Raw genomic sequence first — 113,730 nt, forward strand, 5'->3', positions numbered from 1 at the left:
TCGAGCCGGGAGTAGGACGGGTGCCCGCACACCGCCCGGACGGCGGTGGTCTTGTTGCTGATGCCCCAGCTGACGGTGACCGGTGGACCACTGAGATCCACCAGCCGGCGGTAGGACGTGATCTGCGGCAACACGATCGAGGTGTTGCCCTCCAACGTCGCGAGCAGGCCACCGATGGCGTGGCGCATCGTCGCCGAGGGCCCGTCTTCGGCGTAGAACGCGTTCACGCCGTCGCGCTGCAGCGAGAGGTTGATGTGCGAGGCCTGCCCGTAGCCCGCCGTCGGCTTGGCCATGAACGTGACCGAGCGCCCCTGCTCGAACGCGACCTCGCGCATCACCTGACGAGTGCGCGCCCACGCATCACAGACCCCGATCGGATCGCCCGGCACCAGGTTGAGCTCCACCTGCCCGGCCGCGTCCTCGTCGCTCCATGCCTCCCACTCGATGCCCAGCTCGTCGAGGCGCCGCGACACCGCTGTCATGTAGTCGATCCAGTCTTTCGACTTCGCGAGGTGGTAGGCGGTGCCGGCGGATCCGCCGAGCGGAGTGAGGTCGCGGTAACCACGCGCCCGTGCCTCGTCGATCGACTCCGAGAACAAGGTCGTTTCGATCTCGACCGCGATGGTCGCGGTGTACCCGAGCGTCGCGAGCCGATCGACCATCTTTCGCACCATATTGCGCGGGCAGATCGGCACCGGTGTGCCGTCCTTCAGCCAGTAGTCGCCGATCACCGACTGCAGTCCCGGTTCCCACTCGACCATCGTCGACATATCCGGTTTGAAGCTGACGTCGTCGAGGTGCCCACGCCAGCCCGGATAGGCGAAGCCCATGCTGGGAGCGTTGCCGAGGTCGAGCCCGAAGAGCAGGTCGGCGAAATTGAATCCCGACGCCGCGCTCGCGGCGAACTTCTTCGGCGAGACGTTCTTGCCGAGGAAACACCCCTCGTGATTGGTGGCCTCCAGCCGCACGGCGCGAACGTCGGTGCCGCGGACGCCGAATTCCGAAGTGGCGATGGTGATTTCAGACATCGAAACGAGCCTTCCAGGATGCGCCGATCATGACCGACAGTTGAGAGAGGGTGCCCTGAATTCCGAGGGCACCGGTGGCCAAGGTCGCGAACAGGTCGTCCGCACCGGAGAACACGCCGGCCAGCGTCTCCGGCGCTCCGGCGATCACGTAGTGGGTCTCCCCCTCACCGCAGACGATCTGCTCCACTCCCTCGGGCCCCTCCGTGACAGCGATGAGCATGTCCGGAACGCCCGGCACCGAGCGCGATACGGTCCAGAAATGCTCGGCCGCCGCGCGCCAGTCGGGTAGCGGAGGCGTCAATGCGGCCGAGACATCGGCAACCAGATCCTGATCACCCACCGGGTCGCCGACCGGGGCGAACCTGGCATTCAGGTCGACGGTGAGGAGGGCATCGGGTTCGGTGAAAACGCCGCTGGACACCTCGACGGCACCGCCGTCGAACGCGATCGTCGCGGACTGCGGGGTGTCATGGGAGCGGATCGCCACCGTCGCCGCGGCCCGTTGCAGCGCCGGCAGCGCGTGGCCGGCGCGTGCGGAATCGCGCAGCGTCCGGCCGATCAGCCGGACGATCGGCGTGGCATCGTCCTCGATCCGTATGTCGATGCCTGCGGCCGCGCCGGCGCTGGGCACCACGCGGTCGATCGTGGTTTCGGTCATCTTCGGAGTCCTTTCGACTATGCGAGATCGTGTGGCGCGCGCGGCAGCAGAAGACCTCGAGCGAGAACGCAACCGTCATAGTCAGTTGTCTGGGTCACGTGACTATGATCGTGAGGCACACGTCACTCGTTGTCAACAACTCGAAGAGGATCGCCGATGCTCACACCGACACCCGCGTACTGGGATCTGCTGGACGCGGACGCGCAGGCGGCCGCGCAAGCTATCGCGACGGCGCTCCCGAAGCCGCTCCGCGAACTGGGGCCCGAGACCTCGCGCGAACTGCTCGCGACGCGGCCGCGCGACCACCCCCTCACGTCGATCGGCCGAGTCGAAGAACTCGAGATACGTTCCCGCACAGGGACTTTGAAGGCCAGGCTCTATGGGGACACGATCGAGGCCGACGCTCCCGCCCTGCTCTACATGCACGGCGGCGGGTTCATCCTGGGCACCCTCGACGGCGTCGACGAGCTCTGCCGGGCCATCGCGGCTCGCTCGGGATTCGTCGTCGTCTCGCTGGAATATCGGCTCGCGCCGGAAAATCCGTATCCGGCCGCGCTCGACGACTGCGTCGACGCGTACCTGTGGCTCCGCGAGCACGCGGGCGACCTGGCGATCGACCACGACCGCATCGCGGTGGGCGGCGATTCGGCAGGCGGCGCTCTCGCGGCCGGACTCTGCCTCGCACTACGCGACGGCAACCTGCCGCTGCCGATGGCCCAGGTGCTCGCGTACCCACCGGTCGACGACACCTTCACCGCGCCATCATGGACCGAGTTCGCGGACGCACCACTTCTGACCAGTGCAGATTCCAAATGGCTCATCGAGCAGTACCGGGGGCCCGACTATCAGGACCGTGTCGATCCTCTCGCGGCGCCGATCCGCGCGGAATCGCTTCACGGGCTGCCCCCCGCGTTGATCCTCACCGCGGAAGTGGACCCGATCCGCGACGATGCGGAGGCGTACGCCGTGCGTCTGCACCGGTCCGGCGTCGCCGTCGTGACCACGCGCTACGCGGGGGTATTCCACGGCTTCTTCACCGAAGTGGGCGTATTCGCCAAGACCGAGCAGGCGATCGAGGACGTGTGCGCTTATCTGCGCCGGCTCGTCCGTCGGTGACACCAGGGCGCCGGCCCAGCCGATCCCATCGAGCAGCTGACGCCGGACGACCCCGTCCGCAATCCGGAGGCGTGCGCATCAGCGTGATGCGCACGCCTCCGGATCGTTGAAGACGTTGCTGTACCCGCCAATTTCACTTGAGTCGTTCATTTGATCAACTCTCATTGATGCAGCTAGACGGCAATTTATGCGTCGATTCCCGAATCTCCATTGCAAAGAGTTGGTCAAATACCTTGATCATATGACTACATACCTCCTAGTCTATGGCGCGGATCACAACTCGGCGCGGCAGCTTCCCGCGAGCGTGCGGATGAGACCGCCGATTTCTCTGGAGAACGAACATGACTGAGATCAATGAAACGACCGGCGCCGGCCGGGATTCGAACGCTGGTGACACGCCGCCGAGAGGGGTGCTGATCGGAGTCGGCGCCCTGCTGGTCACTCTGACCAACGCGATCATCTTCGTCCTGCCGCCGCTGCTGCCGATCATTCAGGCGCAGTACGGTCTCTCCACGGTTTCCGAGACGACCTGGATCTACACCGTGCTCACGCTGGGAGGTGGAGCGGGCTTCATTCTGCTGCCACGCCTGGCCGACGTCTTCGGCGACCGCAACGCGACCGTGTTCGCCGCCGGATGCCTCACGCTGGGTGCGTTCGTCCCCGCCCTCGGAGATTCCTACCCCGCCCTGCTCATCGGTGCCGCGCTCATGGGAATCGGCGGGGCGGCTCAACTGCTGCCGCTGGGATTTCTCCGGCGGAATCTGGCCGACAATGGAGTCGCGACCGCGGTCAAGGTCCTGGTCGTCGCCACCGGCCTCGGCATCGTCGTGGGAATGATCGGCGGCGGCCTGATCGTCGAGTACCTGTCGCTGCGTAGCTTCTTCTGCGTCCTCACCGCCGCCTTCGCCGCGACGACGGTCGTATCGTTCGTCGTGATTCCGCACGCGCCGCCCGCGGAGCCCACCGGCCGGATCGGCGCGCTGGGAACGGTGTGGATGATCGGCTGGGTTGCGGCCCTGCTGCTGGCTTTGACACAGGGCCTGGTCTGGGGAGCCGGGGCCCTCGTTCCGCTGATCGGCGGTCTCGTCGCCGCTGCCCTGTGGGTGCGCGTCGAGCGCAAGTCCTCGGCGGCCGTCTTCGACGTCGCCATGCTGAAATCGCCGTTCGTCACCGCGGCGAGCGTGTCGATCGCGTTGTTCGCGGCGGTGAACGCGGCGTTTCTGTTGCTGCTCAGCACCTTCAGCCAGGTCGATCCCGATTCCCTGCAGCCCTCCGACGCGTACGGGCTCGGACTCTCGGCGCTGCAAACGGGTGTGCTGATGGTGCCGTTCGCGGTGCTGTTCCGGGTCGGGGGCCGCGTGGCCGAGGGCCCGATCGCCAAGGGACACGCGACCCGCGTCTTCGTGGTGGGAGCACTCGTCTGTGTCGCCGGCCTGGCCTGGCTGGCACTCGCCCACGACCACGCGTGGCAGAACCTCGTGGGGGCCGGCGTCATCGGGCTCGGATGCAGCATGGGATATGCCGCGGGCTTCACCGTCGTGCAGATAGCAGTTCCCGAAGAGAAGGCCGGAATGGCCGCCGGCGTAGCCGGTACCTCCATGGCGGTCGGCTTCGCCTTCGGTACCGCGTTGATCACCGGCGTTCTCAGCGCCTCGGTCGTCCTCGTTCCCGGCACGGACATCACGGTCGCCGACAAGGGCTTGTACGGCACGAGCTACTGGATTTCCGCCGTCCTGGCCGCGGGCGTCCTGGCGACGGTGCTGATCTCACGCGCACGTTCTCGCCGGCGCGCCGCAGTCGCCGTGTCCTGATCCAGCGAAATCCAGCCGAAGGAACTGAGAGACAATGGAACTCAAAGAATTGCTCTTCATGATCGCCGACCTGTGGATGATCTTCGCCGGATTCTTCTACGGATGGAAGTTCATCCGGCGCTACCAGAACTACCTGCTCGGCCTCGAGTGGATGATCGTCGCCACGTCCGGCACCAACTTCCTCATCTGGTCCGCGATCAAGGGCAGCGAGAACAGTCCCATGTTCACGTTCGCGTGCTTCCTGGACGCGTTCTCCCGATCGGTCGGTATCACGCTGATCCTGGTCATGGGCTTGATGCGCGTCACCCACCGATACAAGCCCACGATCGCAACCGACATCGGCGTCTTCGTGCTCGCCACCGTCGCCGGCCTGTACTTTCAGCAGTTCCACGCCCACTTCGCGCTGGGACCGGCCACCTACTACGTGGTCGTCAACGTTGCGACGTCGCTGTTCCTGATCTACTTCGCGGGCCGACTGTGGGCGGTCGGCGAGAAGGTGAAGGCGGCCGGAACTCTCGCGGCCACCGCCGCCGGATTCGCCATCGCCATCACCTACGACTTCTTCCCGATCCCCGGTGACGACGAGCTCCGGACGATCTTCTACACCGCCGCGCTGGCCACCTGGGGCACGCAATTGTGGATGTACTTCCTCGCTTACCGCGCCTTGCACAACCACAACGAAGCCGCCGACGCGCGGCCGGCTCGGCGGGAACAGAGCGCTGCCGGGGCCTGAGAGGGCCGCATTTCAACGGCACGCCATCGCCGGCCGCGGGCCCGACGATGGCGTGCCGCCGTCAATACCCATGCGAAAAGGATCATCGAAATGAATACGGACAACGTCGAATACACCAGCTTCACCGGCTGGATCGAACCACCCAGCGATGTCCGGCCGGCGTTGCAAGACGACATCACCTGTGAAGTAGCGGTCGTCGGCGGCGGCCTGAGCGGTATGTCGACGGCGTTGCGGCTGGCCGAGCGCGGTCGTGACGTGGTGTTGCTGGAGGCCGAATTCTGCGGGCACGGCGCCAGTTCCCGCAACGCGGGACAGCTGGCTGGCGCCCCCGGTGGAGACATTCAGCTACTGAATCTGCTCTACCGAAAGAAGCTGCCCCGCATCGTGCAATTCGCCGATCACGCCGAGCATCACGTCGAAGATCTGATCAGGACGCACGACATCGACTGTGAGTACGAATCGACAGGCAACGTCGGCGTGGCGGTCTCGCGGGGACAGCTGGGCCGCGCGCGTCGCGTCGCCAAGATTCTTCAGCGGGCCGGTGCCAAAGCCGAATTCGGCACGAGCGCGGAGCTGGGCATTCCTCGTGGATTTCTCGGTGGGATGCGCGAGGCCATCGGCGGAACAATGAATCCCGGCAAGTTCACCATGGGTGTGCGCCGGGCCGTCTTCTCCTCGGGCGCAAGAGTTTTCGAACAGACCCGGGTCACCGACGTAACACGGGAAGCCGGGCACGTCGTCATACGCACACCCCGCGGTGTGGTGCTGGCCGACAAGGTCGTCCTCGCGACGAACGCATACGGCGGCGAGCTGGCGATCACTCCCAAGAATCTGTCCGTGCCCATCTGGGTCATCGAGGTGGAGACCGAGCCGATCGATCCCGAGCGTCTGGCCGCACTGGGGTGGACCAGCCGCGCCGGCCTGTTCACTCAGCACAACTTCATGGAGAACTACCGGCTGACCTCACGCAACACGATCGTGTTCGGAGTTCGCCGGATCGAACGCGGAAAGAACGGCCCGCTTCCCACGAAGCAGCCGGATCCGGGGCTCGTCGCCGAACTCGCCCACGCATTCGCGACACGATTCCCCGCCCTGGCCGACGTGCCGGTCGCTCGTGCGTGGGGCGGATGGATCGCGATCACTTCCTCGTGGCTGCCGCTCGCCGGCCGGATCGACGACAGTGTCTTCTACTCGATCGCCTGCAACGGCCACGGATTGGCCCAGGCACCCTATCTCGGATCGCTGATCGCGGACCTGATCGTCGACGGTCGGCCCCACGAGGATCTGCAGTCGCTGTGGCAGCAGAAGCCGAAGTTCCCCCGCCCGATGATGATGGGCCCGTGGGGTTTACGCACCATCTGGGCCGTCGACCGGTTCAACGATCTGGTCAACGGCAGCCGGCGTAACGCCCGGCGTGGGTCAGCACCGGTGATCTGAGCGCGAGAGAGCGTATGCCGGGCTCGGAGGCTGTAACGGCCTCCGAGCCCGGCATTGCGCGGTGAGATCGGCTTATCGGATTGCGCGGCCACGGCCGGTGACCACACCGACCAGGAACAACAGGACCACTGCGCCCCCGAGGCAGGTGAAGAAGCTGAACCACAACCCTCCACCCTCGACATCGACGCCGAACAGTTTCAGCAGGAACCCGCCGATGAAGCCGCCGATCACGCCGACCACGATATTGAGCAGAATGCCTTGCTGCGCATCGGTTTTCATGATCTTGCTGGCGATCCAGCCGGCCAATCCGCCGATGATGATCCAGCCGATGATTCCCAGACCCAACATGGTGTCTCCTCTGTCGAACGTCGAAACGCTCACGATCCGAGCGTGCTCGACGCCGATATACCCCACATCCGCGCAACCAACCGACATTCGAAGTTCAACCCGTGCCGGGGGTTTCGAAATCCCGGCCGCGTCTATGCCACAGAAACCGGCGCCTTCGACAAGACGAGCGAGGAGGACTGTATGAGACTCGATGGTGCCCATGGGCAGCTGATCTTTTCGATCTGCGTCGGCTTGCTGGGCATCGCTGTGATCGCCACGTCCGTCTCCCACGGTCTGCGGGAAATCCGCACGGCGCGAGGACAATACGTGACGGACAGCGCAAGCGATGATCGCACGGACGCGGGCACGGACTCGCCAGGGACGGTACGGGACCGCAGATGATCGGCGGTGCGGGGTTGCTGCGCGGTCAGCCGGGCCATTCGCCGGTCAGGCGCCGGGTCGCGGTCGCACCGGCGCGGTCGACCGCGGCTTTGACGCCGGCGAATATCGCGCCCTGAACGATGGCGGCGATCAACACCTCGCGCCAGGTCCGGTCCTCGTCGGTGGCGTCGGGCGCGTTCTCGTCGTGACCGAGCAATTTCCACGTCTGCTTGAACACCAGTCCGGCGAGGAGTCCGCTGATGGCTCCCAGGACGAGACCGACCGGCTTGTAAGCGAGCTTGACCGCAGTCATCGGCTCACCTGCTCTCTCGGTGACGTCCACGCATCACGCCAGAGGTGGGCGGGCAGGAACTGGTGCTGTGCGGCTGTGCACTCGACACGGCGATCGCCTCCGTCTTCTCGTTCGTGCCCGGGCACGCCACGCGTCGCGGCCCCGGTCTGCTGTGCGAGGCGTACCCCGGATCGGCCGGCTCACACCGACGCGGCGCGTGGCCCGGCGGGAAGACGATCCGCCGCGACGAATCATGCTCCTAGCTCAGAGTTTTCAGCGCCGCCGCATCGTAGGCCTTCAGTTCGCCGATCCGGCCGTCCAGAACCTTGGCTGCCCATTCCGGGTCCTGCAGGAGGGCACGGCCGACGGCGACCAGGTCGAACTCGTCGCGTTCCAGCCGGTCGAGAAGATTGTCGATGCTGCCCAGTTCGGCGCCTCGGCCCGTGAAGGCGTGGAGGAAGTCGCCGTCGAGGCCGACCGAGCCGACGGTGATGGTGGGCTTGCCGGTGAGCTTCTTGGTCCACCCCGCGAGATTCAGGTCCGAGCCCTCGAACTCCGGGAGCCAGTACCGGCGGGTGGAGGCGTGGAAGGCGTCGACGCCGGCCGCGGCCAGCGGCGCCAGGATGGCTTCGAGCTCCTGCGGGGTTTCGGCGAGACGTGCGTTGTAGGCCTCCTGCTTCCACTGCGAGAAGCGGAAGATCACCGGGAAGCCGGGCGACACGGCTGCGCGGACCGCGGCGACGATCTCGGTCGCGAACCTGGTGCGCGCCACGGGATCTCCACCGTAGGCATCGGTGCGGCGGTTCGTGTGCGCCCAGAGGAACTGGTCGATGAGGTAGCCGTGGGCGCCGTGCAGTTCGACCCCGTCGAATCCGATCCGCTCCGCGTCCGCGGCAGCCTCGGCGAAGGCGGCGATGACGTCGTCCAGGTCGCGCTGCGTCATCGCCTCACCGGTCGGCTCGGTGCCGTCGACGCGGATGCCGGAGGGGCCCATGGCCGGGGCCTCGGGGTAGGGCGCTTCGCCGTGGTTGCGGACCATGCCGATGTGCCACAGCTGCGGCACGATCGTGCCGCCCGCCGCGTGCACGTCCGCGGCCACCTTCGCCCAGCCCGCCAACTGCTCCGCACCGTGGAATCGCGGTACCCGATCGCTCTGACCGGCCGACGCGTGGCCGACGTAGGTCCCCTCGGTGACGATCAGACCGACACCGGCGGCCGCCCGGCGCGCGTAGTAGGACCGCACGTCGTCACCGGGAATGCCGCCCGGGGAGAACATGCGCGTCATCGGCGCCATCACGATGCGGTTGGGAATGGTCAGGCTGTTCACGGACACGGGCCGGGACAGGATTTCCGCTGCGCGGGAGACGTCGGACGCGGTGACGGTCACTGGATACTCCTCATACAAACTTGACATCTTTGATGGTTGATAACCTCAAGCATTTTCCACCGTAGGTCCGAATAGTTGAGATGGTCAAGTTTCAGGACGTAGGATGAATTCCATGGCACAGGTTCCGCACCTCGACACCGACCGGCTCATGGAGCTGCTCTCGGTGTCGCTGGGCGTCTACTACAGCGACTTCACGGTCGCGGCGGCGAGCGAGAACCTCACGGCGAGCCAGGGCAAGACATTGACGGTGCTGCGCCGGGGCCCCGCCGCGATGCGCACACTGGCCGAGATACTGGCGTGCGACGCGTCCAACGTGACGGGAATCATCGACCGGCTGGAGAAGCGGGGTCTCGTGCGACGGGAGGCCAGCACATCCGACCGCCGCGTGACCAATCTGGTCATCACACCCGAGGGCGAGCGTGCCGTCGACGCGATCCGCGCGAAGATGCACCAGACCCGGGAAGGCCTGAGCCGGCTCGGCGACGAGGACCGGGCTCGTCTGTCCACACTCCTGGAACGGGCCTTCGTCCAGCCCTGACGTCCGATGATGCCGTCGAGCGACGGCGCGGTGAAAGATGCTCCACCGCAGCGGTTTTCACCGCAGAGCGGGGTGTCGCGCCCGGTCCGTGGACGAAACGCGACACCCGCACAGCGTTACTTCTGAGGGTTGGTGAGGGTGTTGTACATCTGGACCAGGGAGACCACCGCGGCGGGGCCGCCGATGGCGACCGTGCCGATCGCGGCACCGAGCGCCGCACCGGAGATGGCGCCCGCGATGCAGCCTCCCGGTGCGCCGGCGAAGAACAGCGGCGGCATCAGCGCGGTGCCGACCACCGCGCCGGCCACACAGCCGCCGACGAGACCGATCGCGGTCCCCAGGAGGACACCGAGTCCGGACGCCAGGCCGACCTGGTTGGCAGCCACACCGAGCGCCTCGTTGAAGTCGTCCTGGGAGAAGATCGGCTTCGCATCGGGCTGCGTCGACGCGACGGCGTCGGCAGGGTTACGACTGGGGGTGAGCGTCGCGGTGCGGCCGTCGGCGTCGATCTGCGCGGCGATGGGCCAGTCCTTCTGATCGAGCCGATAGGTCAGCGGCATCCCGAAGGCGAGATTGCCGTTGCCGTCGAGCAATTCGAACTGGTTTCCGCGAGTGATCAGCCGGCCCGCATCGGTGCGCAGCACTACCGAGTGGTCGACCACGTTGGCGGTGTAGTGAATCCCGGGGGCGACGTCGGTGCTGATCGTCGCGTCGGGCTTACCGGCTGCCGGAGCCGGCGGCGCGGCGGTGTCGGCGTATGCGGTACCGGCGGAGACCGTCAGCGCGGCGATCGCGATCGCGGAGGTGGCGGCGAACTTCTTCATGGTCTTCATCAGGTGTCCTTCCCCGCGAGCAACGAATGCCCACGAGTCGAAAAGTGGCGAGGGAAACGACAGTGGCGGACTATCTTTTCCGCCCGCGAGCACAGGGCGGCCGCGAGCAGCAAACAGCTACATGGCAATGACAAATCCCGGCCGGTGATCCCGAAGGAAAACAGCCGTGCACATTCCCATCCGATAGCGCCGCATCAAATCGCAGCGATACAGATGATCAGATCGACCGCACCGAAGTAAAGTATCGAATAACCACTTGTGGGAATATTCGCCGCAGGCCACGGTTCAATGCCCGCGATATGGATCTCGGTCGGTACGAGAAGGGCCGGTTGCCGAACGGTCGCGCCGAAGCGATAACCGGTCAGGCCGCTACCACAACCGGCGAGGGACCAGGAGGGCCGCGACGAGAAATCGCGCCCCGTAGCGGAATCGTGCCCCGTCGATCAGCGGCGTACCGCACACCGGAGCGGGGGTCGTCGAGAGCAGGGCGGGGCGAGAACGTCGACAGCAGAGTCCACACGAGCCCGGCCATCGCGCGATACAACCGCTCGGCCGCCGCAATGAGCAGCGCACACAGCATCGTGGCCGCCACGTGGGCGGCGAGCATGATCCATCCCCCGCCGCAGCCATTGATTTCGGATGGATGCGAGGGTCGCGGCGGCTCCGTCGATGCCAATGCCGTGTGGCCGAGCAACTGGCCCAGGGCCAGCATCCCGAACAACCGCAACCGGCCGCGGCCGGCCGAGGAACCCACTGCCGCACCGACCAAGCCACTGACCAGCAACACGAGCATCAGTGCGGCAGAATTCGGAGAGTCCCCTTCGATACCGTGCGCCGCGAAAGCCACTATTCCGCACGCGACGCCGGCCAAGGCACCACGAATTCGGTTATCCGGACACTTCACGGCAAAGACCTCGCGACCGCCCGGTCCGATGAAAACGACGACGTGTCGGCAATACGGACGAGCGACATCATCGGCGACCTTCACGACAATCGGACCCAACCAAGCGGAACGCAAGCACTATAACCGCGAAGAGGGAAAGACGAGAAATCCGAGCCGTCTCGACGGAATGCGTTTCCAGCCCGTTCGGCGAAACGTCGATTCGAACATGAAAGCGGCCGTGTCGCGATTCGTCGGCTTTTTCCGATATGTCCTGAACATCCCTTTAGTCGACCAAGTCTTGCCAGAATGCGCCACGAACTTGCCAGAAATCGGAAGTGTTGGCGGCTAACGTTTTTCGTGCGCCAGGGGTGGTCGCGGCGGACAACGACGACCTGATCGCGGATCCGCAAGTAGGAGGGGAGATCCGCGCTCAGGCCGGAGTCGCTCGGGCCGGAGCGCTCACGCGCCGAGACGAAGTTCCGACGGCCGGAAGACGATCGGCTCCTCTTTCGCCTTGGTAGCTTGAAGTCGTTCTGCGGCTGGGCGCGAAAGGGAACCTTCTCGTGGATTCGGAGTATTGGTGGGAGGAGGAATCCTCGGCGGCCGCTGAGACACCCGCCGAGCGGATGGAGTACTGGCACCACTACCTGCGAAGCCGGCAAGGGTCGGTGGGATTGGCGTTCGGCGACACCGTCGAGGACTTCGCCTGGTCGACCACCGCGCAGCGAGTCGGCGGCCTGCAGATCGTGCGTTTCGATTCCGATCCCGTGCACTATCGCCGCACCGGACGAGACGTGCGGGGCGACGGCGACGACAGCTACCGGTTGCTGCTACCGCTGCGCGGCGAATTCGCGTTCGCGCAAGGTGATTCCGCGGAAGTCGTCGCTCCCGGCACACTGGCATTCTTCCATTGGGGATCGCCACTGGTGATGCGTCAGGACGAGCCGCTGCAAGCGCTGATCATGACCGTGCCGGAGACGTCGGTGGACCTCACCCGCGCGAGAAGCGCCCCCGTCGCACTCGACGGACAGCGTCCTCTGGTGCGCTCGCTGGTGCGGCAGATCGGTGAGCTGCACGCCGGTCACGGAGACTGGACCGCAGTGGATTTCGCCGTCGCGTATTCCAGCGCACTCGTGTTGCTCGACGGAGTGCTCAATCACGACCACACCCGCGTCGCGGCGGGCGGCAAATACGCGCATCTGGCTGCGCGGGCACGCGAGATCATGGAAATACACTGCGGCGACAGCAGACTGACACCGGTGGCCGTCGCGGGTATGTGCGGTTGCTCGCGACGGACGCTGCACAGCGCCCTCACCGAGTCGACAGGTCTTGCCCCCGCGGCGCTGCTGCGCACGATTCGCCTCGACCGTGCGCGGCAGCGCTTGTCGTCTCCCCTGCCGGTGGATATGGACACGGTCGCGCACCACACCGGGTTCACCACAACACGCCGGTTCCGCGAAGCCTTCCAGCGCCGGTACGGCCGGAGCCCGGAGCAGATGCGCGCCGAACTGTACGGGTCGTAGAGGTCGCCGCCGCCGGAGCCGTGTCGTCGTCCGAAACCCTTGACCCGCAGCGGGGTTGAGGTATCACACTGGGGCGGTGACCGACTATCTGCTGCGCCCGATCGGAACCGTCGAATCCGAACTCACGGACCGCGCGACCGCACCGCGCCAGCCCGACGAGGGCGCACCGCCGGCCTGGATCGTGCTCGACGACCGCTATGCCGAGGCGCTGGAGGGCCTCACGCCCGGGATGGACCTGGTGCTGCTGACCTGGCTCGACCGTGCCGACCGGGACACCCTGGCCGTGCATCCCCGAGGTGACACGAGCCGCCCGCTCAGCGGAGTCTTCAGCACGCGCTCACCACACCGTCCCAATCCGATCGGGCTGCACGAGGTCCGGATCCTGTCCATCGCCGGCGCCCGGATCCGCGTCGCCCACCTGGAAGCCTTCGACGGCACCCCGGTCCTCGACATCAAGCCCGTTCTCCCGGCGGCCGCGGCGAACCGGTGAGAGGACATCCGCGGTCAGTCGTTGTCGCAGAGCGCTTTCAAGGTCTGCGGGACTTCCTCGGCCGGCAGATAGCATGAGGTCTGCTCGAAACCGCCGATGGTGTGGGTGTTGTAGTCGCCGTAGCCGATACGCAGGAAGTCGTCGCCGCTGAGGCCGTGCACGGTCCAGTCGAAGGCCACCCGTGCCCGGGCGACGAGGGTTCGCAGGGCCATCAGGTGATAGCCGCGCGTGACGAATTGTGCCGGGATGCCCCGCAATCCGATCTTCAGCGGGCGCGCCACCGCATCGGCGCCGCCGAGGTCGACCACCATCCCGAGGTCCTGGTGCCGGTACGGCGTCGGCCGTTCACCACGAAGCGCGGCCACCAGATTCTTGCCGAGGTGGCGGCCCTGCCGCATGGCGTGTTGGGCGGTGGGGGCGCACAGCGCGCCCTCACCCGCCGTCAGGTCGGGTACCGCGGCCGCATCGCCGCAGGCCCACACCCCGGTGAGCCCCGGCACGGTGAAATCGGCGTCCGCGACGATGCGGCCCTTCACCGTCGCCGCGCCGAGGTGTCCGGCGAGGGGGCTGGGGACCACACCGGCGGTCCACAACACCGTCCGCGTCGGGATGAACCGGCCGTCGGTGAGCTGAACACCATGGGCGGTAACCTCTTTCGCCGAGGCGCCGGTGATCAGTTCGATGCCGCGTTCGGCCAGATTTCGTTTGGCCTGCTCCCCCAGTCGCTGGCCGAGTTCGGGCATGATCCGGTCGCCGTGTGTGACCAGATGCCAGCGCACCATGCCGGATTCCAGCTTCGGGAAATACCGGCGCGCGGCGGCCCGGGTGACCTTGTTGAGCACCGCCGTGGTCTCGGTACCGGCGTATCCGGCGCCGATGGTGACGAAGTTCAGCCGCTCCCGGTCCTCCTCCTCGCCGCCGCGCACGGCCGCGACGTCCAACTGCTGCAGGACGTGGTCACGCAGGAACATGGCCTCGGCGAGCGTCTTCATGCCGAATCCGTACTCGTCCAGTCCGGGCACATCGAGGACGCGAGTGATGCTGCCCGGCACCAGCACCAGATGGTCGTAGTCGAGGGCACTGTCGGTGCCCGCCGATCCGCGCACCACGACCTGCCGGGTGTCCGGATGCACGCCGATCGCCATCCCCGGAACCACCTCGGTGCGGCGCAACACCCGCCGCAGCGACACCGTGATCGAGCGGGGATTCAGCACACCCGAGGCGACCTGCGGCAGCAGCGGCAGATAGAGCAGCCCCGCATCCGGTGTCACGAGTTGGATGAACGCTTCGTCGGAGCTGAGATGACGTTCCAGGTAACGGGCACATTCGACGCCGGAGAAACCACCGCCGATGATCACGATCTTCGCGGGACTCACGAATTCACTCTACTGATCGTGACCGAATACGCAGGTCGTGTTCGACGGCCGGGGCGATATGACGGCAGGCGCGAAAGTCGAATCGGCACAATGCATCAACGGCGACACCAGAGTTGCCGAAGGTTCGCTCGCTATGCCGTGGCGTCCGGGACCGGGAACTGGCCGGCGTCGCGGGCCGACCGCTTCGGCGCCAGTTGCACGCCGGCGAGTCCGGTCCAGCACAGACTGGCGGTCGTGGCGATGGCCTCGTGTTTCGGCAGGGGTTTGCCGGTGGCCACCCAGTCCCGCGCACACGACTGGGCGATGGCGACCAGCTCGGCCGTGATCAGCCAGCCGTGCTCGGCACGAGGTAGCGGGTGCGGTGCCAGCGCCTGCGCGAGCGTGTCGATACAGATGGTGGCGGCCTGATGGGCGATGCGCTGCGCCGACGGTTCGTCGGCCACGGCGGCGCCGGCCAGCAGGGCGGCACTGCGCGGCCGGGTGTCGGCGAAGTCGAACACCGCCGCTACCGACGCCTCCACGATCGAGCGCATGCCCTCGGCGGGTTCGAGTGCGGCGGTGAGCGTCTCCTCCAGTTCCTGCATCGCCTCGTGCAGGACGGCCAGATACAGTTCCAGCTTGCTCGAGAACGACTTGTACAGGACGGGTTTGCTGATCCCGGCGCGGCAGGCGATCTCCTCCATGCCCGCGGCCCGATACCCACACGCGGCGAACAAACCCGCCGCCGCGGCCAGGATCACCCGCCGGCGCTGCTGCCTGGCCTGCGTCATCTGTCTGTCCACCACCTGGCACCTCCTCCGCCCACGGTACCGACGCCCGGGTCCGCCACAACCGCCGCCCGCACCATCACGCCGGTTTCTCCCTCGCGCCACCGCCGCTACGGCACGAGGACGATGCGACCGAAAACCTCGCCCGCGTCCATCTTCCGGTGCGCGAGAGCGGCATCGTCCAACGGGAGTACCTCGTGTACCGCCGTGCGGAGTTCGCCGCGGGCGGCGGCGGTGAACTGTTGCGTGCGTACCGTCCGGCGCTCGGGTTCGGGTACGGTGTCCGCGCTGAAAGTGGCGAAGGACAACGACTTTCGAAACGCGGCCATCAACTGCATGCCGAAATCCGCCGGCGGGTGGCCACCCACGACACCGACCGCCACCATACGGCCGTTCGGCCTCAGACGGGCGAAGAACGAGGGCAGGTCCACCCCGGCGACGACGTCGAGGACGACGTCGTAGCCCACGGGAGCGTCCGCACCGCCCTTCCCCGAGCGGTCCAGGACGTGGGTCGCGCCGAGTTCGCGCAGGCGGTCGCCCCGGGTGGCCGACGAGGTCGTCACCGCCACCGCGCCGGCGCCGCCGCGGGACGCGAGTTGCACGGCGGTGACCCCGATACTGCCGGCCGCACCCCGGATCAGGACGGACTCACCGGCAGCGAAGCGGCCATGCGCCAGGGCGAAATGGGCGACCACTCCGGAACTCCCGAGCGTCACCGCATCGATCGGGGACAGGCTCGGCGGCAGCGGGAGGACATCCTCCACGCGGGCGCTCGCTTGTTCGACATAGCCGCCGCCGACTCCGGTGAAGGCCCACACCCGCCGGCCCATCCAAGAGGTATCCACCTCGTCGCCGACCGCGATGACGGTGCCCGCGACTTCGCTGCCGGGAATGTGGCCGGCTTCGAAGCCGTAGCCGCCGAGCGTGCCCCTGCGGATCACGGCGTCCACGCCGCCGACGCCGATGGCCTCGGTGCCGATCAGCACCTGACCGGGCGCCGGCGCCGGCGCCGGGTGGTCGACCACGGCCAGCCCGTCCGGGTCGCCGAATGTGCGGATGACTACTGCCTTCACTGTCTTTCCTCGCTTCGAGCCGATCCGGACTCGACCCGTCCGGGCTGCACTCGAAGCTAACGGACGCCCCCGTCCGTTTAGCTAAACTGAGAGCGATGCCCGACGATTTGCCTCAACTCCCCGATTCCAGTCGACCGCTGCGCTCCGACGCCCGCGACAACCGCGAACGCATCCTGGAGGCGGCTCGTGCCCTGTTCGCGACCGAGGGTTTGGACGTGCCGATGCGGGAGGTCGCCCGGCGCGCCGGAGTCGGCCCGGCCACGCTGTACCGGCGCTTCCCGACCAAACAGATCCTGGCCACCGAGGCGTTCACGGAGCAGATGCACGCCTGCCGGGCCGTGGTCGACGAGGGACTGGCGGAACCCGACCCATGGCGCGGCTTCTGCCTCGTCGTCGAGAAACTCTTCGAACTGCACGCGCGCAGCCGGGGCTTCACCGAAGCCTTCACGGCGGCCTTTCCGCACGCGCTGGATTTCACCGCCGAACGCGCATACGCACTGAAAGCCCTTGCCGCGCTGGCACATCGAGCCAAGGACGCGGGCCGGCTCCGTCCCGACTTCGTCGTCGACGACCTGATCCTCATGCTCCTGGCCAACCGAGGCATTCACCTCGGCTCCCCGGCCGCCAGGATCGCTGCCTCGCGCCGCTTCGCCGCCTTCGTGATCCAGGCCTTCGCAACCACCGCCGAGACCGCGCCGCTTCCTCCGGTCGCGCGCGTAGCACCGGCGATTCTCTGACACGCGGCGAGCGGTGGCGCGGATCACTGCTTTCCGGGCGCCCACCGGCCGATTGCCGGAGGGGCGGCGGGCGCATGTAACCTTTCCTCCCAGGAACTCGCACCTGAGGCGGGTTCACCCCAGCCTGGTGTGGTCAGAAGGGAGATACCGATGGGTAAGCGTGGGCGTAAGAAGCGCAGCCGCCGTAAGAATGCGGCCAACCACGGCAAGCGGCCCAACTCCTGAGCCGTCGCGCCGTGCGCCCCGGGACCGCCCAGCGGGACTCGGTGCACTGCTGAAAACGACAATGCGGCACGCCATCACGGATGGCGTGCCGCATTCGCGTTTCGGGTCAGGACTCGCGTTCGACCCGGGTCTCGGTGACGGTGATCGAGCGCCGGATGTCGAGCGTGAGCCGCTCCCGCAGCGATTCGGGGGCTCGGTCCCCACCGCATTTGCGGCTCAGCAGGCGCTTGAGCTTCTCCTCCAGACCGTATGCCTCGATACACGGCGAGCAATGGTCCATGTGGTGCTGCAATCGCGCCCGCGTGGCCTCGTCGCATTCACCGTCGAGCATCAGCCAGACGTCGGTGAGAACCGCCGAACAGTCCAGTTCCATCTCGTCCCCGGCGCCCCGATCCTCGTGCTCGTGCCCACTGGTGCTCACTGGGTTACCTCCTGACGCGCCCCGTTGCCCGTTCGGTTCCGGTCGAACCCCCGCTCGTGGGCGACATCGGCCAACAGCCCCTTGAGCTGTTTGCGCCCGCGGTGCAGCCGGGACATGACGGTGCCGATCGGAGTCCCCATGATGTCGGCGATCTCCTTGTAGGGGAAGCCCTCCACGTCGGCGTAATACACCGCCATGCGGAATTCCTCCGGCAGCGACTGCAGTGCCGCCTTGATGTCGTCGTCGGGCAGCGCCTCCAGCGCCTCCATCTCCGCCGAGCGCAGACCGGTGGAGGTGTGCTCGGCCGTGGCGGCGAGCTGCCAGTCGGTGATCTCGTCGGTGGGGTACTGCGCGGGCTGGCGCTGCTTCTTGCGATAGGAGTTGATGTAGGTGTTGGTCAGGATCCGATACAACCAGGCCCGCAGGTTGGTGCCCTCCCGGAAGGACCGGAAGCCCTGATATGCCTTGGCGAAGGTCTCCTGCACCAGATCCTCGGCGTCGGCCGGGTTGCGGGTCATCCGCAGGGCCGCGCCGTAGAGCTGATCCAGCAGCGGCAGCGCGTCGCGCTCGAAGCGCCGCGCGAGTTCGGCCTCGTCGGCCGTGGAGCGCACGGTCGACTCGCCGTCGGTCTCCGCGTCCTCGGCGTCGCGAGCGTCGGAATCGTCGGACGTGAGCTCGTCGTCCACCGGGTCGTCGGGGATCTCGATATCTTCCGGTCGAGAACCACCCGCGGTGTCACCGCGGGGGCGATCGGCCGCCAGTTCGTCGTCGCTCGTCACGGAAGTCCCTTCGGTCGCCGTAGCATCTGAATCTACCGCGCGCGAGGGTCGCCGATCGAACCCGGTGTCCGGGATCATGATGTCGATCAGCGGGTACGACAGCGAGTCGCCGGTCGTTACCGGGCGTTCGTCGACGAGGACGGTCACCGGCATCTCCTCCGAACTTTTCCGATCTGGAGCGGCTGCGAAGGCAGCTGCGCTGTGCTGGCGGAACAGTGCAACATGTGGGGCCGCCACTGTGTTCCCGCGGCCGCGTCACACCCCGTCGAATGCGATTGCCGGGCATGAACCGGCGCCGCTAGGGTGACCGCCATGGCCGCATCGACACCCGCGATCCGGGCGCTGACCCAGGCGAAGGTGCCCCATGCGGTGCATTCCTATCCTCACGATCCGCGCAGTGATTCCTACGGCGACGAGGCCGTCGCCGCCCTGTCCGAGCGGGTGGGTGTGACGGCCGCGCAGATCTTCAAGACGCTGATCATCGACTTGTCGACCGGCACGCCCGCGGTCGCGGTGCTCCCGGTTCCGCACTCGCTGTCGTTGAAGGCGGCGGCCGCGGCTCTCGGCGCACCCAAGGCGGTGCTGGCCGACAAGACGAAGGCCCAGCGCGTCACCGGTTACGTCCTGGGCGGGGTGTCGCCGCTCGGGCAGAAGCGCGCACTCCCCACAGTGGTGGACGAATCCGCTCGGAACTGGGACCGCATCCTCGTCAGCGCCGGAAAGCGCGGCCTCGAGATCGAACTCGCACCCGCGGAGTTGATCCGGCTCACCGGAGCGGTCACCGCGCCGGTCATCGCCTGATTTCTCCCAGCATGTGAGATCCGACCGCCCCGATCGGAAATATTTGTAAGTAACAACTAGTTGGTGTATACAAATAGTTGATTGATGCAAGTAGTTTTCGGCCGGTAGGCGGCCGAGCGGGCGGAAGCGGGAGGTCCGATATGGACAGCGAGCAGGTGATCGATCAGATCGCCCAGCAGCTGATTCGCCTGGGGCGGATCCGGGAGCGGACGAACGCCCAGGTGGCAGCCGCGTCGCACGGCGATATCGACCTCTCTGCGTACCGCATCATCTTCCGCCTGCTCTGCGACGGCCCCATGCGCTCGGGCGCGCTGGCCGAGGCGATGTACTCCGACGCGTCCACGATCAGCCGCCAGGTGGCGGCTCTGGTCAAGCGCGGCCTGGTGCGCCGCGAGGCCGATCCCAGCGACGGCCGCGCCAGCGTCCTGATCGTCACCGACGCCGGCAAGGAGATGGCCGCCCATCTGCGCGCGCGACGCAACGAGATGATCGGCCGCATCCTGACCGACTGGAACGACCCCGACCGCGAGCAGTTCGCGGTCCTGCTACACCGCTTCGTCGACGACTACGAAGCCGCGCGACCGTCGATACTCACCCTCCCCTCCCCCACGGAAGGCCCTGCGACGGAGAAGAATTCGTGACCACGACCACCACCCCGGCCGAGGCCGGCATCGCACCGAACGCCGCGGGGTTCACCCATCGGCAGGTGCTGGTGATCATGAGCGGCCTGATCCTCGGCATGCTGCTGGCCTCACTGGACCAGACCATCGTGTCCACGGCCATTCGCACCATTTCCGACGATCTCAGCGGCTATTCGCTGCAGGCGTGGGTCACCACCGCCTATCTCATCACCGCGACGCTCAGCACGCCGTTGTACGGGAAGCTGTCGGATATGTTCGGGCGCAAGCCCTTCTATCTGGCGGCGATCGCCATTTTCGTCGCCGGATCGCTGCTGTGCACCATGGCGCAGTCGATGTACGAGCTGGCCGCCTTCCGCGCGTTCCAGGGGCTGGGCGCGGGCGGCCTGATGTCGCTGGCGCTCACCATCATGGGCGATATCGTCTCGCCGCGTGAGCGTGCCCGGTATCAGGGCTACTTCCTGGCCGTCTTCGGCACCTCGAGCGTCGTGGGGCCCGTGCTGGGTGGCCTGTTCGCGGGTCGGCCGGCGATTCTCGGCATCGACGGGTGGCGCTGGGTGTTCCTGGTGAACGTGCCGATCGGGCTGCTCGCCTTCGCCGTGGTCACCAAGGTCCTGCATCTGCCGCGCCGCCCGCATCCCGGTGTGCGGATCGACTGGTGGGGCGTGCTGATGCTCGCGGTCGGCATCGTCCCGCTGCTGGTGGTGGCCGAGCAGGGCCGGGAATGGGGCTGGGGCAGTCCGGATGCCGTCGTCTGCTATCTGATCGGCGCGGCCGGCGTCCTGGGCTTCGTCGCGGTCGAGGCGAAACTCGGCGATCTGGCCCTGATTCCGCTGCGGATGTTCACGAATTCGACCTTCGCCCTGGGCGTGGTCATCTCGTTCGTGATCGGCGCCGCCATGTTCGGCGGGATCTCGCTGCTGCCGCAGTATCTGCAGGTGGTGCGCGGATCGAGCCCGACCGTCGCCGGGCTGCAGATGCTGCCCATGGTGCTCGGCATGATGACGGCCTCCGTGATCGCGGGCCGGACCATCTCCCGCACCGGCCGCTATCGCGTCTTCCCGCTGATCGGCGCCGGCCTGCTGACGCTCGGATTGTTCCTGCTGCATCTGATCGGCGCCGACAGTCCGCTGTGGCTGGTGATGATCTTCATGGCGATCGCCGGACTCGGCCTCGGCAACCTCATGCAGCCGCTCACGCTGGCCTTGCAGAATGCCCTGCCACCGAAGGACATGGGCGTGTCCACGGCCGCGGCCACCTTCTTCCGGCAGATCGGCGGCACCCTGGGTGTGGCGGTCTTCCTGTCCATTCTGTTCGCCCAGCTGACACCGCATATCAGCGACGAATTGCACAGCGCGGCAACCCAGCCTGCGTATCAGCATGCGGTGATCGACGGTGCGCACAGCAGCAATCCGGCCGACGCGGCGCTATCGAAAGGCCTACTGTCCCACGATGTTTCGGCAGCGGGTCAGGTGATGAGCGACAGTTCGGTGATCCAGCAGTTGAATCCGACGCTGGCCCGCCCGTTCCAGGTCGGTTTCGCCGATTCGATGGACACCGTCTTCCTCGCCGTCGCGGCCATCGCCGGGATCGCGCTGCTGCTGGTGATGTTCTGGAAGGAAGTGCCGCTACGCACGGCGGGTGGGCTGCAGGCCAGTGCGGAGACTCTCCAGAGGTGACCCGGCGGACGGCGACACTCCGCCGGACACGCTGCGCCACACCCACGATTCCCGCCAATTACCCGAAGCTCACCTGTCTCCGTGCGTTACTGGTCGGGCAGTTCGTTCTCCCCCGATTCGTTCCGAACCGAGGATGTGATGCGAAATGATCCATCGTCCGCGCGTACGTAGCCTGCTCGCAGCGACCGCCGGCGCCGCACTGCTCACCCTGGGATCCGGTCTGCTGACGGCAGCGCCCGCCGGCGCTACTCCGAGCGCGCCGGTTCCCGTCCACGATCCGAACTATCCGCTCGGCGGCGACGCCGAACATCCGGGCACGCCGGAGCAGGATCCACAGGCGGAGAAGGCCGAGAAGCTGGGCGGCCACGCCGCCACCGACATCATCGAACTGGCCACCGACACCACCACGAAGATCGTCCAGATGGGCGCCGACGTCCTGAAATGTGGGCTGAATATGGCGATGCCATCCGTGAAATGTGACTAGCGGCAGGCGAACAGCGACGGGCCGGGTTCAGATCAGGCTGATCTGCCCGGCCTGTTCGCTGCCCGCACCCGATACCGGCTCCAGCAGCCGCGGACCGTTGTTGCGCACCGAATTCACCAACGGTGACACCGGCCGCGCGGCGATCGACGAAATCACCTGTGGCTCAGGGGTTTCCAGCAGTTCGTGCGGCGCCGGGTGATCGGGGTCGAGCCAGGCGTCCCAGTGTTCGCGCGGCATCATCAGCGGCATCCGATCGTGGATGCGGGTCAGATCGCCCACCGCATCGGTGGTGAGGATCGTGCAGGACAGCAGCGGGGCCATATCCCGCTGCGCCGGGTCCCGCCACACCGACCACAGGCCGGCCATGTACAACCGGTTCCCCTCCGCGTCCGACATGTAGTACGGCTGCTTGACGGCCTTCCCGGAGCCGGTGGGGTGCGGTTCGGTGAGCCATTCGTACCAGCCGTCCATCGGAACCAGACAGCGGCGCTTCTTCACCGAATCCCGGAACGAGGGTGCGGTGGCGGCGCGGTCGGCCCGGGCGTTGAACAGCGGCTTCCCCTTGGCCGGAACCCCCGGTTCGGCAGCCTTCGTCCAGACCGGGATCAGCCCCCAGCGCATGCGGCGAATCCGCAGGGCGGGGTCGTCGTCGGGGTGGTCGTGGTCGTGGCGGCGAACGACGGTGAGGATCTGATTCGTCGGGGCGACGTTGTAGTTGGCGCCGTCTCCGGATTTACCGCCGGCGCTCGTGCCACCATCGCCGCCGGGCGCCGCTTTTCCCGCGGCGGCGTCGCCACTCGGCGCCCCGTCGGCGGTCTCGTCGAGGGCGTCGAGTTCGACCGCCAGCCGGGCCGGATTCGCCGTGGTCGCATATCTGCCGCACATATCTCCATGCTGCCATCGGAGACCGACAGAATCCGTAGGCTCGGCCTTACCCGCACAACGTGACGAAGCCAACTGAAGGCGATTGACATCACATCGCGAATGTGAGAACTTTTTGCCACAACTCTCTCATTAGGGGTCGCCGCACCATGTCCACCACCGAGTCCACCGCCACCACCGCGTCGGCGCAGGCAGCCGAATCCGCTCGGCCCACCGAGCTCTCCTCAGTCAATCCGGCCACGGGCGAGGTCATCGCCACGCACCCCATCGCCGACGACGATGCGGTGCGGGCGGCCGTCGCCAAGGCCCGCGCGGCCGCCGCGACCTGGGGCGGCCTCAGCTTCGCCGATCGCAAGCGCGCGCTGCTGCACTGGTCCAGCCGCCTCGTCGCCCGTGCCGACGAACTCTGCGATCTGATCCACGCCGAGAACGGCAAGCCGCGCGACGACGCGTACCTGGAATTGATGCTGGCCCTCGAACACATCGCCTGGGCCGCCAAGAACGCCGAGAAGGTTCTCAAACCCAAGAAGGTCTCGCCCGGCGCCCTGATGTCGAATTTCGCGGCGTCGATCGAACAGCGCCCGCTCGGCGTTGTCGGCGTGATCGGCCCGTGGAACTATCCCGTCTACACCCCCAACGGCTCGCTGGCCTACGCGCTGGCCGCGGGCAACACGGTGGTGTTCAAGCCGAGTGAATACTCCACCGCCATCGGCAATTTCGTCGGCCAGGCCTTCGTGGACGCCAACCCCGGCCTGCCCGAGGGCGTCTTCGTCACGATCAACGGATTCGGCGCGACCGGCGCCGCGCTGGTGCGCGCGGGAGTCGACAAGATCGCCTTCACCGGCTCGACCGCGACCGGTAAGAAGATCATGGCCGCCGCGGCCGAAACGCTGACTCCGGTGCTGCTGGAATGCGGCGGCAAGGATGCGGTGATCGTCGCCGCGGACGCCGATATCGCCGCGGCGGCCGACGCCGTCGCCTACGGCGCGACCATGAACAGCGGCCAGACCTGCGCCGGTGTCGAACGCGTCTACGTCGACAAGTCGATTCGCGAGCCGTTCGTGGCCGAGGTGAAGAAGATTCTGTCTAACGTGCACGCCGGATCCGACGGCAAGGCCGCCTACGGCCCGATGACCATGCCGTCGCAGGTCGACATCGTGCGCCGGCACATCGAATCGGCGCTGGCCAACGGCGGCACCGCGGTGCTGGGCGGCCCGGACTCGGTGCACGCGCCGTATATCGAGCCGGTGGTTCTGGTCGACGTGGACGAGAAGTCGGACGCCGTATGCGAGGAGACCTTCGGCCCGACCGTCACGATCCGCACCGTCGACACCATCGACGAGGCGGTCGACCTGGCGAACAACTCGAAGTACGGCCTGGGATCGGCGGTGTACTCGCGCAAGCACGGCCTCGAGATCGCCCGCCGCCTCCGCGCCGGGGCGACCTCGGTCAACTCGGTGCTCGGCTTCGCCGCCATCGCGTCGCTGCCCTTCGGCGGCGTCGGCGACTCCGGTATCGGCCGCATCCACGGCGCGCCCGGTCTGCTGGAGTTCACCAGCCCGCATTCGATCGCGGTGCAGCGCTTCGCCATTCCGGGCATGGCGCTGCTGAGTTACAAGCGCACCGACAGCACCATGAAGCTGCTGCGCAAGGTGGTTCCGCTGCTGCACGGCCGCCACAAGTAGATCCACGACACGCAGAGCACTGCCTCACGATCGGGCCCGCACCCAATGGTGCGGGCCCGATCGCGTGGTGGAATCGGCCGCGGCAACCGGCGCATTCCCGCATGAGGCGGCAATTGTCCGAATCCAGCAAATAAACGAGCATACGTCGGAGATCACAAATCCGCGCTCCCTGCACACGGGTTCAGCTCTCATGCGCGAAGATGGTCCGGTGAGTTTCTGGCCCGCGCCCCACATCGACCATGCCGTGCACGCGACCGTCACCCTGCCCGGGTCCAAATCGATCACCAACCGGGCATTGATTCTGGCCGCGCTCGCCGACCGCCCCTCGACGATCACCGGCGCCCTGCGCAGCCGGGACACCGAGCTGATGATCGCGGGCTTGCGCGCGATGGGCGCCGAAATCACCGGTGACGGCGACACCCTCGCCGTCACCCCGCCGGCGCACCTGCACAACGCCACCGTCGATTGCGGACTGGCCGGCACCGTGATGCGGTTCCTGCCGCCGGTAGCCGCGCTGGCGCACGGCGACGTCGCGTTCTTCGGCGACGAACAGGCGCAGCTGCGTCCCCTGCACACGATCCTCGACGCGCTGCGCAGCCTCGGCGTGGACATCGACGGCAACACTCTGCCGTTCGTCGTGCACGGCGCCGGGACGCTGCGGGGCGGGCGGGTCACCATCGACGCCTCCGGTTCCTCGCAGTTCGTCTCCGGGCTGCTGTTGTCGGCGGCGCGCTTCGAGACCGGGATCACCGTGCATCACGAGGGCGCACCGCTGCCGTCCATGCCGCATATCGAGATGACGGTGCAGATGCTGCGGCAGGCCGGGGTGCGGGTGGAGGCGCCGGCCGATCCGCGCAAGGAACAGGTCTGGACGGTCGACCCCGGGCCGATCCACGCCGTCGACTGGGATGTGGAACCGGATCTGTCCAACGCCACGCCCTTCCTGGCCGCGGCGGCGGTCACCGGCGGTGAGGTGACCATTCCGCACTGGCCGCAGCTGACCACCCAGGCCGGTGACGTGATCCGCGAAATTCTCGTCCGGATGGGCGCGGAAGCGCGGCGCTACGACGGCAAACTCACCGTGCGCGGCCCGCAGTCCCTCGCCGGCATCGATATCGACCTGCACGATGTGGGCGAGCTGACGCCGACCGTGGCCGCACTGGCCGCACTGGCCGATTCCCCGTCGCGGCTGCGCGGGATCGCCCATCTGCGCGGGCACGAAACCGACCGGCTGGCCGCGCTGACCACCGAGATCAACCGCCTCGGCGGCAACGTCACCGAGACCGAGGACGGGCTGAGCATCGAGCCCACCCCGCTGACGGGTGGACAGTGGCACTCCTACGCCGATCACCGAATGGCCACGGCGGGAGCGATTCTCGGCCTGCGCGTGCCCGGCGTCAGCATCGAGGACATCGGCACCACCGCCAAGACCCTGCCCGAATTCGTCACCCTGTGGGAGTTGATGCTGGCGGGCGCCGGCGCCTTATCGGGTGAGGGAGCGGCCCACTGAGGCGCCGGGAGTACGACGAATCCGATGTCCGGGTGCGCCCGGGCAGGGGTTCGCGTCCCCGCACGAAGACTCGCCCGGAACATCGAGATGCGGTGTCGGCCATGGTGGTTTCGGTGGATCGGGGACGCTGGGGGTGTGTGATCGGCGACGATCCGGATCGCCGCGTGGTCGCGATGCGGGCGCGGGAACTGGGCCGCACGCCGATCGTGGTCGGCGATCAGGTGGATGTGGTCGGCGACCTGTCCGGACGGCCCGACACCCTGGCGCGGATCGTGCGCGTCGCCGATCGCCGAACGGTGTTGCGCCGCACCGCCGATGACACCGATCCCTTCGAACGCATCGTGGTGTCGAACGCCGAACAGCTGTTCATCGTCGTGGCGCTCGCCGATCCGCCGCCTCGCACCGGCTTCGTCGAACGCGCCATGGTGGCCGCGTATGCCGGTGGGCTGCAACCGATTCTGTGCCTGACCAAACACGACCTGGCCGCCGATTCCGAATTCGCCGCCGAATTTGCCGATCTCGACCTCACCATCGTCTACGGCGGCCGCGACGATCCACTCGAGCCCGTCCGCGACCTCCTCCGGAATTCGCTGACCTGCCTGCTCGGCCACTCCGGCGTCGGCAAGTCGACGCTGGTGAATCGCCTTGTCCCCGAAGCGGAACGCGCCGTGGGCACGGTCTCCGGCGTCGGCAAGGGCCGGCACACCTCCACCCAATCGGTGGCCCTGCCGCTGGAAGGCGGCGGCTGGGTCATCGACACCCCGGGCATCCGTTCCTTCGGCCTCGCCCACATCTCCCCCGACGACGTGATCGCTGCTTTTCCCGACCTGTCCGATGCCATCGAGGACTGCCCCCGCGGCTGCACCCACCTGGGCCCACCCGCGGACCCGGAATGCGCGCTCGACGAACTACCGGGCAAGGAGCGGCGGGTGGCGGCGATCCGGCTGTTGCTGACAGCGCTGAATTCCAACGATCCGTGGGCGGTCGGGAACGGCTGAGGTGATCACTCGGCGTGTTCCGGTCGCGGAGTCGCCGCCAGGCCTGCCTGCCCGATCCACTGCGGTACCTGCCGCCGAATCGAGGCCGGGCCCACGATCTCGGTGGTTTCGTCCCGGAGCGCCGCTGCCCAGCTCCGGTCGCCACGCCAGATCTCGGTGAGCTGCCGCAGCGTGCTGCGCACGGTCGCCGCGACCTCGAAACCGGGGTCGTAGTCGCAGATCGCCGCCGTACCGCGCTCGACCATCAGCCACCAGTGCGCCTCCTTGCCGGGGACATCGGTGAACTCGACCGCCAGGACCGTGCGCTCATCCGGCCACGCCCGGACCGGCATCGTGCGACGGATATCCCACAGCAACAGGTGCGGGTCCAGATCCCGGTCGCCGAGATCGCCGATCCAGCGCACCCCCCACGTCCCGAGCGCTTGGACGACGGCCGACAGCTCGCGTCCGGCGTCGGTCAGGATGTAGGCGGCGCGCCCGTCCGCACCGATCTCGCGACGCAGTACCCCCGACCGCTCCAGCGAACGCAGACGCCGCGACAGCAGGGCGGGCGACATCTTCGGGTTGCCCCGCCGCAACTCGTTGAAATGCGTACTGCCCAAGAGTAATTCGCGAACGACCAGCAGCGTCCACCGCTCGTCGAGGACGTCCATTGCCTTGGCGATCGGGCAGAACTCCCCGTAGCCGGACACACAACCAGTACACCACTCGGCGCGCGCCGGGTACAGATGTTGAACTGGCCGGCGCCACCCCGGCCGCCGGATGCTTGCGATATGACAGCTATCCACCACACCCAGCAATCACCCGACGAGATCACCGAACGCACACACGCACTCTGGGCCCTCGGCGACTATCCGCGCGTCGCGGACACCGTGATACCCGGCCTTGGCCGGCGACTGGTCCGGGCCTGCGATATTCGTCCCGGCCGGCGAGTGCTCGATATCGCCGCCGGAGCGGGGAATGCGGCCATTCCGGCGGCCGAAGCCGGCGCGGACGTCATTGCCAGTGACCTGACGCCGGAAATGTTCGCGGCCGGCCGGGCCGCAGCGGCCGCCCGCGGTGTCCATCTCACGTGGGAGGCCGCGGACGCTCAGGCACTGCCCTACGACGACGGTCGATTCGATGTCGCCCTGTCCTGCGTGGGCATCATGTTCGCCCCGTCGCATCGGGCGGCCGCCGACGAACTGCTTCGGGTGACCGCGCCGGATGCGACGATCGGCCTGATCAACTGGACACCGGAGGGATTCATCGGCGAGATGTTCTCGATCGTGAAGCGGTTCGCGCCGCCACCGCCGTCCGGGGCGCAATCGCCGCTGCTCTGGGGCACCCCTGACCACCTGCGGGACCTGTTCGGCGACCGCGTCACCGATCTGCGGACGCAGCGCGAATTCGCGACGGTGGAGTGTTTCGCCGACGGCGACCGGTTCCGCGACTTCTTCAAGGCGAACTACGGTCCCACGGTCGCCGTGTACAAGGCTCTCGCCGGCGACCCGGACCGCATCGCCGACCTGGACCGCGCCCTCGCCGACCTGGCCGCTCGCCACGATCTCGGCGGCGGGCGGATGCGCTGGGAGTACCTCCTGGTCACCGCCCGGCGGGCGTGAGAAACCGGGCGCGTTTACGCCGATGTCGGCAGCCGGCGCTCGCCGTGCGTGATCGCCGCGATCAGATCGTCGTAGCCGTTGACCAGTTCGGCCACCCGGAACCACGCGGCGTGCAAGGCCAGATCGTCGGTGGTGGTCTCCAGCAGGTGCGCGGCGCGGGCGTAGGCCGCCATGAGCCGATCGATCACGCAGCCGACGGTTTCGGTATGGATCGCCGTGCCGTGCCGATGCTGCGGGACGTGCGCTTCGATCCATCGGTCGATCGCGCGCACGGTCTCGCGGCGCGACGCCTCGGCCGCACGGCGATAGTCGGCATCGCGCGATTGGGCGGTGCCGGTGTGCAGTTCCGCGAGGTGCCGCGCGAGCGGGTCCAAGTGATGCGCGGCGGGGCGCGAATCACGCACCATGCGCAGCAGCATTTCAGCGGTGGGGAGGCCGCCGACAGCGTCGGCGCCGCTGCGATCGAGCACCAGCAGCGGCGACACCGTGGCGACCCCGGCGCCTTCGGAGCCTGAGACCTCACCGGTCATGGCGAGCACCGCCTCTGCGCGCGGCTGCTGGTACCGCACCCGAGGGCGCCATCGCGGCCGTCTCGGTGACGCGGTGCGGCGAGAATTGCGACTTCGAGCACATCGGCAGCTCCTGGTCGGTCGTGTCGGCATTCGACGAAGCCGACCGTATGCCCCGGATTAGCCGTTCGTCTGCCTGCTCGTTCCCGCTGTTGAGAAGTCACAGCCCTGATCGCCGCGGCGTGCCGACGGAACACATAACCGGCGGTTGACTACGGGATCAGCACCAGCCGCCCGCGCACTCCACCGGCGGACAACCGCTCGTGCGCCTCGGCCGCGCGCTCGAGCGGAAGGACGTCGGCGACCCGCAAGGTCAGGCCGAGGGTCGCGAGTCCGGCGAGCGCGGCGCCGTCGGCTCTGATCCACTCCTGATGAATTGTCATGCCGCGCAAGGGAAGAGGGGACGGTCCACCGGCCACCCCGGCATACGCGCCACCATTGCGGACCGCGGCCGCCGCGCGCACTCCCAGGCCGGCGCCGTCCAGTGCGCCGTCGACACCTCCCGGAACCAGCGCACGGATCTCCCCGGCGAGGTCGGCGCTCGCTCGCGGCACGGTCCATTCGGCGCCGAGTCCGCGAACGAACGCCACATCCGCGTCGGCGACCTGCGCGACCACCCGCAGGCCGGCACGCACCCCCAGCTCGACCGCGAAGCCGCCGACCGCTCCGGCAGCGCCCGTGACCAGCAGCGTGTCACCGCGGCGAAGGTCGAGCAGCGCGAGCGCCTGCTGCGCGGTCAGTGCGTTCAGCGGCAGCGTGGCCGCCTCCGGCGCATCGACACCCGGTGGCGCCGGCGCGACCGCGTCGGCATCGAGCACCAGATATTCGGCGTACGCCCCCAGCGACCGGTCGAGGAGATCACGTAACCCGATAACGCGTTGTCCCACCGCGAATGCCGTCACGTCCGGCCCGACACGGTCGACAACTCCCGCGACATCCCAGCCGATGCCGATGATCTCGCGCGGCGCCATCAGACCCGCATCGATCAAGGCGCCGCTGCGGGTCGCGATATCCACCGGGTTGACCGCCGCCGCCTCCACCCGGATCCGCACCTGACGCGGTCCGGGTTCGGGCGTCGGCACCCGCACCACCTCGAGCGCCTCCGGACCACCGACCCGGCGAACGACCACGGCCCGCATGCTGTTTCGAGAACTCATGCAACACAACGTATGGAGAGCTACTCTCCATAAGGAAGTACGCACTGCAAGGTGCGTATCCCACCCCGAGGAGACCCGTGGCCACCCGAACCGCCGCCCAGCGCCGGGCTCAGGCCGGCGCCGAATACGACGCCTACCTGGCACAATGCCCAGCCCGGCAATTACTCGACCGCATCGCCGACAAGTGGGTGAGCCTGGCCGTCAACGCCCTCGCCGACGGGCCCCAGCGCTACAGCGACCTGCAACGCCGCTTGGCCAGCGTCAGCCAGAAGATGCTCACCCAAACCCTGCGCAACCTCGAACGCGACGGCCTGATCTCCCGCACCGTCACCCCCACGGTCCCGGTCCGCGTCGACTACGAACTGACCCCCCTCGGCCACTCGCTATTACCGGTGATGCGCGCCGTCAAAGACTGGGCCGAGCAGAACATGGACCAGGTCCACGCCGCCCGCGAACGCTACGAGAAGCAAGCGGGAACCGCACAGCACGACAGCGGCCGGCCCACCTGATCGGTGAGCCGGCCGCCTCGTTCGCCGAAATTACCGGCGGCGCTTGGACTTCGGAGGCTTGGACTGCTTGGTCCGGTCACGCTCGGCTTCGCGGCGCTCGCGGCGGGTCATGCCGGTCGAGGGGGTGTCGCCGTATTCCTGAGCGGCACTGCGGACTTCGGCGTGGCCGCCCTCGTCCGGACCGGAGAAGCTCAGACCGCGCGGACCGGATTCGTCGATTCCCTTGGCGCGCAAGGCCGCCGGGGCGTTCTCGGCGGCGCCGTTGCCCTGCGGTACCGCCGGGGCGGGGTGCGTGGCGCCCACCGGGGAACGCAGGCCGGCGCCGACCGCGGGCTGCGGTTCGGGAGCCTGCTGGACCTCCACCTGGAGGTTGAACAGGAAGCCGACCGACTCCTCCTTCAGGCCCTCGAGCATGGCGGCGAACATGTCGAAACCCTCGCGCTGGTATTCGACCAGCGGATCGCGCTGCGCCATCGCCCGCAGGCCGATGCCCTCCTTGAGATAGTCCATCTCGTAGAGGTGTTCGCGCCACTTGCGGTCCAGAACCGACAGCAGCACCTGGCGCTCGAGATTGCGCATACTGCCTGGGCCGGCCAGGTCGTCGATTTCCTTCTCACGCCGCGCGTAGGCGTCGTGGGCGTCCTCGAGAATGGCGTCGAGCAGTTCCTCGCGGCTCAGCTCACCGATCTCACCGTCTTCGGTCTCACCGGTCAGATCCTGGTACTCGATGCCCACCGGGTACAGCGTCTTCAGCGCCGTCCACAGCTTGGCCAGATCCCAGTCCTCGACGTAGCCCTCGGCGGTGGCGCCGTTGACGTAGGCGGTGATCACGTCGGTGATCATCGACTGAACCTGGCCCTCCATATCCTCGCCGGCCAGGATGCGCTGGCGCTCGGCGTAGATGACGGTGCGCTGCTGGTTCATCACCTCGTCGTACTTCAGAACGTTCTTGCGGATTTCGAAGTTCTGCTGTTCGACCTGGGTCTGGGCGCTCTTGATCGCGCGCGAGACCATCTTGGCCTCGATCGGCACGTCGTCGGGCAGGTTGAGCCGGGTCATGATCGACTCCAGGGCCGCACCGTTGAAGCGCCGCATCAACTCGTCGCCGAGCGAGAGGTAGAAGCGCGATTCACCCGGATCGCCCTGGCGGCCGGCACGACCACGCAACTGGTTGTCGATACGCCGCGACTCGTGCCGCTCGGTGCCCAGCACGTAGAGACCGCCGGCCTCGCGCACCAGATCGGCGTCGTCTTCGACCTGCCGCTTGACCTGCTCCAGCGCGGGCAGCCAGTTGGCCTCGTACTCGTCCGGCGTCTCCACCGGATCCAGGCCCTGCCGGCGCAGCAGCGTATCGGTGATGATGTCGGGGTTACCGCCGAGCACGATGTCGGTACCACGACCCGCCATATTCGTCGCCACGGTGACCGCGCCCGGGCGGCCGGCCTCGGCGATGATCTGTGCTTCCTGTTCGTGGAACTTCGCGTTCAGCACGTTGTGCGGAATTCCGCGCTTGGTGAGCAGCTTCGACAGGTACTCCGAGCGCTCCACGGAGGTGGTACCGATCAGCACCGGCTGGTTCTTCTCGTGCCGCTCGGCGATGTCGTCGGCGACCGCGGCGAATTTCGATTCCTCGGTCTTGTAGATCAGGTCCGCCTGATCCATGCGGATCATCGGCTTGTTGGTGGGGATCGGCACCACACCGAGGCCGTAGGTCTGGTGGAGCTCGGCCGCCTCGGTTTCGGCGGTACCGGTCATACCGGACAATTTGTCGTACAGGCGGAAATAGTTCTGCAGCGTGATGGTGGCCAGCGTCTGATTCTCCGGCTGGATCTCCACGCCCTCTTTGGCCTCGATGGCCTGGTGCATGCCCTCGTTGTAGCGACGGCCGACCAGAATGCGGCCGGTGAATTCGTCGACGATGATGACCTCGCCGTTGCGGACGATGTAATCCTTGTCGCGAACGTAGAGTTCCTTGGCCTTGATCGCGTTGTTCAGATAGCTGACCAGCGGCGAGTTGGCGGCCTCGTAGAGATTGTCGATACCGAGCTGATCCTCGACGAATTCGACACCGGCCTCGTGCACGCCGATGGTGCGCTTCTTGATGTCGACCTCGTAGTGCACATCCTTCTTCAGAAGCGGTGCAATACGGGCGAATTCGGCATACCACTTACTCGACGCGTCGGCCGGACCGGAAATGATCAGCGGGGTCCGGGCCTCATCGATCAGAATCGAGTCGACCTCGTCGACCACGGCGAAGTTGTGCCCGCGCTGGACCAGGTCTTCCAGCGAATGGGTCATGTTGTCGCGCAGATAATCGAAGCCGAATTCGTTGTTCGTGCCGTAGGTGATGTCGGCGTTGTAGGCCGCACGCCGCTCGGCGGGGCTCATCCCGGACAGGATCGAGCCGACCTGCAGGCCGAGGAAGCGGTGCACGCGGCCCATCCACTCGGAGTCACGACGGGCCAGGTAGTCGTTGGTGGTGACGATGTGCACACCGTCGCCGCTGATCGCATTGAGGTAGGCGGGCAGCACCGACGTGAGCGTCTTACCTTCACCGGTTTTCATCTCGGCGACATTGCCGATGTGCAGGGCCGCGCCACCCATCACCTGCACCTTGTAATGCTTCTGATTCAGCACGCGCCAGGAGGCCTCGCGCGCGGTGGCGAAAGCCTCGAGCAGCAACTCGTCCAGGGATTCGCCGTCGGTGTAGCGCTGTTTGAATTCGTCGGTTTTGGCACGCAGTTCCGCGTCGGTGAGATCGGCGTACTCGTCGTCCAGGCTGAGAACTTCGTCGGCCAGATGCGCGAGCCGCTTGACGGTGCGACCCTCACCAAAACGTAGCAACCTCGTCAGTGTCAGCGCAGGCACGGGTCTCGTCAGTCCTCTGGTCGATGTTGTCGTCTTGCAGTGCTACATCTTCGGCACACCGCACTACTCGCGGCATACCGAAGCCCCCGCCACATCGTATGGGCGAAATTCCCGGCGCGCGGATAAGCGGCATCGTCCATGGTAATGCGGCCTCCATCGTAGGCGCCGCCGCGTCGGAACATCCACGGACAGCGGCGGCCCATCGGCGCCCGACAGTGATCGATCACACCTCGGCACCACACGCGCCCGCGATCACCGCATGCGCAGAGCACTCACCCGCCAGCGCCCGCGGCGCAGCACCAACCGCGCGGCGACGGCGAAACGGCGCTGCCCCCGCTCGTATCCGCCGCACACCTCCGCGGCGCTCGCGGTGACCTCGGCGAGCCGCACGGTGACGAGCACCGCCGTACCGAGGCGGCGCTCCGCGGCGGCGGTGCGGGCGAGCGTTTCGACGGCGGCCAGCACGGTCGGCTCCACCACCGGACGCAGCTGCCCGAGCGGACGCCGCCCGTCGATGACCTCGAGGACCAGCCGTAGCGAACGCTCCGCGAAATGCGCTGCCGCCGAACCATTTTCGTTTCCGCCGCACAGCCCGGACGGCACCGGCGCACCGGCGCCGGAGCCCGGCGACCGGCCGTCGTGCGCGGACCGGCGCGGCGTCCGCAGGCGCGGCACACTGTGTCCGGCCGTCCCCCGATCGAGCGGCGTTACCGCATTCGGATCACCGGAACTCCTCGGATCCAACGGCGGTTCGAATACCGGCGCGCGGCAAGCGCGGCGGGTGTATACCGGGCTTGCAGAAGACTCGAGCATTCGACACTCCCCCTGGTCGGCATGCTTGGGCACGGATCGAACCAGCATGCCATGCCCGGCGTCGACGACGGCGGAATTCCGACGCCGACGCGACAAGTCCCACACAGTCACGCGCAGAAGGTTTGTGTCACTCCACAATGGAGAGCGGCAACGGAGAGGAGTTCGGACAGCGTGATCACGAGATTGACGCCGCAGGACGCGTCGTTCTTCCGGCTCGAGTCGAGCACCAATCCCATGCACATCGGCTCTCTCGCGATCGTGCGCGCGACGCCCGAGGATCCCGGCGACGGTTCGGCGTGCGTGGACTACCAGACGCTGCTGGACGTGGTCGACAGCCGGCTGTCGATGGTGCCGCGGTACCGCCGCAAGGTCCGCGAGGTCCCGTTCAAGGTGGGGCGCCCGGTCTGGGTCGAGGACAGCCGCTTCGACCTCACTTATCACGTACGGCGATCGGCGCTGCCGGCCCCGGGCTCCGACGAGCAGCTCTACGAGCTGGTCGGGCGGCTGACGTCGCGACCGCTCGACCAGAGCCGGCCGCTGTGGGAGATGTATCTGATCGAGGGCCTGTCCGAGGACCGCTGCGCGATCTTCACCAAAACCCATTCGGCGCTGGTGGACGGCGACGCCGCGCTCGAGATCGGGCACGTGATTCTGGATTCGGGGCCCTCGCCGAGGGTGGTCGCCACCGACACCTGGGTGGCGCACCGCGAACCCGGTGACGTGGAACTGCTGGGCATGTCGCTGGCCGAAATGGCGACCCAGCCCGCGGCGGCATGGGAAGTCGTGCGCGATGCCGGCGCCAACGCGTCGGCGGTGGTGGCGGCCGCGGGCAAGGCCGTCGACGCCGCGGTCAGCCGGGTGCGCGCGGCCGGGCGGACGGCGCCCGACAGCCCCTTCAACACCTCGATCTCCCGGTGCCGCCGGTTCGATATCGCACGGACCGACCTCGAGGACTATCGCCGCATTCGACGACACTTCGGCTGCTCCATCAACGATGCCATCCTGGCCGTGGTGACCGGCGCGCTGCGGATATTCCTGCAATCACGCGGGGAGGTCCTGGTCGAATCTGCGGTGCTGCGAGCGGTGGTGCCGATGTCGGTCTACGTCGACGGGCCGGCCGAGGACACGGTGCACCCGGCCAGCGAGGTCTCCTCGTTTCTGATCGATCTCCCGGTGGGAGAGCAGAATCCGGTGATGCGGCTGTCGCACATCTCGCATGCCACGGCCGAGAATTCCCGGAACGGACGCGGTGTGCGGGCACGCACCCTGGTTCACATGGCCGGCTTCGCCCCGGCGAGCCTGCACGCGATGAGTGTGCGGGCGGCGAGTACGTTCGCAGAACACACATTCAACCTGGTGATCACCAACGCCCCGGGTCCGCAGCGGCCGATGTACATCGGCGGTGCGCGGATGCTGGAGATGTATCCGGTATCGCCGTTGCTGCGCAATCAGGCATCGAGCATCGGAATCACGTCCTACGACGGACGTGTGTTCTACGGTTTCAATGCCGACCGCGAAGCGATGGCCGATATCGCCGTACTGGCGTCGGCGGTGCGCGAATCCATGGAGGAGATGCTCGGTGCCTGCGTCTGATCAGGGCAAGTTACGCGTCTATGTCCCAGCCACCATCGCCATGCTCCGAGAGTTGGTGGCGCAGCGCGAAATTCGCGCGGTGAACGACACCGCCTTCGCGGTCACCCCCGCGTTGCGCGAGGCCTACGCCTCCGGCGACGACGAGGAACTGGCCGAGGTGGCGATGGGTGAAGCGGCACGCGCATCGCTGCGACTGCTCGCCGAGGAACGCGAATCCGCCCTGCTGCACGCCGAAGACGGCGATGCCGAACAGGCCGGGACCGATCCGGACGCCGACGACGAGGGGGCGTCGTACTCGGCACCCGTGTACCGCCGTGCCGTGATCGCCGCCGATGTGACGGGCACGACCCTGCGCCCGGACCTCGACGACGCGGTGGTCCGGCTGTCCGGTCCGATCACCTACAAGCGCATCGCCTCGGTGCACGTCGACCTGGCCGAGGCCGAACCTCAGGTCGCGAAGGCCGTCGACGTCGTAGACGCGGCCGATCTGGGTGATCCGGACGCGGAATTCGTGCTGGGCGACGCGGAGGATCACCAGTTGGCTTGGTACGCGGCACAGGAGTTGCCGTTCCTGCTCGACCTCCTCTGATCCGCCCGCTAACCTACGATGCCGTAACCTTGGCTCGAAGGGTGCGCCGCAGGCGCGTGATCACAGGAAATGAGCATTCGCACGATGGTGTCGAAATCGGTACAAGGCCTGCGGGCATGGCTCGAGGCCCCGGTCGCGGACGCGAAGATGGCCGGACGGACGCGCCTGGACGCGCTGCGCGGCGCGGCCGCCCGCATCACCACCCCGCTGCTGCCCGACGATTACCTGCATCTGGTGAATCCGCTGTGGTCGGCACGGGAACTTCGCGGGCGGATCGTCGAGGTCCGCAAGGAAACCGCTGATTCGGTGACCCTGGTGATCAAGCCGGGCTGGGGTTTCGATTTCACCTTCACCCCCGGCCAGTACATCGGCATCGGTGTCCTGGTCGACGGGCGCTGGCACTGGCGGTCGTATTCGCTGACCTGCCCGCCGGACTGGACCCATCCGGACAGCCGCGCCGACCGCGTGATCTCGATCGCGGTGAAGGCGATGCCGGAGGGCTTCCTGTCCAGCCACCTGGTCAACGGCGTGCCCCAGGGCACGGTGGTGCGCCTGGCCGCGCCGCAGGGCGGGTTCGTCCTGCCGGAACCGCCGCCGGCGAAGGTGTTGTTCATCACCGCGGGCAGCGGCATCACTCCGGTGATGGCCATGCTGCGGACCATGGACCGCCGTGCCGCCGACCGCACCGACGGCGACGCGATGGACGACATCGTGCACATCCATTCCGCTCGGACCGCCGACGACGTCATGTTCGGCGCGGAGCTGCGGGCGCTGCACGACAAGCATCCCGGCTTCACCGCCCACATCCATCTCACCGGTGAACAGGGCAAATTCGATCTGGCCGATCTCGACAGCCGGTTCCCCGACTGGCGCGAGCGCGAGACCTGGGCCTGCGGTCCGGCCGGTCTGCTCAACGATGTCGAAAAGCACTGGGCCGCCGCGGGTATCAGCGACAAGCTGCACGTCGAGCGGTTCGAGGTGGAACGTTCGGCGGTCGGCGAGGGCGGCACGGTCACCTTCGCCCGCACCGATCGCAGCACCGAGGTCGACGGCGCCACCAGCCTGCTCGAGGCCGGTGAGGCCGCGGGCGTGCAGATGCCGTTCGGCTGCCGGATGGGTATCTGCCAGACCTGCGTGGTCACCCTGGCCGACGGACATGTGCGCGATCTGCGCAACGGCGCCGAGCATCAGGCCGGGGAGAAGGTGCAGACCTGCATCTCGGCCGCGGCCGGTGACTGCACCCTGGACGTGTGAGTCGCGTTCCGGTGGTGTTCACCAGCTCGCCCCGCAGCGGTGCGAGCGATCACCACCGGTAACCGATACCCTGAAGAGGACAAGACCGAGACCTCCCACCGAAGCGCAGCGGAGGCAATCCGATCCCGGCCGCCGACGCGATGCAGAGGCATTCATTTCGAAACCGCCGGAGCGAAGCGGAGGCATTGCAGGACCGTGGCCATCACCGACATCAAGGCGTATTCGCATCTGACGGCTGCCGATATCGACACACTGGGGCAGGAACTCGACACCATCCGCCGCACGGTGGAGCAATCGCTGGGTGAGCGCGACGCCGCGTACATCCGGCGCACCATCCGCGCCCAGCGCACGCTCGAGGCCGCGGGCCGGGCCGCGCTGTTCGCCGGCCGCAACAAATGGGCCTGGGTCGCCGGCACCGCCATGTTGTCGGTGGCCAAGATCATCGAGAACATGGAGCTCGGGCACAACATCAGCCACGGGCAATGGGACTGGATGAACGACCCGGAGATCCACTCCACCAGCTGGGAGTGGGATATGACCGGCACCTCCGGGCAGTGGAAACGGGCCCACAACTTCTCGCATCACACCTACACCAACATCGTCGGCATGGACGACGACGTGGGCTTCGGCATTCTGCGCATGACCCGCGACGAAGAGTGGAAGCCGATCAATCTCGCACAGCCGGTGGCGAATCTGATCCTGGCCGCGCTCTTCGAGTGGGGTATCGCCCTGCACGATCTGAAGATCGAGAAACTGCAGACCGGAGTTCCGCGCAGCGATCTGCTGTCCGAACCCAACCGGCAGTTCCTGCGCAAGGCCGGCCGTCAGGTCGCCAAGGACTTCGTGGTCTTTCCGCTGCTGAGCGGCCCGGGCTGGAAGGCGACACTCAAGGGCAACGCGACGGCCAACCTGATCCGCAATCTGTGGGCGTACGCGGTGATCTTCTGCGGCCATTTCCCGGACGGCGCCGAGAAATTCACCGAGGAACAGTTCGCGGACGAAACCCGGGCGGAATGGTATCTGCGGCAGATGCTGGGCAGTGCCAACTTCCAGGCCGGGCCGGCGATGGCGTTCATGAGCGGCAACCTGTGCTACCAGATCGAACATCATCTCTTTCCGGACATTCCGAGCAATCGGTATCCGGAGATCGCCGAGCAGGTCCGTCAGCTCTGCGACAAATACGATCTGCCGTACACCACCGGATCGCTGGGCAGACAATATGCGCTGGCGTTCCGCACGATTCACAAACTGGCGCTGCCCGATCGTTTCCTCCGCCGTACCGCCGACGACGCCCCGGAGACGTCGTCGGAACGCAAATTCTCGCTGCTGACCCGTCCCTTGACGGCCGGTACCGAGGATCCGCTGTTCGGTGTCGACCCGCTCACCGGGCGGCGACAGGGATTGCGGTCGGCACTGGTCGAAGCGAAGGCCGCATTGCGCGAGAAGGCCCGGCAGGAAAAGGCTGCGCTGCGCGAAGCCAAGCTCGCCCTGCAGGAAAAAGCACGGGCGGAGAAGCAGATTCTCCGGCGCCGCGGGCTGCGTGGCCGGGCGACCGTTCGCGTCCGGTTGCGGCAACAACGGAAGCGACTAACCTAAGCCATATCGGGCACGATCACAATGCGGTATACGCCACATTTGTAATCTGATCCGGAGACAACCTACGGGACCGTAACCTACGGTAGTGTAACCAGTATGGCGATCTCGGATGTCAAGGAATACGCCCACCTCACTCCCGAGGATGTGGAAGCGATCGGCGCGGAGCTCGATGCGATCCGGCGCGAAATCGAGGCCTCCCGAGGCGAGAACGACGCTCGCTACATCCGTAACGTGATCCGTTTGCAGCGCGCCCTGGAAATCGGGGGTCGCGCCACACTGTTCGCCAGTTTCCTACCGCCGGCCTGGCTGGCCGGCACGGCGATGTTGTCGGCCGCCAAGATCATCGAGAACATGGAGATCGGCCACAACGTCATGCACGGCCAGTGGGACTGGATGAACGATCCGGAGATCCACTCCTCCAACTGGGAGTGGGACAACGCGGGCCCGTCGGAACACTGGAAGATCACGCACAACTACCTGCACCACAAGTACACCAACGTGCTGGGTATGGATGACGACATCGGCTACGGCCTGCTGCGCGTGACGCGCGATCAGCGGTGGACACCGTTCTATCTCGGACAGCCTGTCTACAACCTGCTGCTGCAGATGTTCTTCGAATACGGCGTGGCCATCCAGCATTTGGAGCTGGGCAAGGTCGCGAAGAAGAAGTGGCCGGCCGATTCGCCGGAACGCCGGCAATTCGAGCAGGACCGCAAGGTCGTGCTCAAGAAGGTCGGCAAGCAGGCGGCCAAGGATTATCTGATCTTCCCGTTGCTGACCGGACCGGCCTTCCTGTCCACACTGACGGCCAATATCACCGCCAATATCGTTCGCAATGTGTGGACCAACGCGGTGATCTTCTGCGGCCACTTCCCCGACGGCGCGGAGAAGTTCACCAAGGGCGATGTGGACAACGAAACGCAGGGCGAGTGGTACCTGCGCCAGATGCTGGGCAGCGCGAATATCACCGGCGGCGCGGTCATGCATTTCATGACCGGCAACCTCTCCCATCAGATCGAACACCACCTGTTCCCGGACCTGCCGAGCAACCGGCTGCGGGCCATCGCCGTGCGCGTGCGGGAATTGTGCGACAAATACGATCTGCCCTACACCAGCGGCTCGCTGCCGGTGCAGTACGCGAAATCGTGGCGCACCATCATCAAGCTCTCGGTGCCCAACAAATATCTGCGCCGCGGCACCGACGACGCTCCCGAGACCAAATCCGAGCGCGCATTCGGCGGCATCGGCACGGTCGACCCGGTGACCGGGCGCCGGCGCGGGTTGCGCACCGCGCTGAAGGAAGGCAAGCGCCGGGTGGCGGAACGCCGGCAGACGGTCGGCTCGGCCGCCTGAGCGATCACCGAACAGAGGGGGCTCTCCGGATTCGATCTCCGGAGAGCCCCTTTCGTCTGCCGGCGTCCGGGCCTGATTGACTGAACCGGTGTCAACGCAAGAATCCAGCATCTACGACGTGATCCGGCGGCGCCGCGATGTGCGTGCGGAATTCACCGGCGAACTCGTCGACGATGCGACCCTGCTCCGAATCCTCGACGCGGCCCATCGCGCACCCAGCGTCGGCAATTCGCAGCCGTGGGATTTCGTCGTCGTGCGCGACCCGGCGACCTTGGCGCGCTTCGCCGCACACGTGGCCGACAAGCGCATCGAATTCCGGGATTCGCTGCCACCGGAGCGGGCCCGTACCTTCGAGCCGATCAAGATCGAGGGCATTACCGAGAGCGGCACCGGAATCGTCGTCACCCACGACGACAGTCGCGGCGGACCACAGATCCTCGGTCGCGCGACCGTCCCCGAAACCGGTTTGTATTCCACCGTTCTCGCCATTCAGAACCTGTGGCTGGCGGCGACCGCCGAAGGGGTGGGCGTCGGCTGGGTGAGCTTCTACGACGCACCGTTCCTCACCGAACTGATCGAGCTGCCCGCCGGCATTCGTCCTGTCGCGTGGCTGTGCGTCGGTCCGGTGCACGAATTCCAGCACACGCCGGATCTGGAACGCTTCGGCTGGCGTGACCGGCGTCCACTCGACGACGCGATCCACTGGGAGCGGTACTGACCCCTGCGCTACACCCGTTCGAGAACCGCCGAAGCGCCGTGCCCTCCCGCGGCACAGATACCCAGCAGCGCGGTGCTCTTCCCGGTGAGGGCCAGCTCGTTGGCCATGGTCGTCACCATCCGGGCGCCGGTGGCGCCGAAGGGATGACCGATCGAGATCGAACCGCCGTGCACATTGAGAATGTCCGGGTCGATCTCGCCGACGGCACTGTCGCGGTCCAGCCGGGATTTGGCCCACGTGTCGCTGCCCAGGGCCGACACCACCGAGAGGGTCTGGGCGGCGAAGGCCTCGTGGACATCGACGACATCGACGTCCGACAGTGCCAGCCCGGCCTTGTCGAGCGCCCGCGGCATGGAGATGGCCGGACCGATCAGCACCTGATCGGACGGGTCGACGCTGACGAAACTCCAGGACCGGAAGGCCGCCAGCGGTTCGAAGCCCAGGGCGCGCGCCTTCTCCTCGCTCATCAGCAGCACCGCGGCCGCACCGTCGGTGAGCGGGCTGGCATTGCCCGCGGTCACCGTGCCGTCGCGCTGGAAGACCGGGGCAAGGGTCGCCAGCTTCTCGACACCGGTGTCCGCGCGCACCAGTCCGTCGCGAGTCACCGTCTTCCCGTCCGGTGTGGCGACCGCGAGCACCTCCCGGTCGAACCGGCCGGATTCGATCGCCGCCGCCGCGCGATGATGCGACCGGGCAGCGAAGGCGTCCTGCTGCTCCCGGGTGATGCCGTTGATGCGGGCCATCTTCTCCGCCGACTCCCCCATCACCTCGCCGGTGGTGCGCTCGGCGATCTTCGGCCGGCGCGGCAGCAGATCCGTGAACGGCGCCAACTGCGCCACCGCGGACAGATAATCCTTCGGCTTCGGTTTGCCCAGGGCCAGCGGCGCGGCCGCGTGCACCATCTTCTGCGGCAGCTTCACCTCGGCATTGCTGGTGGAATCGCTGCCGCCGGCGACCATGATGTCGTATTCCCCGCGTTCGATGGCGGCCGCCGCCGCGGTCACGGCCTGCAGTCCGGAGGCGCACGCACGGGTCACCGTGTAGCCCTCGCACCCGTGGTCGAGGCCGAGATCCAAGGCGATTTCCCGCGCGACGTTGGGCGCCGCACTCGGCAGGATCACCCCGCCCCACACCATGGCCTGCACCTGATCCTTGGGCAGTCCGGTCCGCTCCAGCAGCCCGCCCACAGCCAGGACACCCAGGTCGATGGTGTCCATCCGCGTGTAGTCGGTGAAGGCGCGCAGGAACGGGGTGCGAGCACCGGCGACGATGACGGCGCGACGAGAACGCTTGGTGGCCATGCCTTTACAGTAGGGCGAGCAAGATGCCGATACAAGATGTCACGGTAATCTCGCCGGTCCGGTGAACGACGAACGGCCGGGGCATCTGGGCCCCGGCCGTCCGGCTTCCGACAACTCGTTATGCCAGCCTGATCAACCCGTAGTCGAAGGCGTGACGGCGATAGACCACCGACGGCCGGTCGGTCTCGCGGTCGTGGAAGAGGAAGAAGTCGTGACCGACGAGTTCCATCTGATACAGCGCGTCGTCCACCGACATCGGCGTCGCGGAATGGACCTTGGTGCGCACGATATGCCCCGGCCCGGCGTACTCGCTCGATTCGGTGTCGGTGCGGTCGGCCGGCTCGGATCCGTCAGGGCCGGCAGGCAGGGTGTCGTCCACCAGCGCGGCTGTCGCCTCCGCCACCGATACCGGTGTCTTCTCGCCATAGTGCACCCGGCGGCGATCCTTGCTGCGCCGCAATCGGGCCTCGAGTTTGACCACCGCGGATTCCAGTGCGCCGTAGAAACTGTCGGCACAGGCTTCGGCCCGGACCACCGGGCCCTTGCCGCGCACGGTGATCTCGACACGCTGACAGTTCTTGCGCTGGCGGCGGTTTCGTTCATGGAACAGCTCGACATCGAAGAGATAGATCGACGGGTCGAAACGTTCCAGACGGGAGAGTCGGTCCGCGACGTGAATGCGGAAATGATCGGGTACCTCGACGTTACGTCCCTTGACCACGACGTCCGCATCGGGCGTCCGGGGCACATCCGAAATAGTCTGTTCGGCTCCGTTCAGTTCACCGGAACCCACCTGGGTGCCCGTACCGGTCGAGGGATCTGCTTCTTTCACTGAAGGTCGTGAAGTCGTCACGCGTACCTCCCGGATCTGGCCGCACAACCGATTCATGTGCGGCGGGTTAGCAACCGCACCGAGCCGACCGGAGAGAGGTTGCGCGGGATTCGGAAGGGCTTGCAGACTGCCACCCGTGGCCCGCCACTCATGCCGGATTGCTCGGTACGAAGTCGTCCGAGTCGCCACCTCCAAACTCTGGGTTCGGGTGTCAGATCGCTCTGTCAGCAACGCTATTACGCCGACGATCCGTCCGCCACTGTTCACGCAAATTTCTCCCACTCACGCGGCGCACGTCACCATCACGGCACGCACGTTCACCCCGGCCAGAGCCAGCACCCGCACCGATTCGGCGGCGGTCGCGCCCGTGGTGAGGACATCGTCTACCAGCACGATGTCGGCGGCCGCGAGGGTACGCAGAACCGACGTGGCACCGACGCGGCCGACGATCCGGCCTGCCAGATTGTCCCGGCGCGCCCGCGCGCTCAATCCGACGGAGTCCCGCACCTCACCACGCGCCCACAGCACGGGTGCGAGATGGCAATCGGACAGCCAACCGGTCGCGACGCGCGCGGTCCGCAGGACCGGATCGCCCCCGCGACGCCGGGCCGCGACCCGGCGGCTCGGCGCCGGAACCAGAATCACCGGGCGGCCGGGAGCACGCAGTGCGCCGATACCGCGGGCGAGGGCCCGGCCCAGCGGCGCGATCAGATCCCGGCGGCCCGATTCCTTCGCCGCCACCACAGCACGCCGCGCCGGACCCGCATATCCACTCAACGCCCAGCACGGCACCCCCGGATCGGTGCGCGGCCACACCCGCATCGGCGCCGCGCTCAGTGTCGCGGCACATTCCCCGCACCACCCGATTCCGGCCGATCCACATCCCCCGCAGTACTGCGGCAGGACCAAATCCAGCAGCGTCCGCATCGGCCCAGTCTGGCCGAGGCCACCGACAGGTAGCCGTCGCGCGGACTAGCCCGGTAACACGGGCATGGCGTTGGCGCCCAGACCCTGGACTTCCCGCCAGAAGCGTTCCGTATTGGGCTCCACCGATTGCAGCTGCATGACCGCACGGGAATCGGCGACGTACTGCTCGTCCGGGGAGGCGCTGACCACCCGCACCGGGGTGGTCAGGTTCCGGCTGGTGAACGGATTCGGCTGCGATCCGTCGATGACGACCGACTGCACCGGATCGACACTGCCCTCGCGGGCCACCATCAGGGTGTCGCCGCCGAGCCAATCCGCCGAGACCGCGGGCGTGCTGAGGCTGACGGCCACCGGTTGCGGCGAGGTGAGCGCGTATTTCCCGTCGCCCTTCGGCACCACCACGGCCACATAGACCTTGCCGCCTATGATCATCGCCGCCCGCGCGCCGGTGCGTGAGATCCGCAGTTCGGTGATGGGCAGCCGCGGCGGAACCGACCCGGAGGAACTGGCCGGCGCTACCGCGAAAAGGTCGGAGGCGTCGACGTCCTGAACCGACACGTTGCCGTTGGCCTGGTCGTGCACGGCCCGGATGACGCGGTTGCCGTCCACGACCGCCCATGCCGACCCGCCGTCGAAGGACCACGACGGCCGCGTGAAGGTGTTGCCCTGGGCCACCGGAAACGCCGTGCCGTCGATGTTGCCGATGATCAGCATCTGCGCCGGAGCCGGCGCCGCCTGGCCACTGTCGGCCACCGCGGCGACGAGTTTGCCGTCCTCGGACAAACCGACCGACTGCAAGTTGCGCGCGGCACCGAAATATCCGGGCACGGGCACGACCGAGGTGTCGGTCACCTTCATCAGCGCACCGTCGCGCACCACGTGCAGGCCGATCTTGTTGTGCGCGCGGTTGATCACGTTGTAATTGCCGACATCGGCGACCGACCAGCCGGATTCGGCGTGCCGTTCGTCCAGCGGTTTACCGTCGCCGAAGAAGAAGTACGGGCCCAGGATGTCGGCGCTCGACAGGGTCAGCACCACCTGGGCGGCGAGCAGCTCCCGGCTGTGCGGATCCAGCCCCGCCGTACCGGTGAGGTCCACCCGGACGCCGCCGAGGCCCACGCCCACACCCTCCACGTCTCCGTTGGCCTTACTGATCCCCCGGACGGTCACCGGATCGGCCAGCACATTGCGCACAGCGGGTGCGAGGGCCTGCTGCGGCCCTTGCGACAGCAGCGACAGCAGGACCTTGGTGAGCTGCTCCTTCCGGGCCGACACCCACCGCAGGTCCGGCACCATCGCGGTGCCCTCGGTATTCGCGAAGTTCACCGTGAAGCGCCGATAGGACTTGTAGAAGGCGTTGCTGTCGATGGCGACGCCCGCGGGCAGATCATCGATCCGCCACTCGCCGCCGACCTTCGTCATCTCGATCTTGCTCTCGAGCAGGTTGTCGACCGGGCTGTAGGCGCCGTCGGCTTCCAGCTGGCCGACCTTGCGGGCGCGAATCTGATAGGTCGCCGTATTGTCCGACCGCGATTCGCGCAGCGTATCCGGCTTGTCGACGATGACGGTGCTGGCCGTGTCGTCCCAGCTCTGCGCCGCTGCCGGAGTGAGGTACTGCCGTGCCGTCCGATGATGGTCGGTCGGATCGGCGGTCGCCTCCAGGAAGTCGTGCAGCAGCAGATCCGGGTCCCGCCCGACGATCGGCGGATGCGGGCCGGTCGAGGTCGGTTCGTGGTTGAGCGTTCCCAGTGCCTGCGGCGCCGACGAATCCGGCAGGTTGGCGCACCCGGCGAGGACCAGCACGCAGCTGAACAGCGCGGCGAGCAGCGTTGCCAGACGAGTGCGGTTCATGGGTTGATGTCCTCTTTGTCGGCGAGTGCGGTGTCGTCCGAGCCGTCCGTGCTCTTCCTCGCCGGCTTCGGCGATGGCCGCTCGGCCGCCGGTTCACCGTCCGGCGATTCCGGCGATTCGGAGGTGTCGTCCGCGCCCGGCGGCGTCGTCCGCGCCGACGGCTCGGCATCGGCATCCGCTTCGACGGTACCGGCAATCCCCGCGTGACCGTCGGGCCCGTCCCCCGCTGCCGGGCTCGTGGCCGGGTCCGCCGGGTCGGCGAGCGCCTCGTTCGCGGGATCGTCCGCCGCCTCCACCGACCCGGCGGGCAGGTCGGCCAGCCGCCGCTTGGGCGGTTCCAGCGACAGTGGGCTCGCTCCGAGTTTTCGCCCGCGCACCAGCGGCAGGGTGAGCCGGAAGCTCGCACCGGCCCCCGGTTCGCCCCAGGCCTCGAGCCGTCCGTCGTGCAGATTCGCGTCCTCGACGCTGATCAACAGACCCAGGCCGGTACCGCCGGAACGCCGCATCCGCGAGGGGTCCGACCGCCAGAAGCGATTGAAGACCAGCTTCTCCTCACCGGGCCGAAGTCCGACGCCCTGATCGCGCACCACCATCGCGACGGCGTTGGCGTCGACGTCACCGCGCATGCGGATCAGGACCGGTTTGCCCTCGCTGTGGTCGATGGCGTTGGCCAGCAGATTGCGCAGCACGCGTTCGACGCGGCGCGGGTCGACCTCCGCGACCAGCGGTTCCTCGGGCAGGTCCACCACCAGTTCGCAGCCGGCTTCCTTGGCCAGATGCCGGACCGTGGAGACCGCCGCCCGCGCGCACATCCGCACGTCCAGCGATTCGATCTGCAATTCGGCCACACCCGCGTCGTGACGGCTGATCTCGAGCAGGTCGTTGAGCAGGCCCTCGAATCGGTCCAGCTCGGTCACCAGCAGTTCGGCACTGCGCGCCAGCGCCGGATCGAGTTCGTCGCTGGATCCGTGGATGAGGTCGGCGGCCATGCGCACCGTGGTGAGCGGGGTCCGCAGCTCGTGGCTGACATCGGAGGTGAAGCGGCGTTGCAGGTTGCCGAATTCCTCGAGCTGAGTGATCTGATTGGACAGACTTTCGGCCATCTCGTTGAACGACATGGCGAGTCTGGCCATATCGTCCTCACCCCGGACCAGCATCCGCTCCTTGAGGCGGCCGTCGGCGAAGCGTCCGGCGATCCGGGCGGCCGAGCGGATCGGCAACACCACCTGCCGGGCCACCAGCGCGGTGATCGCGGCCAGCAACAGCAGCAGCACGATGCCGCCGATCAGCATGGTGCCGCGCATCAGGCTCAGGCTGCGCTGCTCGTTGTTGAGCGGGAAGATCAGATAGACCTCGAGGGTCGGCACTTCCGAGCTCGGGCTGCCGATGATCAGCGCCGGCCCGCGATAACCGTCCGGATCCGAGATCGTCGCGAACTGGTAGCTCACCTGGTTCTGCTGAACGAACCGGCGCAACTCGGCCGGCACCTCCGTGATGGGCCCGGCGGTCACTTCCTGCTGGCCGTCGCCCACCATCGCCAGCGCGACATTGTAGGTTCCGGCGCCGCCGGTGGACGAACTGCTGCCGGAGGACAGCGCACGCACGGCGTCCTGCAGCCGGACCGCCTGGGTGCTCGAATCGGAAACGCCCGTCAGCTGCGCCTCGACGGTATTGCGGGCGCGACTCATCTCCTCAACGGCCGCATTGACTTTCGCGTCGAGGAGGCGGTCGGTGATCTGACTGGTCAGCACCACACCGAGGATCGTGATGACGATCAGCGACAGGGTGAGCGTGGAGACGACCACGCGCAACTGCAGCGATCGCCGCCACGTGTGGCCCAGCGATTCTCCGACGGATTTGAACCAGGCCACCACAGCTGCCAGCAGCCGCTCGACGCGGCTTCTGGAGCCTGCGATCACGGCGGTCCGGCCTTGTAACCCACGCCACGAACGGTCAGCACGATCTCAGGGTTCTCGGGATCCTTCTCGACCTTGGCCCGCAGTCGCTGCACGTGCACGTTCACCAGGCGGGTGTCGGCCGCATGCCGGTAGCCCCAGACCTGCTCGAGCAGCACCTCACGGGTGAACACCTGCCGCGGTTTGCGCGCCAGTGCCACCAGCAGATCGAATTCGAGCGGCGTCAGCGATATCTGCTGACCGCTGCGGGTCACCTTGTGGGCCGGTACGTCGATGACGATGTCGGCGATCGACAGGAGTTCGGCCGGCTCGTCGTCGGTCCGGCGCAACCGCGCCCGCACCCGCGCGACCAGTTCCTTCGGCTTGAAGGGCTTGACGATGTAGTCGTCGGCACCCGATTCCAAGCCCAGGACGACGTCGACCGTGTCGGTCTTGGCCGTCAACATCACGATCGGCACACCGGAATCGGCGCGCAGCACCCGGCACACGTCGATACCGTTCATGCCCGGAAGCATGAGGTCGAGCAGCACCAGATCCGGGCGTAGCTCCCGGACCGCGGTGAGCGCCTGCGTGCCGTCGCCGACCACATGGGGGTCGAAACCCTCGCCGCGCAAGACGATCGTGAGCATCTCGGCGAGCGCCATATCGTCGTCGACGACCAGAATCTTCGGCTTCATAATTACTATGTTGTCATCTCTCCGGCTCGGAACGGGCAACCACGCCAACACTGGTTACATTACCGACGCACATGCCACCCTATCGGCCAATCATTTCCGCCAGTCGTTCGGTGAGTCGGACCGGATCGTCCTGCGGCGCATGGACCCACCACGGCCCGTGCCACCGCGATTCGGCCAACACACGATAGACCGCCGCCGTACGTTCCTGCAGCGATATATCTCGTTCGTAGGCGTCGAGCGCGCGGGCGGTGTCGAGTTCACCTCGGCGCCGGGCGCGTTCGACCGCCAGCTCGGTCGGTACGTCGAGCAGTACCTGGATATCGGGGACCGGCAGTTCGAACCGGCCGAACTCCAATTCCGCTATCCACGAACTCGTTTCGCCGTCCGCCTGCTCGCCGGCCCGCGCGGCGCTGTAGGCGGCATTGGAGGCGACATACCGATCGAGCAGCACAATATCGTTGTCTGCCAACAGTTTCGACAACTCGTCGCGGGCCTCGGCGCGATCCAGGGCGAACAGCAACGCCATCGCGCTCACGGATGCGGCCACATCGCCGTGCCGGCCGCGCAGGGCCTCGGCCGCCAGATCCGCGTGGATCGACCGGCCGTAGCGCGGGAAGGCCAGCGTCTCCACGCGCAGACCACGCTCGCGCAGACCCGCGACGACGGCGTCGATCAGCGTCCGCTTACCCGCGCCGTCGAGGCCCTCTACCGCGATGAGTGCACCCATAACGTGCAGGTTACAGCTTTTGCGTCCGCCCTGTTCCACGCACCCGCGCGCGTTATCGGAAACGTCGATGTTTCACAAGATGGTACTTTTGGGGGCATCACACCGGATAACGGCCGCGACGCCGCACGGGATCAAGGAAGCGTCCCGAAAACAGGAAGGCGCCCATGCTCATCTCTCGTGTATTACAGACCGCCGCAGCGACTCTCGCGATCACCGCAGGCCTCGCCGCCGGTGTCGCGGCGGCCGCACCGCTGCCGCTCGAGCCGGCCGCCCCGGTCGCGGGCACCTCCGGAAGCGCCGATTCGGCCACCGACGGCGGCGCCGGCAGCAGCCTCATCGACCTGGTGAAACTGCTCGGCGACATCAGCCACGGATGCACCCCGGGCACCGTCTGCGCCGCCGCGACGACAGCCCGGACGCCGGAGGCGAACACCGCGATCGCCGACACGCCGCTCGGGTCCGGCTCGGCGAGCGGTTCGAACCAGCCGGGCTCGGTGCTGTGCTGGCTGCTGCATCCCAGCCCGGCCTGCCAGCTCTGAGCAGGGCCCCGCAGGCACGAACGATGTCCCGCCGGGCTCGAAAGCACCGGCGGGACAACCGATTCCGAACTCAGTACCGGTAGTGCTCCGGCTTGAACGGGCCCTCGACGTCCACGCCGATGTACTCGGCCTGGTCCTTGGTCAGCTTGGTGAGGGTGCCGCCCAGTGCCTCGACGTGGATGCGGGCGACCTTCTCGTCGAGCACCTTCGGCAGGCGATAGACCTCGTTGTCGTACTGCTCCGGCTTGGTCCACAGCTCGATCTGGGCGATGACCTGGTTGGAGAAGCTGTTGCTCATCACGAACGAGGGGTGGCCGGTGGCGTTGCCCAGGTTCAGCAGCCGGCCCTCGGACAGCACGATGATCGACTTGCCGGTATCACCGAAGGTCCACAGGTCGACCTGAGGTTTGATGTTCAGCTTGGTGGCCCCGGAGTTCTCCAGCGCCGCCATGTCGATTTCGTTGTCGAAGTGACCGATATTGCCCAGGATCGCCTGATCCTTCATCGCCTTCATGTGGTCCAGGCCGATGATGTCCTTGTTACCGGTCGAGGTGATCACGATGTCGGCATCGGCGATCGCCTGCTCGACCGTGACGACGTCGAAGCCGTCCATCAGCGCCTGCAGCGCGTTGATCGGGTCGATCTCGGTGACCTGCACGCGCGCGCCCTGGCCGGCCATCGACTCCGCGCAGCCCTTGCCCACATCGCCGTAACCGCAGATCAGCACCTTCTTACCGCCGATCAGCACATCGGTGCCGCGGTTGATGCCGTCGATGAGGGAATGGCGGGTGCCGTACTTGTTGTCGAACTTGGACTTGGTGACCGAGTCGTTGACGTTGATCGCCGGGAAGGTCAGCTCACCGGCGGCGGCGAACTGGTACAGCCGCAGCACGCCGGTGGTGGTCTCCTCGGTGACACCCTGCACCGATTCGGCGATCGCGGTCCACTTGCCCGCGTCGGCGGCCAGGCTCGCGCGCAGCAGGTTGAGGAACACCTTGTATTCGGTGGAATGGGACTCGTCCTCGGGCGGGACCACCCCGGCCTTCTCGAACTGGGCGCCGCGCAGCACCAGCATGGTGGCGTCACCACCGTCGTCGAGGATCATGTTGGCGGGCTCGCCCGGCCAGGTGAGCATCTGCTCGGCCGCCCACCAGTACTCCTCCAGGGTCTCCCCCTTCCAGGCGAAGACCGGGGTGCCCTTGGGCTCGTCGACGGTGCCGTGCGGGCCCACCACGACCGCGGCGGCGGCGTGATCCTGGGTGGAGAAGATGTTGCACGAGGCCCAGCGCACCTGCGCACCCAGTTCGACCAGGGTCTCGATCAGCACCGCGGTCTGGACCGTCATGTGCAGCGAACCGGAGATGCGCGCCCCCTTCAGCGGCTGCACCTCCGCGTACTCGCGGCGCAGCGCCATCAGACCGGGCATCTCGTGTTCGGCCAGTCGAATCTCCTTGCGGCCGAACTCGGCCAGCGACAGATCCGCCACCTTGTAGTCGATGCCGTTGCGGACATCGGGAGTCAGCTTCGTCTGAGCGGAAAGTTCTGAGGTCGTCATGCGCCTGGATCAGCCTCTCGGTGGATGTCGGTTCGACAACTCAGGCTAGTCGCTCGCGCGCGTTCGGTGTACGCCGACGGGGTGCGGCTGCCGAGCCGGAGAGAATTCCGGTCCCGGCCGCGTCGGTGCCCGCCCGGCACATCACCGGCGCCAGACGTATCGGACCTGGGGACGCCCGGCGCGGCCGTAGTCCGATCGGCGCTCCACCACGCCGTCGGTGGCCAGCTGTTCCAGATAGCGCCATGCCGTGACCCGCGAAACCCCCACGGCGCGGCCGGTTTCGGTCGCCGACAGCCCGTCGGGCGCCTCGCGCACCGCCCGGGAGATCTCCTGGAGTGTCTGCGGCGCAATACCTTTCGGCGCGGCCGCCTTCGGATCGGTGGTGCGCAGCGCGCTCAATGCCCGATCGATGTCGTATTGGGTCAGCGTCGCATCGCCGGGCGGCAGCGCGGCCCGGAACTCCAGGTAGCGCTCGAGTTTGTCCCGGAAGGCCGCGAATGTGAAGGGTTTCAGCAGATACAGCGCTATTCCGTGGGCGACCGCGGCTCGCACCATTTCGAGGTCGCGCGCCGAGGTGATGGCGATGACATCGGGCCGCGGGGTCAACCGGGCCAGGGCGGCGGTCACCTCGAGCCCGCCGATATCCGGCAGTCCCAGATCCATCAGCACCAGATCGATGGGAGTTCCGGCGGCGGCGGCCTGCGTGGCCGTCCGGATGGCGTCGCGGCCGGTGGCGGCCACACCCACGGGCTCGAATCCCGCCACCCGCGCGACATACGAGTGATGCGCCTCGGCGATGCGCGGTTCGTCCTCCACGATCAGCACCCGGATCGGCCGGCTCGTCATCGCACCGGAATCCTCACCACGACAGCCGATTCCGGGCTCCGCTCGGCCCGCAGCGTGCCACCGTACCTGTTCACCAGCCGCCAGACCAGCGCCAGGCCGAGTCCGTGATGTTCGGCCTTGGTCGTATACCCCCGCTCCATCGCCCGGGCGAAGGTCTCCTCCGACATTCCCGGGCCGCTGTCGGCGACCCGGACCACCAGCGCCGATGCCTCCGAGCGGACCGTCACCTCGACCCACGCGTCGGGATCCTGCGCCACCGCGTCCACCGCGTTGTCGACGAGATTCCCCACCAGGGTGACCATTTCCTGCGGGGTCAACGGGGCGACGGATTCCAGCGCGGTGTCATCGGCGACGGTCAGCTCCACTCCGCGCTCGATGGCCCGGTCGACCTTGCCCAGCAGCAATGCCACCAGGACCGGCTCGTGGACCGCATCGGTCAGGCGGTCGATCAGCGCCTGGGACAGCCGCAGCTCGGCCGTCGCGAAATCGACGGCGCCGGCGACGTTGCCCAGCTCGACCATCGTGATCACCGCATGCAACCGATTGGCCGCCTCGTGCGCCTGCGCCCGCAGCGATTCGGCCAGACCGCGCGCGGAGTCCAATTCACCCATGATGTCGCGTAATTCGGTGTGGTCACGGATGGTGAGGACGGTGCCGAGGCGCCGACCCGCCCAGGAGACGACGTCCTGATTGACCACCAGCACACGAGCTGCCGTCACGTGCATCTCGTCGCGGATCACGGTCGCGTCGAGGCGCCGCAGCGACACCGGCAGATCGGCGCGTCGCACCGGGCCGTCCGGCAGTTCGAGCAGGCGTCTGGCCTGGTCGTTGACCACCGCCGCCGTCTCGTCGTCGCGGTCGAACACGATCAGCCCCTCGTGCACGGAGTGCAGCACGGCATCGTGATGTTCGTAGAGCGTCCGTAGGTCGGCCGGACCCAGTCCCTGCGTCTGGCGCAGCAGCCGGCGTCGCAGCAGGAGCGCGCCCAGAACGGCCAGCAGCAGACCGGCGCCGGCCGCCCCGAGGATCAGCGGCAGCTGCGCGCTCACCTGATCGCCGATGCGGGCCCTGGTCACGCCCGCCGAGACCAGCGCGACGACCCGGCCGGTGTCGTCGACGACGGGTGTGACCGCCCGGATCGACGGGCCCAGCGATCCGGTATAGGTCTCGGTGAACGTCTCACCGGACAGCGCCCGATCGATGTTTCCACTGAACGGCTGCCCGATCCGGCTGACATCGGTATGGGTGTAGCGGGTGCGGTCGGGGGCCATCACCACGATGAAATCCACCCCGGTCCGCTGCCGGATCCGTTCGGTCACCGGTTGGAGCACGGCCGTGGGATCGGGCGTGCGCACCGCGGCGGCCGTGGCGGGTGCCTGCGCGAGGGCCACCGCGATGCCGGTCACCCGCCGAGCCGTCGCATCGTCCTGTTCGCGCCGCACCTCCCACACCGCCAGCGCCGATCCGACCGCGATCACCACCACCAGGACCGCCAGCTGCACCACGAAGACCTGGCCGGCCAGGGTCATACCCCGCGCGCCCCCGGCGGTCCGGCCTCTCGCCCGCAACGGTCCTCCCGTGAACGAAACGTACGTAATGGTGACCGAGGTCACGGTCACCCCCATCATCACAGTACGAACCCGAGGGACATATCGGGCAGCACCGGAGGCACATCTCATGAGCGACTCGACACGGACGCACCGTCGCGACCGTACCCATTGGCTCTACCTCGCCGTCATCGTGGCGGTCGTGGCCGGAGTATTCGTCGGCTGGCTGGCGCCCGGATTCGGGAAGTCGGTGGGCGAGCTGGGCACCATGTTCGTCAACCTGATCAAGATGATGATCTCCCCCGTCATCTTCTGCACGATCGTGCTCGGTATCGGCTCGGTGCGGGCGGCAGCGCGGGTCGGCAAGATCGGCGGCCTGTCGATCGGCTACTTCCTGATCATGTCGACGGTGGCTCTGACGATCGGTCTCGTGGTCGGCAATCTGCTGCAGCCGGGCAGCGGCCTGAACGTCCACGAACACGTCGGCGCGGCCGCCGGCTACGTGAAACAGGCCGAAGGCAGCGGGGGCACCTGGCATTTCCTGGAGAGCATCATCCCGACATCGCTGCTCTCGTCGCTCACCGCGGGCAGCGTGCTGCAGACCCTGTTCGTGGCGCTGCTGGTCGGCTTCGCCGTTCAGGCGATGGGTAAGCAGGGCGAACCGATCCTGCGCGCGGTGGGACTGGCACAGAAGCTGGTGTTCAAGATCCTGACCATGATCCTGTGGCTGGCGCCCATCGGCGCCTTCGGCGCGATCGCGAACGTGGTGGCGGCCACCGGACTGGATGCGGTGAAACAGCTTGCGGCACTGATGCTCGCGTTCTATCTGACCTGCCTGGTCTTCGTCTTCGGCGTACTGGGTGCGCTGCTGCGGGTGAGTTCGGGCGTATCGATCGTCAAGCTGGTGCGCTATCTGGCCCGCGAATATCTCCTGATCTTCTCCACCTCGTCGTCGGAGTCGGCGCTGCCGCGGCTGATCGCGAAGATGGAACACCTCGGGGTCGAACGCTCGACCGTGGGCATCGTGGTGCCGACCGGATATTCGTTCAACCTCGACGGCACCGCGATCTACCTGACGATGTCCTCGCTGTTCATCGCCGACGCGATGGGTAAGCCGCTGTCGCTAGGGCAGCAGATCGGCCTGCTGGTGTTCATGATCGTCGCCTCCAAGGGCGCGGCCGGGGTCACCGGCGCGGGCCTGGCCACCCTGGCCGGCGGGTTGCAGAGCCATCGCCCGGATCTGATCGACGGTGTGGGGCTGATCGTCGGGATCGACCGGTTCATGTCCGAAGCCCGCGCCATCACCAACTTCTCCGGCAACGCCGTCGCCACCGTCCTCGTGGGCACCTGGACCAAGACCATCGACGAGGCGCGCGTGCGCGCCGTGCTCGATCGCGAGCTCCCCTTCGACGAGACGACGATGGTCGACGGCGAACCTGCCGAAGCACCCGCGACTCCCGCCGAACGGACCGACCTGGTCCCCGCCTGAACCGCTATCCGGCGAGCCGGTAGACGGCCAGGGTGCGCTCCCGCTTGCGCGGCGCGATGTTGGCTCTGCCGAGATCGCCCGCGTAGTGGGCGGCGACCTTCGGATCCATCACCCGTCGCCACAGCGGCGGGACGGCGGCCAGCAGGATCATCGTCGCGTAGCCCGCCGGAAGTTGCGGAGCCTCCTGGGTGCTGCGCAGGGTTTGATAACGGCGGCCCGGATTGGCGTGGTGGTCGCTGTGGCGCTGCAGATGGAACAGGAAGATGTTGGTGACCAGCCGATCGGAGTTCCAGCTGTCGGCCGGCGAGCAGCGCGCCCAGCGGCCACCGGGCAGGCGGCGGCGCAACAACCCGTAGTGCTCGACGTAGTTCACGGTTTCCAGCAGCCCGAATCCGATCACGGCCTGCAGCAGCAGATACGGGAGCATGCCGACACCGAACGCCGCCAGCAGCGCGCCGTAGAGCACCACCGTCAGCGACCACGCCTGCAGGATGTTGTTGCGCACGTTCCACCAGCCGAGGCCCTTGCGGTGCAGCCGATCTCGTTCCAGCCGAATCGCCGAGCGCAGTCCGCCGAAGATGCTGCGCGGCAAGAACATCCACAGCGATTCACCCAGCCGGGCACTGGCCGGATCGTCCGGGGTGGCCACCCGCGCGTGGTGGCCCTTGTTGTGTTCGACGTAGAAATGCCCGTATCCGGACTGCGCCAGTGCGAGTTTGGCCAGCCACCGCTCCAGCCGTTCCACCCGGTGCCCCAGCTCGTGTGCGGCGTTGATGCCGATACCGCTGACGAACCCGAGCGTCGCCGCCAGCCCCAGTTTGTCCACCACGTCGAGTTCGTCACCCGACCACATATAGGCCGCGATCACCAATCCGGCCAGCTGGATGGGCAGGAACAGATAGGTGCACCACCGGTAGTAGCGGTCGTGGGAGAGCCGCTCGTAGTCCTCGTCGCGCGGATTGGTGCCGTCCTCGCCGACGAACCAGTCCAGGACCGGTATCACGATCAGCACGATGATCGGCCCGATCCACCAGAACGCTTCGATGCCGGTCCGGGCGACCAGCTGGGAAGGGAGCAATGCGCAGCCTGGGGCGATCAATCCCAACATCCACAGATGCTTCTTGGGATCAGCCGAACCCGAGCGTTTGCCGACCGTTTGCACTCATTGCCCCACTAGAACGAATCTGGACTCCTGCCAGGTAAATATGTAGCGGCTCCGAGGCCGTTACGCCCGGTTCAAACCCCCAAAGTGGTAACCGTTACACAGGGGGACCCGAAGTCACAGACAGCGCGGGCCGGAACCGGGTGCTCCGCACCGCATGAGCAACCCTTGTTTTCGTGGCGAGCGCCCAGGTCAGCACCTATGCAGACCACTCGGACAGGCCGGAGAAGGCCGGCACGGCTGTCGTTCAGCACCCCGATCGGCGCCCGGCCGAATCGTTATCCGCCACAGGACGATTTCGGGCTACGGGCCGCCGGTCCGGTCCCGCGCGGCGAGAATCGCCTCCACATACGGCGACAGCAACCTGCTCAGCTCCTCCGGCGCGTCGCGGTGCACTGCGGCGGGGGTCGGGATGTAGCTGATAGCGATGCGCACCAGGGCGTGTGCGAGCACATCCGCCTCCGCCGCCGACGCCCCCACCCAGCTGTTTTCGAATGCCGCGCCCAAGCGCCGGGCGGCATGTTCGATGAGCGGCCCGGCGTCGAGAGTGATCAACCGCAGCAGATCCAGCTTGGCCTCGCCGACCACCAGCGACTGCACCAGCGGATCGGCCGCACTGTCGAGGATGAAATTTGCCAGACCTTCGCGGAACGCCGCCCGCGCATCCCCCACGTTGTCCTCGATGGCCGTTCCGACATGGTCCACCAGCTGGTCGGCCAGCCGCAGCGCATAGGCCTGCGCCAGCCCCGTCCGGGAGCCGAATTCGTTGTACAGGGTCTGGCGGCTCACCCCCGCGCGGGTCGCGACGTCGCCGAGGGTGATCTTGGCCCAGTCCCGCTCGATCAGCAGTTCCCGCATCGCATCGAGGACCGATGTGCGCAGCAGAGTGCGCGCCGCCTCCTGATACGGGACCCGGGATCCGTTACGCGGCATACCCGCGACGGTGTCACGGGTCGATTCCGCAGTCAAAACGACTCACGAACGTTCGATCTCGACCATGAAGAAGTCGGCCTTGGCCGCGCCGCAGTCGGGACATGTCCAATCGTCCGGAATGTCCTCCCAGCGCGTCCCCGGCACAATACCTTCGTCCGGCCAGCCCTGCTCCTCGTCGTATTCGAAGCCGCACTGGATGCACTGAAAAATCCGATAGGGCCGACTCACCCTGCCGCCTCCTCGAAATCGATCTTCTCCCGCACCCCGCAGTCCGGGCAGCACCAGTCGTCCGGCACCGACTCCCACGGGGTGCCCGCCGGAAACCCTTCCCGCGGAGCGCCTTTCGCCTCGTCGTAGACGTAATCACAGACAGGGCAACGAAAAGCCCCCATCACCGTGCCTCCTGTGTCGTGCGGGACACCCGCACCCGTTCGGCACGGCGAGCCGCTGCGCGATTGTCGCTCACCGTGTCTCGTGTCATGCGGGACACCCCCACCCAGTCGACACGGCGAGCCGCTGCGCGATTGTCGCTCACCGTGTCTCGTGTCATGCGGGACACCCCCACCCGGTCGACACGGCGAGCCGCTGCGCGATTGTCGCTCACCGTGTCTCCTGGTAACGCGCGAGGATCTTGTCCCGCTTGCTCGGCTGGACGTTCGCCAGCGTGAGATCGCCGTCGTAGTGGGCCAGCACGCGTTTGTCCATCACGCGCCGCCACAGCGGCGGGAAGTAGGCGAGCATGATCATGCTGGCGTAGCCGCTCGGCAGATTCGGCGCTCCGTCCCAACTGCGCAAGGTCTGGTAGCGCCGGGTCGGGTAGGCGTGGTGATCGCTGTGCCGCTGCAGGTGGTACAGGAAGATGTTGGTGACGAGATGGTCGCTGTTCCAGCTGTGCCGCGGTGTCGGCCGCTCGTACCGGCCGCGGGTCGTGCGCTGCCGCAGCAGGCCGTAGTGCTCCAGATAGTTGACCGCCTCCAGCAGACTGAAGCCGACCACCGCCTGCAGCACCAGATACGGCAGGACCTCGAGGCCGAAGCCGGCCACCAGCGCCACGTACAGCACCAGCGACATAGCCCACGCGCTGAGCACATCGTTGTGCAGGCTCCACGGCCGCTTCCCGAGCCGTTCCAGCCGGGTCCGCTCGAGGCCCCACGCGGAGCGCAGACTGCCCCACACAGTCCGCGGCCAGAACGCCCAGAACGTCTCGCCCACACGGGAACTCGCGGGGTCCTCCGGCGTGGCCACCCGCACATGATGGCCACGGTTGTGCTCGATGTAGAAGTGGCCGTAGAAGGTCTGGGCCAGCGCGATCCGCGACAGCCAGCGCTCCAGATGCACCTTCTTGTGCCCGAGTTCGTGGGCGGTGTTGATCCCGATTCCACCCACCATTCCGACCGTCAGGGCGAGGCCGATCTTGTCCACGACGGTCAGCCCGCCGTCGATACCCAGCCAGCTCAGGTTGTCCGCGGTGATCAGGTAGCACGCCATGACCAGCGTGGCGTACTGGAACGGCAGATAGATATAGGTGAGGTAGCGGTAGTACCGGTCGTTCTCCAGATACTCCATGACCTCGTCCGGCGGATTCTCCCCGTCCGCCCCGAAGAACAGGTCGGCGGCGGGAATGACCAGATAGATCAGGATCGGGCCGAGCCAGAACGGCACCTTCGCGAGGGTGTGCCAGCCCAGTTCGTTGAGTCCCCAGATCAGCGGTAGGCCGATGATGAACAGCCCGGTCGGGGCGAACAAGCCCCACAACCACATATAGCGCTTGCGGTCACGCCATCCCGAGTCGAGCAGGCCGTCGGCGGTTCCGGCTTCGGTCGACATCGTCGTCTCCATTCGATACAGGTTCCACATCTACTGTGATGTGGGTAACCATTACCGTGGACAATATGCCGACACCTGTCCGGCGTCTAGACATTTTTGCCATTTTGTAAACGCGTTGTGACCGCAGAACGGCCGGGCGGAACGGGCTGCGATCGGCGACCCGTCCCGCCGGGCACAGCGGGATCAGCGCAACAGCACGTCCGAATCAGCGGGCAGTGCGTCGACCGGCCACCAGCGCAGATCCGTCGACTCGGCACTTCGCACCGGCACCGCGCCCCGAGGTGCCCGGATCTTGAACAGCAGATCCAGATGGCGGGTGGGCACCCCCAGTGAGCAGGTGATCGGATGGGCCTGCGCACCGTACAGGCCGGGTTCGACCTCCAGCCCGGCGATCCCGGACTCCTCGGTCGCCTCCCGCAACGCGGCGTCGACGACGGTCTCGTCACCCGGCTCGCAGTGACCGCCCAGCTGGATCCACCGGCCGACCCGCGGGTGCAGCGTCAGCAGCACCTCGCGCTCGTCGTGGGAGAACACCACCGCCGAAGCGGTGATGTGCCCGGGTGCGTGTTCGCGCAGGCAGCCGCGTGGCGCCGACCCCAGGAATGCCAGCATCGCCTCCCGCACGGATTGCTCCGGATGCGTGGCGGGCTGCCAGTTCTCGAGCAGCTCGGTAGCCGAGGCATGCAGCGACTCGGTACTCACAACTCGACCAGACCCGTTCCCGCCTCGCGCGGCGGACGCGGCGACAGCTCCTCCTCGGGATAGCCGATCGCTATGGCGCCCAACGGATTCCAGTCCGGCGCCAGCCCCAGCACCTCACGGGTCACCTCGGGCGCGAAGATGGTCGAGCCGATCCAGCAGCTGCCGACCCCACGCGTGGCCAGACCGACCAGCAATCCCTGCACGGCCGCGCCCACCGCGACGGTGAACATGGTCGACTCGGCGGCACGGCGGCGCTCGTCCGGATAGTCGTGTGCGCCGTCGGGGACACAGAACGGAATGATCACCTCGGGTGCGTCGAACAGGATCCGGCCGCGGGCGACTCGACGCTCCACCCGCTCGGGATCGAGACCGTCGCCACCGAGGTCGTTGCGCCACTGCTCCGCCATCGAATCCAGCAGACGCGCGCGCAGCTCCGGCTGCCGCACCCAGACGAATCGCACCGGCCGGGTGTGATGCGGCGCCGGCGCGGTGAGCGCGTCGCCGACCGCGGCGCGGATCAGCTCGGGATCGACAGGGGCGTCGGCGAAGGTCCGCACCGAGCGGCGCAGCAGCAGCGCTTCCCGGCCGCCCCGCTCGATCGCCTCGGCGGTCCCGAGCCAGAACAGATCCTCCTCGCCCCCGCGCAGCAGATCCTTGGCGGTGGATCCGTCGTCGTGCGGAGTCAGCCCGCGCACGACCGCGACCGGCACCCCGCCCAGCTTGCCCTTCGCGAGATCTGCTGCGGCAGCGAGTTCGTCGGCCACCGCCACCTGGGTGACCTGCAGCTCGTTACCCTGCCCGTCGACCGCGCCGGCGTAGTCGTGTACGACGCGCAGGCCGGCGGCGCCGATCGCGGCGTCGGTCTGGCCGATGCGCCAGGCGCGGCCCATGGTGTCGGTGATCACCACCGCGACGTCGACGCCGAGGCGTTGTGCCAGCGCCGCCCGCAACGCCTTCGCGCTGGCGTCGGGATCGGTTGGCAGCAGGACCAATTCGCCCTGTTCGACATTCGAGCCGTCGACGCCCGAGGCGGCCTGCACGATGCCGATCCGATTCTCGGTGATGAGGGTGCGCCCCTTGCGCGCCAGCACCCGCACCGCCTCGGCATCGACCAGTTTCCGCCGCACCGCGTCGCGCTCGTCGGGATCCCCCGGCGCGTCGACGATGCGCCCCTCGGCCTTGGCGACGATCTTGCTCGTCACGACCAGCACATCCCCGTCGACGAGCCAAGGTGCCTGAGCCGCAATATGTTCCGCGACATCGTCGCCCGGCCGGAATTCCGGCAGCCCCGGCACCGGGATGATCCTGATCTCCCCGCCGGGCGCGTGATCGGTGTTTCGCCCCTGATCGCTCATGCCGGCACCCCCGCGATGTCGAGCGCTTCTCGCACCATCGCGGCGGTGGCGGCGGGGTCGGTCATCAGCAGGGGCACGCTGCGCACCTCCACACCCGGTACGTCGGCCTCGTCGGTCGAGTGGATCAGCCAGCCGTCGAGAATGCCGGTATCCGACCGAGCGCCGAAGTGCCGTCCGACGGCCTCGGCCGAAGTTTCCACGCCGATCACCTCGAGGCATTCATCAGCCATGCCGCGCAAGGGTTTTCCCCCGATGACGGGCGATAAACCGATGACTTTGGCGGAGGTGGTCCGCAGCGCGCCCCGGATACCCGGCACGGCGAGGATCGCACCGATGCTCACCACGGGGTTCGAGGGTGCCAGCAGCACCACATCAGCACCCTCTATGATTTCCGTCACACCAGGGGCGGGTTTGGCTTGATCCGCCCCGATTGTGACGAATCCATGGGTCTCGACGTTTGCTCGGTACCGTACCCACCACTCCTGGAAATGAATCGCGCGGCGTTCGCCAGGGTTGTCGGGGTCACTGATCACAACATGCGTTTCACACCGATCGTCGCTCGCCGGGAGAAGTTTCACACCGGGCTGCCAGCGATTGCACAGCGCTTCGGTAACCGCCGAGAGCGGGTATCCCGCGCGCAGCATTTCACTGCGCACCAGATGCGTCGCGATATCGCGATCTCCGAGTCCGAACCAATCCGGTTGCGCGTGGTATTTCGCCAGTTCCTCCTTGGCGTGCCAGGTTTCCCCCACCCGGCCCCAGCCGCGTTCCGTGTCGATACCCCCACCCAGCGTGTACATGCAGGTGTCCAGGTCGGGACAGATGCGTAAACCGTGCATCCAGACGTCGTCGCCGACGTTCACCAGCGCCGTTACATCCGCGTCCGGCAGCAGTTCCCGCACACCTTGTAAGAAGCGCGCGCCGCCGACTCCACCGACCAACACCGCAATGCGCGGTTTACGATCAATCCGCTCGATCTCGGCCGCGATGTCCGCTTGTTCTCCAGTCACATCCGCACAGCCTATGCGGTGCCCGGAAGCGGGTGTTCGAGAGCGTATTTGCTGGTCATTTGCTACTTCGGGGTTACCAAACCGCGCCGAAGGCGGCCTCGGATAGTAACGGAATTGTGTCGGCAGCTTGACCATCGGCGCGTCCGGCGTGTCTAATCACAGACATGTCATTCCGGGTCCGCGCGAGAGCCTTTGGCGCAGACCGCGTTTCGAACGCATGTTCGCATCGGAACGACAAGCTCGGGGATGTCCGCGGGACTACGTCGCGGTGTGGGACCGTCGGTGGGCACGTCCGGTCCGACGGAAAAATCATTCTGCGCTAACACACAGTGAGGAGGCGGAGCGATGGCCGAGGAGCTGGCCCCGTCGGGCATTCCGGGCGGTGTATCGCAAACCGATTCCACAGCATGCGCAGCACCAAGCGACTGCGCTGACAGCCGGAACGACGAACGAGAGGGGGGCAGCACGGTGAACGACGAATCGCTCAGCAGAACTCCGCAGGGAGGGCAATGGGCGCGCACTCAGCGCAAACCCGAACCACCGCAGCTGAGTCTCATCGTCACCGACTTCGATGCGATGTTCGACACCATCGAAGAACAGTGGCAGGAACGGGCGCTGTGCGCCCAAACCGATCCGGAAGCCTTCTTCCCCGAAAAAGGCGGCTCCACAAGGGAAGCCAAACGGATCTGCTTGGGCTGCGAGGTCCGCGACGAGTGCCTGGAGTACGCACTCGCCCACGACGAGCGGTTCGGTATCTGGGGCGGTCTGTCCGAACGCGAACGCCGCCGCCTCAAGCGCGGCATCAGCTGAGCGAGCCGCCTCTCCGGGCCTCTGCGGACGAGTGAGAGCCGCTCGGGTCGTGTTGCGGGCCGGCGGTTGTGGGCCTGGCCGGGTTGTGGGCGTGCCCGGCACGTTCCCCAGGTGCTCGCGAAATATGTTGTCCGGGTTCCCCGTTCGCCTCGCTTCGCTTCGGCGGAGCGGGGCGGGAACGGGGGCGACAGTGATCGCGTCGTCCGGTTCTCGTTTCCGTGACGAACGGGTCGACGGGCCGCTCTCTGGGCCTACTCCCCTGTCGGGTCGATGATCTCCGGGTCTACGCCCAGATAGGTGGCTATCTGCTGGACCAGGACTTCACGCAAAAGGTCCAGGAGGTCTTCCGGGTCGTGGGCGCGGAGTTCGAGGGGTTTGCGGAACAGGACCACTCGGGCTCGGGTGGCTACGTTGTGGCGGTCGACGCCCGCCGGGATCAGGCGGGACAGCGGGACCGGGCCGTCGGCGACCACCTCGTCGGGCCAGGTGACCGAATCCGGGTGCAGCGGACGGATCTTGGGGACGTCGTCGACCGCGATGTCGAGTTTGGTCAGGCGATCGTGCCAGCGGGCGTCCAGCGGGGCGAACGCCTCCAGTACCAGGCGGTCGAACTGCTGGCCGCGAGTGCGGCGCGCGGGCGCCGACGGCGGCAGCATCGGTCCGCGCACACCGCGCCCGCGGCGAACCACCGAACGGGTCGTCACCGGCCGCCTCTTCGATCGGGTCATACCTTGCGACAGTAGTCACCGCGCCGGCGGCGCGGCCACGTGCTCTCCCCGGAGCCGGAGCCCTCGCGCGCCCCGAAGTGGGCGGGCACCGGCCCGCGTGTCTGTCTGCGACACACGGCGTGGGGGGTTAGTCTGCTGGATGTGATTCCCATGCGTCGTTGCTGCCGCCCAGGCTGCAAGAATCCGGCCGTCGCGACGCTCACGTATGTCTACTCGGACTCCACCGCAGTCGTCGGCCCCCTCGCCACCGTCGCCGAACCGCACTCCTGGGATCTGTGCGAAACCCACGGCTCCCGCATCACCGCCCCCAAGGGCTGGGAACTGGTCCGGCACGAAGGTGGATTCTCCTCCAGCACACCGGACGACGACGACCTGACCGCACTGGCCGAGGCCGTCCGCGAAGCCGGTATGCGCCGGCGCGCGCCGGAACCCGAACAGCGCGGCTACAGCGATTACTCCCCGCCCCCGGCGCGACCCCAGCGGCCCGGCCGCACCGGCCGCCGCGGCCATCTGCGCGTGCTGCCCGATCCCCCGAACTGAGCCCGCGCCACCCGCGCCACACGCGCGACCGGCCTGAAGCCCGGACCGGCCTGCGGCCCTATTAGGGTGTTGGTCATGACAGTCGCCCGGTCTGCCGAGTCCGTTCACGCAGTTGTCAAGGCATACGACGTTCGCGGGGTTGTCGGAGAGCAGATCGACGCGGAATTCGTCCGCGACGTCGGCGCGGCCTTCGCCCGGCTGATGCGCACCGACACCACCCCCGCCACGCGCATCGTCATCGGTCACGATATGCGCGACTCCTCCCCGGAACTGGCCGCCTCCTTCGCCGACGGCGTTCTCGATCAGGGGCTCGACGTGGTCCACATCGGGCTCGCCTCCACCGACGAGCTCTACTTCGCCTCCGGCCATCTGCAATGCCCCGGGGCGATGTTCACCGCCAGCCACAACCCCGCCCGCTACAACGGCATCAAGCTGTGCCGGGCCAACGCGCTGCCGGTGGGTCAGGAGACCGGGCTCGCGACCATCACCGAGGAGCTCGTCGAGGGCGTGCCGGCCGGACCGGGCACCCGCGGCACCGCCACCGAGCAGAACCTGCTCGAGGCCTATGCCGAATTCCTGCGCGGCCTGGTCGATCTCGGCACGATCCGGCCGTTGAAGGTCGCCGTGGACGCCGGTAACGGGATGGGCGGCTACACGGTCCCCGCCGTACTCGGTGCGGTGCCGCAACTGACCATCGCCCCGCTCTACTTCGAACTCGACGGGTCGTTCCCCAATCACGAGGCGAACCCGCTGGATCCGAAGAACCTGGTGGACCTGCAGAAATACGTCCGCGAGACCGGCGCCGACATCGGCCTGGCGTTCGACGGTGACGCCGACCGCTGCTTCGTCGTCGACGAGCGTGGCGAACCGGTCTCCCCCTCCGCGATCACCGCACTGGTCGCGGAACGCGAACTGGCGAAAGAGCCGGGCGCCACGATCATTCACAACCTGATCACCTCCCAGGCCGTGCCCGAACTGGTCACCGAACTCGGCGGCACGCCGGTCCGCACCCGCGTCGGCCATTCCTTCATCAAGCAGCAGATGGCCTCGACCGGCGCGATCTTCGGCGGCGAGCACTCCGCGCACTACTACTTCCGCGACTTCTGGGGTGCCGACTCCGGTATGCTGGCCGCTCTGCACGTGCTGGCTGCCCTCGGTGAGAAGGACCGGCCGATGTCGGAGCTCGCGTCCTCGTATGCGACGTACGCGGCCTCCGGGGAGATCAACTCCACAGTGGCGGATGCGCAGGAGCGAACGCTGGCGGTGGTCACCGCATTCGAAGGGCGCGCGCAATCGGTGGATCGGCTCGACGGCGTGACCGTGCGGCTGCCCGGACAGGCGTGGTTCAATCTGCGCGCATCCAACACCGAGCCGTTGTTGCGACTCAACGTCGAGGCCCGTTCGCAGGAGGAAGTAGACGCACTCGTAACCGAGATTCTGAGCATCGTGCGCGGCTGACTGGAATAGTGGAATCACAGGGCTTGGATTCGCCCGGGGACAACGACATCCCCCGGCGTGGTGACCCGATTGAGGGGAGGTGGCAACGCCCGATGATCGCAGGGACACCCGTACTCGACCTCGATGACGTCGCCTCGTTGGAGGCTGCGGATTCCGGGGGAATTTTGCGTTCGGCCGCCTCCGGGGGCGCCCAGGTGCGTGCCACCGCGGCCGCCGTCGCCGAGAACGCGCTCAGCCGGCTCGACGGGCTGCGGCCACGAAGTCTGGTGCTGGTCTCCGGCACCGGCCGCGCGGCCCGTGCGGCCACTCTGCTGCAGGCCGCATTCGGCGACCGCGCGGGGCTGCCCATCATCAGCGCCACCACGATTCCGCAGTGGGTCGGTTCGCTGGATGTGGTGGTCGTCGCCGGTGACGACTCGGCCGATCCGCGACTGACCGGCGCTGTCGACCGGGCACTGCGCCGCGGCGCCGAAGTCGTGGTCGCCGCGCCCGACGAGGGCCCGATGCGGGCCGCGGCCGCCGGCCGCGCGGCCATGCTGCCGCCGCGGGTCCGGGTGCTGGACCACAACCGGATTCTGCGATTCGTCGCCGTCGGGATCGCGGTGCTGCAGGCCATCGATCCGACGCACATCGGACCGCTCGTGCCGAACCTCGACGAACTCGCCGACGCGCTCGACGCCGAGGCCCTGCGCGACGGCCCGCACCACGAGGTCTTCCACAACCCCGCCAAAACCCTCGCCGCGCGAATGCGGGAACGGCGGCTGGTGCTCACCGGTGACTCGCCCGCCGCCGCGGTGGTGGCCGAGCACGGCGCCGAGGTGCTGCTGCAGACCGCGGGACAGATCGCGGCCGCCGTCGACCTCACCGAGGCCGTGGCCGCGAACGCGCGGCTGATCGAATCCGCGGAGACGACCGCACCCGGCTACGATCCGCTTTTCCACGACGAGCAACTGGACGGGCCGGCGCCGGTCGATCGGGCCCGGGTGTTCGTGGTGAGCGCCGACGGAGACCAGGTCGCGGCCCGGCGCCGGCTGGCCGTCTTCGGCGCGGGCGCGGGCATCGTCGACGCCGATCTGGTGAACGTCGATGTCGAGCTGATGCGCACCGAGGCGAGTGTGCCGCGCGATACCGGTGCGGGCGAACCCCAGGCACCGGCGGCCGGGCGCGGCAGCGAACTCGAACAACTGGCGGTGCTGGTGCTGCGGCTGGAAATGGCCGCCGCCTATCTGCGTCTGCTCGGCGGCCCCCCAGCCGCGAGCCGTCCCGCCCACTACGACGGGGGCCACTACTAGTGCACGAACTCGTTGGTGCGTTGCGCTCCTATGCCTGGGGATCTCGCACCGCACTCGCTCAGCTGTGCGGTCGGGAGGTCCCCTCCCCCCATCCCGAGGCCGAATTGTGGTTCGGCGCCCACCCCGCCGACCCGGCGAAGGTCCTCGCCGACGGCGCCAGCCGCTCGCTGCTGGAACTGCTCGAGGCCGAGCCGAGCCGGGAGTTGGGTGCAGTCGCGCCGGCATTCGGCGGGCGCCTGCCGTTCCTGCTGAAGATCCTGGCCGCCGAGGAACCGCTGTCACTGCAGGCACATCCCAGCGCCGATCAGGCCCGCTACGGATTCGAACGGGAGAATCACTCGCGCGTGCCGCTGGATTCCCCCATGCGCAACTACCGCGACGACTCCCACAAACCCGAACTGGTGGTGGCGCTCGGCCGTTTCGAGGCGCTGGCCGGCTTCCGCGACCCGCTGCGCACCGTCGACCTGCTGAACTCGCTGGCGGTTCCGGAACTGGTGCAGTACACCGAACTGCTTGCCGCCCAGCCGGATTCGGGCGGTCTGCGCACCCTGTTCACCACCTGGATCACCCTGCCGCAGGCCATGCTGGCCACCCTGCTGCCGAAGGTGCTCGACGGATGTGTCCGCTATCTCAAACAGGTCGACCCACTCGAACCCCCGAGACAGGCCAAGGAATTCGCGGCCGAGGCGCGCACCACACTGGAACTGGCCGAGGCGTATCCCGGTGATGCCGGGGTACTGGCGGCGCTGCTGCTGAACCGGTTGACCCTCGAACCCGGACAGGGACTGTTCCTGGCCGCCGGCAGTTTGCACGCCTACCTGCGCGGCATGGGCGTCGAGATCATGGCCAATTCGGACAATGTGCTGCGCGGTGGGCTCACTCCCAAGCACGTCGACGTGCCCGAACTGCTGCGGGTGCTGGATTTCGAACCGCTGCGCACGCCGATCATCGACCCCGAACCGGTCGATGAGAACTCGTTCCGGTATGCCACCCCCGCACCGGAATTCGCGCTGCGGCGCTTCGAATTGACCGAGGACGCCGCGGCGGTCGACATTCCGCGCGTCGGGCCGGGCATCATGCTGGTGACCGCCGGTACCGTACTGCTCTCGCAGGCCGGGAGCGAATTGCCGATCGCCGCCGGCAGCGCGGCGTGGATCTCCGCCAGCGATACCGACATCCGCGCGCGGGCCCTCGGCGGCCCGGCGCAATTGTTCTGCGCCTGCGTGGGCGAGTGACCGCACGGCGGGTTCGGCCGCTTTAGTAGATTGATCGAACAAATCGGACATCTGCCGGCGAGCGCCGGGGACGGAAGGACCGGGGCTGCACCATGTCTGCTGGTGGCGGAAAGAAGGCGATCTTCGCGGCATTGAGCGCGAATGCCGGTATCGCGGTGGCGAAATTCGTCGGCGCCGCGATCACCGGTTCCGGCTCGATGCTGGCCGAGGCCGTGCACTCGGTGGCCGACACCGGTAACCAGGGACTGCTGCTGCTCGGGCAGAAGCGTGCCGAGCAGGAGGCCGACGACCTGCATCCGTTCGGCTACGGGCGCAACCGTTACTTCTACTCCTTCGTCGTGGCGCTGGTGCTGTTCTCCCTCGGCTCGATGTACGCCATCTACGAGGGTGTGCACAAGATCCAGCATCCGGAGGAACTGACCTCGCCCGTGGTCGCGATCGTGATACTGGCCCTCGCGGCCGCGCTGGAGGGCTACAGCTTCGCGACCGCGATGCGGGAATCCGCACCGTTGCGCGAGGGGGCGAGCTGGTGGCGGTTCATCCGCAATTCGCGGAGCCCGGAACTTCCGGTCGTGCTGCTCGAGGACACCGGCGCGCTGATCGGCCTGCTGATCGCGCTGGCCGCCGTAATCCTGACCGTGGTGACCGACAACGCGATCTGGGACGGTATCGGCACCCTCGGCATCGGCGTGCTGCTCGGTGTCATCGCGGTCGTGCTGATCGTGGAGATGAAGAGCCTGCTGATCGGTGAGGGCGCGACGCCCGCGCAGGACGCGGCGATCCGCGCCAATCTGGTCGACGGCGAACGCATCGACCGGGTCATCCACCTGCGCACCGAATACCTCGGCCCCGAGGAGATGCTCGTCGCGGCGAAAGTGTCGATCGTGCCCGGACTCGAGATCGCCGATATCGCCACCGCGATCGACGACGCCGAAGCCCGGGTGCGGGCCGCCGTTCCCGCCGCGCGAGTCATGTACATCGAACCGGATCTGTACCGCACCCAGCCGGTGTAAACCCGGCGGCGGATGCCCGACGACCGGAACCACCGGCCAGATCCGGGGGCGATGCGCGGGTTCCGGCTCAGGACGGCGCGCCGAGCAGCACGGCCGGGTCGATCCGGATGCCGAACTGCTCGCGCAGCGCACGAGTCGCCGCGTGCATGCCGCACATGCCGTGCACACCGGGACCGGGCGGGGTCGCGGCGGAACACAGGTATACCCCGGGAAGCGGTGTGGCATAAGGGTTCCAGCGCGGCGTCGGGCGGAAGATCGTCTGCGCCGACGTCATCGCGCCTGCCGCGATATCGCCGCCGACGTAGTTGGCGTTGTGCGCGGACATGTGTGCTGCCGGGCACACGTGGGTGGCCAGGATCAGATCACGGAAGCCGGGGGCGAAGCGTTCGAGTTGCGCGACGACTTCGGAACTCACGTCGCGGCCGGACCCGTGGGGTACATGGGCATAGGCGTAGAGCGTGTGGTTGTCGCCGGGAGCCCGGGACGAATCGACCACGCCCGGCTGGATCACCAGGACGTACGGCCGCTCGGCGTGGCGCCCCGACGCGACGCGACGTTCGACGGCCATCGCCTCGGCTCGCGTGCCGACGACGTGCACGGTGCCCGCGGCCGCCAGCTCCGGCGCCTGCCACGGCACCGGGCCCGACAGGGCGAAATCCACCTTGCAGGCCGCGCCGCCGAATCGATAGCGCTGCAACCGGTTTCGATATGCCGTGGGAACCCGCGCGATCCGGAGCAGTTCCGTCGGCGCGGTATCGAGCAGAACCGATCGCACGCCGGCGAATTCGTCCAGTGAATCGACGCGGTGGCCGGCGTGGACGCGCCCGCCGTGCCGCTCCAGATCGGCGATCAGCGCATCGACGATGACCTGTGAGCCGCCGCGCGGAATCGGCCAGCCGCCCACATGGCCGAGGGTGCCCAGCAGCAGCGCCACACCGGCCGCCGAGAACTGCCGCGGCGGCATGATGGCGTGCGCACTCACCCCGGTGAACAGTGCTGCCGCGCGCTCCTCGCGAAAACGCAGGTCCCACATCGGCGATGCCTGCTCGAGCAGTCGGCGGCCGAACCGCACCGCGGTCAGCGGATCACGGGGAATACGGCGCAAATCCGACATCCCCAGCTCCACCACCGCCTCCCACTGTCGCACCAGCGGGGCGAACAGGCGCCGCCACGTCGCACCGTCGCGGCCCAGAGCCTCGACCGTGCGATCCAGATCTCGCCAGGCCGACGCGGCCACCCCGTCGTCGAGCGGATGTCCGTAGGAGATCTCGGGAGTCAGCAGGTCGACGCCGTGCGCGCCGAGATCGAAGGCGCGGAAGAACGGGGAGGCCAGCGCCATCGGATGCGCGCCCGCGCACACGTCGTGGTGATATCCGGGCAGGGTGAGCTCGGCGGTACGGCAGCCCCCACCGGCATGATCCGCGGCTTCGAACACCTCCACCGCGAGCCCCGCGCGGGCCAGCAACACCGCCGCGGCCAGACCGTTGGGCCCGGAGCCGACCACCACCGCATCCGCCATGATCACCACTGTAGGGCCCGAAAACCAAGGGGCTCAGCGCATCAACTCCGGGTGGCCCAGTGGATGAGCACGCGCATGCGCTGTTCCCACAGGTCCGGGCGGAGGCGATGACTTCGGTCCAGCGCCGCCATACCGTGCAGCGTGCTCCAGAACACCTCGGTGTATTCCCCGGTCTCGGCTTCGGGGACCAGCGGCCGGAACAGCCGCTCGAGTTCCTCGAAGCAGTCGCGCAGGGTCTGCGGTGCGTCGGGACCGAAGGGCAGTTCGGTGTCCAGGACGAACATGGCGTCGTAGAGGGCGGCGTTCTCCGCCGCGAAACTCAGATAGGCGCGGGCGACGGCCTCCATCGCGGCATCGGGGCCGTCGGCCTGCTCGCGGGCAGCGCGGAGCACATCCCGCAACCGGCCGATGCCCTCCTCGGCCACGGCCGAGACGATTGCCCGTTTTCCCGAGAAGTGGCTGTAGAGCACGGGCTGGCTGTATTCGATGCGCTCGGCGAGCCGGCGTACGGTCACCGCATCCCAGCCGTCGGATTCGGCCAGTTCACGCGCACTGTCGATGATCGCCTGCCGGCGCTGGGCACGTTCGCGTTCCTTGCGTTCCTGAACCGTCATATCGAAATTCTAGCAACGCTAGACAAGGTAGCGATTGCCGCGCCGCAACCACCGACGATCGCCGGAACTAGACGTCGGTGGAGAAGCGGATCCCGCCGTCGGGCAGATCCACGCCCGGCCAGATTCGGGCGCCGCGCAGCAGCTCACAGCGGGCGCCGACGCTCGCGCCGTCACCGATCACCGCATCACGGACCAGCGCTCGCGGACCGATGCGCGCGCCGAATCCGATGATCGAACGCTCCACGGTGGCGCCGGCCTCGACCCGGGCGCCGTCGAACAGCACCGCACCGTCGAGTCGCGCACCGGCGCCGACCTCGGCGCCGCGGCCCACGACCGTGCCGCCGATCAGCAGCGCACCCGGCGCGACGCCGGCACCGGGGTGGACCAGCGATTCCCCGCGCTGCCCCGGCAGCGCCGGAGAGGGCGCGATACCCCGCACCAGATCTGCGGATCCGCGCACGAAATCCTCGGGCGTCCCCATATCCCGCCAGTACGAGGCATCGACATGGCCCTGGATGTGGGCGCCCTCGGCCAGCAGCGACGGGAACACCTCGCGCTCGACCGAGACCGGGCGGCCACTCGGGATCTTCTCGATGTATTCGCGGCGGAAGACGTAGCAGCCGGCGTTGATCTGGTCGGTCGGCGGATCCTGGGTCTTCTCCAGGAAGGCGGTGACCCGGCCGGTCTCGTCGGTGGGCACGCAGCCGAAGGCGCGCGGATCACCGACCCGCACCAGATGCAGGGTCACATCGGCACGGGTCGAGGCGTGCGTGTCGAGCACGGCGCCCAGATCGGCGCCGCCGAGGACGTCACCGTTGAAGACCATCACGTTGTCGGCGCGCAGCTTCGGCAGCACGTTGCGAATGCCGCCGCCGGTCCCCAGCGGTTCGGTCTCGGTGACGTATTCGAGGTCGAGGCCGAGTTCGGCGCCGTCGCCGAAATGTTCCTCGAAGACCTCCGCCTTGAACGATGTGCCCAGCACCACATGCGTGATGCCGGCATCGGCGATCCGGGCCAGCAGGTGGTGCAGGAACGGCAGACCGGCGACCGGCAGCATCGGTTTCGGCGCCGACAGCGTCAGCGGGCGCAGCCGGGTGCCCTGGCCACCGACCAGGATCACGGCGTCAGTTGCGGTGTCCACGCCGCTCCCTCCCGAATTGTCCGGCATCAGTCTTCCCCTTTTTCAGGTTCGATCCACGCGTTATCGCTGCGCTTCGCGGTCGCGCTCGCGCAGCGCAGATCGAACCGCAAGTTTGCAGCGAATCGCAAGTCCGGCCCGCAATGCCCAGCGCAGCGGGGCCTGCCACCAGTGCGGATGGCGGTCGGCCTGGAAACGATAGGCGGAGGCGTGGTGGGCGGGCAACATCGTCTCCGGATGCCGCCCGGCCGCGTGCCCCTTGGCGTGGGTGACCTCGGCGGTCGGCACGAAGACGTTGTGCCAGCCGGCCTTGCCCATCCGGTCGCCGAAGTCGACATCCTCCATGTACATGAAGTAGCGGGAGTCGAAGCCCTCGATGCTGTCGAACGCGTCGCGCCGGACCAGCAGGCACGAACCCGACAGCCAGCCGACGGTGCGCTCGGCGATCTCCTCGTTCTCCTGCCGGTAGCGGCGCGTCCACGGGTTACCCGGCCAGACCGTGCCGAGGATCGCGTGGCCGGCACCGTCGAGCAGGCCGGGCACCCGCCGCGCGGAGGGATAGATACTGCCGTCCGGCTCGTGGATCAGCGGCCCGAGCGCCCCCGCCCGTGGCCAGCGCCGCGCGGCGGCCAGCAGTTGATCGATGGAATCGGTGCCCCAGCGCACATCGGGATTCGCGATGACCACGTATTCGATATCCGGATCGAGTTCGGCGACCGCTCGGTTCACCGCGCCGCCGTAGCCGATGTTGCCGCCGGTGCGCAGCAGCGTGACGTGTTCGTTGGACTCCGCGGCCAGCTCGGGAGCGCCGTCGGTCGAGCCGTTGTCGGCGAGGATCACCTGCGGTTTCTCCGCGGTGGCGGTCGCGAGTGTGCTGATGAAGTGGTCGAGATGCTCGCCCGGCGAATAGGTTACGGTGACCACCGCCAGGCGAGGGGTACGGTCCGCGGAAGGGGCTGAATCCGAAGCGCTCACGGAAGGCCAGCCTAATGGGTGGGGGCCGGAGTAGGCACCCGAGCGCAACCACCCACAGGGCCTTATCAGACTGGCGGCCGACGCACCGGCTCACGCTCGCCGGTTCCGGCGGCGGCGAGCAGGGACAATCACGGCTCCGCCCGATCCGACAGGCGTGCCAGCGCATCGGCGAGCGCCGCGCGCCACTCACGCAGCGGCGTGAGGCCGGCCTCGATCCACGCCCGGTTCGACAGCACCGAATACGCCGGGCGCCGTGCGGGACTCGGGAAGTCGGCGGTACCGCAGGGCCGCACCCGCTCGGGATCGGCCCCGAGTTCGGCGAACACCGCCCGTGCCAGCCCGAAGCGACTGACCGCACCCCCGTTGCTCGCGTGCAGCACCCCCGGAACCGGCTGCCGCGCAACGAGTTCCAGCAGACCCCGCGCCAGATCGGGCGCGTAGGTGGGCGATCCGATCTGATCGTCGACCACCGATATCGTCTTGCGTTCGGCCTCGAGCCGGCGCATCGTCGCCACGAAGTCGCCGCGGTCGGCGGTGTAGACCCACGCCGTGCGCACGATCGTGGCCTGCGGATACTCACCAAGCACGGCCTGCTCACCGGCCAGTTTGGTACGGCCGTACACACTTGCCGGGCCGGTGGGATCGTCCGGCTCGTACGGGGCCGAGGCGGTGCCGTCGAAGACGTAATCGGTGGAGATGTGGATCAGGCGCGCATCGGCCACGCGGCACGCGGCGGCGAGGACCGCCGGCCCGGTGACATTGCCCGCGTACGCCGCGTCGTGATCGGATTCGGCGGCGTCGACGGCGGTGTAGGCGGCACAGTTGAGCACCACGTCGCCCGGACGAACGACAGCGCGCACCGCCTCGGCGTCGGTGATGTCGAGATCGGCACGCCCCAGGGCGAGGGCCGCGGGCGCCGCGGCGCGCAACGCGCGGCCGAGCTGTCCGCCGGCGCCGGTGACCACGAGCCGGGGTGGGGAATCAGGACTCACCCGGCAAGTCTGGCACGCCACGCCAACAGCGGTTCAGCGGTACGGGCGCACTGGTTGGATAGCCTCGAATCCGGGAACTCCCCGGTACGCCACCGGTATCGGAGGCGGTGGGCGACGCGGCGGATTCTCGAACGGGGGTCGATCGAGCGTGGAAAAGGAATACGGAGTGCCGCAGAACAGACGTGCGTCGTCGCCGCCCCGCGGCGCCGGAGCACCACTGCCCGGCGGCCGCATCCCGCGAGCTCGCGGTGTTCGCCCGAGTACCAGCCCCGAGGTGAATCGTCCCGGGCGGATGCTCGCCGCGGCGGCCGCGGCCGTGGTGTTCATCGTCACCGGCTTCGGCTGGCACAGCGTGGATTCCTTGATCTCCGGTATCGAGCGAATCGGCAATCTGGGCCTGGGCGGCGGCCACGACGGTGCGGTCGACATTCTGATGGTCGGCATCGACAGCCGCACCGACGCGCACGGCAATCCGCTCAACGACCGGGAACGGGCCATGCTGCACGCCGGCGACGAGGTCGGCACCAATACCGACACCATCGTGCTGGTCCGGGTGCCCAACGACGGCCGTTCGGCGACCGCGATCTCGATTCCGCGCGACTCCTACGTCGACATTCCCGGTATCGGCAAGGGCAAAATCAACTCCGCCTACGGCGCGACCAAGGAGAACGCCCGGCAGAAATACGCGGCGCAGGGTCTGTCGGACTCCCAGATCGAGCAGAAGTCCACCCAGGCCGGCCGGCAGGCGCTGATCAAGTCGGTCGCCAATCTCACCGGGGTCACCGTCGACCATTACGCCGAGGTGGGATTGCTCGGATTCGTGCTGCTGACGAATGCCGTCGGCGGCGTGGACGTATGCCTGAACAACGCGGTGGACGAACCGCTCTCGGGTGCGGATTTCCCTGCCGGACAGCAGCGGCTCGACGGGGCGCAGGCACTGAGTTTCGTGCGCCAGCGCCACGATCTGCCGCGCGGCGATCTGGACCGGATCGTGCGTCAGCAGGTGTTCATGGCCTCGCTGGTGAACAAGGCACTCAACGCGCGCATCCTCGCCAATCCGGGGAAGTTGCGTGAGCTCGCCGATGCCGTCGGGCGCACGATCGTGCTCGACGAGGACTGGGATGTGGTCGCGTTCATGCATCAGCTACAGGATCTGTCCGGCGGGAAGGTGAATTTCGAGACGATTCCGGTGCAGGATCTGGACGGGACCACCGCAGATGGCGAATCGGTGGTGAAGGTCGACCCGAAATCGGTGAAATCCTTCGTCGCGGCGGCGGTCGGCGCCGGCGTCGACGACCACGACGGCGACCGGGCCGCCGCGCCGAGTTCGGTCACCGCCGACGTCTACAACGCCGGCAGTACCGGCGGTTTGGCCGGCCAGGTCGCGCAGGCTCTGACCGGCAAGGGTTTTCACACCGAAAACGTCGGGAACTGGCCGGGTGCGCCGGTGCGCAGCAGCCGGGTGCTCGCCGCCTCGAGTTCCGATCCCAAGGCCAAGGCGGTCGCCGAGGCGCTCGGCGGCCTGACCGTGGTCGCCGAACCGGATGTGCCGGAGGGCGCGGTGCGCGTGGTACTCGCCGATGACTACTCTGGTCCGGGCTCGGCGGCCGGCAGTCTGTTCGACATGTCGGGAACCTCGCCGGCCTCGGGCACCGCGGCACCGGTGCCGCCCGCGCCTCCCATCGACGCCGGCCAGAACGGACCGAAATGCGTGAACTGAACGACACTCTCACCGATGCCCTGCTCGGCCCGATCCTCGCCCGCGAGCCCGCGGCGCCGCGGATCACCCACTACGACGACAGCACCGGCGCCCGCATCGAACTGTCCGGGCTGACGCTGGCGAACTGGGCGGCCAAGACCGCCAATATGATTCGCGACGAATTCGGCCTCGCCCCGGGCGCACGGGTGTCGGTGCTGCTGCCCGCGCACTGGCAGACCGCCGCGGTCCTGCTCGGCTGCTGGTGGGCGGGCACGGAAGTGGTGCTGCGGCCGGACGCCGACGCCGAACTCGCCCTGGTCTCGGCCGCGCGTATCGACGAGGCCGGTGATATCGCCGAGGTGGCCGCGCTGTCGCTGGATCCGATGGGCATGCCGGTCGCCGATCTGCCGGTCGGCATCACCGATTACGCCACGTCGGTGCGTGCGCACGGCGACCAGTTCCACCCGTCGGGCGCGGGCGCCGCCCTCGACGGCGCCACGGTCGCCGAGACCGTGGCGGCGGCCCGGGCCTCGGCCGAACGGCAGGGGTTTACCGCGAGCGACCGGGTGCTGTCCAGCACCGACTGGGACACCACCGCCGACCTGATCGACGGACTGCTCGCGGTGTACGCGGCCGGGGCCTCGCTGGTGCAGGTGAGCGCCCCGGATCCGGCTCGAGTCGCGCACCGGATCGAGACCGAGCGCGTCACCGCGCGGCGGTCCTGATCTCCTACCCGGGTAGGGCACGACGATCCACCCGCAGTCCGTTTTCGGCTCGCCCGCTACTCCGTAGTGTGGGGGTCAGGGAACCGGACGACGAACGGGGATGGCGATGAAGCCGCAGTACTGGTTTCGGTGGTTGGTGGTGCAGGGCACGCCGCGGCTGGTCTTGAAGACCTACGCCCGGCGCGGCGAAACCGTGGCACAACTGATGTCCAGCCCCGAGGCGCTCCAGGATCCGATACCACTGCTGGAATCCCTGCGCGCGCAGGGACGGCTGGTGCACTCCCCCCTCGGCTGGGCGACCACCGATTACGAGCTGGTGCGTACCGTGCTGCGCGACTCCACCTTCACGGTCGCGGCGGCCGAGGGTTTCGTGCCCGGACCGCTGCGTCCGCTGATGGATCTGGCGACGCTGCCGCCCAATCCGGTGCAGCCGCCGTCGATGCTGGTGATCGATCCGCCCGACCACACCCGGATGCGTAAGCCGGTGGCCTCGGCATTCACTCCGCGTGCGATCGCCCGGCTGCGCGAGCGCGTCGAATCGGTGACCACGGAACTGCTCGACGCCCTGCCCTCCGGCGGTTCGGCGGATCTGGTGGCCGACTTCGCCTCCCAGGTGCCGATCGCGATCATCTCCGAAATGCTGGGCTTCCCCGACGCCGACCGGGACCACTTCCTGGCCTGGGGCGACGCCGTCTCGCCGATGCTCGACATCGGCATCAGCTGGCGCACCACCCGCGACGCCTCGGCGGCCATTGTGGAAATGGACCACTACCTCGACGCGCACATCGCGCGGCTGCGCCGCGAGCCGGGTGAGGACATCCTGTCCGGCCTGGTGAGTTCCGGCACCCTGGACGACACCGAGTTGAAGGCCTCCGCGACGCTGCTGATGGGCGCCGGATTCGAGACCACGGTCAATCTGATCAGCAACGGCGTCGTCCAGCTGGTGAACCATCGCGATCAGCTGGACCTGCTGCGCGAGGATCCGCAGCTGTGGCCCAACGCGATCGAGGAGATCCTGCGCTTCGACGCCCCGGTGCAGAACACCGGCCGCATCGCCGGGCGCGATGTGGAGCTGGGCGGTATCACCGTGCACCGGGGCAGCACGGTGGTGCTGTCACTCTCGGGCGCCAACCGCGACCCGAAGGTGTTCGCCGAACCGCACCGCTTCGACGTCACGCGTGCCAACGCCAAGGATCATCTGACGTTCTCCAGCGGCATCCACGCCTGCCTGGGCGCCAGCCTGGCCCGGATGGAGGGCACATACGCGCTGCGGTCGCTGTTCGAGCGTTTCCCGAATCTCGTGCTGGCCGGTCGCCCGCAGCGCCGGCCGCTGTTCACCCTGCACGGCTACAGCCGGTTGCCGGTGCTGCTCGGTAAGCGCGCCGAACAGCCCAGCGGCGTCTGAGCCGGCTCAGCTGAAGCCGACCGCCTGGTCACCCCAGGCGGTGTGCAGATCGTGATCGGGATCGTCGATGACCCGGTCCACGGCGTCGACAACCAGTGTCGTGCGGGTGGATTCGCGGTAGGGCGGCCAATGCTTCGAGCCGTCCAGCGCCGCGGGCACCCCGTGCTCGGCGAAGGCCAGCCAGCGCCGCATCATCCGGCCCGAGACCTCGCTCGCGACCTTGCGACCGCCCAGCCAGAAGGTCGGGTCGTGATCGAAGGAGCCGAAATTGCCGAAGATGTACGGCAATTCGGTGGCGTGGCCGGCGCCCACGCGCGCCGCCTTCAGCATCGGCGTGGCCTGATCGAAGCGGTACATCCAGGTGCGGCTGTGCCGGGAATGCGCATCGGCGACCCAGTGCGCCGGCATCCGGAACGCCGCATCGGTCGACATCGCCAGCGCGCCGCGCGTCTTGGCCAGATCCGGGTAGGCGGAGGTGATTTCGGCGATCCGCTCGTGCGACAGCCCGGGGTGTTCCCCCGCGACGGCGTTGAGCATCGCGTTCACCGCATCCGGTGTGACCGGCATGATCGGCGAGCGGAACAGCCGGAACAGCGACGCCTCGTCCTTGTTGGTCCCGATGATCAGCGGTACGCGATGCGAGCGGCCCTGCTGGAAGCGGTCGGTCGGATAGGTGGGCAGCAGATCACCGTCCACCACCGGCGCCGCGGCCAGGCGCCCGGGCGACTGCAGCGGCACCTCGTCCAGCAGGATGCCGGCCGCGTCCACGATCCGCTCGATGGGGCATTCCAGCAGTTCCCCGGCACGTTCGGGCGGCAGATCCATCAATTCCAGGAAACGGCTCGCCACCCCGGCGGCCCGATCGGGGCCGAAGACGGTGGTAGCGGGTGGACTCTGCGCGATGGCGCGATGGAACAGGCCCGCGGCCCGCGGCGAGGTCAGCAGCGCGGTGACGCATCCCGCGCCGGAGGATTCGCCGAAGACCGTGACGTTGCCCGGATCACCGCCGAAGGCGGCGGCATTGTCGCGCACCCATTCCAGGGCCGCTATCTGATCGTGCAGGCCGAGGTTGGCGACGAACCCGTCGCCCAGCGAGGACAGATCGAGGAAGCCGAGTGCGCCGAGCCGATAGTTGACCGCGACGATCACCACGTCGCCCATCTCGACCATCCGGCAGCCGTCGTAGATCGCCTGGGCCGCCGTGCCCAGACAGTAGGCGCCGCCGTGCAGCCAGACCATCACCGGACGCGGCTGCACCGGTTGGGCGGCCGGTGCCCACACGTTGACCCACAGGCAGTCCTCGCCCATGCGCAGCCCCGAGTCCACGGGCACCATATCGCCCATGGTCTGCGGCGCGATCTCGCCGAATTCGGTGCAGTCACGCACTCCCGACCAGGGTTCGGGCGGTTCCGGCCGCGCGAACCGCTTCGGGCCCGCGGGTGCCGCGGCGTAGGGGATACTGCGCCACGCGTGAACCGATCCCGTGCGGAATCCGCGTACCGCACCGCTGGTCGTGTGGGCGACGGGTCCGGCAGTGTCCTCGACCGGAGTCGCCTCGAAGAATTGAGTGCTCATCTCGCACCTCCTCGTACTCCCTGTAACCGAGAGTACGTCCGAGATCATTCGTACCGCGTCAGCCTCGATCGATGTGGCCGAGGTCGCGGGCGGGATCGATGCGGTCGCGCACGCGCTGTTTCAGCCCGGCGATATCCGGGAAGCCGCCGTCGGCTCGACGCTCCCAGATCTGCTCACCGTCCACGGTGATCCGGAAGACGCCGCCGGTTCCGGGAACCAGTGCCACCTCATCGAGGTCGGTGCCGAAGGTGTTCAGCAATTCCTGAGCCATCCATCCGGCCCGTAGCAACCACCGGCATTGCGTGCAGTATTCGATCGCGATTCGCGCCATGCGGTGACCCTACTGAGGGCCCGGATTCCCGGTAGTCACCGCGCGGCTGTCCACGTTAACGGCAACTCCTTCGCTATCTATTCTAATCGGAAATGTATTCCCATTATGGTAATGGGAGACCACTGGGAACTTTTTACGAGCCGGTTACGATTCGATATCTCCGTCGACGTAGACCCACCGGCCGTCGACTCGGGCAAACCTGCTGCACTCGGAGAGCACGCCGCGCCTGCCGTCGTATCGGTAGGTGGCGCGGAATTCGACCACTCCGGTGTCGTCGAACAGGCCGCCCGCTTCGGTGCCGAAGACCTGCAGCGATATCCAGCGCTGCGCGGGATCCAGTACCAGCCGGCGCGGCCGGGTCCGCGGATGCCACGTCCGCAGCAGATAGTCGCGATCGCCGACGGCGAAGGCGGTGTAGCGCGAACGCATCAGCGCCTCGGCGGTCGGCGCCGGGCGGGTGCCGTCCAGGCGCGGGCCGCAGCACTGCCCGAACTCGTCGCCGCTACCGCACGGACAGCGGTCGGTGTCGTCCGGACGCTCGGGAAAGGTGTCGGCCATCGGACGATTATCGCCGCCGGCGATTCACCTGTTCCGGCGGCGGCCGAAGACGGCCGGCACATCCGCTCGGCCGATGCGGTCGAGTTCCTCGGCCAGCCGGGCGGTTTCGCCGTACCAGTCACGCAGTTCGTGCAGGGTCGGCGCGGGTTCGGAATCGAGGTGATGCCCGGCCCGCGACAGCGTCGCCCACAATCCGGCGACCCGGCCCGCGACGTCGGGGCCGGCGCAGCTGTCCAGCGCCAGTAGCTGGGCGCGCATACTGCACCGGGCCAGGGGCGGCGACACCCGCGCCCACAGCCGGTCCACCGACTGCTCCAGCGCGATCCGCAGGATCCACACGGTCGCCCGCGACCACAGGCCGCCCGCGTCGGTGACCGTGCCGTCGAGCAGTTCCGCGGCCGCCGCCAGGCGTTGCGCCACGGTCGGGCTCACGGATTCAGCCATGTCACGAATCTCTTCGTCCCAGAGATCACATCGCCCGAGCGGCGCTGGATGCGGATGTGCGCTCCGGCGGTGGCATCGCGCACGACCGCGCGCGCCCACGGCGCCTCCCGGTCGAGATAGTCGTTGAGATCATCGACCCGGTCCGGGACACCGAAGACCGCGAGAGCGACCGTCTCCCAGGTGGTCCGGGCCCGATCGACGCGGCGCTGCACCTCGCGGTGATCGATCCCGGCGGCCAGCAGTTCCCGCCGGGCGCGGGCCAATGCGGCCGCCTCGATCGCCGATCGGCAGCAGGTGATGACCAGTTCGGTCGCGATCGGCTTGGGCAGCTGCCTGGTGCGTAGCAGGGCCCGGGCGTCGGCGAGATAGCGCTGCACCGGATCCTCGACCGCGCGCACCTCGACCCGCGAGTGTTCACGCCGCTGCACATCGAGAACCGTTGCGTCCAAACGCAACCGGCGCACCGCCTCGGCCAGCCGCTCGTCGTGGGTGAACACGATCACCTGGCGTCCGCTGCGCGCCACCGCGGCCAGCACGCGGGCGAGTCCGTCGACCTTCGCCGGGTCCATCGCCTGTACCGGGTCGTCGATCATGACGAATCCGAACGGACTTTCGGCCACCGTGGCCCGCGGCAGGAACAGGGCCAGGCCCAACGCGTGCAGTTCGCCCTGGCTCATCACTCCGAGCGCGGCGGCGCCGGAGTCGTCCACGGTGACGTCGAGCAGCACCTTGCGACTGGCGCCGGCGTTGCCCTGCAGGCGAATCGCGCCGAGATCCACATTGCTGCGCTGGCGCAATCCGCCCCAGATGCGCCGGGCGTGCTCGGCCAGCGGGGCGAGGCGTTCGTCGCGCAGGCCGGCGGCGGCCGACTTCAGCCAGTCCTCGGCGCGGCGGACGGTACGCAGCTCGGCCTCGGCCGCGGCCACCAGCCGCGCCTCGTGCAACCAGGTGGCGATGCGCGGGACCAGCGGCGTCCACACCGCATCGATGCGATCGAGTTCCTTGTGCACGGCTCGCTGCAACACGTCCAGCCGCACGGCGAGTTCGGCGTGCGCGCCGCGCATCCGGGCCGCCAGCGTGGCGCCCGCTTCTACCTCGAGCAAGGCGGACCAGGCTGTCCAGGCACGATGCGCGTCCACGGGATCGATATTGGGTGCGGCGATGGTCGATTCCAGTTCCGGCGGCACGGGTTCGATCAGCGCCCGAGCCGCGGCGATCGCCTCGCCCAGCGCCCCCCGGGCGGCGGTCAGGACGGCGGCGCGCCGCTCGACGGCCTCGATCCGGGCCGTCGCCTCGCGCCGCCACCGCGAATCGAGCCGGCCGTGGCCACAGACCGGACAGGGGCATTCGCCGTCCTCGGTGTGGTCGCGGGCGCCACGCAGCAGTTCGACCACGCGGAGTTCGGCTTCCAGGTCGCCGGTCGCCAGGTCCAGCAGTTCGGCGGTGCTCCGCTCCACCGCCTCGGCGGCGGCCTCGACCTGGGCGGGAGCCGGGATGCGCAGCCGTGCGACGGCCTGCAGTGCCGCGACGCCGCCGGGGTCGTGGCGGGCGCCGGCGAGTTCGTGGGCGATCGCGGACAGGTCCGGTGTGGGTGCGCGCAGCATGTCGGCGACGTGCTCGGCGCGCTCGTCGGCGACGGTGCTCAGTTCGTCCAGCAGGGCCTGCCGGCCGTCCCGGGACTGTTTCGCGGCGCGTTCCAATTCGATTCGGCGCGTGCGGGTCCGGTCCAGGGCGGCACTGATGTCGTCGAGCCCGAGCAGCCGATGCAGGGCGTCGAACAGGTCGCTGGGGCGGCCGTCGACCACCGCGCCGAGTTCGCTGTAGGACAGGAACGGCCGATACAGCTCCAGGGCGCGCGCCCAGTCCTGCGGCCGGAATTCGGCACTGTCGCTGCCGTTTTCGCGCTGCGTCCAGCTACCTCCGGCCAGGTCGTCACCGTCCGCCCAGGTGCGTTCGATCGTGAACGGGCCGCGTTCCTGCGCGATCAGATCGATCGCGATCCGGGGAGCCTTCTCGCAGTGCATATTCCGCCAGCCGTCGCGCCAGACCGCGGATCTGCCCTCCCAGCGCCGGTTGACGCCGGTGAGTGCCAGTTCCGTGGCCTCGGCGAAACTCGACTTGCCCGACCCGTTGCGACCGACCACCAGCGTCAGACCGGGTCCGGGCGCGATGCGCAGGACGGCCTCACGACCGATTCCGCGGAAGCCACGGACGCGGATGGCACGCAGGAACACTCCGGACCGCGGCCCGGCGCCGCCCGCCTCGGCGGACTCCCCCAGCGCCGCCAGCACCGTCTGCGCTACCTCCGGGCTCACCGACGAATCCGCCTGCAGCCGAGCCGAAACCAGGTCTCGTAGTCGCGGCGCGACCTCCCCCTGCTCTTGCCCCACTACCCCTCCCGGCCCTCGCGCACGACTCGTCGTCGCGAACGCTACCGGAGAACCGGCCCGGGCGGGACGCATGGCCATCGAGCGGTCGAACCGCCCGATGTCCACCCCTCGGCCGTCCCGGCCGGGCAGTTCCACGGGTTACACCCCTGACGGGTGGCTCGGTTCAACCGAACAGGTCAGAATGCCAGAGATCACGATCATTCACAACAGTGCTTGATCCTGCAATCACATTCCGCGCCAGGGCAATTCATCTCGCAATCCATGAGCGAACCCGGTTGCGACCGCCCGGCCGGCGGCTCCGCCAACCGGCCGCGCGATGTTGTCGGTGGGGTCGGGTACAAATCCGGGGGTACCGAACGAACGGGGGAACACGTGACGACCTCTCCGGCCGCGACCTATGCCGTCACCGCCGACAATGTGCTGGCCCTGGCGCCCGACGCCGCGTCGGTGAGCGCCGCCCGCAAGCTCACCACCGCATGGCTGGGCACCGGCGTCCACGGCAGCGCGCTGTGGGGGCGGTGCAAGGGCAGTGGAGCGACGCCATATCAGACGATCGTCGATCTGTCGGGGCCCGCCTATCGCTGCTCGTGCCCCAGCCGGAAATTTCCCTGCAAACATGCGCTGTCGCTGTTACTGCTCTGGTCGCAAGGCACCGTCGCGGCGGCCGACGCCCCCGCCGACTTCGCGGCCGAGTGGCTGGCGGGCCGGGCCGAACGGGCCGCGAAACCGGCCGAGCCGGCGACGCGCGCGACCAAACAGTCGACGCTCGACCAACGACGGGCGCGAGTGACCGCCGGACTCGACGATCTCGACGTGTGGCTCAGCGACCAGATCCGTACCGGCCTGGCCCAGGCCGACCATTCCGCGGCGGCCCTGGAGGCCGTGGCCGCCCGCATGGTGGATTCACAGGCGCCGGGGGTGGCGGCAGCATTGCGGCAACTGCCGCGCCGCACCCTCGGCGTCGAACAGTGGCCGGCGATTCTGCTCAGCGAATACGCCCGGTTGCATCTGCTGATCGGTGCGCACCGGCGGCTCGACGAACTGCCGCCCGCGCTGGCTGCGGGCGTGCGCGCCCATATCGGCTATCCGGCCAAGGCCGAGGAGGTCCGCGGCGGCGAGCCCGCGGTCCGCGACCGGTGGATGGTGCTCGGGGTGCGGATCACCGAGGAGGAACGGGTCTTCACCCGCCGCACTCTGCTGCTGGGCCGGGACACACAACGCTGGGCCCATGTCCTCGACCACAGCTTCGGCAGTGCGAGTTTCGCCGGCGAGCTGCCGATTCCGGGCACCATGGTCGAGGCGGACCTGCACTACTACCCGGGGGCGATGCCGCTGCGCGCGGTCTGGGGCGTACGCCACGGCGAACCGGAACCGTTCACCACCATCGTGTCGGAGTCCGCGTCCATCGCCGGACAGCTCGAGGCCCACGCGCGGGCATTGGGCGCCGATCCGTGGTTGCGTGGGTGGCCGATGCTGCTGGCGGACGTGGTCCCCAGCCCGGGAACGGCCGGCTGGTATCTCGCCGAGCCGGACGGCACAGCGGTGCCCATCGCCGCGACCGTCGAGGTCCCGTGGCAGTTGATCGGACTGTCGGGCGGTCATCCGTTGACGGTGATCGGTGAATGGACCGCGGCCGGATTCGTTCCCGTCTCGGCTCTGGTGGCCGGCGAACTCGTCGGGGTCGAGACCGAATCGCTCGAGGCGATACCGACCCCTGGTACCGCGGTCCCGGCCTCGTCGGAGACGATCGTGCCGGTTGCGCTGCTGGGAACGGCCCGGCGCACGCTCGAGCCGAGCGGGCCGGCCGCCGCGGTGAGCGCAGCCGCTCGCGCCGACACTCCCGAACACGCCGTGCTGGGGGCGGCGGCGCTGCAGGAGCTCTATCACCGCGGCGGGGTGCCACCGGTCCGGGCCGAGTTGCCGGGCCCGGCCGCCGACGACGATCGCGCCCAGTTGCCGCGGGCAGCGGCGCAGCGGCTGCGACACCTGCTGGCGGACGGCTCACCGATGCTCGCGGAATGGTTCGAGGCCGCGCTGCCCGGCGACCGGCGCGCACCCGACGCACTCTGCGCCACGCTTCTCGAGGCCGCGAGAAGCCAAGCCGCCCTGCGGGTTCCGCTGCTGCGCCTGGCGGGCGCCCGGGGCCGGTGGCTGGCGGCGCTGCATCCCCGCTGGCGACCGTTGCTGCGGACCGGTGACGACGATCCCCAGGTGTGGACGCACGGCCGGCCCGCCGAACGCCGGAGCTGGCTGGCCGCGCTGCGCGCCCGCGACGCCGCGGCCGCCCGGCACGCCCTCACCGACACCTGGAGCCGGGAGCCGGCGCGCGGCCGGGCCGAACTGCTGGCGGTGCTGGCGGCCGGAGTCGGACCCGAGGACGAGCCGCTGCTCGAATCGGCCCTCGACGACGCGCGGCCCGAAGTTCGCCGCACGGCCGCCGATCTCCTCGCCCACCTGCCGGATTCGGCGTTCGCGGAACGGATGCGTGAGCGCGCCGGCCGGTGGCTGACCGTCCGGTCCGGCCGGCTCGAGGCGCACCTGCCGCGCGATCTCGACGACGCGGCTCGCCGCGACGGACTCGCCGACCGGCTCGACCCGGTGGCCTACCGCCGCGACGGTGGGGCGGACGTGGATGCCGAACGGCTGCGCCGACTGATGGCCGCCACCCCGCTGCGACATTGGGAACAGCTGTGCGGCTCCGCGGAGGCCGCCACGGCGCTGCGGCTGCCCGACGACATCCTCGGACCGGTCGCCGCGGGGTGGGCGGAAGCCGCTCTCGCGCAGGGTGATTCCGACTGGGCGATTCCGTTGTTCGAGGTGCTGACCACCACGCCCACCCTGGGTGCGGATCCGCGACTGCGACAGCAGTTGTTCGCCCTGCTGCCGATCGACCGGCGGGTGCGGTACCTGTGCGGCCTGGACAGCAGTTGGCTGGCCGAACTCGAACTGCTCGTCTCGGCGCTCCCGCGGCCGTGGCCACAGTCGCTGGCCGAACACCTGGTCCGGCTGCTGCTCGATCGCGCCCATCTGGCCGCCGCCCGTCCCGGCGCGGCCGGGCTGTCCCCCGCCTCCTATCGCACGCTGCTGCGCAGTGCCGCGATCAACTTCCCGGTCCGCGCCGTCGCGGCGGTGACCGTCGCCGCCCGCCGCTGCGCGGACCCGTACTGGCAGAGCGCCTTCGACCGCCTCGCCGACGATCTGACCCAACGCACCCTGATGCTCGAGGAGCTGGCATGACCACCACCCAGAACCCACCCGCCGACCTGCTGCGCCCCCATGCCGAACAGGCCTACGCCGACGAACTCCGAGCCCTCGCCGCCGTCGACGACCGCCCGCGGCCACCGTCGTGGCGGCTGTCGCCCTGGGCCGTGGTCACCTACCTGCTCGGCGACACCCTGCCCGACGGCACGGTGATCACCCCCAAGTACGTGGGCCCGCGACGCCTGATGGAGGTGGCGGTCGCCACGCTGGCGACCGATCGCGCGCTGTTGCTGCTGGGCGTACCGGGTACCGCGAAAACATGGGTGTCGGAACATCTTTCGGCCGCCATCAGCGGCGCCTCCACCCTGCTGGTACAGGGGACGTCCGGAACCGCCGAGGAGGCGATCCGGTACGGCTGGAACTACGCGCGCCTGCTCGCGGAAGGGCCCAGCGCCGGCGCGCTGGTGCCCTCGCCGGTCATGACCGCGATGCGCACCGGTGCGATCGCCCGGGTCGAGGAGCTCACCCGCATTCCCTCCGACGTGCAGGACGCACTGATCACGGTGCTGTCGGAGAAGACGCTGCCGGTGCCCGAACTCGGTATCGAGGTGCAGGCGGCCAAGGGCTTCAATGTCATCGCCACCGCCAACGACCGCGACCGCGGCGTCAACGAACTCTCCTCCGCGCTGCGCCGCCGGTTCAACACCGTGGTGCTGCCGCTGCCGGCGGGTGAGGACGACGAGGTCGCGATCGTCACCCGGCGGGTCGAACAGCTCGGCGCCGCACTGCAATTGCCGCCGATTCCGGCCGCCGCCGAAGAAGTGCGGCGGGTGGTGCGGGTGTTCCGCGAACTGCGCTCCGGCATCACCGAGGACGGCCGGACCAAATTGAAGTCGCCGTCGGGCACATTGTCGACGGCGGAGGCGATTTCGGTGCTCACCAACGGCATCGCGCTCGCGGCGCACTTCGGCGACGGGGTGTTGCGCGCGAGCGATGTCGCCGGAGCCGTACTCGGCGCCGTGATCAAGGATCCGGTCGCCGATGCCGTCGTGTGGACCGAGTACCTCGAGGCCGTCGTCCGCGAACGGCCCGACTGGTCCGACTTCTACCGCGCCTGCCGTGAGGTGCACGGATGAGCGGCGACGCCGTCGCGTTCGACGAACCGCGGACCCGCATCTTCGGCATCCGCCACCACGGTCCCGGGTCGGCGCGCTCGCTGTCCTGGGCGCTGGAGCGTTTCCGCCCGGATGCGATCCTCATCGAAGGACCGGCCGACGCCGATCCGCTCGTCGCCTATGTCGGCGCCGAGGGCATGGAACCGCCGGTGGCACTGCTGGCCTATGCCCCGAACGACCCCTCGCGGGCGGCCTTCTGGCCGTTCGCGGTGTTCTCCCCGGAGTGGCAGGCGCTGCGGTACGCGTCCGAACACGCTGTGCCCGTGAGCTTCTGCGATCTTCCGGCCGCCAACACCCTCGCTCTCGACACCGAGCCGGGCGACAGCGGTGATCCGCTGGCCGCTCTGGCCACCGCGGGTGGGTACGACGATCCGGAGCGGTGGTGGGACGCCGTCATCGAATCCTCGTCGGATCCCAGCGGCGACGGCACCGAGATCTTCGACGCCATCACCGAGGCCATGGGCGCACTGCGCGCCGCGGCCGGGGACGGGCCCGTACCCGCGGGGTCGGGCACCGATCCCGGAGCCGAGGAGGCCGCGCCTTCCACCCAGCATCGGGACGCCGGAAGCCCGGGCGACGATGCGGGAGATGCTGCGCCACAACCGGATTCGTCCGCACCCTCGGCGCGCCTGCCCGGCGGCATCGACCTGCGTACTCTGCAGCGCGAAGCATATATGCGGCAGGTCATACGCCGGACGCTGAAGAGCGGCGCGCGCCGCATCGCGGTGGTGTGCGGGGCGTGGCATGCGCCGGCGCTGGCGGGGACACTCGGTCCGGCCGCGGCAGATTCCCGGCTGCTCAAGGGACTTCCCAAGGTGAAGGCCACGCTGACCTGGGTACCGTGGACCCACTCCCGGCTGGCCGGCTCGTCCGGATACGGCGCGGGCATCACCTCACCCGGCTGGTATCACCACCTGTTCACCCGGACCGACGAACCGATCGCACGCTGGTTCACCCGGGTGGCCGGTGCGCTGCGCGCCCGTGACCTGCCGGTCTCCAGTGCGCACATCATCGAGTCGGTGCGACTGGCCGATACCCTGGCCGCGCTGCGCGGTCGTCCCGCGCCGGGACTGTCCGAGGTGACCGATGCCACGCGGTCGGTGCTCTGCGACGGCGACGAGTCGATGCTGCGGTTCGTCAGCACCGAACTGGTCGTCGGCGAGGCGCTCGGTTCGGTGCCCGAGAGCACGCCGACCGTCCCGCTGGACGCCGATCTGCGCGCTCAGGCACGCACCCTGCGACTCAAACAGCAGGCCCTGGCCCAGCAGTTGGACCTGGATCTGCGCAAGGACCGCGATGTGGCCAGGTCGCATCTGCTGCATCGGCTGCGACTGCTCGGAATCGACTGGGGCACACCGGTTACCGGCGAGGTGCGCAATACCGGAACCTTCCGGGAATCGTGGGCGCTGCGGTGGGAGCCCGGCCTGTCGGTCGCGGTCATCGAGGCGTCGCGCTGGGGCACGACCATCCGCGCCGCGGCCGAGGCGATGATCCTCGACCGAGCCGGCGCCGCCGACGCCACGGTCGCCGATATCAGCGCGGCCCTGGAAGCCGCGCTGCTGGCCGATCTCGGCGGTGCGGTGGACGGTCTGGTCGCTCGCCTGGAGGCGGTGGCCGCGCTGGATCACGACGTCACCCACCTGCTCGCCGCACTACCGGGGCTGATCCGCACACTGCGCTACGGCGACGTCCGCAGCACCGACCTGGGCGCGCTGGCACGGGTCGCCGACGGCCTGCTCCTGCGCATCTGCGCCGGATTACCCGGCGCCGTCACCGGTCTCGATACCGATGCCGCCACCGAGCTTCGCGGCCTGATCGATGCCACCCACGTCGCCATCGCGACGCGCGACGATGCGCACGCCACCCGGTCCTGGCTGGCGGCCCTCGGCCTGCTGGCCGATCGCGACGACGTGCACGGGGCGCTGGTGGGCCGCGCGGTCCGATTGCTCTGCGATGGCGGAATCATCGCCGACGCCGAGGCCGCGCGGCGGCTGTCGGCGGCCCTGTCGATCGGCCACAGCCCGGCGGAGAAGGCGGCGTGGATCGACGGTTTCCTGGGCGGGCGCGGCCTGTTGCTCGTCCACGACCGAGACCTGTTGCGGCGCATAGATTCCTGGCTGCGCGAGCTCGACGAGGAGCAATTCGTCGCGACCCTGCCGCTGCTGCGGCGCACCTTCGGCGCCTTCGAGGCCGGAGAACGGCAGGCCATCGCCCGAGCCGTCCGGGAGGGAACGCCCGCGGCCGCGCCGCAGCGCGACCACTCCGGGCCCGACGCCGCCCGCGGCGTGCTGGCCCTGCAGGCGGCGACCGAAATTCTCGCGGGCGCACGATGATTCGAGCCGAGAGGAGCCGGTGATGACACAGATCGAATCGGACGAAGTGCAGGCCCGGCGCTGGCGGCTGGTCCTCGGCGCTCCCGCCGAGTCCGGTCTCGGCGGGCTCGGCACCGCCGAGGACGCGGCGATGGACCGGGCGCTGTCGGCGCTCTACAACGGCGACGAACACACGCCGTCGGACAAACGCGCCGCCGGCCTGGGGGGTTCGGCGCCCAAGGTCGCCCGCTGGCTGGGCGATATCCGCACCTACTTCCCGTCGACGGTGGTCGAGGTCATGCAGCGCGACGCCATCGACCGGCTGCAGCTGACGCAACTGCTGCTCGAGCCCGAACTGCTCGAGGCGGTCGAACCCGACGTCCAGCTCGTCGGCACCCTGCTCAGCCTGAACCGGATGATGCCCGAAACCACCCGCGCCACAGCACGAGTCGTGGTGGAGAAGGTGGTGCGCGACATCGAACGCCGGCTCGCCGCACGCACGGTGGCCGCCGTGTCCGGTGCACTGAACCGCGCGGCGCGGGTGTCGCGGCCGCGGCTGCGCGATATCGACTGGGATCGGACGATTCGCCGCAATCTCGCCCACTATCTGCCCGAACACCGCACGGTGGTGCCGCAGCAGCTGGTCGGATACGGGCGCAAGGCGCAGGCGGTGCGGCGTGAGGTGGTGCTCGCGATCGACCAATCGGGGTCCATGGCGGCCAGCGTCGTCTATGCCTCCGTCTTCGGTGCGGTACTCGCCTCGATGCGCTCGCTGAAGACTTCACTGGTGGTCTTCGACACCGCGGTGGTGGATCTCACGGAGCAACTGTCGGATCCGGTGGATGTGCTGTTCGGCACACAGCTCGGCGGCGGGACCGATATCAACCGGGCCATCGCCTACTGCGGGCAACTGATCACCCGGCCGGCCGACACACTGTTCGTCCTGATCTCCGACCTGTACGAGGGCGGAATCCGCGACGAGATGTTGCGGCGGGTCTCGGCGATGAAGGAGGCGGGCGTCCAGGTGCTGGTATTGCTGGCGCTCTCCGACGAGGGCGCCCCGGCCTACGACCACGACAACGCCGCCGCCCTCGCCGCGCTCGGAGTGCCCGCCTTCGCGTGCACTCCCGACCGCTTTCCCGAACTGCTGTCGGTGGCCCTCGACCGCGGCGATGTCGCGACCTGGGCCCGATCACACGCCGGTGGCCGATGAACACCTGAGGGCGCCCGCCCGCACCCGGGCGACGAAAGGGGTTGCCGGGCCGCGATTCTCACGGCCGCCGGAGGCCGCGCCGCGACTACCTGGTGTTCTCGGCGCGGCGCGGGCTTTCACCCCCGCATGGGCCACGCAGATCGGCGGGCCGCGCGCCGGCGCGGAAATCGACGCGATAACTTGGACCGGTGTTGAAGAATTCCGTGGCCACGACGGCAGGAGCATGGCGGGTAGGTGACGGCACTGCGGTGTCATTTCGCGAGGCGGCGGTGGCCTGGGCATTGGCCGCCCATGCCGAACTGGCCGAAACCGCGACCGGATACGGGCATTTCATCACTGTGAACGAGTTGGCCGAACGGATTCAGGACGTGTCCGGGGTGCATACCGAGGCGCCGACGCGCACCTGGATGGCCGCGATTTTGCGGAAGGTCGCGCGACGCTGCCACGGCGCCGGCGAACCACCGCTGACCGCGCTCTGTGTACGCCAGAACCACACCGTCGGCGACGACTACAAGTACGTGCTCGAACTCGCCGGCCTGCCGATTCCCGACGATCTCGAACTGCACGCGGCCTACGCCCGCTGGCAGTGCTATCAGCACTACGGTGCGGAGATGCCCGCCGAGGTCGGCGTTCCGCCGCTGACGCCGAAGGTGGACGCCCGCCGCCGCGGTCGCAGCGCGACCAAAACCGTGGTGGCACAGGAGGAGAAGACCTCCGAGCCGCGCCCGGCAGTGTGCTCGCAGTGCTTCATCCAGCTGCCCGCCGGCGGCGTCTGCCAGTACTGCGTCTGAGTGCGACTCGGCACGGCCGCTGCACGCATGCGCTCAGCGGCCGTGCCCTCGTCACAGATCGGCGATCGCCGCCAGCGGTGGTGTCCGCGCGGCGCGCACCGCCGGCCACAGTGCCGCCAGCACCCCGACCACGGCCGAGCCGATCAGCATGCCCACGATCTGGCCCCACGGCACGGTGATCGTGCTCAACCCCAGATCCGACAGCGTGCGCAGGAATCCGACGCCGAGTCCCAGCCCGAGGACCACCCCGATCACGGCCCCGAAGACCGCGATCAGCATGGATTCGAGATAGATCGTGCGCCGGACCTGTGGGCGCTGCATGCCGACCGCGCGCAGCATGCCGATCTCGCGCCGTCGCTCGACGACCGAGAGGGCGAGCGTGTTCACGATGCCGAGGATCGCGATCACCACCGCCAACGCCAGCAGTCCGTAGAGGATGGCGAGCATGGTGTTGATCTGCTTGCCCTGCGCGCCTTTGAATTCCTCACGGTCCTGCACCTGCACCACCACGTAGGACGCGGTCGCCTTCTCCAGATTGCCCCGCATCGCGGCGACGTCGGCGCCCGGCGCGGCCTTGACCAGCACGATCAGGTCGGTGCGGAACGCCACCGGCATGACCTGGTTGTAGAGGTCCGGCGCGACCACCAGGGGGCCGAGCAGCTGACTGTCGGCGTAGATGCCGGCGACGGTCACCGAGAACTTCTTGTTGTCCACACTGGTGACCTCGACACGGTCGCCCGCGTGCCAATGGCGGTCGCCCGCTTCGGTTTCCGACACCAGCAGGGAGTCGCCGGTGAGGTTGTCGGTGCCGTGGCGGATGTCGTAGCGCAGGACCTGCCCCATCGGCGCGTCCGGCGAGGTGCCGGTGACCTGCTCGTCGCCCACCCGCAGCGCGACTCCGCGGAAGGCCACCACGTCGGACACCCCGGGGACCGAGCGCGCCGCCTCCGCGGCGCCGAGCGGCACCCCGATCATCTGCGGCCCGGCCAGCACGTAGTCGGCGTTCACGCCCTTGTCGACGAGTTCGCCGACGCTCGCCTTCGCCGAGGCGCCGAGCATGCCGATCGCGGAGACCAGCATGAGCCCCAAGGTGAGCGCGAACGCGGTGGCGGCGGTGCGGCGTGGATTGCGCATCGCGTTGTTGCGCGCCATCGCGCCGATCGCACCGAACGGACGCACCAGCAGGCCCAGCGCTCCGACCACCGGACGCGACAGCGCCGGTGAGGCGAAGAGAACCGCGAAGATCAACGCCGCCGCGCCGACTCCGACCGTGGCCGCGGCATTGCCGCCGGTATTGCGGGCCCCGAGCACCACCAGCACCACACCGATCACCGCCAGTACCGCACCGATCAGCGTGCGCACGCGCAGCGATTCGCCCACCGGGGCGAACTCCTCGCGCATCGCCTCCACCGGCGGAATCTTGGCCGCCCGCCGAGCGGGTGCGTAGGCGCTGGCGACCGTCACCACCAGGCCGATGCCGATCGCCGCCAGCACGGTCCGCGGCAACACCTGCATGGTGCCGGTGGGCAGTCCGAGGTCGAAGGCGTTGAGCAGCGCGGACAGCCCGAACGCCAGCCCGATGCCGCCCGCCAGTCCGAGCAGGCTGCCGATCAGGCCGATGACGAAGGCCTCCGCCACCACCGACAAGCCGACCTGCCGCCGTCCGGCGCCGACCGCTCGCAACAGCGCCAGCTCCCGCAATCGCTGCGCCACGATCATCGAGAAGGTGTTGTAGATGATGAACGTGCCGACCAGCAGCGCGATCGCACCGAAGGCGAGCAGGAAGTAGTTGACGAATTTCAGCGCGTTGCCGACCTGAGCCTTCAGATCGGCACGCACCTGATCGCCGTCCATGACCTTGTACTCCGGCGCCACCTTCGCGATCCGGTCGCGCAACGTATCCGGTGAGATGCCCGGCAGGGCGGCCACATCCACGTAGGCGACATGCGCTCCGTCGGTGAACAGTTCCCGGGCCTGCGCGTCGTCGAACAGCAGACCGATGAATCCGCCGGTGTCCGACGACACCGTGTAGATGCCGCTGACGGTCATATCGATGGTGCCGCGGGAGGGGATCAGCACCTTGGCCTTGTCCCCCACGTGCAGTCCGGCCCGGTCCGCCCCACCGGAATTGATCGCGATCTGCCCCGGTGTCACCGGCGCCACCCCGTCGACGAAATGCTCCGGGTCGGCGATCGCCTTGTCGGGCGGCAGATACGACCGTCCCCAACTCGGCGCGCCACCCGTCTGCACCGCATGCCCGTCCTTCAGCAGCACGACAGGTCCCTGCACCGCCGGCGCCACCGCGCGCACGCCGTCGGTCGCGGCGACCTTGGCGACGAGGTCGTTCGGAACACCCAGCGACTGGCTGTGTTTCGGCTCCACCCGCACGTCGACCCCCTTCGCCTGGTCGGCGAAGATGCCGTCGAAGGTGCGTTGCAGGGTGTCGGTGAACACGAAAGAACCTGCGACGAAAGCGGTTCCGAGCACGACCGAGAGCAACGTCAGCGCCAGCCGCACCTTGTGCGCGGCCAGATTGCGCAAGGCCACCTTGCGCATCGGCGATCCAGCCATGCCTATCCTTCCAGGGACTTCATGCGGTCCAGCACCGATTCCGCTGTCGGATCACGCAATTCGTCGACGATGCGCCCGTCGGCGAGGAAGATCACGCGGTCGGCGTAGGAGGCGGCATGCGGTTCGTGCGTCACGATCACGACCGTCTGGCCGAATTCGTCGACCGCCGCCCGCAGAATCGACAGCACCTCACCGGAGGATCGCGAATCGAGGTTGCCGGTCGGCTCGTCGCCGAAGATGATGTCGGGCCGGCCGACCAGCGCCCGGGCACACGCGACGCGCTGCTGCTGCCCGCCCGACAGCTCACTCGGCCGGTGGTCGAGGCGATCCCCCAGACCGAGACGCCCGATCACGGTGTCCAGCCACTCCTGATCGGGTTTGCGGCCCGCGATATCCAGCGGCAGGGTGATGTTCTCGAGCGCGGTCAGCGTCGGCACCAGGTTGAACGCCTGGAAGACGAAGCCGATGCGATCGCGGCGCAGGCGCGTCATCTGTTTGTCGGACAGACCGGTCAGCGCCGTGTCGCCGATGTGCACCGTGCCGGAGGTGGCGCTGTCCAGCCCGGCCAGGCAGTGCATCAACGTCGATTTTCCGGAGCCGGACGGGCCCATGATCGCGGTGAACTCCCGCTGGGCGAAATCGGCCGAAACCCCGTCGAGGGCGCGGACCTGGGTGTCTCCGGATCCGTACAGTTTCATCAGGTCGGTGGCGCGGGCCGCGAGCGTGGTCGCCGCGGCGGGTTCGGTGCCCAGGGCATCGGCAGTCATGGTCTCCAGTCTGGCCAAACCGGCGTGCGGGCGCCATCAGGATTTCCCCCCAATACCTGGGGCGCATCGACCCCGAGCACCTGCGGGACCGCAACGCCGGGCGTGGACGCACCTATCCTCGTGCGCATGGCTGCGCTCACCCCGGTCCTGCTGATGCTCGTCGGTGGGATCGCGCTGGCGCAGCACGGCATACTGCGCGCGACGGCGGCCGTCCGGCTGCTCGTACCGGCCGCGGCACTCGGCGGCGCCGCGCAACTCACCCACGACGTGGTCGACGGCGGCGGCCTCACCCGCATCGACGAACCCATCACCGAGTGGGTGGTCGACCATCGCATCAGCTGGTTGAATCCGGCGATCAGCACCTTCACCGATGCCGGCGGCGTCGCCGCGATGACGACCCTGACCATCGTGGCCTGCGCCTGGTTCGGCGTGCGGCGGCAGTGGGCGCGACTGCTGGCAACGGCGGCGGTGGGTATCGGGGTGGCGGTGATCGGTTCGGTGATGAAATCCGCGATCGGCCGGCATCGGCCGCCCGCGATCGATCAGCTGGTCACCGAGACCAGTCCGTCGTTCCCGTCCGGTCACACCCTGGGTAGCACCGCGGTCGTCGGGGTGCTCGCCGCCATGGTCGTGCTCTCGCCGCGCGGCCCGGTGGCCCGCGGCGCGGCGGTCGTGGTCGCGGCACTGTTCGCGGTGGCGATCGGCCTGACCAGGATTTATCTCGGCGTGCACTGGACCACCGATGTACTGGCCGGTTGGTCGATCGGGCTGGTCTGGCTCGCGCTGTGCCTCGGCCCCTACCTGTGGTGGCGGGCGCGGGTCAGTTCGAGAGCGCGGCCAGCAGCACCAGAACCACGAGCAGCAGCACCACCGCGCCGACGATGATGCCGATGATGAGCCCGGTATTCGACGTGTTCTGCGCCGGCACCGGTCGCATCGGCTGCATCGGCGGCCGCTGTCCGTAGGGCTGGCTGTACTGGTTGTACTGGCCGGACGCGCCGTAGGGTTGCGGCTGATTCACCGGTCGCGCGGCGGTGGCCGGATACGGCTGCGGCACGGCGCCATGCGGCGGCATCGGTTGCGGCCGGGCGTGTGGCACCGACGGACCGGTCGCCGGCCGATGCACGACCGGCTGCCCCGGCCCGGTGCCCGGCCGGCCCGTCGTCGGCATGGGCGGGCCGGTGTAGGGGCGGCCGACCGTCGGCATCCGCGGCGCACTGGCCGGCGACACCGCCTGACGGGCGGCGGCGGCGAATTCCGCACAGCTGCCGAATCGGTCGCTCGCGCGCTTCTGCATGGCCTTCAGCAGGACGGCGTCGAGGCCCGCGGGGAGGCCGGGTCGCACACTGCTCAGCGCCGGCGGCGGTCCTTGCAGATGGCCGCGAATCACCGCCGCCGGATTCGGCGCGTTGAACGGACCCCGGCCGGTGAACAGCCAGAACAGGCTGCACGCCAGCGAGTACTGGTCCGAACTGCCGTCCAGCGGCGCACCGGTGAGCTGTTCGGGTGAGGCATAGGCCAGGGTCGCGGTGAAGGTTCCGGTCTGGGTGAGGTGACCGCCGTCGTCGCGCAGGCGGGCGATACCGAAGTCGGTGAGATACACCCGCTCGCCCTTGCCGCCGGTGGAGCGCGCGAGCAACATGTTGCCCGGCTTCACATCCCGGTGCATGACCCCGTTGCCGTGCGCGTAGTCCAGCGCCTCGGCCACTTCGGCGATGATCTGCACGGCCCGCTCGGGCGGCAGCTTCTTCGGATCCACACTGGCGGCATCGATCCCGTCGATGTACTGCATCGAGATCCACAGCTGACCATCCTCGAGGCCGCGATCGTAGACCGTGACGACCTTGGGATGATCGAGTTGCGCGACCAGATCGGCCTCACGTTCGAAGCGGGCCCGGATCTCCGGATCGGCGACCATTTCGCGGTTGAGCAGCTTCAGCGCGGTCATCCGTGGCAACCGCGGGTGTTTGGCCAGATAGACCTGTCCCATACCGCCGCGGCCCAACAGTCGTTCGATGACGTAGCCCGCGAACACATCACCGTTGGCCAGCATGCCCCGCTCCCACTTCCCGTGCCGGAATCACCGAAACCATAGCAGTCCCCCGGAACCGGCATTCTCGATCGACGGGGCCGCCGGCCCGCGCGAACACCGCGCTCCCGCCTGTCGCTGCGGGCTGTCGGTGCCTACCGATACGCTCTCTGCCATGCGTATTGGAGCACACGTCCGTCAAGACAGTGATCCGATCGGCTTCGGCGAGCGATTGGGTGCCGACGTCATCCAGATGTTCGTGGTGGATCCGCAGAGCTGGGACAAACCGCAGCCGCATCCGCGCACGGAGGAGATCAAATCCAGCCCCATCGACGTGGTGGTGCACTCCTCCTATCAGATCAACGTGGCCAGTACGAACAACAGGTTGCGCATGCCGTCGCGCAACGCGGTCGCGCAGCAGGCGCAGGCCGCAGCGGATCTGGGCGCGTTCGGCCTGGTCGTGCACGGCGGGCACGTACGCTCGGATGCCGAGATCGAGGCCGGAATCGTCAACTGGCGCAAGCTGTTCGAGCGCCAGCAGGACAAGGGTGGCTTCGCGGTGCCGATCCTCATCGAGAACACCGCCGGCGGCAATCACGCCATGGCCCGTCATTTCGATTCGATCGCCCGGCTGTGGGATGCGGTCGGCGACTTCGGCGCGGGCTTCTGCCTCGACACCTGTCACGCCTGGGCGGGTGGTGAGGAGTTGATCGGCGTGGTCGATCGGATTCGCGCGATCACCGGCCGTATCGATCTGGTGCATCTGAACTCCTCGCGCGACGACTTCAACTCCGGCGCCGACCGGCACGCCAACTTCGCCGAGGGCACCATCGATCCGCAGTTGCTCGCCGAGGTGTGCCGTACCGCCGATGCACCCGTGGTGCTGGAGACGCCGGCCGAAGGTGTCGCCGAGGACCTCGCCTACCTGCGCGAACACGTCGGCTGAGCGGAGCGGCGGCACCGCCTTTGTGATCGCGCTGACCGTAAACCTGGTCGCGTCCGGACCTCGATGGTGTGCTCGGAACATAGCAAGTTCCGAGCGAAAGGCCCTCCATGTCAAGCGATCACGCAGCAGAGTCCGTGTCCGTGGTGAAACTCGGAACCCACATCGGCGCACGCATCGACGGCGTCCGGCTCGGCGGGGATCTGGCTCCGGAGACGGTGGCGGCCATCCGCGCGGCGCTCAACGAGCACAAGGTGATCTTCTTCCGTGATCAGCACCATCTCACGGAGGACGGTCAGCACGAGTTCGCGCAGCTGCTCGGCAGCCCGACCACCCCGCATCCGACGGTCACGTCCAAGGGCGTGAAGAGCCTGGCGATCGATTCCCACCACGGCCGCGCCAACAGCTGGCACAGCGACGTCACCTTCGTCGACCGCATCCCGAAGGCCTCGATCCTGCGGGCGGTGACTCTGCCCAGCTACGGCGGCTCGACCACCTGGGCCTCGACCGTGGCGGCCTACGCCTCGCTGCCGGAACCGCTGAAGCGGCTGGTCGAGGAGCTGCGCGCGGTGCACACCAACAAGTACGACTACGCCGCGAGCCACGAGGAGCAGCCGGACCCCAACGCGCAGGCCTACCGCGAGGAATTCCAGTCGACCTACTACGAGACCGAACATCCGGTGGTCCGGGTGCACCCCGAGACCGGTGAGCGCGCGCTGCTGCTCGGACATTTCGTGAAGCAGTTCGTGGGTCTGTCCACCAACGAGTCACATGCTCTGTTCCGCCTGCTCCAGGATCGGGTGACCCGGCTCGAGCACACCACGCGGTGGAACTGGTCGCTCGGCGACGTGGCGATCTGGGACAACCGTGCCACTCAGCATTACGCGATCGACGACTACGACGGCGCCGAGCACCGCAAGCTGACCCGCATCACGCTGGCCGGAGACATCCCGGTGGGCGTGGACGGCCGGACCAGCCTCAGCATCGCCGGTAACGCCGACCACTATTCGATCATCGAGAACCTGGCCGAGGCGGCCTGATCCCCAGGCGCCGCCGGTGGTTGAATCGGTACATGGAGATTCGACCGCTGGCCGGCGTTCGGGTGCTGGAATTGGGCAACTACATCGCGGCGCCGACCGCGGGGCGCATTCTCGGCGACTTCGGCGCCGAGGTGATCAAGGTCGAGCGCCCGAAAACCGGTGACGAGCTGCGCAATTGGCGGCTCTACGGCGGCGACACCTCGATGCTGTATCGCACGGTGAACCGCAACAAGAAGTCCATCACCCTGGATCTGCGCACCGAGGCGGGACGGGCGATCGTGCTGGATCTGATCCGGCACTGCGATGTGCTGCTGGAGAATTTCCGGCCCGGGATGCTGGAGAAGTGGGGACTGGGACCGGAGGCGCTCGACGAGGCCAATCCCGACCTGGTGATCACCCGCATCTCCGCCTACGGGCAGACCGGACCGCTGTCGCAGCGGCCGGGTTTCGCCGCGGTCGCCGAGGCGGTCGGCGGGCTGCGCGAACTGGTCGGTGATCCGGATCGGCCGCCGGTGCGGGTGGGCGTCTCGATCGGCGATTCCATCGCGGGGATCTACGCCGCCTTCGGCACGGTGCTGGCGTTGTTCCAGCGCAAGGGATCCGAGGAGCGAATTCCGTTGCCGCAGCGCATCGTCGATGTCGCGCTGAACGAGTCGATCCTCTCCGTGATGGAGTCGCTGGTTCCGGACTACGAGGCCTACGGCATCAACCGGCAGCGCGTCGGCGGGCGGATGGAAGGGATCGCGCCGAGCAACGCCTACCCATGCGCCGACGGCACCAGCATCATCATCGGCGGTAACGGCGACGCGATCTTCCGCCGCTATATGCAGGTGATCGAGCGCCCCGACCTCGCCGAGGATCCGGAATTGCAGGACAACGCCGGCCGCTGGCGCCACCGCGACCGGCTCGACGCCGCGATCGGCGAATGGAGTGTGCGCCACACCCGCGACGAGGCGCTGGCGATCCTCGAGCAGGCGGCCATTCCGTGCGGCCCCATCTACACCGCCGCGGACATCGTCGCCGACGAACAGTATCGGGCGCGCAACATGATTCAGCACTTCCCGGTCGATGTCGGCGCCGGCGAACCGAAACAGGTCGCCTTCACCGGCATCGTCCCGGTGATCGGCGACCGTTCGCTGCCGATCCGAGCGGTGGGCCCCGATCTGGGCGAACACACCCGCGAGGTCCTCTCGGAACTGCTGGGCATGTCGGACGCCGACATCGACGGCTTGGAGGCGGGATGAGCGACAATCGCGCAGCGGCTCATCCTGCCGACCGGGTGCGGGTGTCCCGCATGAACACCGCAGGCGGGATGAGCGACAATCGCGCAGCGGCTCATCCTGCCGACCGGGTGCGGGTGTCCCGCATGACATAGGAGGCGGGATGAGCGAACCTGTTACCACCACCGCGGGCGCGTTGCGGGATGTGACCCTGCGGGACGGACTTCAGTTGACCGGCAAGGTGTTGCCGACCGAGCACAAGGTGGAGATCGCCCGCACCCTGCTCGCCCTGGGCGTGCCGGAACTCGAGATCGGTTCGATGGCACGCCCCGATCTGGTCCCGCCGATGGCGAACACGATGGAGGTCGTGGCCGCGCTGACACCCGAAGAGCTGCAACGCTGCTGGGTGTGGGTGGCCACGCCGCGCCAGGTCGCGCGTGCCGCCGAGGCGGGAGTGCGGAAGTTCCAGTACTGCCTGTCGGTGTCGGATGCGCACAACAAGGCCAATATCGGCCGCACGACCGAGGACAGCGTCGCCGCGATGCCCGAGGCGATCCGGCTGTCCGAGGAGGTCGGCGGGTCGATCCAGCTCTGTCTGGCAACGTCTTTCACCTGCCCGTTCGACGGGCCGGTGGATCCGGAGCGGGTCCTGGCGATCGCCGCCGACCCCCGCACCGACGGCGCCGCCGATATCGTGATCGCCGATACGCTCGGCCAGGCGTATCCGGCGCAGGTGCACGCCCTGATCGCCGCCGTGCGATCGGGAACTCCGCAGCGCCGCATCGTCTTTCACGGCCACGACACCTGGGGTATGGGCGTCGCCAACTCGCTGGCCGCACTGGCGGCGGGCGCCGACGCGGTGGATGGTTCCCTGGGTGGGCTGGGCGGCTGCCCCTTCGCGCCGGGCGCGAGCGGCAACACCGCCAGCGAGGACATCCTGTTCGCCACCCGCCCGGACTGGTTCACCCCGGCCGCGCTGGCGACCATGGTCGGCCTCACCGAACGGCTGCTGACCGATCTGGGCGAACCCAACCGCTCCCGCACCGCCGAGGGCGCTCGTTCCGAGGCCCGCGCCTTCGAATGGGTTGTGCCACGGCAGGTTTAGGCGTGCCGGGCCCTATCTGCCGCTCGGGTCGTCCAGACCCATGCGCGCGGTGATGCCGTCGAGCAGGCAGCGGAGGGTCCACGCCACGGGGTCGGCGGGCCCGGCGCCGGTGCGGCCGTGGAACCACCGTGTGAAGGCGGGATGGCGGCCGTCCGCGATCAGGGGTTCCACCAGGGGCTTCGCCGCCTCGGCGAGCTGCTGGTCGGTGGCGAGTCCGACGCGAGCGCGCATGCGCCGTTCCTCGGCCACCTGCAGCGCGGCGCCGAACAGATGGCCGTCCACCGCACCGGTCAGCAGCGAGAGGTCGTCGGCGGACAGGCCGAGCGGTTCGAGCATCGCGAAGCGGAAGTCGAAGTAGCGCAGCGCGTTCGGGCCCAGCGGAGGGCGGGTGTGGACCAGTTCGCCGAACCAGAGGTGGCGCTGGATGATGGTCCAGGTATCCAGCGCGAGACGTTCCAGCTCACCACGCCAGTCCGGATGCGCCGCCGTGTCCGGGGCGGAGGTGTCGGCGAGCGGTATCTCACCGTAGACGGCGTCGATCATCAGATCGACCAGCCCGTCCTTGCTGCCCACGTAGCGATACAGCGACATCGGCGTGGACGCGCCGACGGCCTGGGCCACCCGGCGCATCGTCAGCGCCCGTGCGCCTTCGGCATCGGCGATCGTCATCGCCGCGCGCAGAATCCCGGCGCGGCTCAGATTCGTCGTCGGCCGGCCGGGTGGTTCCGGCAAGGACCAGATGAGCGGTCCCGGCACGTCCTCGGTCACCGTGCACACCTCCTTGCCGGAATTCAACCATCCGTGTACAACGTACATGTGATGTACAACGTACACGTCGATCCCGTCCTGATCGTGGGCGGTGGTCTGACCGGCCTGACCGCCGCCTTGTTCCTGCGGCATCAGGGCGTACCGTCGGTGCTTGTCGAGCGCCGGCCCACCACCTCGGCCCAGCCGAAAGCCCGGCGGATCAACATCCGCACGATGGAGCTGTTCCGGCAGATCGGAATCGCCGCGGCCGTCGAGGACGCCGCACGCGGACTCTCGGCACATCAGGCGATGGCAGCGGGGCCGACGCTGGCCCGGGCCGAGCGGTTGCCGTTCACCTTCCCGGGCGGGCTGCCGGACTGGGATGCGATCACGCCCGCGGCAGCGTGTCTGTGCGCGCAGGATCTGCTGGAGCCCACCCTGCGTGGCCTGGCGGAGGCGCGCGGCTGCGATATCCGCTTCGGTGTCGAATGCGTCGACGTCACCGAGGACGCCGTGGGTCTCACCGCGACCCTGCGCACGGGCCCGGATCGCGTCGACACTGTGCGGGCGTCGTACCTCATCGCCGCCGACGGTGCGCACAGCCCGATTCGCGAGCGACTGACTATCGGCCGCCACGGCCGCGGCACCCTCGGCCGCGCGGTGAACGTGTACTTCCGCGCGGATCTGACGGAGTTGGTGCGGGACCGTGAATTCAACCTGTGCCAGATCGAGAACGCCCGCATCCCCGGCGCTTTCGCCTCGGTGGACGGCTCACACCGATGGATCTTCACCAGTTCGGCGGAGGTCGACCGCCCCGCCGACGGGTGGCCGGAACTGCTGCGGGAAGCCATCGGGGTCCCCGATATCGATGTGGAGGTGCTTAGCGTATTGCCCTGGGAGCCGGGCATGTTCATCGCCGACACGTTCCGGTCGGGCCGGGTGTTCCTGGCCGGCGACGCGGCACACGTGATGCCGCCGTACGCGGCCGCGGGTGCCAATACCGGCATCCAGGACGGCCACAATCTGGCGTGGAAACTGGCGCTGGTGCTGCGCGGCGCGGCGCCGGCGCAGTTGCTCGACAGCTACGACCGCGAGCGCCGCCCCATCGGCCGGTACATCGCCGACCAATCCAGTATCCGAACCGCGAACCTGCGCACCATGACTCGCGAATCCACCGACGGCACACCGCTCGCCGACCCGATCGCCCTCGTCCTCGGCACTCGCTATCCCGCGGGCGCGCTCGTCGACGACGGCAGTGCGCACACCATGGACCATCTGGATCTCACCGGACAGCCCGGTACCCGGCTGCCCCACCGCTACCTCGCCGACGGCCGTTCCACCCTCGATCTGATCGGAACTACGTTCACACTGCTGGTCGGTCCGGATGCGCCGGACTGGACCCCCGGCGCGCTCCCCGCCGACATCGTGCGCATGGACCGGTCGTGGTGTGCCACGGTCGGTTCGACCACGACGGGTGCATTGCTGGTCCGCCCGGACCAGGTGATCGCGTGGCGAACCCCGGCCGCGCCGGAGGATTTCGCCGCCGCCTTCCGGTCGGTTTGGACCCGCATCATCCACGGCACCGACCACGCTCCCGATTCCGCCGCGGCCGCGATCCACCCGCACCCTTGACCTCGAGTTACGTTGAGCTCCTAGGTTGGCTGTAGCCGAAGCGACGACGACACAGGAGACAGCCATGACACACCGCCCCGCCCTCGATGATCCCGCGGCCCGCACCACGGCACAGCGGGTGGCCGCCGAATTCGCCGCGGAACTGCAACGCGCGGGCGAGGCCGGTGACGCCGATCTCTACGACCACTCCTTCGCCGCGGATGTGCTGTGGGGCAGCCCGTTCGGCGCCACCGTCGTCGGCTACGACCAGCTCAATCCGATTCACCACCGCCTGATGACCGGACAGGTGGCGCCGCCCTCGACTTTCGAGGTGGTCGCCGCGACCACGCCGGCGCCGGGGGTGGTGGTGGCCCAGATCCGCAGGCAGGCCGACGATCCCGGCGGTTTCTCCGAGACGGCCATGTACGTGCTGGTCGAGCGGGACGGGCGGTGGTGGCTCGCGGCCGCCCAGAACACCCCGTTCCAGCCGGAGAAGTCGCCCTTGCGGCGCACGGCGTAGCCGTCGTCAGTCGGCAGCGCCGAAGACGAACCTCGGGAAATCGGCGACCGGCCGGTAGCCGATCTCCTGATAGATCTTGTTGGAGGTCGGGTTGGCGAGGTCGGCGAACAGGCACACCTGGGAGTCGCTGTCGCGCAGCACTTTCGACACCTGCGCGGTGGCGGCGGCAGCGTATCCGCGGCGACGGAATTCGGGAGGCGTGTAGACCGGCCCGATCCGGGTCCAGCCGTATGCGCGGCGCTGATGGGCGACCACGCTGACCGGCACCCCCTCGTCCTCCCACAGCCACCACTGCCCGGCGGCGATCCGATCGGGCACCGCACGCGGATCGGGGCCGATATCCTCTTCGCGACGCATGCGCTCGGCCAGGTGAACGCACACCTCGATATCGGATTCGCCGGCGCGGCGGGCGAGGCCGGGCACGGCGGGGATGCGCAACTCCCCGAGTCGATAGAGCCGGGTCGTCCACTGCCGCCGAAAGGTGGTGCCGGACAGTCGTTGCCAGTGCATCGCGAATTCCGATGCGGAATGCGGCTCTCCCTCGACCGCGACGGTGGCCGGGTCACGTCCGAACAGCGCCGCGGCCAACTTCTCCAGTGCCGCAGCGGGAATGTCACCCAGGTAGGCGCCGTGCCCGGGGGTATTCATGGCGACGCCCAGCACCGCGTCGCCGTCGCAGACCATGGCGAAGACCGGTTCGATCGTCATCGCCCCGGCCGCGCGGGTGCGGACCATCGTCGCAATGACGGTGTGCCGCAGCGGCTCTCGAGCCAGGCAGTGCCCGGCGCGGGCATGAAGCTCGAACGGGTCCGTGGTCAGCTCGATCCGCATGCCGCCCAACGGTAGGCCCCTCGGAGCACGTCTCCCACCGATTTTTCACGACAGGGCGATTCTCAGGCCGATTGTTGCCCGTCGGCGCGAAGTTTCAGCAGAACCAGACCGGCCGTGCAGGCCAGAATCAGTCCGGCAACGGTGATTTCGACACGAAGGCCCGCGATGCCGAGCACCGCACCGACCAATCCGCCGAGGAAGATCAGCCATGCCGCGATGCGGGAGGTGATCGTCCAGGCGCTGCGTCCGGATTCGGCGGCAGCCGAATCACCTTGCGACACCGCGCGCGTGGGGGATGTCGAATAAGCTCCCATCACTACTCCTCGATGACGCCCACCGAGATTGTCGAAACGTCCGTTTCACCCGGTAAATAACACGCGTCGCACATGTAACTTCGCTCACACGGTACGTGCCCGTCACCGAATCTCCACGCGACACGTGCCCGCGACACGCTGAACGTAACTACTTCGTTATGTGAAGTATTGGCTTTTCACGTTACCGTCCGGTATTTTGCGGAGCGACCGGCGTGCCTGGCCCCGGGTGCGGCTCTCGGTTACTGTGAGGCCACTCGGAAACAGTTTGAGGGAGCACCACATCCATGGACGACAGGGCGAGCACGGGGGATCGCGCCGATGAGGAGACCCCGGGCCGCCTGAACATGAAGGTCGCGGGTCCCGCGATGGCCGCCGGTGCGGTATCGCTGGGTTTGGTGTTGATCGGGGCCTGCGGGATCGGCCACAAGGACGTCTACGTCGCCCCGCCGCCGCTCGCCGCGGATCTGCAGGTGGCCACCACCCCGATCACGCGCAGCGGCACCACCACCACCCCCGCGGTGATCATTCCGCCCTCCCCCACCTGGCGCGTCGCGGCGAATACGCCGGCCCGGCGCACCACCTCCGCGACGTCGACCAGCACCACGACCGAGGCCGACCCGAGCTACACGGCGTTCGCACCGCCCGCGCCGACCACCACCACACAGACTCCCGCCCCGACCACGGAGCCTTCCGCCGCCGAACCCTCCGCCGATTCCGAGTCCCCGACGACCACGCGGCCACATCACACGCCGCGCACGGTCGAGGAATCGGAACCGACGACCGATTCCTACCTCGCGCCGACCACCGGGGACGCCGGCAACTGATCGGCACATCGAAAAGGGTGGCGGCCGCGCTGGTTCGCGACGACCACCACCCTCACCGGTGACCCGGCGTGCGGATCAGAGTTCGACCAGGCCGTAGTCTCCGACCCGGTTGCTCAGCACACCCAGATGTTCGCGGCGGCCACCGAAGGTCTGGTCCACGGCGGTGAGCCGGGCGACGTAGTGGCTGACCGGATATTCGGTGGTGATACCGATTCCGCCGTGCATCTGCACCGCTTCCTGCCCGATGTGGCGGGCGCCGCGGCCGACCTGGAGGCGGGCCCGCGACAGCGCGATCGGATCGACCGTGCCCTCGGCCAGCGAGGCGGTCGCGTAGAAGCTCATGCTGCGAGCCAGTTCCATCGCGACGTACATATCGGCGGCGCGCTGAGTCAGGGTCTGGAACTTCGAGAGCGTGACCCCGAACTGCTTGCGCGTCTTCAGATATTCGGTGGTCAGCCGCAACGCCTCACCCATCGCGCCGATCGACTCCGCGCACAGGCTCGCCTGAGCCGTCGCGATGGCGGTGGCGACGGCCTCGGTGACATCGCCGGCCTCGGCCGCGCCGAGCAGTTCGGCCGGGGCCGAGGCGAATTCGATCTGCGCACCGCGGCGTTCGTCGAACGTGCGGTAGGCCGTGCGGGTCACCCCGTCGGCATCGGCGGCCACCAGGAACACCCGCAGCACACCGTCGGGCCCGAGCGCGGTGACGAGCAGCTCGTCGGCGCAATCACCGTGCGGCACCCGGCTTTTCACACCGGAGAGCCGGTAGCCGTCGCCGTCCGCGGTGGCCGTGGTCGCCACCGCGAGATCCGGCCAGCGCGAACCGGCCTCCTCGTGGGCGAAGGCCAGCAGCCGGGACCCGCCGGCCACCTCGGGCAGAATCCGCTGCCGCTGGTCTGCGGTGCCCAGGGAGGCGACGAGACCACCGGGCAGCAGGACCGCGTCCAGCAGCGGTTCCGGGGCGAGGCGGCGGCCGACCTCCTCCATGACGACCATCGTCTCCACGGGGCCCGCGCCGACTCCGCCGTCCTCCTCGCTGAAAGACAGTCCCAGGACACCCAATTCGGCCAGCTGCGCCCACACGTCGCGACTCCAGCCGAGTTCGGTGTCGAGCACCTTCAGCCGGCTCTCCGGGTCGTAGGCACGGGCCAGCAGATCACGCACCGTCTCACCCAGCATGACCTGTTCATCGGTCAATTCGAAATCCATGGCAGCGCCTCACAATCCGAGGATGGTGGAGGCGATGATGGTGCGCTGCACCTCGTTCGAGCCTCCGTAGATGCTGGTCTTGCGGTAGTTCAGATAGGTGGGTCCGGTGCGCTGCGCCCAGTCCGGCGCGGCGATGTCGTCGGCGCCGACCGGCACCGCGTCCGGGCCCGCCACGTCGAGCATCAGCTCGGTGGCCGCCTGCTGCAATTCGGTACCGCGCAACTTCAGCACCGACGACACCGGATTCGGTTTGCCCTCGGCGGAATTGGCCACCACCCGCAACAGCGTCAGTTCGAGCGCCAGCAGTTCGTTCTCCAACTCGGCGACACGGGCGGCGAAAACCGGATCCTCCAGCAGCGTGCCCGAACCCGTCGCGATCTGTGCCGCATGCTTTTTCGCGGTGGCGATCACGACCTTGGTGCGGCCGACGCCGGCAATACCCGTGCGTTCGTTGCCGAGCAGGAATTTCGCATACGTCCAGCCCGCGTTCTCCTCACCGACCAGCTGATCGGCGGGCACCCGCACGTTTTCGAAGAAGACCTCGTTGACCTCGTGCCGGCCGTCGATCAATTTGATCGGCCGCACGGTGACACCGGGCGATTTCATATCGAAGAGCAGCATGGAAATACCGGCCTGCTTCTTCGGCGCATTCGGATCGGTGCGCACCAGGCAGAAGATCCAGTCGGCGTACTGAGCCAGCGTGGTCCAGATCTTCTGGCCGTTGACGATGTAGGAATCACCGTCACGCACCGCGGTGGTGCGCAGCGAGGCGAGATCGGATCCGGCGTCGGGCTCGGAGAAGCCCTGGCACCACCAGATGTCGAGGGAGGCGGTCGGCGGCAGGAAGCGCTGCTTGAGTTCTTCGGAGCCGAACTGCGCGATGACCGGGCCGATCATGTTCGCATTGAAGGTCAGCGGCTCGGGCACGCAGGCCAGCTGCATCTCGTCTTCCCAGATGTGACGCTGCATCGGGGTCCAGTCCTGACCGCCCCACTCCACCGGCCACTTCGGCACCGCGATGCCCTTGGCGTGCAGGAGTTTGTGGGCGGTGACGATGTCCTCGCGGGAGAGTTCCCGGCCGTTTTCGACCTTGTCCCGGATCTCCGCCGGTATCTCGGTCCGAAAGAACGTGCGTAGTTCGTCCCGGAAGGCCACCTCGTCGGGTGACAGGGCAAGTTTCATGGGCATCTCCCACCATATTTCGTAGGTCCGAATCGAATCTACGCCTCGAATCGAACCGGTCGTCGACCGGATCATAAACGACGAATCGCGCACGATGCCGCGATCCCGAGCGGCCCGGTTCGACCGCCGGTGCGCCGGAACCTTTAGGTTGCGGCGAAATGGCCGTACCCTGCGCAATTCGCCGCATACGGATTAAGTTAATACTAATTCGCATGCATTCCGTCGAATTCCCCACGACGGGAAACACGCTCGGCGATCGGCGCCGCGTCATCGGCCGAGGGCCCCATTTTGCCGTTCCGGCAAGTTTTCTTGCCGCCTTCCTCGGCCACTGGTGATCCTGGGACCAGGCGCCGACGCGGCGCCCCCGAGCGACGAGGAGTCTCATGTCCGCCACATCACCCACCGAAGCCGCAGCGTTCTGGGAGCAGCGGTATCGCGACAGCGACCGGGTCTGGAGCGGTAATCCGAATCCCCTGCTGGTGCGCGAAACCGCGGAGCTGCGCCCGGGCCGCGCACTGGATCTGGGCTGCGGCGAGGGCGCCGACGCGGTCTGGCTGGCCGGACAGGGCTGGGAGGTGACCGGCGTGGACATCTCCCGGACCGCGCTGGAGCGCGCCGCGGCCCATGCCGAGCAGGCCGGCCTGGGCGATCGCATCTCGTGGCAGCGACACGAACTCGGGCCCACCTTCCCGGACGGCAGCTACGACCTGGTCAACGCCCAGTTCCTGCAGTCACCGGTGGCGCTGGACCAGGACGGCGTGCTCCAGCGCGCGGCCGACGCGGTGGCGCCCGGCGGTACCCTGCTCATCGTCATGCACGCCGGCTGGCCGACCTGGATGACACGCGAGGAGCATCCGTTCGACGCCGTCTTCCCCACCCTCGACGGCGTCCTGCGCGCCCTGCGCCTCGGCGACGAATGGACCGTTCGCACCTGTGAGCCGGTCGAACGCGCGCTGACCTCACCCGACGGCCGCTCCGGCACCCGGGTCGACAATGTCTGGCGCCTCTTCCGCGCGGCCGAGGACCGTAACTAGCTGCGCGGCTTGCGGCGGTCGTACTTGCGCGGGCCCTCGCGGCGCGGGCCGCGGCTCAGCGAGCGATGGGACGGCGGGCCCTGGTCCAGCTGCAACTGGATCAGGACGCCGCTGATCCTGGTGCGGCGCAACGCATCCAGCGTTTCCGACGACAAATCGGCGGGAAGCTCGACCAGGCTGTGGTCGGGCCGGATGCTGATGTGGCCGAAGTCGCTGCGACGCAGACCGCCCTCGTTGGCGATGGCGCCGACGATCGCACCGGGGACAACCCGGTGTCGTTTACCGACCGCGATGCGGTAGGTGGCCATCTCCGCGCCGGTGGCGCGATGGTGCTGCGGACCACCCTCCGGGCGCCGCTCGCGATCCTCGCGCGGGGCGCGTTCGCGGCGCGGCGGGCGGATCGGCTCGGGCTCGGCCTCCATGAAGAAGTTGTCGCCGTCGTGGCCGCCCACCGCTAGGGCGGCGGCGATATCGGCGACCGGGATGTTGTGCTCGGCCTCGTAGTCCTCGATCAGCTTGCGGAACAGCGCGAGATTCGACGACGCCAGATTCTCCGTGATCGCGTCGTGGAATTTGACCACACGCTGGGCATTCACGTCGTCGACGCTGGGCAGCTGCATTTCGGTCAGCGGCTGGCGGGTGGCGCGCTCGATCGCATCCAGCAGCCGGCGTTCGCGCGGCGCGACGAACAGCAGCGCCTCACCGGTGCGCCCGGCCCGGCCGGTGCGGCCGATGCGGTGCACATAGGACTCGGTGTCGTGCGGGATGTCGTAGTTGACCACGTGCGAGATGCGGTCGACATCGAGTCCGCGCGCGGCCACATCGGTGGCGACCAGGATGTCGAGGGTGCCGGACTTCAACTGGCCGATGGTGCGTTCGCGCTGGTTCTGCGCGATATCGCCGTTGATCGCGGCGGCCGAGTAGCCGCGCGCGCGCAGCTTCTCGGCCAGCTCCTCGGTGGCCTGCTTGGTGCGCACGAAGATGATCATCGCCTCGAACGGCTCGACCTCGAGAATCCGGGTCAGCGCGTCGAGTTTGCGCTGATGCGAGACGTGCACCCAGCGCTGGGTGATGTTGGTGTTGGTCGAGGTCTTGGACTTGACCGTGATCTCGACCGGATCCTTGAGGTACTGCTTGGAGATCTTGCGGATCACCGACGGCATGGTGGCCGAGAACAGCGCGACCTGCTTGTCCGCGGGAGTGTCGCGCAGAATGCGTTCGACGTCCTCCTGGAAACCCATCTTCAGCATCTCGTCGGCCTCGTCGAGCACGAGATACCGCAGCTGGGTGAGGTCGAGGGTGCCGCGCTCGAGGTGGTCGATGACCCGGCCCGGCGTGCCGACGACGACCTGCGCGCCGCGGCGCAGACCCTGCAGCTGGACCGCGTAGTTCTGACCGCCGTAGATCGGCAGCACGTGGATTCCCGGCAGATGCGACGAGTAGCGGCCGAAGGCCTCGGCCACCTGGATCGCCAGTTCGCGGGTCGGTGCGAGCACCAGCGCCTGCGGCGGCTTCGGCCGCTTCTCCAGGCCCATCAGAATCGGGATGGCGAAGGCCGCCGTCTTACCGGTACCGGTCTGGGCCAGGCCGACGACATCGGCGCCCGCGAGCAGCGGCGGAATGGTGGCCGCCTGGATCGGCGACGGGGACTCGTAGCCGACATCGGCGATGGCCGCGAGCAGCCGATCGTCGATGCCGAGGTCGGCGAACGACGGCTCGATCACATCGCCGCTGTCGCGCCGGTACCCGGTGGCGGCGTCCGCGGGCCCTTCGTGGTTGCGCTCGTCTGCGCCTTCGGGCCTGTCGCCCTCGCCGCCGGGCACGCTGTCGACCGATGAGTTGTTCATATTGACCAGCAGTTTAATGCCTTGCGGTGGCCGCCCGGACCATCGGGCCAATACGGTGAGACCTATGCAACCGCAGCAGCCGCCCTCGCGCGCCGTTCCGGAATCCGCCGAACCCCTGCGGCCCACCGCATCTGCGCCCGCCGAGCCGGATTCTCCCGGCGGCGCCGGAGCACCCGTGAGTGACGAATCCGACACCGCCGGCGCACCCGGAATCGGCCGCGCGCACACCGCTGATCCGATCGGCAGCCCCGTCCCGATCGTGATCACCTACTCGACCACCGCGGAGGCCGGACGGCCCGCGCCCGCGGTGCCCGGTGGACTCGAATCCCGGCCCGCCGCCCGGCCGGCACCCGCCCCGGCTCCGGCGCAGGCGGTCGACATCGCGGTCGTGCAGTTCGGGCCGCATACCGACAAGGCCGCCAATCTCGCCGCGCTGCGCGACCATATTCGCGCCGCCGCCGAGCACGGCGCGAAAGTGGTTGTCGCTCCGGA

At 68.3% G+C, this 113,730-nt stretch carries 106 protein-coding genes (2 of these 106 cut by a window edge); 50 read left to right on the forward strand and 56 right to left on the reverse strand.

All coding sequences use genetic code 11. The features are described from left to right. Both NA3_RS23610 and NA3_RS23615 read right to left on the reverse strand, forming a co-directional pair. A protein-coding gene (locus NA3_RS23610) for a glutamine synthetase family protein (protein WP_062965848.1) crosses the window boundary here: on the reverse strand, positions 1-1,028 show its 5' portion. It extends 340 nt beyond the left edge of the window; the window shows 1,028 of its 1,368 coding nt (coding positions 1-1,028); it begins with the start codon at positions 1,026-1,028; its stop codon lies beyond the left edge, outside the window. Continuing rightward, positions 1,021-1,686: a hypothetical protein gene (locus NA3_RS23615; RefSeq protein WP_062965849.1), complete on the reverse strand. Its 666-nt coding sequence runs from the start codon at positions 1,684-1,686 to the stop codon at positions 1,021-1,023. Before NA3_RS23615 ends, NA3_RS23610 begins: the two co-directional genes overlap by 8 nt. 156 nt (positions 1,687-1,842) lie before the next feature. Here NA3_RS23615 and NA3_RS23620 point away from each other — a divergent pair, with 156 nt between their 5' ends. From NA3_RS23620 to NA3_RS23635, 4 genes are all read left to right on the forward strand, one after another. Further along, positions 1,843-2,802, forward strand: coding sequence for an alpha/beta hydrolase (locus tag NA3_RS23620; RefSeq protein WP_062965850.1), 960 nt, complete (start codon positions 1,843-1,845; stop codon positions 2,800-2,802). A 341-nt stretch (positions 2,803-3,143) separates the two neighbouring features. Continuing rightward, on the forward strand, positions 3,144-4,613 hold the full coding sequence (locus NA3_RS23625; protein ID WP_062965851.1) for an MFS transporter: 1,470 nt from the start codon (positions 3,144-3,146) through the stop codon (positions 4,611-4,613). 34 nt (positions 4,614-4,647) lie between these two features. After that, the gene (locus NA3_RS23630; RefSeq protein WP_062965852.1) at positions 4,648-5,346 is read left to right on the forward strand and encodes a hypothetical protein; all 699 of its coding nucleotides are present in this window, start codon (positions 4,648-4,650) and stop codon (positions 5,344-5,346) included. A gap of 90 nt (positions 5,347-5,436) precedes the next feature. Next, positions 5,437-6,783, forward strand: a complete 1,347-nt coding sequence (locus NA3_RS23635) for an NAD(P)/FAD-dependent oxidoreductase (RefSeq protein ID WP_062965853.1) — start codon at positions 5,437-5,439, stop codon at positions 6,781-6,783. Between the two features lie 72 nt (positions 6,784-6,855). Here the strand turns inward: NA3_RS23635 and NA3_RS23640 are convergent, their stop codons facing one another. The 3 genes from NA3_RS23640 to NA3_RS23660 form a co-directional block, all read right to left on the reverse strand. After that, positions 6,856-7,131 (reverse strand): GlsB/YeaQ/YmgE family stress response membrane protein, encoded by a 276-nt coding sequence (locus NA3_RS23640; RefSeq protein WP_062966026.1) that lies wholly within the window; start codon positions 7,129-7,131, stop codon positions 6,856-6,858. A gap of 406 nt (positions 7,132-7,537) precedes the next feature. Next, positions 7,538-7,804 (reverse strand): DUF4235 domain-containing protein, encoded by a 267-nt coding sequence (locus tag NA3_RS23650; RefSeq protein WP_062965855.1) that lies wholly within the window; start codon positions 7,802-7,804, stop codon positions 7,538-7,540. 238 nt (positions 7,805-8,042) lie between these two features. Continuing rightward, positions 8,043-9,170: an NADH:flavin oxidoreductase gene (locus tag NA3_RS23660; protein WP_062965857.1), complete on the reverse strand. Its 1,128-nt coding sequence runs from the start codon at positions 9,168-9,170 to the stop codon at positions 8,043-8,045. 112 nt (positions 9,171-9,282) lie between these two features. On the opposite strand from NA3_RS23660, the gene NA3_RS23665 reads away from it, so the two are divergent. Next, complete coding sequence (locus NA3_RS23665) at positions 9,283-9,708, forward strand: MarR family winged helix-turn-helix transcriptional regulator (RefSeq protein ID WP_062966027.1); 426 nt, start codon at positions 9,283-9,285, stop codon at positions 9,706-9,708. A 116-nt stretch (positions 9,709-9,824) separates the two neighbouring features. On the opposite strand, the gene NA3_RS23670 is transcribed toward NA3_RS23665, so the two are convergent. Both NA3_RS23670 and NA3_RS23675 read right to left on the reverse strand, forming a co-directional pair. Beyond that, on the reverse strand, positions 9,825-10,541 hold the full coding sequence (locus tag NA3_RS23670; protein ID WP_062965858.1) for a DUF8020 domain-containing protein: 717 nt from the start codon (positions 10,539-10,541) through the stop codon (positions 9,825-9,827). 361 nt (positions 10,542-10,902) lie between these two features. Further along, complete coding sequence (locus NA3_RS23675) at positions 10,903-11,334, reverse strand: hypothetical protein (protein ID WP_062965859.1); 432 nt, start codon at positions 11,332-11,334, stop codon at positions 10,903-10,905. Positions 11,335-11,987: 653 nt separating this feature from the next. Here NA3_RS23675 and NA3_RS23680 point away from each other — a divergent pair. Together NA3_RS23680 and tsaA are read left to right on the forward strand one after the other, a co-directional pair. Further along, a complete protein-coding gene (locus tag NA3_RS23680; RefSeq protein ID WP_062965860.1) occupies positions 11,988-12,947 on the forward strand; it encodes an AraC family transcriptional regulator in 960 nt (319 codons plus the stop codon). Positions 12,948-13,023: 76 nt separating this feature from the next. After that, positions 13,024-13,437 carry a tRNA (N6-threonylcarbamoyladenosine(37)-N6)-methyltransferase TrmO gene (gene tsaA, locus NA3_RS23685; RefSeq protein WP_062965861.1) on the forward strand — a complete coding sequence of 138 codons (414 nt, stop codon included), beginning with the start codon at positions 13,024-13,026 and terminating at the stop codon, positions 13,435-13,437. A 14-nt stretch (positions 13,438-13,451) separates the two neighbouring features. Here tsaA and NA3_RS23690 read toward each other — a convergent pair whose 3' ends face one another. From NA3_RS23690 to NA3_RS23700, 3 genes are all read right to left on the reverse strand, one after another. Continuing rightward, positions 13,452-14,813, reverse strand: a complete 1,362-nt coding sequence (locus NA3_RS23690) for an NAD(P)/FAD-dependent oxidoreductase (protein ID WP_062965862.1) — start codon at positions 14,811-14,813, stop codon at positions 13,452-13,454. Positions 14,814-14,944: 131 nt separating this feature from the next. Beyond that, positions 14,945-15,598, reverse strand: coding sequence for a TetR/AcrR family transcriptional regulator (locus tag NA3_RS23695; RefSeq protein ID WP_062965863.1), 654 nt, complete (start codon positions 15,596-15,598; stop codon positions 14,945-14,947). Between the two features lie 92 nt (positions 15,599-15,690). Beyond that, positions 15,691-16,653, reverse strand: coding sequence for a zinc-dependent alcohol dehydrogenase family protein (locus NA3_RS23700; RefSeq protein ID WP_062965864.1), 963 nt, complete (start codon positions 16,651-16,653; stop codon positions 15,691-15,693). Positions 16,654-16,748: 95 nt separating this feature from the next. On the opposite strand from NA3_RS23700, the gene NA3_RS23705 reads away from it, so the two are divergent. Further along, positions 16,749-17,390: a TetR/AcrR family transcriptional regulator gene (locus NA3_RS23705; protein WP_062965865.1), complete on the forward strand. Its 642-nt coding sequence runs from the start codon at positions 16,749-16,751 to the stop codon at positions 17,388-17,390. A gap of 150 nt (positions 17,391-17,540) precedes the next feature. Next, entirely contained in the window at positions 17,541-17,615 is a 75-nt protein-coding gene (locus NA3_RS39510; protein WP_369801531.1) for a 50S ribosomal protein bL37, read from the forward strand. A 106-nt stretch (positions 17,616-17,721) separates the two neighbouring features. Here the strand turns inward: NA3_RS39510 and rsrA are convergent, their stop codons facing one another. Then, positions 17,722-17,988, reverse strand: coding sequence for a mycothiol system anti-sigma-R factor (gene rsrA, locus NA3_RS23710; protein ID WP_062966028.1), 267 nt, complete (start codon positions 17,986-17,988; stop codon positions 17,722-17,724). A 44-nt stretch (positions 17,989-18,032) separates the two neighbouring features. After that, positions 18,033-18,647, reverse strand: coding sequence for a sigma-70 family RNA polymerase sigma factor (locus NA3_RS23715; protein WP_036504644.1), 615 nt, complete (start codon positions 18,645-18,647; stop codon positions 18,033-18,035). A gap of 480 nt (positions 18,648-19,127) precedes the next feature. Here NA3_RS23715 and ybaK point away from each other — a divergent pair, with 480 nt between their 5' ends. The 4 genes from ybaK (at position 19,128) to NA3_RS23735 (ending at position 22,417) form a co-directional block, all read left to right on the forward strand. After that, positions 19,128-19,616, forward strand: a complete 489-nt coding sequence (gene ybaK, locus NA3_RS23720; RefSeq protein ID WP_062966030.1) for a Cys-tRNA(Pro) deacylase — start codon at positions 19,128-19,130, stop codon at positions 19,614-19,616. 140 nt (positions 19,617-19,756) lie between these two features. After that, positions 19,757-20,257 carry a MarR family winged helix-turn-helix transcriptional regulator gene (locus tag NA3_RS23725; RefSeq protein ID WP_062965866.1) on the forward strand — a complete coding sequence of 167 codons (501 nt, stop codon included), beginning with the start codon at positions 19,757-19,759 and terminating at the stop codon, positions 20,255-20,257. Beyond that, positions 20,254-21,933 (forward strand): MDR family MFS transporter, encoded by a 1,680-nt coding sequence (locus NA3_RS23730; RefSeq protein WP_062965867.1) that lies wholly within the window; start codon positions 20,254-20,256, stop codon positions 21,931-21,933. Before NA3_RS23725 ends, NA3_RS23730 begins: the two co-directional genes overlap by 4 nt. A 145-nt stretch (positions 21,934-22,078) precedes the next feature. Further along, positions 22,079-22,417, forward strand: coding sequence for a hypothetical protein (locus NA3_RS23735; protein WP_062965868.1), 339 nt, complete (start codon positions 22,079-22,081; stop codon positions 22,415-22,417). Between the two features lie 27 nt (positions 22,418-22,444). Here the strand turns inward: NA3_RS23735 and NA3_RS23740 are convergent, their stop codons facing one another. Next, complete coding sequence (locus NA3_RS23740) at positions 22,445-23,302, reverse strand: SOS response-associated peptidase (RefSeq protein WP_062965869.1); 858 nt, start codon at positions 23,300-23,302, stop codon at positions 22,445-22,447. Positions 23,303-23,448: 146 nt separating this feature from the next. On the opposite strand from NA3_RS23740, the gene NA3_RS23745 reads away from it, so the two are divergent. From NA3_RS23745 to rsgA, 3 genes are all read left to right on the forward strand, one after another. After that, on the forward strand, positions 23,449-24,984 hold the full coding sequence (locus NA3_RS23745) for an aldehyde dehydrogenase family protein (protein ID WP_062965870.1): 1,536 nt from the start codon (positions 23,449-23,451) through the stop codon (positions 24,982-24,984). A 190-nt stretch (positions 24,985-25,174) separates the two neighbouring features. Beyond that, positions 25,175-26,494 carry a 3-phosphoshikimate 1-carboxyvinyltransferase gene (gene aroA / locus NA3_RS23750; protein ID WP_062965871.1) on the forward strand — a complete coding sequence of 440 codons (1,320 nt, stop codon included), beginning with the start codon at positions 25,175-25,177 and terminating at the stop codon, positions 26,492-26,494. Further along, positions 26,491-27,492: a ribosome small subunit-dependent GTPase A gene (rsgA, locus tag NA3_RS23755; RefSeq protein ID WP_062965872.1), complete on the forward strand. Its 1,002-nt coding sequence runs from the start codon at positions 26,491-26,493 to the stop codon at positions 27,490-27,492. The genes aroA and rsgA overlap by 4 nt, the downstream gene beginning before the upstream one ends. 5 nt (positions 27,493-27,497) lie before the next feature. Here the strand turns inward: rsgA and NA3_RS23760 are convergent, their stop codons facing one another. Further along, positions 27,498-28,184 carry a winged helix-turn-helix transcriptional regulator gene (locus tag NA3_RS23760; RefSeq protein ID WP_062965873.1) on the reverse strand — a complete coding sequence of 229 codons (687 nt, stop codon included), beginning with the start codon at positions 28,182-28,184 and terminating at the stop codon, positions 27,498-27,500. Between the two features lie 81 nt (positions 28,185-28,265). Between NA3_RS23760 and NA3_RS23765 the strand changes: the two genes are divergently transcribed. After that, on the forward strand, positions 28,266-29,096 hold the full coding sequence (locus tag NA3_RS23765; RefSeq protein WP_062965874.1) for a class I SAM-dependent methyltransferase: 831 nt from the start codon (positions 28,266-28,268) through the stop codon (positions 29,094-29,096). 14 nt (positions 29,097-29,110) lie between these two features. On the opposite strand, the gene NA3_RS23770 is transcribed toward NA3_RS23765, so the two are convergent. Further along, positions 29,111-29,626, reverse strand: coding sequence for a DUF4254 domain-containing protein (locus NA3_RS23770; protein WP_167355037.1), 516 nt, complete (start codon positions 29,624-29,626; stop codon positions 29,111-29,113). Between the two features lie 251 nt (positions 29,627-29,877). Next, positions 29,878-30,822, reverse strand: a complete 945-nt coding sequence (locus NA3_RS23775) for an NADP-dependent oxidoreductase (protein ID WP_062965876.1) — start codon at positions 30,820-30,822, stop codon at positions 29,878-29,880. A 77-nt stretch (positions 30,823-30,899) separates the two neighbouring features. Between NA3_RS23775 and NA3_RS23780 the strand changes: the two genes are divergently transcribed. After that, positions 30,900-31,331 (forward strand): winged helix-turn-helix transcriptional regulator, encoded by a 432-nt coding sequence (locus tag NA3_RS23780; RefSeq protein WP_062965877.1) that lies wholly within the window; start codon positions 30,900-30,902, stop codon positions 31,329-31,331. Positions 31,332-31,361: 30 nt separating this feature from the next. Here NA3_RS23780 and secA read toward each other — a convergent pair whose 3' ends face one another. Next, positions 31,362-34,199: a preprotein translocase subunit SecA gene (gene secA / locus NA3_RS23785; RefSeq protein WP_062965878.1), complete on the reverse strand. Its 2,838-nt coding sequence runs from the start codon at positions 34,197-34,199 to the stop codon at positions 31,362-31,364. A gap of 252 nt (positions 34,200-34,451) precedes the next feature. Further along, on the reverse strand, positions 34,452-34,874 hold the full coding sequence (locus tag NA3_RS23790; RefSeq protein ID WP_062965879.1) for an Rv3235 family protein: 423 nt from the start codon (positions 34,872-34,874) through the stop codon (positions 34,452-34,454). 309 nt (positions 34,875-35,183) lie between these two features. Here NA3_RS23790 and NA3_RS23795 point away from each other — a divergent pair, with 309 nt between their 5' ends. From NA3_RS23795 to bluB, 6 genes are all read left to right on the forward strand, one after another. Next, positions 35,184-36,605, forward strand: coding sequence for a WS/DGAT/MGAT family O-acyltransferase (locus tag NA3_RS23795; RefSeq protein WP_062965880.1), 1,422 nt, complete (start codon positions 35,184-35,186; stop codon positions 36,603-36,605). A gap of 40 nt (positions 36,606-36,645) precedes the next feature. After that, positions 36,646-37,194 (forward strand): DUF6912 family protein, encoded by a 549-nt coding sequence (locus tag NA3_RS23800; RefSeq protein ID WP_062965881.1) that lies wholly within the window; start codon positions 36,646-36,648, stop codon positions 37,192-37,194. A gap of 84 nt (positions 37,195-37,278) precedes the next feature. Next, on the forward strand, positions 37,279-38,448 hold the full coding sequence (locus NA3_RS23805) for a ferredoxin reductase (protein ID WP_062966031.1): 1,170 nt from the start codon (positions 37,279-37,281) through the stop codon (positions 38,446-38,448). A 195-nt stretch (positions 38,449-38,643) separates the two neighbouring features. Beyond that, positions 38,644-40,044, forward strand: a complete 1,401-nt coding sequence (locus tag NA3_RS23810) for a fatty acid desaturase family protein (RefSeq protein ID WP_062965882.1) — start codon at positions 38,644-38,646, stop codon at positions 40,042-40,044. A gap of 96 nt (positions 40,045-40,140) precedes the next feature. Further along, positions 40,141-41,397 (forward strand): fatty acid desaturase family protein, encoded by a 1,257-nt coding sequence (locus NA3_RS23815; protein ID WP_062965883.1) that lies wholly within the window; start codon positions 40,141-40,143, stop codon positions 41,395-41,397. An 88-nt stretch (positions 41,398-41,485) separates the two neighbouring features. Further along, a complete protein-coding gene (gene bluB, locus NA3_RS23820; RefSeq protein WP_062965884.1) occupies positions 41,486-42,115 on the forward strand; it encodes a 5,6-dimethylbenzimidazole synthase in 630 nt (209 codons plus the stop codon). Positions 42,116-42,123: 8 nt separating this feature from the next. On the opposite strand, the gene NA3_RS23825 is transcribed toward bluB, so the two are convergent. The 7 genes from NA3_RS23825 to NA3_RS23855 form a co-directional block, all read right to left on the reverse strand. Further along, complete coding sequence (locus NA3_RS23825) at positions 42,124-43,416, reverse strand: acetyl-CoA C-acyltransferase (RefSeq protein WP_062965885.1); 1,293 nt, start codon at positions 43,414-43,416, stop codon at positions 42,124-42,126. A 118-nt stretch (positions 43,417-43,534) separates the two neighbouring features. After that, positions 43,535-44,248: a ribosome hibernation-promoting factor, HPF/YfiA family gene (gene hpf / locus NA3_RS23830; RefSeq protein ID WP_227995539.1), complete on the reverse strand. Its 714-nt coding sequence runs from the start codon at positions 44,246-44,248 to the stop codon at positions 43,535-43,537. 282 nt (positions 44,249-44,530) lie between these two features. After that, positions 44,531-45,175, reverse strand: a complete 645-nt coding sequence (locus tag NA3_RS23835; RefSeq protein WP_062965886.1) for a ComF family protein — start codon at positions 45,173-45,175, stop codon at positions 44,531-44,533. 45 nt (positions 45,176-45,220) lie between these two features. Beyond that, positions 45,221-47,026, reverse strand: coding sequence for an MtrAB system accessory lipoprotein LpqB (lpqB, locus tag NA3_RS23840; RefSeq protein WP_062965887.1), 1,806 nt, complete (start codon positions 47,024-47,026; stop codon positions 45,221-45,223). Beyond that, on the reverse strand, positions 47,023-48,897 hold the full coding sequence (gene mtrB, locus NA3_RS23845; RefSeq protein ID WP_084491844.1) for an MtrAB system histidine kinase MtrB: 1,875 nt from the start codon (positions 48,895-48,897) through the stop codon (positions 47,023-47,025). The genes lpqB and mtrB overlap by 4 nt, the downstream gene beginning before the upstream one ends. Positions 48,898-48,941: 44 nt before the next feature. Continuing rightward, the gene (mtrA, locus tag NA3_RS23850; protein WP_030515021.1) at positions 48,942-49,619 is read right to left on the reverse strand and encodes an MtrAB system response regulator MtrA; all 678 of its coding nucleotides are present in this window, start codon (positions 49,617-49,619) and stop codon (positions 48,942-48,944) included. 79 nt (positions 49,620-49,698) lie between these two features. After that, complete coding sequence (locus NA3_RS23855; RefSeq protein WP_062966033.1) at positions 49,699-50,346, reverse strand: dTMP kinase; 648 nt, start codon at positions 50,344-50,346, stop codon at positions 49,699-49,701. Between the two features lie 164 nt (positions 50,347-50,510). Between NA3_RS23855 and NA3_RS23860 the strand changes: the two genes are divergently transcribed. After that, positions 50,511-50,885: a hypothetical protein gene (locus NA3_RS23860; protein ID WP_062965888.1), complete on the forward strand. Its 375-nt coding sequence runs from the start codon at positions 50,511-50,513 to the stop codon at positions 50,883-50,885. Positions 50,886-50,955: 70 nt separating this feature from the next. Here NA3_RS23860 and ahcY read toward each other — a convergent pair whose 3' ends face one another. The 3 genes from ahcY to NA3_RS23875 form a co-directional block, all read right to left on the reverse strand. After that, complete coding sequence (ahcY, locus tag NA3_RS23865; RefSeq protein ID WP_062965889.1) at positions 50,956-52,440, reverse strand: adenosylhomocysteinase; 1,485 nt, start codon at positions 52,438-52,440, stop codon at positions 50,956-50,958. Positions 52,441-52,581: 141 nt separating this feature from the next. Then, on the reverse strand, positions 52,582-53,286 hold the full coding sequence (locus NA3_RS23870; protein ID WP_062965890.1) for a response regulator: 705 nt from the start codon (positions 53,284-53,286) through the stop codon (positions 52,582-52,584). Further along, a complete protein-coding gene (locus NA3_RS23875) occupies positions 53,283-54,815 on the reverse strand; it encodes a sensor histidine kinase (RefSeq protein ID WP_062965891.1) in 1,533 nt (510 codons plus the stop codon). Before NA3_RS23875 ends, NA3_RS23870 begins: the two co-directional genes overlap by 4 nt. A gap of 148 nt (positions 54,816-54,963) precedes the next feature. On the opposite strand from NA3_RS23875, the gene NA3_RS23880 reads away from it, so the two are divergent. Next, positions 54,964-56,322 (forward strand): cation:dicarboxylate symporter family transporter, encoded by a 1,359-nt coding sequence (locus NA3_RS23880; RefSeq protein WP_062965892.1) that lies wholly within the window; start codon positions 54,964-54,966, stop codon positions 56,320-56,322. Positions 56,323-56,326: 4 nt separating this feature from the next. Here NA3_RS23880 and NA3_RS23885 read toward each other — a convergent pair whose 3' ends face one another. From NA3_RS23885 to cofD, 8 genes are all read right to left on the reverse strand, one after another. Then, a complete protein-coding gene (locus NA3_RS23885; RefSeq protein ID WP_062966034.1) occupies positions 56,327-57,430 on the reverse strand; it encodes an alkane 1-monooxygenase in 1,104 nt (367 codons plus the stop codon). 357 nt (positions 57,431-57,787) lie between these two features. After that, entirely contained in the window at positions 57,788-58,417 is a 630-nt protein-coding gene (locus tag NA3_RS23890) for a TetR/AcrR family transcriptional regulator (protein WP_062966035.1), read from the reverse strand. Positions 58,418-58,459: 42 nt separating this feature from the next. Then, complete coding sequence (locus tag NA3_RS23895) at positions 58,460-58,645, reverse strand: rubredoxin (RefSeq protein WP_062965893.1); 186 nt, start codon at positions 58,643-58,645, stop codon at positions 58,460-58,462. Continuing rightward, positions 58,642-58,809, reverse strand: a complete 168-nt coding sequence (locus NA3_RS36240; RefSeq protein WP_084491818.1) for a rubredoxin — start codon at positions 58,807-58,809, stop codon at positions 58,642-58,644. Before NA3_RS36240 ends, NA3_RS23895 begins: the two co-directional genes overlap by 4 nt. Positions 58,810-59,017: 208 nt before the next feature. Next, positions 59,018-60,244 (reverse strand): alkane 1-monooxygenase, encoded by a 1,227-nt coding sequence (locus NA3_RS23900; RefSeq protein ID WP_062965894.1) that lies wholly within the window; start codon positions 60,242-60,244, stop codon positions 59,018-59,020. A 183-nt stretch (positions 60,245-60,427) separates the two neighbouring features. Continuing rightward, positions 60,428-60,946, reverse strand: a complete 519-nt coding sequence (locus NA3_RS23905) for an NUDIX hydrolase (RefSeq protein WP_062965895.1) — start codon at positions 60,944-60,946, stop codon at positions 60,428-60,430. Beyond that, complete coding sequence (locus NA3_RS23910; protein WP_062965896.1) at positions 60,943-62,301, reverse strand: coenzyme F420-0:L-glutamate ligase; 1,359 nt, start codon at positions 62,299-62,301, stop codon at positions 60,943-60,945. Before NA3_RS23910 ends, NA3_RS23905 begins: the two co-directional genes overlap by 4 nt. Continuing rightward, positions 62,298-63,311 carry a 2-phospho-L-lactate transferase gene (cofD, locus tag NA3_RS23915; RefSeq protein ID WP_227995540.1) on the reverse strand — a complete coding sequence of 338 codons (1,014 nt, stop codon included), beginning with the start codon at positions 63,309-63,311 and terminating at the stop codon, positions 62,298-62,300. The genes NA3_RS23910 and cofD overlap by 4 nt, the downstream gene beginning before the upstream one ends. Positions 63,312-63,887: 576 nt before the next feature. Between cofD and NA3_RS23920 the strand changes: the two genes are divergently transcribed. Beyond that, a complete protein-coding gene (locus NA3_RS23920; protein WP_036504657.1) occupies positions 63,888-64,121 on the forward strand; it encodes a WhiB family transcriptional regulator in 234 nt (77 codons plus the stop codon). Positions 64,122-64,372: 251 nt separating this feature from the next. Here NA3_RS23920 and NA3_RS23925 read toward each other — a convergent pair whose 3' ends face one another. Next, positions 64,373-64,849 (reverse strand): metallopeptidase family protein, encoded by a 477-nt coding sequence (locus NA3_RS23925; protein WP_167331878.1) that lies wholly within the window; start codon positions 64,847-64,849, stop codon positions 64,373-64,375. A gap of 150 nt (positions 64,850-64,999) precedes the next feature. Between NA3_RS23925 and NA3_RS23930 the strand changes: the two genes are divergently transcribed. The 5 genes from NA3_RS23930 (at position 65,000) to NA3_RS23950 (ending at position 70,387) form a co-directional block, all read left to right on the forward strand. After that, on the forward strand, positions 65,000-65,389 hold the full coding sequence (locus NA3_RS23930; RefSeq protein ID WP_030515004.1) for a DUF3499 domain-containing protein: 390 nt from the start codon (positions 65,000-65,002) through the stop codon (positions 65,387-65,389). A gap of 75 nt (positions 65,390-65,464) precedes the next feature. Further along, positions 65,465-66,847: a phosphomannomutase/phosphoglucomutase gene (locus NA3_RS23935; RefSeq protein ID WP_062965897.1), complete on the forward strand. Its 1,383-nt coding sequence runs from the start codon at positions 65,465-65,467 to the stop codon at positions 66,845-66,847. 92 nt (positions 66,848-66,939) lie between these two features. Next, positions 66,940-68,139, forward strand: coding sequence for an amino acid adenylation domain-containing protein (locus tag NA3_RS23940; protein WP_062965898.1), 1,200 nt, complete (start codon positions 66,940-66,942; stop codon positions 68,137-68,139). Next, the gene (manA, locus tag NA3_RS23945; protein WP_062965899.1) at positions 68,139-69,374 is read left to right on the forward strand and encodes a mannose-6-phosphate isomerase, class I; all 1,236 of its coding nucleotides are present in this window, start codon (positions 68,139-68,141) and stop codon (positions 69,372-69,374) included. The genes NA3_RS23940 and manA overlap by 1 nt, the downstream gene beginning before the upstream one ends. Before the next feature lie 92 nt (positions 69,375-69,466). Continuing rightward, complete coding sequence (locus NA3_RS23950) at positions 69,467-70,387, forward strand: cation diffusion facilitator family transporter (protein WP_062965900.1); 921 nt, start codon at positions 69,467-69,469, stop codon at positions 70,385-70,387. A gap of 67 nt (positions 70,388-70,454) precedes the next feature. Here the strand turns inward: NA3_RS23950 and NA3_RS23955 are convergent, their stop codons facing one another. The 5 genes from NA3_RS23955 to rfbD all read right to left on the reverse strand — a co-directional run bounded on the left by NA3_RS23955 (position 70,455) and on the right by rfbD (position 75,625). Continuing rightward, on the reverse strand, positions 70,455-71,906 hold the full coding sequence (locus NA3_RS23955) for a phytoene desaturase family protein (RefSeq protein WP_062966037.1): 1,452 nt from the start codon (positions 71,904-71,906) through the stop codon (positions 70,455-70,457). 41 nt (positions 71,907-71,947) lie between these two features. Continuing rightward, positions 71,948-72,520 carry a TetR/AcrR family transcriptional regulator gene (locus NA3_RS23960; RefSeq protein ID WP_062965901.1) on the reverse strand — a complete coding sequence of 191 codons (573 nt, stop codon included), beginning with the start codon at positions 72,518-72,520 and terminating at the stop codon, positions 71,948-71,950. Between the two features lie 67 nt (positions 72,521-72,587). After that, entirely contained in the window at positions 72,588-73,688 is a 1,101-nt protein-coding gene (gene manB / locus NA3_RS23965) for a mannose-1-phosphate guanylyltransferase (protein WP_030514996.1), read from the reverse strand. 33 nt (positions 73,689-73,721) lie between these two features. Next, a complete protein-coding gene (locus tag NA3_RS23970; RefSeq protein ID WP_062965902.1) occupies positions 73,722-74,633 on the reverse strand; it encodes a glycosyltransferase family 2 protein in 912 nt (303 codons plus the stop codon). A gap of 128 nt (positions 74,634-74,761) precedes the next feature. Further along, positions 74,762-75,625: a dTDP-4-dehydrorhamnose reductase gene (rfbD, locus tag NA3_RS23975; RefSeq protein WP_062965903.1), complete on the reverse strand. Its 864-nt coding sequence runs from the start codon at positions 75,623-75,625 to the stop codon at positions 74,762-74,764. A gap of 292 nt (positions 75,626-75,917) precedes the next feature. Between rfbD and NA3_RS23980 the strand changes: the two genes are divergently transcribed. From NA3_RS23980 to NA3_RS23990, 3 genes are all read left to right on the forward strand, one after another. Next, the gene (locus tag NA3_RS23980; RefSeq protein ID WP_062965904.1) at positions 75,918-77,345 is read left to right on the forward strand and encodes an LCP family protein; all 1,428 of its coding nucleotides are present in this window, start codon (positions 75,918-75,920) and stop codon (positions 77,343-77,345) included. After that, positions 77,333-78,049, forward strand: a complete 717-nt coding sequence (locus NA3_RS23985) for a TIGR03089 family protein (protein ID WP_062966038.1) — start codon at positions 77,333-77,335, stop codon at positions 78,047-78,049. Before NA3_RS23980 ends, NA3_RS23985 begins: the two co-directional genes overlap by 13 nt. 106 nt (positions 78,050-78,155) lie before the next feature. Further along, positions 78,156-79,454 carry a cytochrome P450 gene (locus NA3_RS23990; protein WP_062966039.1) on the forward strand — a complete coding sequence of 433 codons (1,299 nt, stop codon included), beginning with the start codon at positions 78,156-78,158 and terminating at the stop codon, positions 79,452-79,454. Between the two features lie 6 nt (positions 79,455-79,460). Here the strand turns inward: NA3_RS23990 and NA3_RS23995 are convergent, their stop codons facing one another. The 5 genes from NA3_RS23995 to NA3_RS24015 all read right to left on the reverse strand — a co-directional run bounded on the left by NA3_RS23995 (position 79,461) and on the right by NA3_RS24015 (position 84,752). Then, complete coding sequence (locus NA3_RS23995) at positions 79,461-81,029, reverse strand: carboxylesterase/lipase family protein (protein WP_062965905.1); 1,569 nt, start codon at positions 81,027-81,029, stop codon at positions 79,461-79,463. Between the two features lie 58 nt (positions 81,030-81,087). After that, positions 81,088-81,360, reverse strand: a complete 273-nt coding sequence (locus NA3_RS24000; protein WP_062965906.1) for an Rdx family protein — start codon at positions 81,358-81,360, stop codon at positions 81,088-81,090. Positions 81,361-81,504: 144 nt separating this feature from the next. Beyond that, the gene (locus tag NA3_RS24005) at positions 81,505-81,918 is read right to left on the reverse strand and encodes a YchJ family protein (protein WP_062965907.1); all 414 of its coding nucleotides are present in this window, start codon (positions 81,916-81,918) and stop codon (positions 81,505-81,507) included. A gap of 24 nt (positions 81,919-81,942) precedes the next feature. Beyond that, positions 81,943-82,362, reverse strand: coding sequence for a hypothetical protein (locus tag NA3_RS24010; protein ID WP_062965908.1), 420 nt, complete (start codon positions 82,360-82,362; stop codon positions 81,943-81,945). Further along, positions 82,347-84,752: an AAA family ATPase gene (locus NA3_RS24015; RefSeq protein ID WP_062965909.1), complete on the reverse strand. Its 2,406-nt coding sequence runs from the start codon at positions 84,750-84,752 to the stop codon at positions 82,347-82,349. Before NA3_RS24015 ends, NA3_RS24010 begins: the two co-directional genes overlap by 16 nt. A gap of 372 nt (positions 84,753-85,124) precedes the next feature. Here NA3_RS24015 and NA3_RS24020 point away from each other — a divergent pair, with 372 nt between their 5' ends. From NA3_RS24020 to NA3_RS24040, 5 genes are all read left to right on the forward strand, one after another. After that, the gene (locus tag NA3_RS24020) at positions 85,125-87,989 is read left to right on the forward strand and encodes an SWIM zinc finger family protein (RefSeq protein WP_063917714.1); all 2,865 of its coding nucleotides are present in this window, start codon (positions 85,125-85,127) and stop codon (positions 87,987-87,989) included. Beyond that, entirely contained in the window at positions 87,986-89,089 is a 1,104-nt protein-coding gene (locus NA3_RS24025; protein ID WP_062965910.1) for an ATP-binding protein, read from the forward strand. The genes NA3_RS24020 and NA3_RS24025 overlap by 4 nt, the downstream gene beginning before the upstream one ends. After that, positions 89,086-91,461: a DUF5682 family protein gene (locus NA3_RS24030; protein ID WP_062965911.1), complete on the forward strand. Its 2,376-nt coding sequence runs from the start codon at positions 89,086-89,088 to the stop codon at positions 91,459-91,461. The genes NA3_RS24025 and NA3_RS24030 overlap by 4 nt, the downstream gene beginning before the upstream one ends. Positions 91,462-91,483: 22 nt before the next feature. Continuing rightward, complete coding sequence (locus NA3_RS24035) at positions 91,484-92,653, forward strand: VWA domain-containing protein (RefSeq protein ID WP_062965912.1); 1,170 nt, start codon at positions 91,484-91,486, stop codon at positions 92,651-92,653. 248 nt (positions 92,654-92,901) lie between these two features. After that, complete coding sequence (locus tag NA3_RS24040) at positions 92,902-93,444, forward strand: hypothetical protein (protein WP_062966041.1); 543 nt, start codon at positions 92,902-92,904, stop codon at positions 93,442-93,444. A 51-nt stretch (positions 93,445-93,495) separates the two neighbouring features. On the opposite strand, the gene NA3_RS24045 is transcribed toward NA3_RS24040, so the two are convergent. After that, a complete protein-coding gene (locus NA3_RS24045; protein ID WP_062965913.1) occupies positions 93,496-96,015 on the reverse strand; it encodes an ABC transporter permease in 2,520 nt (839 codons plus the stop codon). 2 nt (positions 96,016-96,017) lie between these two features. Continuing rightward, positions 96,018-96,782, reverse strand: a complete 765-nt coding sequence (locus NA3_RS24050) for an ABC transporter ATP-binding protein (RefSeq protein WP_062965914.1) — start codon at positions 96,780-96,782, stop codon at positions 96,018-96,020. 126 nt (positions 96,783-96,908) lie between these two features. On the opposite strand from NA3_RS24050, the gene NA3_RS38785 reads away from it, so the two are divergent. Next, positions 96,909-97,667, forward strand: a complete 759-nt coding sequence (locus NA3_RS38785) for a phosphatase PAP2 family protein (RefSeq protein WP_128145551.1) — start codon at positions 96,909-96,911, stop codon at positions 97,665-97,667. Here the strand turns inward: NA3_RS38785 and NA3_RS24060 are convergent. Next, a complete protein-coding gene (locus NA3_RS24060; RefSeq protein WP_084491821.1) occupies positions 97,603-98,835 on the reverse strand; it encodes a serine/threonine-protein kinase in 1,233 nt (410 codons plus the stop codon). The two genes, NA3_RS38785 and NA3_RS24060, sit on opposite strands and share 65 nt — an antisense overlap. Positions 98,836-98,986: 151 nt before the next feature. On the opposite strand from NA3_RS24060, the gene NA3_RS24065 reads away from it, so the two are divergent. The 4 genes from NA3_RS24065 (at position 98,987) to NA3_RS24080 (ending at position 103,119) form a co-directional block, all read left to right on the forward strand. Further along, positions 98,987-99,757, forward strand: coding sequence for a deoxyribonuclease IV (locus NA3_RS24065; protein WP_062965916.1), 771 nt, complete (start codon positions 98,987-98,989; stop codon positions 99,755-99,757). 107 nt (positions 99,758-99,864) lie between these two features. Continuing rightward, positions 99,865-100,794, forward strand: a complete 930-nt coding sequence (locus tag NA3_RS24070; RefSeq protein ID WP_062965917.1) for a TauD/TfdA dioxygenase family protein — start codon at positions 99,865-99,867, stop codon at positions 100,792-100,794. Between the two features lie 32 nt (positions 100,795-100,826). Beyond that, positions 100,827-102,038 carry a CaiB/BaiF CoA transferase family protein gene (locus tag NA3_RS24075; RefSeq protein ID WP_062965918.1) on the forward strand — a complete coding sequence of 404 codons (1,212 nt, stop codon included), beginning with the start codon at positions 100,827-100,829 and terminating at the stop codon, positions 102,036-102,038. Between the two features lie 139 nt (positions 102,039-102,177). After that, on the forward strand, positions 102,178-103,119 hold the full coding sequence (locus NA3_RS24080; RefSeq protein WP_062965919.1) for a hydroxymethylglutaryl-CoA lyase-like TIM-barrel protein: 942 nt from the start codon (positions 102,178-102,180) through the stop codon (positions 103,117-103,119). Between the two features lie 12 nt (positions 103,120-103,131). Here NA3_RS24080 and NA3_RS24085 read toward each other — a convergent pair whose 3' ends face one another. Next, positions 103,132-103,887, reverse strand: coding sequence for a TetR/AcrR family transcriptional regulator (locus NA3_RS24085; RefSeq protein ID WP_227995541.1), 756 nt, complete (start codon positions 103,885-103,887; stop codon positions 103,132-103,134). Positions 103,888-103,938: 51 nt separating this feature from the next. Here NA3_RS24085 and NA3_RS24090 point away from each other — a divergent pair, with 51 nt between their 5' ends. Together NA3_RS24090 and NA3_RS24095 are read left to right on the forward strand one after the other, a co-directional pair. Continuing rightward, positions 103,939-105,498 carry an FAD-dependent monooxygenase gene (locus NA3_RS24090; protein ID WP_063917732.1) on the forward strand — a complete coding sequence of 520 codons (1,560 nt, stop codon included), beginning with the start codon at positions 103,939-103,941 and terminating at the stop codon, positions 105,496-105,498. A 64-nt stretch (positions 105,499-105,562) separates the two neighbouring features. Continuing rightward, a complete protein-coding gene (locus NA3_RS24095; protein WP_062965920.1) occupies positions 105,563-105,997 on the forward strand; it encodes an SgcJ/EcaC family oxidoreductase in 435 nt (144 codons plus the stop codon). A 6-nt stretch (positions 105,998-106,003) separates the two neighbouring features. Here NA3_RS24095 and NA3_RS24100 read toward each other — a convergent pair whose 3' ends face one another. Continuing rightward, on the reverse strand, positions 106,004-106,828 hold the full coding sequence (locus tag NA3_RS24100; RefSeq protein WP_063917734.1) for a GNAT family N-acetyltransferase: 825 nt from the start codon (positions 106,826-106,828) through the stop codon (positions 106,004-106,006). Positions 106,829-106,890: 62 nt separating this feature from the next. Further along, the gene (locus NA3_RS24105) at positions 106,891-107,142 is read right to left on the reverse strand and encodes a hypothetical protein (protein WP_128145552.1); all 252 of its coding nucleotides are present in this window, start codon (positions 107,140-107,142) and stop codon (positions 106,891-106,893) included. A 284-nt stretch (positions 107,143-107,426) separates the two neighbouring features. Between NA3_RS24105 and NA3_RS24110 the strand changes: the two genes are divergently transcribed. Then, the gene (locus tag NA3_RS24110; RefSeq protein WP_062965922.1) at positions 107,427-107,966 is read left to right on the forward strand and encodes a hypothetical protein; all 540 of its coding nucleotides are present in this window, start codon (positions 107,427-107,429) and stop codon (positions 107,964-107,966) included. Between the two features lie 75 nt (positions 107,967-108,041). Here NA3_RS24110 and NA3_RS24115 read toward each other — a convergent pair whose 3' ends face one another. Continuing rightward, entirely contained in the window at positions 108,042-109,175 is a 1,134-nt protein-coding gene (locus NA3_RS24115; protein ID WP_062965923.1) for an acyl-CoA dehydrogenase family protein, read from the reverse strand. A gap of 9 nt (positions 109,176-109,184) precedes the next feature. Next, on the reverse strand, positions 109,185-110,357 hold the full coding sequence (locus tag NA3_RS24120; RefSeq protein ID WP_062965924.1) for an acyl-CoA dehydrogenase family protein: 1,173 nt from the start codon (positions 110,355-110,357) through the stop codon (positions 109,185-109,187). A gap of 383 nt (positions 110,358-110,740) precedes the next feature. Between NA3_RS24120 and NA3_RS24125 the strand changes: the two genes are divergently transcribed. Further along, complete coding sequence (locus NA3_RS24125) at positions 110,741-111,391, forward strand: class I SAM-dependent methyltransferase (RefSeq protein ID WP_062965925.1); 651 nt, start codon at positions 110,741-110,743, stop codon at positions 111,389-111,391. Here NA3_RS24125 and NA3_RS24130 read toward each other — a convergent pair. Continuing rightward, positions 111,388-113,238: a DEAD/DEAH box helicase gene (locus NA3_RS24130; protein WP_084491823.1), complete on the reverse strand. Its 1,851-nt coding sequence runs from the start codon at positions 113,236-113,238 to the stop codon at positions 111,388-111,390. The genes NA3_RS24125 and NA3_RS24130 overlap by 4 nt on opposite strands. Positions 113,239-113,617: 379 nt before the next feature. Between NA3_RS24130 and NA3_RS24135 the strand changes: the two genes are divergently transcribed. Then, on the forward strand, positions 113,618-113,730 hold the 5' end (the start) of the coding sequence (locus NA3_RS24135; protein WP_062966044.1) for a carbon-nitrogen hydrolase family protein. The gene runs 697 nt beyond the window's last position; the window shows 113 of its 810 coding nt (coding positions 1-113); the start codon lies at positions 113,618-113,620; its stop codon lies beyond the right edge, outside the window.

Source organism: Nocardia africana NBRC 100379 (assembly GCF_001612635.1).
Lineage (GTDB): Bacteria > Actinomycetota > Actinomycetes > Mycobacteriales > Mycobacteriaceae > Nocardia > Nocardia africana.

What these genes read in the sequence shown, in the direction of transcription:
- NA3_RS23615 (WP_062965849.1), bottom strand. Translation starts at nt 1,686, where the DNA reads ATGACCGAAACCACGATCGACCGCGTGGTGCCCAGCGCCGGCGCGGCC.
- NA3_RS23620 (WP_062965850.1), top strand. Translation starts at nt 1,843, where the DNA reads ATGCTCACACCGACACCCGCGTACTGGGATCTGCTGGACGCGGACGCG.
- NA3_RS23625 (WP_062965851.1), top strand. Translation starts at nt 3,144, where the DNA reads ATGACTGAGATCAATGAAACGACCGGCGCCGGCCGGGATTCGAACGCT.
- NA3_RS23630 (WP_062965852.1), top strand. Translation starts at nt 4,648, where the DNA reads ATGGAACTCAAAGAATTGCTCTTCATGATCGCCGACCTGTGGATGATC.
- NA3_RS23635 (WP_062965853.1), top strand. Translation starts at nt 5,437, where the DNA reads ATGAATACGGACAACGTCGAATACACCAGCTTCACCGGCTGGATCGAA.
- NA3_RS23640 (WP_062966026.1), bottom strand. Translation starts at nt 7,131, where the DNA reads ATGTTGGGTCTGGGAATCATCGGCTGGATCATCATCGGCGGATTGGCC.
- NA3_RS23650 (WP_062965855.1), bottom strand. Translation starts at nt 7,804, where the DNA reads ATGACTGCGGTCAAGCTCGCTTACAAGCCGGTCGGTCTCGTCCTGGGA.
- NA3_RS23665 (WP_062966027.1), top strand. Translation starts at nt 9,283, where the DNA reads ATGGCACAGGTTCCGCACCTCGACACCGACCGGCTCATGGAGCTGCTC.
- NA3_RS23670 (WP_062965858.1), bottom strand. Translation starts at nt 10,541, where the DNA reads ATGAAGACCATGAAGAAGTTCGCCGCCACCTCCGCGATCGCGATCGCC.
- NA3_RS23675 (WP_062965859.1), bottom strand. Translation starts at nt 11,334, where the DNA reads ATGCTCGTGTTGCTGGTCAGTGGCTTGGTCGGTGCGGCAGTGGGTTCC.
- NA3_RS23705 (WP_062965865.1), top strand. Translation starts at nt 16,749, where the DNA reads ATGCCCGACGATTTGCCTCAACTCCCCGATTCCAGTCGACCGCTGCGC.
- rsrA (WP_062966028.1), bottom strand. Translation starts at nt 17,988, where the DNA reads ATGGAACTGGACTGTTCGGCGGTTCTCACCGACGTCTGGCTGATGCTC.
- ybaK (WP_062966030.1), top strand. Translation starts at nt 19,128, where the DNA reads ATGGCCGCATCGACACCCGCGATCCGGGCGCTGACCCAGGCGAAGGTG.
- NA3_RS23725 (WP_062965866.1), top strand. Translation starts at nt 19,757, where the DNA reads ATGGACAGCGAGCAGGTGATCGATCAGATCGCCCAGCAGCTGATTCGC.
- NA3_RS23735 (WP_062965868.1), top strand. Translation starts at nt 22,079, where the DNA reads ATGATCCATCGTCCGCGCGTACGTAGCCTGCTCGCAGCGACCGCCGGC.
- NA3_RS23740 (WP_062965869.1), bottom strand. Translation starts at nt 23,302, where the DNA reads ATGTGCGGCAGATATGCGACCACGGCGAATCCGGCCCGGCTGGCGGTC.
- NA3_RS23745 (WP_062965870.1), top strand. Translation starts at nt 23,449, where the DNA reads ATGTCCACCACCGAGTCCACCGCCACCACCGCGTCGGCGCAGGCAGCC.
- aroA (WP_062965871.1), top strand. Translation starts at nt 25,175, where the DNA reads ATGCGCGAAGATGGTCCGGTGAGTTTCTGGCCCGCGCCCCACATCGAC.
- NA3_RS23765 (WP_062965874.1), top strand. Translation starts at nt 28,266, where the DNA reads ATGACAGCTATCCACCACACCCAGCAATCACCCGACGAGATCACCGAA.
- NA3_RS23770 (WP_167355037.1), bottom strand. Translation starts at nt 29,626, where the DNA reads ATGACCGGTGAGGTCTCAGGCTCCGAAGGCGCCGGGGTCGCCACGGTG.
- NA3_RS23775 (WP_062965876.1), bottom strand. Translation starts at nt 30,822, where the DNA reads ATGAGTTCTCGAAACAGCATGCGGGCCGTGGTCGTTCGCCGGGTCGGT.
- NA3_RS23800 (WP_062965881.1), top strand. Translation starts at nt 36,646, where the DNA reads ATGCTCCGAGAGTTGGTGGCGCAGCGCGAAATTCGCGCGGTGAACGAC.
- NA3_RS23805 (WP_062966031.1), top strand. Translation starts at nt 37,279, where the DNA reads ATGGTGTCGAAATCGGTACAAGGCCTGCGGGCATGGCTCGAGGCCCCG.
- NA3_RS23815 (WP_062965883.1), top strand. Translation starts at nt 40,141, where the DNA reads ATGGCGATCTCGGATGTCAAGGAATACGCCCACCTCACTCCCGAGGAT.
- NA3_RS23825 (WP_062965885.1), bottom strand. Translation starts at nt 43,416, where the DNA reads ATGGCCACCAAGCGTTCTCGTCGCGCCGTCATCGTCGCCGGTGCTCGC.
- NA3_RS23835 (WP_062965886.1), bottom strand. Translation starts at nt 45,175, where the DNA reads ATGCGGACGCTGCTGGATTTGGTCCTGCCGCAGTACTGCGGGGGATGT.
- lpqB (WP_062965887.1), bottom strand. Translation starts at nt 47,026, where the DNA reads ATGAACCGCACTCGTCTGGCAACGCTGCTCGCCGCGCTGTTCAGCTGC.
- mtrA (WP_030515021.1), bottom strand. Translation starts at nt 49,619, where the DNA reads ATGAAGCCGAAGATTCTGGTCGTCGACGACGATATGGCGCTCGCCGAG.
- NA3_RS23855 (WP_062966033.1), bottom strand. Translation starts at nt 50,346, where the DNA reads ATGGGTGCACTCATCGCGGTAGAGGGCCTCGACGGCGCGGGTAAGCGG.
- NA3_RS23860 (WP_062965888.1), top strand. Translation starts at nt 50,511, where the DNA reads ATGCTCATCTCTCGTGTATTACAGACCGCCGCAGCGACTCTCGCGATC.
- ahcY (WP_062965889.1), bottom strand. Translation starts at nt 52,440, where the DNA reads ATGACGACCTCAGAACTTTCCGCTCAGACGAAGCTGACTCCCGATGTC.
- NA3_RS23870 (WP_062965890.1), bottom strand. Translation starts at nt 53,286, where the DNA reads ATGACGAGCCGGCCGATCCGGGTGCTGATCGTGGAGGACGAACCGCGC.
- NA3_RS23875 (WP_062965891.1), bottom strand. Translation starts at nt 54,815, where the DNA reads ATGACCCTGGCCGGCCAGGTCTTCGTGGTGCAGCTGGCGGTCCTGGTG.
- NA3_RS23880 (WP_062965892.1), top strand. Translation starts at nt 54,964, where the DNA reads ATGAGCGACTCGACACGGACGCACCGTCGCGACCGTACCCATTGGCTC.
- NA3_RS23885 (WP_062966034.1), bottom strand. Translation starts at nt 57,430, where the DNA reads ATGTTGGGATTGATCGCCCCAGGCTGCGCATTGCTCCCTTCCCAGCTG.
- NA3_RS23890 (WP_062966035.1), bottom strand. Translation starts at nt 58,417, where the DNA reads ATGCCGCGTAACGGATCCCGGGTCCCGTATCAGGAGGCGGCGCGCACT.
- NA3_RS36240 (WP_084491818.1), bottom strand. Translation starts at nt 58,809, where the DNA reads ATGGGGGCTTTTCGTTGCCCTGTCTGTGATTACGTCTACGACGAGGCG.
- NA3_RS23900 (WP_062965894.1), bottom strand. Translation starts at nt 60,244, where the DNA reads ATGTCGACCGAAGCCGGAACCGCCGACGGCCTGCTCGACTCGGGATGG.
- NA3_RS23910 (WP_062965896.1), bottom strand. Translation starts at nt 62,301, where the DNA reads ATGAGCGATCAGGGGCGAAACACCGATCACGCGCCCGGCGGGGAGATC.
- NA3_RS23920 (WP_036504657.1), top strand. Translation starts at nt 63,888, where the DNA reads ATGTTCGACACCATCGAAGAACAGTGGCAGGAACGGGCGCTGTGCGCC.
- NA3_RS23925 (WP_167331878.1), bottom strand. Translation starts at nt 64,849, where the DNA reads ATGACCCGATCGAAGAGGCGGCCGGTGACGACCCGTTCGGTGGTTCGC.
- NA3_RS23930 (WP_030515004.1), top strand. Translation starts at nt 65,000, where the DNA reads ATGCGTCGTTGCTGCCGCCCAGGCTGCAAGAATCCGGCCGTCGCGACG.
- NA3_RS23935 (WP_062965897.1), top strand. Translation starts at nt 65,465, where the DNA reads ATGACAGTCGCCCGGTCTGCCGAGTCCGTTCACGCAGTTGTCAAGGCA.
- NA3_RS23940 (WP_062965898.1), top strand. Translation starts at nt 66,940, where the DNA reads ATGATCGCAGGGACACCCGTACTCGACCTCGATGACGTCGCCTCGTTG.
- NA3_RS23950 (WP_062965900.1), top strand. Translation starts at nt 69,467, where the DNA reads ATGTCTGCTGGTGGCGGAAAGAAGGCGATCTTCGCGGCATTGAGCGCG.
- NA3_RS23955 (WP_062966037.1), bottom strand. Translation starts at nt 71,906, where the DNA reads ATGGCGGATGCGGTGGTGGTCGGCTCCGGGCCCAACGGTCTGGCCGCG.
- NA3_RS23960 (WP_062965901.1), bottom strand. Translation starts at nt 72,520, where the DNA reads ATGACGGTTCAGGAACGCAAGGAACGCGAACGTGCCCAGCGCCGGCAG.
- manB (WP_030514996.1), bottom strand. Translation starts at nt 73,688, where the DNA reads ATGCCGGACAATTCGGGAGGGAGCGGCGTGGACACCGCAACTGACGCC.
- NA3_RS23980 (WP_062965904.1), top strand. Translation starts at nt 75,918, where the DNA reads ATGCTCGCCGCGGCGGCCGCGGCCGTGGTGTTCATCGTCACCGGCTTC.
- NA3_RS23985 (WP_062966038.1), top strand. Translation starts at nt 77,333, where the DNA reads ATGCGTGAACTGAACGACACTCTCACCGATGCCCTGCTCGGCCCGATC.
- NA3_RS23990 (WP_062966039.1), top strand. Translation starts at nt 78,156, where the DNA reads ATGAAGCCGCAGTACTGGTTTCGGTGGTTGGTGGTGCAGGGCACGCCG.
- NA3_RS23995 (WP_062965905.1), bottom strand. Translation starts at nt 81,029, where the DNA reads ATGAGCACTCAATTCTTCGAGGCGACTCCGGTCGAGGACACTGCCGGA.
- NA3_RS24000 (WP_062965906.1), bottom strand. Translation starts at nt 81,360, where the DNA reads ATGGCGCGAATCGCGATCGAATACTGCACGCAATGCCGGTGGTTGCTA.
- NA3_RS24005 (WP_062965907.1), bottom strand. Translation starts at nt 81,918, where the DNA reads ATGGCCGACACCTTTCCCGAGCGTCCGGACGACACCGACCGCTGTCCG.
- NA3_RS24010 (WP_062965908.1), bottom strand. Translation starts at nt 82,362, where the DNA reads ATGGCTGAATCCGTGAGCCCGACCGTGGCGCAACGCCTGGCGGCGGCC.
- NA3_RS24025 (WP_062965910.1), top strand. Translation starts at nt 87,986, where the DNA reads ATGACCACCACCCAGAACCCACCCGCCGACCTGCTGCGCCCCCATGCC.
- NA3_RS24030 (WP_062965911.1), top strand. Translation starts at nt 89,086, where the DNA reads ATGAGCGGCGACGCCGTCGCGTTCGACGAACCGCGGACCCGCATCTTC.
- NA3_RS24035 (WP_062965912.1), top strand. Translation starts at nt 91,484, where the DNA reads ATGACACAGATCGAATCGGACGAAGTGCAGGCCCGGCGCTGGCGGCTG.
- NA3_RS24045 (WP_062965913.1), bottom strand. Translation starts at nt 96,015, where the DNA reads ATGGCTGGATCGCCGATGCGCAAGGTGGCCTTGCGCAATCTGGCCGCG.
- NA3_RS24050 (WP_062965914.1), bottom strand. Translation starts at nt 96,782, where the DNA reads ATGACTGCCGATGCCCTGGGCACCGAACCCGCCGCGGCGACCACGCTC.
- NA3_RS38785 (WP_128145551.1), top strand. Translation starts at nt 96,909, where the DNA reads ATGGCTGCGCTCACCCCGGTCCTGCTGATGCTCGTCGGTGGGATCGCG.
- NA3_RS24060 (WP_084491821.1), bottom strand. Translation starts at nt 98,835, where the DNA reads ATGCTGGCCAACGGTGATGTGTTCGCGGGCTACGTCATCGAACGACTG.
- NA3_RS24065 (WP_062965916.1), top strand. Translation starts at nt 98,987, where the DNA reads ATGCGTATTGGAGCACACGTCCGTCAAGACAGTGATCCGATCGGCTTC.
- NA3_RS24070 (WP_062965917.1), top strand. Translation starts at nt 99,865, where the DNA reads ATGTCAAGCGATCACGCAGCAGAGTCCGTGTCCGTGGTGAAACTCGGA.
- NA3_RS24075 (WP_062965918.1), top strand. Translation starts at nt 100,827, where the DNA reads ATGGAGATTCGACCGCTGGCCGGCGTTCGGGTGCTGGAATTGGGCAAC.
- NA3_RS24080 (WP_062965919.1), top strand. Translation starts at nt 102,178, where the DNA reads ATGAGCGAACCTGTTACCACCACCGCGGGCGCGTTGCGGGATGTGACC.
- NA3_RS24090 (WP_063917732.1), top strand. Translation starts at nt 103,939, where the DNA reads ATGTACAACGTACACGTCGATCCCGTCCTGATCGTGGGCGGTGGTCTG.
- NA3_RS24095 (WP_062965920.1), top strand. Translation starts at nt 105,563, where the DNA reads ATGACACACCGCCCCGCCCTCGATGATCCCGCGGCCCGCACCACGGCA.
- NA3_RS24100 (WP_063917734.1), bottom strand. Translation starts at nt 106,828, where the DNA reads ATGCGGATCGAGCTGACCACGGACCCGTTCGAGCTTCATGCCCGCGCC.
- NA3_RS24105 (WP_128145552.1), bottom strand. Translation starts at nt 107,142, where the DNA reads ATGGGAGCTTATTCGACATCCCCCACGCGCGCGGTGTCGCAAGGTGAT.
- NA3_RS24110 (WP_062965922.1), top strand. Translation starts at nt 107,427, where the DNA reads ATGGACGACAGGGCGAGCACGGGGGATCGCGCCGATGAGGAGACCCCG.
- NA3_RS24115 (WP_062965923.1), bottom strand. Translation starts at nt 109,175, where the DNA reads ATGGATTTCGAATTGACCGATGAACAGGTCATGCTGGGTGAGACGGTG.
- NA3_RS24120 (WP_062965924.1), bottom strand. Translation starts at nt 110,357, where the DNA reads ATGAAACTTGCCCTGTCACCCGACGAGGTGGCCTTCCGGGACGAACTA.
- NA3_RS24125 (WP_062965925.1), top strand. Translation starts at nt 110,741, where the DNA reads ATGTCCGCCACATCACCCACCGAAGCCGCAGCGTTCTGGGAGCAGCGG.
- NA3_RS24130 (WP_084491823.1), bottom strand. Translation starts at nt 113,238, where the DNA reads ATGAACAACTCATCGGTCGACAGCGTGCCCGGCGGCGAGGGCGACAGG.